85 protein-coding genes, 1 tRNA gene and 1 pseudogene (1 of these 87 running past the window's edge) are annotated in these 115343 nt (G+C 72.8%); 40 read left to right on the top strand and 47 right to left on the bottom strand.

Features of this window, described 5'->3' with window-relative positions:
• The 3 genes from ACIBCT_RS15770 to gntD form a co-directional block, all read right to left on the bottom strand.
• Positions 1–9050: amino acid adenylation domain-containing protein (locus ACIBCT_RS15770; RefSeq protein WP_399188940.1), on the bottom strand; the 9050-nt coding region annotated here is incomplete at its 3' end.
• Positions 9051–9082: 32 nt separating this feature from the next.
• A complete protein-coding gene (locus ACIBCT_RS15775; protein ID WP_399188942.1) occupies positions 9083–19000 on the bottom strand; it encodes an amino acid adenylation domain-containing protein in 9918 nt (3305 codons plus the stop codon).
• 98 nt (positions 19001–19098) lie between these two features.
• Complete coding sequence (gene gntD / locus ACIBCT_RS15780; RefSeq protein ID WP_399188944.1) at positions 19099–20127, bottom strand: guanitoxin biosynthesis L-enduracididine beta-hydroxylase GntD; 1029 nt, start codon at positions 20125–20127, stop codon at positions 19099–19101.
• A 324-nt stretch (positions 20128–20451) separates the two neighbouring features.
• On the opposite strand from gntD, the gene ACIBCT_RS15785 reads away from it, so the two are divergent.
• Positions 20452–21444 carry a hypothetical protein gene (locus tag ACIBCT_RS15785; protein WP_399188946.1) on the top strand — a complete coding sequence of 331 codons (993 nt, stop codon included), beginning with the start codon at positions 20452–20454 and terminating at the stop codon, positions 21442–21444.
• Positions 21445–21641: 197 nt separating this feature from the next.
• Here ACIBCT_RS15785 and ACIBCT_RS15790 read toward each other — a convergent pair whose 3' ends face one another.
• The 3 genes from ACIBCT_RS15790 to ACIBCT_RS15800 all read right to left on the bottom strand — a co-directional run bounded on the left by ACIBCT_RS15790 (position 21642) and on the right by ACIBCT_RS15800 (position 23780).
• Positions 21642–22571 carry a TauD/TfdA family dioxygenase gene (locus ACIBCT_RS15790; RefSeq protein WP_399188948.1) on the bottom strand — a complete coding sequence of 310 codons (930 nt, stop codon included), beginning with the start codon at positions 22569–22571 and terminating at the stop codon, positions 21642–21644.
• Positions 22568–22786, bottom strand: a complete 219-nt coding sequence (locus tag ACIBCT_RS15795; protein ID WP_399188950.1) for an MbtH family protein — start codon at positions 22784–22786, stop codon at positions 22568–22570. Before ACIBCT_RS15795 ends, ACIBCT_RS15790 begins: the two co-directional genes overlap by 4 nt.
• A 79-nt stretch (positions 22787–22865) precedes the next feature.
• Positions 22866–23780 carry an ArsR/SmtB family transcription factor gene (locus ACIBCT_RS15800; protein WP_399188952.1) on the bottom strand — a complete coding sequence of 305 codons (915 nt, stop codon included), beginning with the start codon at positions 23778–23780 and terminating at the stop codon, positions 22866–22868.
• A gap of 726 nt (positions 23781–24506) precedes the next feature.
• Between ACIBCT_RS15800 and ACIBCT_RS15805 the strand changes: the two genes are divergently transcribed.
• Positions 24507–26093, top strand: coding sequence for a tryptophan halogenase family protein (locus ACIBCT_RS15805; protein WP_399188954.1), 1587 nt, complete (start codon positions 24507–24509; stop codon positions 26091–26093).
• A gap of 278 nt (positions 26094–26371) precedes the next feature.
• Positions 26372–26935, top strand: a complete 564-nt coding sequence (locus ACIBCT_RS15810; RefSeq protein WP_399188956.1) for a flavin reductase family protein — start codon at positions 26372–26374, stop codon at positions 26933–26935.
• A gap of 162 nt (positions 26936–27097) precedes the next feature.
• Here the strand turns inward: ACIBCT_RS15810 and ACIBCT_RS15815 are convergent, their stop codons facing one another.
• Entirely contained in the window at positions 27098–28567 is a 1470-nt protein-coding gene (locus ACIBCT_RS15815; protein ID WP_399188958.1) for an ArnT family glycosyltransferase, read from the bottom strand.
• Between the two features lie 451 nt (positions 28568–29018).
• On the opposite strand from ACIBCT_RS15815, the gene mppP reads away from it, so the two are divergent.
• The 3 genes from mppP to mppR are packed head-to-tail and all read left to right on the top strand — an operon-like array spanning position 29019 to position 32245.
• A complete protein-coding gene (gene mppP / locus ACIBCT_RS15820) occupies positions 29019–30167 on the top strand; it encodes an enduracididine biosynthesis enzyme MppP (protein WP_399188960.1) in 1149 nt (382 codons plus the stop codon).
• Positions 30164–31399 carry an aminotransferase class I/II-fold pyridoxal phosphate-dependent enzyme gene (locus ACIBCT_RS15825; RefSeq protein ID WP_399188962.1) on the top strand — a complete coding sequence of 412 codons (1236 nt, stop codon included), beginning with the start codon at positions 30164–30166 and terminating at the stop codon, positions 31397–31399. Before mppP ends, ACIBCT_RS15825 begins: the two co-directional genes overlap by 4 nt.
• Positions 31400–31402: 3 nt before the next feature.
• Positions 31403–32245 carry an enduracididine biosynthesis enzyme MppR gene (gene mppR / locus ACIBCT_RS15830; protein ID WP_399188964.1) on the top strand — a complete coding sequence of 281 codons (843 nt, stop codon included), beginning with the start codon at positions 31403–31405 and terminating at the stop codon, positions 32243–32245.
• A gap of 72 nt (positions 32246–32317) precedes the next feature.
• Here the strand turns inward: mppR and ACIBCT_RS15835 are convergent.
• Positions 32318–32413, bottom strand: a tRNA-Sec gene (locus ACIBCT_RS15835).
• An 89-nt stretch (positions 32414–32502) separates the two neighbouring features.
• Between ACIBCT_RS15835 and selD the strand changes: the two genes are divergently transcribed.
• Complete coding sequence (selD, locus tag ACIBCT_RS15840) at positions 32503–33573, top strand: selenide, water dikinase SelD (protein ID WP_399188966.1); 1071 nt, start codon at positions 32503–32505, stop codon at positions 33571–33573.
• Positions 33574–33699: 126 nt separating this feature from the next.
• Here selD and ACIBCT_RS15845 read toward each other — a convergent pair whose 3' ends face one another.
• The 9 genes from ACIBCT_RS15845 to ACIBCT_RS15885 form a co-directional block, all read right to left on the bottom strand.
• Positions 33700–34098 (bottom strand): hypothetical protein, encoded by a 399-nt coding sequence (locus ACIBCT_RS15845; RefSeq protein WP_399188968.1) that lies wholly within the window; start codon positions 34096–34098, stop codon positions 33700–33702.
• A 73-nt stretch (positions 34099–34171) separates the two neighbouring features.
• Positions 34172–34507 (bottom strand): tetratricopeptide repeat protein, encoded by a 336-nt coding sequence (locus ACIBCT_RS15850; RefSeq protein ID WP_399188970.1) that lies wholly within the window; start codon positions 34505–34507, stop codon positions 34172–34174.
• The gene (locus ACIBCT_RS15855) at positions 34435–34890 is read right to left on the bottom strand and encodes a sigma factor (protein WP_399188972.1); all 456 of its coding nucleotides are present in this window, start codon (positions 34888–34890) and stop codon (positions 34435–34437) included. Before ACIBCT_RS15855 ends, ACIBCT_RS15850 begins: the two co-directional genes overlap by 73 nt.
• A 190-nt stretch (positions 34891–35080) precedes the next feature.
• On the bottom strand, positions 35081–36199 hold the full coding sequence (gene nrfD / locus ACIBCT_RS15860) for an NrfD/PsrC family molybdoenzyme membrane anchor subunit (protein WP_399188975.1): 1119 nt from the start codon (positions 36197–36199) through the stop codon (positions 35081–35083).
• The gene (locus tag ACIBCT_RS15865) at positions 36196–37065 is read right to left on the bottom strand and encodes a 4Fe-4S dicluster domain-containing protein (RefSeq protein ID WP_399189439.1); all 870 of its coding nucleotides are present in this window, start codon (positions 37063–37065) and stop codon (positions 36196–36198) included. The genes nrfD and ACIBCT_RS15865 overlap by 4 nt, the downstream gene beginning before the upstream one ends.
• Before the next feature lie 4 nt (positions 37066–37069).
• A complete protein-coding gene (fdh, locus tag ACIBCT_RS15870) occupies positions 37070–40255 on the bottom strand; it encodes a formate dehydrogenase (RefSeq protein ID WP_399188977.1) in 3186 nt (1061 codons plus the stop codon).
• Positions 40256–40357: 102 nt separating this feature from the next.
• A complete protein-coding gene (locus ACIBCT_RS15875) occupies positions 40358–40861 on the bottom strand; it encodes a flavin reductase family protein (protein WP_399188979.1) in 504 nt (167 codons plus the stop codon).
• Entirely contained in the window at positions 40861–42090 is a 1230-nt protein-coding gene (locus ACIBCT_RS15880) for a styrene monooxygenase/indole monooxygenase family protein (protein WP_399188981.1), read from the bottom strand. Before ACIBCT_RS15880 ends, ACIBCT_RS15875 begins: the two co-directional genes overlap by 1 nt.
• 95 nt (positions 42091–42185) lie before the next feature.
• Positions 42186–43274, bottom strand: coding sequence for an AraC family transcriptional regulator (locus tag ACIBCT_RS15885; RefSeq protein WP_399188983.1), 1089 nt, complete (start codon positions 43272–43274; stop codon positions 42186–42188).
• Between the two features lie 311 nt (positions 43275–43585).
• Here ACIBCT_RS15885 and ACIBCT_RS15890 point away from each other — a divergent pair, with 311 nt between their 5' ends.
• Positions 43586–44611, top strand: coding sequence for an aldo/keto reductase (locus ACIBCT_RS15890; protein ID WP_399188985.1), 1026 nt, complete (start codon positions 43586–43588; stop codon positions 44609–44611).
• Here the strand turns inward: ACIBCT_RS15890 and ACIBCT_RS15895 are convergent.
• Positions 44583–46808 (bottom strand): glycogen debranching N-terminal domain-containing protein, encoded by a 2226-nt coding sequence (locus ACIBCT_RS15895; protein WP_399188987.1) that lies wholly within the window; start codon positions 46806–46808, stop codon positions 44583–44585. The genes ACIBCT_RS15890 and ACIBCT_RS15895 overlap by 29 nt on opposite strands.
• A 200-nt stretch (positions 46809–47008) precedes the next feature.
• Between ACIBCT_RS15895 and ACIBCT_RS15900 the strand changes: the two genes are divergently transcribed.
• Both ACIBCT_RS15900 and ACIBCT_RS15905 read left to right on the top strand, forming a co-directional pair.
• Positions 47009–47242, top strand: a complete 234-nt coding sequence (locus tag ACIBCT_RS15900) for a zinc-ribbon domain-containing protein (RefSeq protein WP_344907322.1) — start codon at positions 47009–47011, stop codon at positions 47240–47242.
• Positions 47243–47387: 145 nt separating this feature from the next.
• On the top strand, positions 47388–48497 hold the full coding sequence (locus tag ACIBCT_RS15905) for a winged helix DNA-binding domain-containing protein (protein ID WP_399188989.1): 1110 nt from the start codon (positions 47388–47390) through the stop codon (positions 48495–48497).
• 108 nt (positions 48498–48605) lie between these two features.
• Here ACIBCT_RS15905 and ACIBCT_RS15910 read toward each other — a convergent pair whose 3' ends face one another.
• On the bottom strand, positions 48606–49946 hold the full coding sequence (locus ACIBCT_RS15910) for a hypothetical protein (RefSeq protein WP_399188991.1): 1341 nt from the start codon (positions 49944–49946) through the stop codon (positions 48606–48608).
• A gap of 921 nt (positions 49947–50867) precedes the next feature.
• On the opposite strand from ACIBCT_RS15910, the gene ACIBCT_RS15915 reads away from it, so the two are divergent.
• Together ACIBCT_RS15915 and ACIBCT_RS15920 are read left to right on the top strand one after the other, a co-directional pair.
• Complete coding sequence (locus ACIBCT_RS15915) at positions 50868–52601, top strand: cellulose binding domain-containing protein (RefSeq protein WP_399188993.1); 1734 nt, start codon at positions 50868–50870, stop codon at positions 52599–52601.
• A gap of 588 nt (positions 52602–53189) precedes the next feature.
• A complete protein-coding gene (locus ACIBCT_RS15920) occupies positions 53190–54182 on the top strand; it encodes a glycoside hydrolase family 11 protein (protein ID WP_399188995.1) in 993 nt (330 codons plus the stop codon).
• Positions 54183–54253: 71 nt separating this feature from the next.
• On the opposite strand, the gene ACIBCT_RS15925 is transcribed toward ACIBCT_RS15920, so the two are convergent.
• A complete protein-coding gene (locus tag ACIBCT_RS15925) occupies positions 54254–55333 on the bottom strand; it encodes a WD40/YVTN/BNR-like repeat-containing protein (protein ID WP_399188997.1) in 1080 nt (359 codons plus the stop codon).
• Between the two features lie 251 nt (positions 55334–55584).
• Between ACIBCT_RS15925 and ACIBCT_RS15930 the strand changes: the two genes are divergently transcribed.
• Positions 55585–56553, top strand: a complete 969-nt coding sequence (locus tag ACIBCT_RS15930; RefSeq protein ID WP_399188999.1) for an aldo/keto reductase — start codon at positions 55585–55587, stop codon at positions 56551–56553.
• Between the two features lie 13 nt (positions 56554–56566).
• On the opposite strand, the gene ACIBCT_RS15935 is transcribed toward ACIBCT_RS15930, so the two are convergent.
• On the bottom strand, positions 56567–57226 hold the full coding sequence (locus ACIBCT_RS15935; RefSeq protein ID WP_399189001.1) for an HAD family hydrolase: 660 nt from the start codon (positions 57224–57226) through the stop codon (positions 56567–56569).
• A gap of 420 nt (positions 57227–57646) precedes the next feature.
• Here ACIBCT_RS15935 and ACIBCT_RS15940 point away from each other — a divergent pair, with 420 nt between their 5' ends.
• The 3 genes from ACIBCT_RS15940 to ACIBCT_RS15950 all read left to right on the top strand — a co-directional run bounded on the left by ACIBCT_RS15940 (position 57647) and on the right by ACIBCT_RS15950 (position 60603).
• Positions 57647–58462: an SAM-dependent methyltransferase gene (locus ACIBCT_RS15940; RefSeq protein WP_399189003.1), complete on the top strand. Its 816-nt coding sequence runs from the start codon at positions 57647–57649 to the stop codon at positions 58460–58462.
• A gap of 228 nt (positions 58463–58690) precedes the next feature.
• Complete coding sequence (locus tag ACIBCT_RS15945; RefSeq protein ID WP_399189005.1) at positions 58691–59233, top strand: gluconokinase; 543 nt, start codon at positions 58691–58693, stop codon at positions 59231–59233.
• Entirely contained in the window at positions 59230–60603 is a 1374-nt protein-coding gene (locus tag ACIBCT_RS15950; RefSeq protein ID WP_399189007.1) for a GntP family permease, read from the top strand. The genes ACIBCT_RS15945 and ACIBCT_RS15950 overlap by 4 nt, the downstream gene beginning before the upstream one ends.
• 92 nt (positions 60604–60695) lie before the next feature.
• Here the strand turns inward: ACIBCT_RS15950 and ACIBCT_RS15955 are convergent, their stop codons facing one another.
• The 4 genes from ACIBCT_RS15955 to ACIBCT_RS15970 form a co-directional block, all read right to left on the bottom strand.
• A complete protein-coding gene (locus ACIBCT_RS15955; RefSeq protein WP_399189009.1) occupies positions 60696–61700 on the bottom strand; it encodes a HEAT repeat domain-containing protein in 1005 nt (334 codons plus the stop codon).
• Positions 61701–61706: 6 nt separating this feature from the next.
• On the bottom strand, positions 61707–62375 hold the full coding sequence (locus ACIBCT_RS15960; RefSeq protein WP_399189010.1) for a HEAT repeat domain-containing protein: 669 nt from the start codon (positions 62373–62375) through the stop codon (positions 61707–61709).
• Between the two features lie 141 nt (positions 62376–62516).
• Positions 62517–64517, bottom strand: a complete 2001-nt coding sequence (locus ACIBCT_RS15965; RefSeq protein WP_399189012.1) for an FUSC family protein — start codon at positions 64515–64517, stop codon at positions 62517–62519.
• Between the two features lie 253 nt (positions 64518–64770).
• The gene (locus ACIBCT_RS15970) at positions 64771–65565 is read right to left on the bottom strand and encodes an SDR family NAD(P)-dependent oxidoreductase (RefSeq protein WP_399189014.1); all 795 of its coding nucleotides are present in this window, start codon (positions 65563–65565) and stop codon (positions 64771–64773) included.
• 374 nt (positions 65566–65939) lie between these two features.
• Here ACIBCT_RS15970 and ACIBCT_RS15975 point away from each other — a divergent pair, with 374 nt between their 5' ends.
• Positions 65940–66356, top strand: a complete 417-nt coding sequence (locus tag ACIBCT_RS15975) for a hypothetical protein (protein WP_399189016.1) — start codon at positions 65940–65942, stop codon at positions 66354–66356.
• A 50-nt stretch (positions 66357–66406) separates the two neighbouring features.
• Here the strand turns inward: ACIBCT_RS15975 and ACIBCT_RS15980 are convergent, their stop codons facing one another.
• Positions 66407–66970: a carboxymuconolactone decarboxylase family protein gene (locus ACIBCT_RS15980; RefSeq protein ID WP_399189018.1), complete on the bottom strand. Its 564-nt coding sequence runs from the start codon at positions 66968–66970 to the stop codon at positions 66407–66409.
• Between the two features lie 213 nt (positions 66971–67183).
• Here ACIBCT_RS15980 and ACIBCT_RS15985 point away from each other — a divergent pair, with 213 nt between their 5' ends.
• The 7 genes from ACIBCT_RS15985 to hydA all read left to right on the top strand — a co-directional run bounded on the left by ACIBCT_RS15985 (position 67184) and on the right by hydA (position 73930).
• The gene (locus tag ACIBCT_RS15985) at positions 67184–67654 is read left to right on the top strand and encodes a DUF1992 domain-containing protein (RefSeq protein ID WP_399189021.1); all 471 of its coding nucleotides are present in this window, start codon (positions 67184–67186) and stop codon (positions 67652–67654) included.
• 321 nt (positions 67655–67975) lie between these two features.
• Entirely contained in the window at positions 67976–69034 is a 1059-nt protein-coding gene (locus ACIBCT_RS15990) for a dihydrodipicolinate synthase family protein (protein WP_399189023.1), read from the top strand.
• Positions 69035–69114: 80 nt separating this feature from the next.
• On the top strand, positions 69115–69393 hold the full coding sequence (locus ACIBCT_RS15995) for a (2Fe-2S)-binding protein (protein ID WP_399189025.1): 279 nt from the start codon (positions 69115–69117) through the stop codon (positions 69391–69393).
• Positions 69383–70954 (top strand): FAD-dependent oxidoreductase, encoded by a 1572-nt coding sequence (locus tag ACIBCT_RS16000; protein WP_399189027.1) that lies wholly within the window; start codon positions 69383–69385, stop codon positions 70952–70954. Before ACIBCT_RS15995 ends, ACIBCT_RS16000 begins: the two co-directional genes overlap by 11 nt.
• Complete coding sequence (locus ACIBCT_RS16005) at positions 70951–72138, top strand: NAD(P)/FAD-dependent oxidoreductase (RefSeq protein WP_399189028.1); 1188 nt, start codon at positions 70951–70953, stop codon at positions 72136–72138. The genes ACIBCT_RS16000 and ACIBCT_RS16005 overlap by 4 nt, the downstream gene beginning before the upstream one ends.
• A gap of 11 nt (positions 72139–72149) precedes the next feature.
• On the top strand, positions 72150–72539 hold the full coding sequence (locus ACIBCT_RS16010; RefSeq protein WP_399189030.1) for a gamma-glutamylcyclotransferase: 390 nt from the start codon (positions 72150–72152) through the stop codon (positions 72537–72539).
• Entirely contained in the window at positions 72536–73930 is a 1395-nt protein-coding gene (gene hydA, locus ACIBCT_RS16015; protein ID WP_399189032.1) for a dihydropyrimidinase, read from the top strand. Before ACIBCT_RS16010 ends, hydA begins: the two co-directional genes overlap by 4 nt.
• A 163-nt stretch (positions 73931–74093) precedes the next feature.
• Here the strand turns inward: hydA and ACIBCT_RS16020 are convergent, their stop codons facing one another.
• The 4 genes from ACIBCT_RS16020 to ACIBCT_RS16035 all read right to left on the bottom strand — a co-directional run bounded on the left by ACIBCT_RS16020 (position 74094) and on the right by ACIBCT_RS16035 (position 78968).
• Positions 74094–74714: a phosphoribosylanthranilate isomerase gene (locus ACIBCT_RS16020; RefSeq protein WP_399189034.1), complete on the bottom strand. Its 621-nt coding sequence runs from the start codon at positions 74712–74714 to the stop codon at positions 74094–74096.
• A gap of 75 nt (positions 74715–74789) precedes the next feature.
• Positions 74790–76442 (bottom strand): penicillin-binding transpeptidase domain-containing protein, encoded by a 1653-nt coding sequence (locus ACIBCT_RS16025; RefSeq protein ID WP_399189036.1) that lies wholly within the window; start codon positions 76440–76442, stop codon positions 74790–74792.
• A 227-nt stretch (positions 76443–76669) separates the two neighbouring features.
• Positions 76670–77488 (bottom strand): PIG-L family deacetylase, encoded by an 819-nt coding sequence (locus tag ACIBCT_RS16030; protein ID WP_399189038.1) that lies wholly within the window; start codon positions 77486–77488, stop codon positions 76670–76672.
• A gap of 244 nt (positions 77489–77732) precedes the next feature.
• Positions 77733–78968 carry a serine hydrolase domain-containing protein gene (locus tag ACIBCT_RS16035; RefSeq protein WP_399189441.1) on the bottom strand — a complete coding sequence of 412 codons (1236 nt, stop codon included), beginning with the start codon at positions 78966–78968 and terminating at the stop codon, positions 77733–77735.
• Positions 78969–79343: 375 nt separating this feature from the next.
• On the opposite strand from ACIBCT_RS16035, the gene ACIBCT_RS16040 reads away from it, so the two are divergent.
• Positions 79344–80111, top strand: a complete 768-nt coding sequence (locus ACIBCT_RS16040; protein ID WP_399189040.1) for a MarR family transcriptional regulator — start codon at positions 79344–79346, stop codon at positions 80109–80111.
• Between the two features lie 345 nt (positions 80112–80456).
• Here ACIBCT_RS16040 and ACIBCT_RS16045 read toward each other — a convergent pair whose 3' ends face one another.
• Entirely contained in the window at positions 80457–80822 is a 366-nt protein-coding gene (locus tag ACIBCT_RS16045; protein ID WP_399189042.1) for an SgcJ/EcaC family oxidoreductase, read from the bottom strand.
• A gap of 88 nt (positions 80823–80910) precedes the next feature.
• Between ACIBCT_RS16045 and ACIBCT_RS16050 the strand changes: the two genes are divergently transcribed.
• The gene (locus tag ACIBCT_RS16050; protein WP_399189045.1) at positions 80911–81552 is read left to right on the top strand and encodes a TetR/AcrR family transcriptional regulator; all 642 of its coding nucleotides are present in this window, start codon (positions 80911–80913) and stop codon (positions 81550–81552) included.
• A 235-nt stretch (positions 81553–81787) separates the two neighbouring features.
• Here the strand turns inward: ACIBCT_RS16050 and ACIBCT_RS16055 are convergent, their stop codons facing one another.
• From ACIBCT_RS16055 to ACIBCT_RS16075, 5 genes are all read right to left on the bottom strand, one after another.
• A complete protein-coding gene (locus ACIBCT_RS16055) occupies positions 81788–82297 on the bottom strand; it encodes a hypothetical protein (protein WP_399189047.1) in 510 nt (169 codons plus the stop codon).
• A gap of 229 nt (positions 82298–82526) precedes the next feature.
• Positions 82527–83822, bottom strand: a complete 1296-nt coding sequence (locus ACIBCT_RS16060) for a Gfo/Idh/MocA family protein (RefSeq protein WP_399189049.1) — start codon at positions 83820–83822, stop codon at positions 82527–82529.
• Positions 83823–83895: 73 nt separating this feature from the next.
• Complete coding sequence (locus ACIBCT_RS16065; RefSeq protein ID WP_399189051.1) at positions 83896–85167, bottom strand: ABC transporter substrate-binding protein; 1272 nt, start codon at positions 85165–85167, stop codon at positions 83896–83898.
• A gap of 60 nt (positions 85168–85227) precedes the next feature.
• The gene (locus tag ACIBCT_RS16070) at positions 85228–86088 is read right to left on the bottom strand and encodes a carbohydrate ABC transporter permease (RefSeq protein WP_344905588.1); all 861 of its coding nucleotides are present in this window, start codon (positions 86086–86088) and stop codon (positions 85228–85230) included.
• The gene (locus ACIBCT_RS16075) at positions 86072–87052 is read right to left on the bottom strand and encodes a carbohydrate ABC transporter permease (RefSeq protein ID WP_399189054.1); all 981 of its coding nucleotides are present in this window, start codon (positions 87050–87052) and stop codon (positions 86072–86074) included. Before ACIBCT_RS16075 ends, ACIBCT_RS16070 begins: the two co-directional genes overlap by 17 nt.
• A gap of 330 nt (positions 87053–87382) precedes the next feature.
• Between ACIBCT_RS16075 and ACIBCT_RS16080 the strand changes: the two genes are divergently transcribed.
• A complete protein-coding gene (locus ACIBCT_RS16080; RefSeq protein WP_399189056.1) occupies positions 87383–87835 on the top strand; it encodes a VOC family protein in 453 nt (150 codons plus the stop codon).
• A 117-nt stretch (positions 87836–87952) separates the two neighbouring features.
• Here the strand turns inward: ACIBCT_RS16080 and ACIBCT_RS16085 are convergent, their stop codons facing one another.
• The gene (locus ACIBCT_RS16085; RefSeq protein WP_399189058.1) at positions 87953–88915 is read right to left on the bottom strand and encodes a LacI family DNA-binding transcriptional regulator; all 963 of its coding nucleotides are present in this window, start codon (positions 88913–88915) and stop codon (positions 87953–87955) included.
• A gap of 147 nt (positions 88916–89062) precedes the next feature.
• On the opposite strand from ACIBCT_RS16085, the gene ACIBCT_RS16090 reads away from it, so the two are divergent.
• The 4 genes from ACIBCT_RS16090 to ACIBCT_RS16105 are packed head-to-tail and all read left to right on the top strand — an operon-like array spanning position 89063 to position 93907.
• Positions 89063–89950: an NAD-dependent epimerase/dehydratase family protein gene (locus tag ACIBCT_RS16090; RefSeq protein WP_399189060.1), complete on the top strand. Its 888-nt coding sequence runs from the start codon at positions 89063–89065 to the stop codon at positions 89948–89950.
• 14 nt (positions 89951–89964) lie between these two features.
• Complete coding sequence (locus ACIBCT_RS16095) at positions 89965–90831, top strand: 5-dehydro-4-deoxyglucarate dehydratase (protein WP_399189062.1); 867 nt, start codon at positions 89965–89967, stop codon at positions 90829–90831.
• Positions 90828–91871, top strand: a complete 1044-nt coding sequence (locus ACIBCT_RS16100; protein ID WP_399189064.1) for a mandelate racemase/muconate lactonizing enzyme family protein — start codon at positions 90828–90830, stop codon at positions 91869–91871. The genes ACIBCT_RS16095 and ACIBCT_RS16100 overlap by 4 nt, the downstream gene beginning before the upstream one ends.
• Positions 91868–93907, top strand: coding sequence for a DUF6807 family protein (locus ACIBCT_RS16105; protein WP_399189066.1), 2040 nt, complete (start codon positions 91868–91870; stop codon positions 93905–93907). The genes ACIBCT_RS16100 and ACIBCT_RS16105 overlap by 4 nt, the downstream gene beginning before the upstream one ends.
• A 93-nt stretch (positions 93908–94000) precedes the next feature.
• Here ACIBCT_RS16105 and ACIBCT_RS16110 read toward each other — a convergent pair whose 3' ends face one another.
• Together ACIBCT_RS16110 and ACIBCT_RS16115 are read right to left on the bottom strand one after the other, a co-directional pair.
• Positions 94001–95095, bottom strand: a complete 1095-nt coding sequence (locus ACIBCT_RS16110; RefSeq protein ID WP_399189068.1) for a Gfo/Idh/MocA family protein — start codon at positions 95093–95095, stop codon at positions 94001–94003.
• A complete protein-coding gene (locus tag ACIBCT_RS16115) occupies positions 95080–95787 on the bottom strand; it encodes a ThuA domain-containing protein (RefSeq protein ID WP_399189070.1) in 708 nt (235 codons plus the stop codon). The genes ACIBCT_RS16110 and ACIBCT_RS16115 overlap by 16 nt, the downstream gene beginning before the upstream one ends.
• Before the next feature lie 52 nt (positions 95788–95839).
• Between ACIBCT_RS16115 and ACIBCT_RS16120 the strand changes: the two genes are divergently transcribed.
• The 4 genes from ACIBCT_RS16120 to ACIBCT_RS16135 all read left to right on the top strand — a co-directional run bounded on the left by ACIBCT_RS16120 (position 95840) and on the right by ACIBCT_RS16135 (position 99630).
• Positions 95840–96997, top strand: coding sequence for a proline racemase family protein (locus ACIBCT_RS16120; RefSeq protein ID WP_399189072.1), 1158 nt, complete (start codon positions 95840–95842; stop codon positions 96995–96997).
• Positions 96994–97947, top strand: a complete 954-nt coding sequence (locus tag ACIBCT_RS16125; protein ID WP_399189074.1) for an ornithine cyclodeaminase family protein — start codon at positions 96994–96996, stop codon at positions 97945–97947. Before ACIBCT_RS16120 ends, ACIBCT_RS16125 begins: the two co-directional genes overlap by 4 nt.
• 223 nt (positions 97948–98170) lie before the next feature.
• The gene (locus tag ACIBCT_RS16130) at positions 98171–98722 is read left to right on the top strand and encodes a DUF2243 domain-containing protein (RefSeq protein WP_399189076.1); all 552 of its coding nucleotides are present in this window, start codon (positions 98171–98173) and stop codon (positions 98720–98722) included.
• Complete coding sequence (locus ACIBCT_RS16135) at positions 98719–99630, top strand: cytochrome c oxidase assembly protein (protein ID WP_399189078.1); 912 nt, start codon at positions 98719–98721, stop codon at positions 99628–99630. The genes ACIBCT_RS16130 and ACIBCT_RS16135 overlap by 4 nt, the downstream gene beginning before the upstream one ends.
• Before the next feature lie 212 nt (positions 99631–99842).
• Here ACIBCT_RS16135 and ACIBCT_RS16140 read toward each other — a convergent pair.
• Positions 99843–100127, bottom strand: a pseudogene (locus tag ACIBCT_RS16140) (hypothetical protein); the annotation flags it as partial.
• On the bottom strand, positions 100112–100555 hold the full coding sequence (locus ACIBCT_RS16145) for a MerR family transcriptional regulator (protein ID WP_399189080.1): 444 nt from the start codon (positions 100553–100555) through the stop codon (positions 100112–100114). The pseudogene ACIBCT_RS16140 and the gene ACIBCT_RS16145, both read right to left, overlap by 16 nt.
• A 61-nt stretch (positions 100556–100616) precedes the next feature.
• On the opposite strand from ACIBCT_RS16145, the gene ACIBCT_RS16150 reads away from it, so the two are divergent.
• A complete protein-coding gene (locus ACIBCT_RS16150) occupies positions 100617–101495 on the top strand; it encodes a polysaccharide deacetylase family protein (protein WP_399189082.1) in 879 nt (292 codons plus the stop codon).
• A gap of 270 nt (positions 101496–101765) precedes the next feature.
• On the opposite strand, the gene ACIBCT_RS16155 is transcribed toward ACIBCT_RS16150, so the two are convergent.
• Complete coding sequence (locus tag ACIBCT_RS16155; RefSeq protein ID WP_399189084.1) at positions 101766–102602, bottom strand: hypothetical protein; 837 nt, start codon at positions 102600–102602, stop codon at positions 101766–101768.
• A 654-nt stretch (positions 102603–103256) separates the two neighbouring features.
• Between ACIBCT_RS16155 and ACIBCT_RS16160 the strand changes: the two genes are divergently transcribed.
• Positions 103257–103655: a hypothetical protein gene (locus ACIBCT_RS16160; protein WP_399189086.1), complete on the top strand. Its 399-nt coding sequence runs from the start codon at positions 103257–103259 to the stop codon at positions 103653–103655.
• An 82-nt stretch (positions 103656–103737) separates the two neighbouring features.
• Here the strand turns inward: ACIBCT_RS16160 and ACIBCT_RS16165 are convergent, their stop codons facing one another.
• The 3 genes from ACIBCT_RS16165 to ACIBCT_RS16175 form a co-directional block, all read right to left on the bottom strand.
• Complete coding sequence (locus tag ACIBCT_RS16165; protein WP_399189088.1) at positions 103738–107865, bottom strand: NB-ARC domain-containing protein; 4128 nt, start codon at positions 107863–107865, stop codon at positions 103738–103740.
• A 600-nt stretch (positions 107866–108465) separates the two neighbouring features.
• Complete coding sequence (locus ACIBCT_RS16170) at positions 108466–108972, bottom strand: lytic polysaccharide monooxygenase auxiliary activity family 9 protein (protein ID WP_344905664.1); 507 nt, start codon at positions 108970–108972, stop codon at positions 108466–108468.
• 229 nt (positions 108973–109201) lie between these two features.
• Positions 109202–109735, bottom strand: a complete 534-nt coding sequence (locus tag ACIBCT_RS16175) for an NUDIX hydrolase (protein ID WP_399189090.1) — start codon at positions 109733–109735, stop codon at positions 109202–109204.
• Positions 109736–109976: 241 nt separating this feature from the next.
• Here ACIBCT_RS16175 and ACIBCT_RS16180 point away from each other — a divergent pair, with 241 nt between their 5' ends.
• Both ACIBCT_RS16180 and ACIBCT_RS16185 read left to right on the top strand, forming a co-directional pair.
• Positions 109977–111413: a S1 family peptidase gene (locus ACIBCT_RS16180; protein WP_399189092.1), complete on the top strand. Its 1437-nt coding sequence runs from the start codon at positions 109977–109979 to the stop codon at positions 111411–111413.
• A 350-nt stretch (positions 111414–111763) separates the two neighbouring features.
• Positions 111764–113104: a glycoside hydrolase family 16 protein gene (locus tag ACIBCT_RS16185; RefSeq protein ID WP_399189094.1), complete on the top strand. Its 1341-nt coding sequence runs from the start codon at positions 111764–111766 to the stop codon at positions 113102–113104.
• A gap of 108 nt (positions 113105–113212) precedes the next feature.
• On the opposite strand, the gene ACIBCT_RS16190 is transcribed toward ACIBCT_RS16185, so the two are convergent.
• Positions 113213–113668, bottom strand: coding sequence for a cold shock domain-containing protein (locus ACIBCT_RS16190; protein WP_399189095.1), 456 nt, complete (start codon positions 113666–113668; stop codon positions 113213–113215).
• Positions 113669–113828: 160 nt separating this feature from the next.
• A complete protein-coding gene (locus tag ACIBCT_RS16195; RefSeq protein ID WP_399189096.1) occupies positions 113829–115052 on the bottom strand; it encodes an MFS transporter in 1224 nt (407 codons plus the stop codon).
• Between the two features lie 86 nt (positions 115053–115138).
• Here ACIBCT_RS16195 and ACIBCT_RS16200 point away from each other — a divergent pair, with 86 nt between their 5' ends.
• Positions 115139–115343 carry the 5' portion of a DJ-1/PfpI family protein gene (locus ACIBCT_RS16200; RefSeq protein ID WP_399189097.1) on the top strand. Its footprint extends 572 nt past the window's final position, so 205 of the gene's 777 nt are visible here — the first part of the coding sequence; it begins with the start codon at positions 115139–115141; its stop codon lies off the right edge, out of view.

Below are 115343 nucleotides of genomic sequence, written 5' to 3' on the forward strand. Positions count from 1 at the left end.
GCTCGCCGTTGTGGGGGGGGGGGTGGGGGGCCCCCCCCCCCCCCCCGGGCGGGCCGCCCCCCGCCCCCCCCCCCCGCGAAGGAGGAGGACTCCTCCACCCGGGACCGCAGCACCACGGTGTTGACGAAGAACCCGACCAGTCCCTCCAGCTCGGTCCTGTTACGGCCGGACGTCGCCGTGCCCACCGCGACGTCCCGCTGGCCGCAGTAGCGCGCGAGCAGCACCTGCGTGGCAGCGACCAGGACCATGAACAGGGTGGCGTCGTGGCCGCGCGCGACGGCCCGCAGCCGGTCCACGACCTCGGGCGGCATCTCCGTCGTGTGCGTCGCGCCCGCGGTGGCGCGCACGACGGGCCGCGGCCGGTCCACGGGCAGGGCCAGCGGGGCCATCCCGTCGAGCCGCCGCCTCCAGTAGCCGAGGTGCTCGTCGAGTGCCGGGCCCTCCAGCAGTTCCCGCTGCCAGGCGGCGAAATCCGCGTACCGCAGGGGAAGCGGTGCCGGCTCCCGCCGCCCGCCGCCCGCCCCGTCGGGGCCGTTCACCTCGAGGGAGTAGAAGGCGGCGAAGTCCTCGGCGAGCACCCCCATGGACCAGCCGTCGGTCACGATGTGGTGCATGAGCAGCGCCAGTACCTGGTCGGCGTCGTCGAGACGGATCAGCACGGCCCGGAACAGCGGGCCGTGCCGCAGGTCGAAGGGGCGGGAGGCCTCCTCCTCCAGGCACCGCCACATCCCGGCCTCGCGCTCCTGCGCGGGCGTCCCGCGAAGGTCGATCGATTCGAGGATCGCCTCCGCGTCCGTCGTCGAGGTCGCCTCGGAGAGCGGGTGGATCGTCTGGGAGCCTCGGCCCTCGGCGTCGCCGAACGTGGTGCGCAGCGACTCGTGCCGCCGCACCAGGCTCCGCAGGGCGGCCGACGCCGCGCCGGTGTCGAGCACACCGCGGAGCCGCAGCGCGAGGGCCGTGTTGTATCCGGTGCCTCCGGGGTCGAACGCGTCGAGGAACCACAGGCGCTGCTGGGCGAACGACAGCGGGAGGTCGTCGTCGCGGTCCACCACCCCGATCGCGGCCGGCCCCTCGCCGGGGCCGCCGCCGCGGAGCAGCGGGGCGAGCGTCGCGACGGTGGGCGTGTCGAAGAGCTGCCGGGGCGGCGGTGCCGAGCCGAAGGCGGCCCGGACCCGCGAGATGATCTGGATGCTGAGGATCGAGTCGCCACCGAGGTCGAAGAAGCTGTCGTCCATCCCGACCCGGGCGACGTCCACCTGGAGCACCTCGGCCCAGATGGCGGCCAGCGCGCGTTCGGTCGCGTCGCGCGGGGCGACGTACACCGTGCCGGTGTCGGCGGCCCTGCCGGGGTCGGGCAGCACGCGGCGGTTCACCGTCCCGCTCGGGTTCAGCGGCAGCGCGTCCAGGGTCACGAACGCGGACGGCACCGCGTGCGCCGGAAGGACCCCGGCCAGGAACGCCTTGAGCTCCGCCGCGTCCACCGCCTCGCCCGAGGGCACCGCGTAGCCGGTCAGCCGGGTGCGTCCCGGGGCGTCCTCCCAGGCGGCGACCGCGGCGGCGGCGACACGGGGGTGGCGGGCCAGGGCCGACTCGATCTCTCCCAGCTCCACACGGAAGCCCCTGATCTTGACCTGGTCGTCGGCCCGGCCCAGGAACTCCAGGTTCCCGTCGGCGCGCCGGCGCACCAGGTCCCCGGTACGGTACATCCGGCCCTCGCCGCCGGGGGCGAACGGATCCTTCAGGAACCGCTCCGCGGACAGTTCCGCGCGGTTCCAGTAGCCCCGCGCCACCCCGCCGCCGCCGATGTAGAGCTCCCCGGTGACACCGAGCGGCACCGGGCGCCCCTGCCCGTCCAGCACGTAGACGGTGGTGTTGACCAGCGGGCGCCCGATGGGCACGAAGGCCGCGTCCCCCACGGGGTCGCCGCCGAGCTGGAAGACCGTGGAGTCCACGGTCGTCTCGGTGGCGCCGTAGGCGTTGACGACCACGGTGTCCCGGCCCACCCCGCGCAGCACCTCCTCGGAGTCGCCCGCGGGCCAGCCCTCGGAGCCGACCATGAGGACGCGCAGCGAGTCGAGCCGCACGCCGCGCCGCCCGGCCTCCTGGACCAGTGCCCTGGCCAGCGACGGGACCGTCACCAGGATCTCCGCCCCGGTACGGGCAAGGATGTCCAGCAGGACGGGCGGGTCCGCCACCGCCTCGGCCGGGCACACCTCCATCGTCCCGCCGAACAGGGCGGACAGCAGGAAGTCGCCGAAGAACAGGTCCACCGACAGGCTCGACACCGACAGGGAGCGTGGCCGCGTACCGGACAGGCCGTAGCGGGCGTCCCAGGCGCGCACCATGTGGTGAACGTTGCGATGCTCGACCATCACGCCCTTCGGGCGGCCGGTGGATCCCGAGGTGTAGACGACGTAGGCCAGGTCGGCCGGTGTCACGGCGACGTCCGGCGGCGACGCGGGCAGCCGGTCGAGGGCGGGCCGGTCCCGGTCCAGGAACACGACGGAGACCGGGGGCGTCCCGGACGAGGCGGACGGCGCGACCCGGTCCAGCAGCCGTTCCTGGGTCACCACCACCGGCGCCGACGCGTCCTGCAGCATCGTCGCCAGCATCGCGGGCGGGTAGTCGGGGTCGAGCGGCACGAACGCACCGCCCGCCTTCAACACCCCCAGCAGCGCGACCATCGCGTCCACGCCGCGCTCGACGCACACCCCCACCAGCACGCCGGGAACCACCCCCAGCTCCACCAGGCGGTGTGCCAGCCGGTTGGCCCGCTCCTCCAGCCCGGCGAAGGTCAGCGCGTCCTCGCCGCAGCTGACGGCGACGGCGTCCGGGGTGAGCCCGGCCCGCGCGGTGAACAGCTCGTGGACGCACCCGGCGGGCGGGAACTCCACGACGGGGCCGTTCCACTCCCCCAGGAAGCGTTCCCGCTCGGACGCGGTGAGCAGGGGCAGGTCCGCCACCGGGCTCGCCGGGGTCGCGGCGATCGCGCCGAGGATCGTCTCCAGGTGCCCGGCCATGCGTTCCACGGTCGGCTCGTCGAACAGGGTGGGGTCGTACCCCAGCGCCAGGGTCAGCTCCCGCGCCGCGTGGGCGGTGAGGGTGAGCGGGTAGTTGGTCTGCTCGTCGCCCCGGTGATCGCGCACGCGAAGCCCGTGCCTGGCCGCCGCGTCGGGGTCGTACGGGTAGTTCTCGAACACCACGACGCTGTCGAACAGGTTGGTGCCCCTGGGCACCTCGGCGCACGCGTGGATCTGCGCCATCGACAGGTACTCGTACTCGCGGGACCCGGCCTGCGCCTCCTGGAGGCGCCGCAGCCACGACGTCACCGGCTCGGCACCGTCCACGTCGATCCTGACGGGCACGACGTCGACGAACAACCCGATGATCGACTCCGAGCCGGGAAGCCCGGCGGGACGGCCGGAGACCGTCGCCCCGAAGCAGACGTCCCGCTCCCCGCCGTAGCGGGACAGCAGCAGCGCCCACGCGCCCTGCACCAGGGTGTTGACGGTCAGCCGGGCGTTCCTGGCGCACTCGTACAGCCTGCCGGACAGCTCCCCCGGCAGCCGCGACCGGATCTCCCTGGAGGAGCGCGCCCCGTGTGCCCGCGCCACCGGCCGGTCGAACGGCAGCGGGGTCGGCGCGGTCATGCCCGCGAGCACCCCCCGCCAGTACCTCTCCGCCTCGGCCCGGTCCTGGCGCGCCAGCCACCCGACGTAGTCCCGGTACGGCGGGCGAGGCGTCACCGCGCCCGCGTGCCCGCCGGTGAGGGCCGCGTACTGCTCGAACACCTCCGACAGCACGTGCGAGGAGCTCCAGCCGTCCAGCATCATGTGGTGCGCCGCCCACAGGAGCTGCACCTCGCTGTCCGACAGCCGCACGAGGTCCAGCCGGGTCAGCGGCGCGACGCCCAGGTCCAGCCGCCGCTCGGCCCGGCTCTCCCACAGCCTCCGCACCGCCTCCTCCCGCTCCGGTTCCGGCAGGTCACGCAGGTCGTGGTGGGTGACGGGGACCCGCACCCCCCGGCGGACGACCTGCACGGGCTCGGGGACGCCCTCCCAGATCACCGCCGTACGCAGGGCGGGCGTGCGGTCGACGACCCGCTGCCACGCCTCGGCCAGCGTCTCCGCGTCGGTGACCCCCTCCAGCACCATCGAGAAGTGGCCGGCGTAGATGTCGGCGCCGGGCTCGGCCAGCGAGTGGAAGAGCATGCCGCTCTGCATGGGTGTCAGCGGGTAGATGTCCTCCACGGACCGGCCGTCCCCGGCCAGCCTGTCCACCGTGGCCTGGTCGAGCGCGGCGAGCGGGAAGTCGGAGGGGGTGCAGCCGCCCGCACCCGGTTCCGCGCAGTGCGCGGCGATCCCTTCCAGGGCGGACGTCATCCGCGCCGCCAGGGCCTCGACGGTCTCCTCGTGGTGGACGGCGGCGGAGTACGCCCAGCGGAACTCGAGCTCGTCGCCGTCGACGAACCCGGTGATCTCCAGCAAGTGCCGCCTGGCCTGCCCGGGGCTGCGCTCCGCACCGGGGTGGGGAAGCCGCCCGGCGACGAGCCCGCCGCGCCCGCCGGATCCGGCGTCGAGCCGCCCGAGGTAGTTGAACCCCACCTCCGGATGCCTGCTCGCGCCCGGAGCGCGGCCGGGCGCGCCGAGATGGCGCAGCGCGCCGTACCCCAGCCCGTCACCCGGCACCGCGCGGAGCTGCTCCTTGACCGACATGAGCGTCTCCCTCCAGCCGGGCACGGGCGGGAGGCTCAGCGCGACGGGGAAGACGGTGGTGAACCAGCCGACGGTCCGCGAGAGGTCGACGTCGGGGAACAGGTCGACGCGACCGTGTCCCTCCACCTCGACCAGGGCGATGTCCTCGCCGGTCCACTCGCACAGCACCCTGCCCAGCGCCGCGAGCAGCACGTCGTTGATCCGGGTCCGGTAGACCTCCGGCACGTCGCGCAGCAGCGCCCGGGTGCTCTGCGCGCCCAGGCGTGCGGTCACGGTACGCATGGACGCGACCGTGTTCCCGGCGTGCCCGGCGTGCCCGGCGTGCCCGGCGTGCCCGGCATTCCGGTCAGGCCCGTCGTGCCGGTCGTGCCGGTCGGCGATGTCCACCGGCAGCGCGGCGACCTTGGCCGCGGTCTCGTCCAGGCGGGTCCAGTGGTCCAGCTCGTGGTCGAGGGCACCGGCCGCCACGTGGTCGGCCAGACGCCGCGCCCACTCCTGGAAGGAGGTCGTCTTGGCGGGGAGCCGGACGTCGCGGCCCGCCGCGGCCTGCCGGTAGGCGTCCTCCAGGTCGGGCAGCAGGATCTGCCAGGAGACGGCGTCGACCACGAGATGGTGGGCCACCAGGAACAGCCGGGGACGGCGCCCCTCGCCGAGCACGAAGAGCAGCGCCCTGAACAGGGGGCCGGTCTCCAGCCGGAACCCCTCCTGCGCGGCCAGCACGGCCTCGCGCATCCGCGCCTCCCGGTCGGCGTCGCCGGTTCCCGACAGGTCGATCCGCCGCAGCGGGTCGCCGCCCTCCGCGGCGGCGTTGTGCTGCCGCCACTCCCCGCCCTCGCGCCCGGCGCGCAGGCGCAGGGCGTCGTGGTGGGCGAGCAGCGCGGCCAGGGCGGCGCGCAGCGCCTCCTCGTCGGGCTCCTGTGCGAGTTCGAGGAACACCGCCTGGTTGAACCGGTCCACGCTGTCCATGAAGTTCTCGAAGAACCAGTGCTGGACGGGGGTGAGCGGCACCTCCCCCGACACGGCCCGCTGCTCGGCACGCCGCGGTTCCTCCGCGACCGCCTCCGCGGCCAGTTCGGCGACGGTCTGGCGCAGGAAGGTCTGCTTGGCCGTCACGCGCAACCCGGCCTCGCGGGCGCGGGCCACGACCCGCAGGCCCAGGATGGAGTCGCCGCCGAGGTCGAAGAAGTTGTCGTCCACGCCCACCCGGTCCACGCCGAGCAGCTCGGACCAGACCTCGGCGAGGATCCGCTCGGCGGGCGTGCGGGGCTCGACGTAGCGCGTCCCGGCCTCACGGTCCCCCGTGGGCGCGGGCAGCGCCCGCCTGTCCACCTTGCCGTTGACGGTCAGCGGCAGGCGTTCCAGCACGACGAACGCCGAGGGCACCATGTGCTCGGGCAACGTGGCACGCAGGAAGGCGCGCAGCTCCGCCAGGGCGGGGGCGCCGGAGTCCGCGGGAACGAGGTAGGCGACCAGACGCCGGTCGCCCCGGGCGCCGGTCCTGACCGCCACCGCGGCCTCGTCCACGGCGGGGTGCCCGGCCAGGGCCGCCTCGACCTCGCCGAGTTCGACCCGGAATCCCCTGATCTTGACCTGGTCGTCGGCGCGGCCCGCGTACTCCAGCTCGCCGCCGGGCAGCCGGCGTGCGCGGTCGCCGGTGCGGTACATGCGGGTGCCGGGCGGGCCGTAGGGGTCGGCGACGAAACGTTCGCCGGTCAGCCCGGGACGGCGCAGGTACCCGCGGGCCAGCCGGGGTCCGGCGAGGTAGAGCTCGCCGGGAACCCCGACGGGCGCCGGGCGCAGCCGCTCGTCCAGCACGTAGGCGCGGACGCTGCGGAACGGGCGGCCGATGGGCACCGCCGCGGTGCGGCCGTCGTCGGGGGTCAGCGCCTGGGTCATGGTGGCGCCGATCGTGGACTCGGTCGGCCCGTAGCCGTTGAACATCCGCCGTCCGGCCGACCAGGTCCGCACCAGCCCGGGAGGGCAGGCCTCGCCCGCGACGACCAGGACCGTCCCTTCGGGCACGGCGTCGGCGGGCAGCACGGTCAGCGCGGTCGGGGGCAGGGTGAGGTGGGTGAGCCCCTCCCTTTCGATCAACTCGGCCAGCGGAGGTCCGGGCGCCCGCTCCTCGGAGGTGGCGACGACCAGCGTGCCGCCGGACAGGAGGGCGAGCATCAACTCCCAGAAGGCCCCGTCGAAACTGAAGGAGGCGAACTGCAGCACCCGCGTCCCCGGGCCCGCGCCCAGCCGCTCCCGCTGGGTGAGCACCATGTCGTACAGGCCCGTGTGAGGGACCACGACCGCCTTGGGGCGGCCGGTGGAACCGGAGGTGTAGATCACGTAGGCGGGATGCGCGGGGTCCTGGCGGGCCGCCTCCACCGGGCCGTCGTCCACCGGGCCGTCGTCCGCAGGGCCGTCAGGGGCGGCTTCCGCCGGGGCGAGGGCGGCGGCGGTGTCCGGCGCGTCCAGCACGAGGAGGGGAATCCCCGCCGGCAGCCGGTCCGCCTCCTCCGCGGTGGTCAGGGTGAGGATCGGCTCGGCGTCCCCGACCATCGCCCGGACGCGTTCCTCGGGGTAGTCCAGGTCCAGCGGCAGGTACGCGGCACCGCTCTTCAGGACGGCGAGGATCGCGACGACGGTCTTGGCCGACCGGGGGACGGCCACCGCGACGATCCGTTCGGGTCCGGCGCCCCGGCCTGCCAGCAACCGGGCCAGCCGGTCCGCCCGCTCGTCCAGCTCGCCGTAGGTGAGGCTCCGCCCGGCGTGGACGAGGGCGACGGCCGAGGGGTCGGCCGCGACCTGCTCGGCGAACATCTCGGGGACCGTACGAGGCTCGGGGCCGCCGCCCTCGCCGCACCACGTGTCGGTCAGCAGGCGGTACTCGGCGGCGCTCAGCAGGGGAAGGTCGGCGATCGGCCGGTCGGGGGCGTCCGCGATCGCCGTCAGGAGCGTCAGCAGGTGACCTGCCACGCGCTCGGCGGTGGCCGCCTCGAACAGGTCCGTGCCGTAGCCGAGGTGGGTGACGAGCGCACCGTCGCGCTCGTAGAAGTCGAACGAGAGGTCCATGGGCGCCACCAGCACCGGCGGGCGGATCTCCTCGACCTGTACGCCGGGCAGCTCGACCCTCCCCCCTGGCGCGTTCTGCAGGTTGACCGCGACCTCGGCGAGCGGGAGCCGGCTGGGGTCGCGCTCGGGCCGCAGGACCTCCACGAGCCGCTGGAAGGGCACCTCGTCGTTGTCGAAGGCGTCCAGCACGGTGGAGCGGGCCGTGCCGAGGAAGGCGGTGAACGGCACGGACTCGTCGACCTGGCAGCGCAGCACCAGGGTGTTGACGAAGAAACCGATCAGCCTCTCCAGTTCGACCCGGTTGCGGCCGCTGGTCGCGGTGGCGACCGCGACGTCCCGCTGTCCCGAGTAGCGCGCGAGCAGGATCTGCACCGCGGCGACCAGGGTCATGAACAGGGTGGCGCCGTGCTCGCGGCCCACCTCCCTCAGCCGCGACACCACCTCGGGGGGCACCTCGAAGACGTGGACCGCGCCCGCGGAGGACCTGATCGGCGGTCGCGGCCGGTCGGTGGGCAGGTCGAGCGGGGCCAGCCCGTCGAGCCGCTCACGCCAGTGGGCGAGCCGGTCGTCGAGCGCCGTGCCCGACACACGGTCCCGCTGCCAGGAGGCGAAGTCGGCGTAGCGCAGCGGCAGCGGCGGCAGCGGCGACGGCTCGCCCCGGACGCCGGCCGCGTACAGGGCGTTCAGCTCGTCGGCGAACACCCCCATGGACCAGCCGTCGGTGACGATGTGGTGCGTGCTGAAGGCCAGCACGTGCTCGCCGGGGCCGAGCCTGAGCAGGCCGGCCCGGAACACCGGCCCCCGGCGCAGGTCGAAGGGGCGCGCCGCCTCCCGCAGGAGCCACCCGCGCAGCGTGGCCTCGCGGTCGCCGCCGGGAGGCACGTGCGCCTCGGTGACCTGGATCGGCACCTCCGTGGCGGGGTGCACGGTCTGCACGCCCAGGCCGTTCACCGAGTCGAAGGTGGTGCGCAGCGACTCGTGCCGGTCCACCAGGCGGTTCACGGCGAGGGTGAGCACGCCGACGTCCAGGTCACCGGTCAGCCGCAGTACCAGGGGGACGATGTACTCGGCGCTGTCCGGATCCATCTCGTACCTGAACCAGAGCCGCTGCTGGGCGGGCGACTGCGGCGACGTCCCCCCCGGAGGGGTGCGCGGGATCTCCTCCGCCTCCGGGGAGGCCGGGCTCTCACCGGCCAGCCGCCGTCGCATCGCCTCGCGCAGGTGCGCGGGCAGGGCGGCCATGCGGCCGTCACGCGAAGAGGGGGCGTTCATGGCGTTCTCCCGTTCGGGGTCGGCTGGCCTGTTCACGAGTTCCGGCCCTGGACGATCTCTTCGAAGGACGCCAGGATCTTGTCCTGCAGGACCTCCGCCAGGGCGCCGACGGTCGGGGCGGCGAAGAGCTCCCTCGGGGAGATCTCGACATCGAACGCGCGCCGCACCCTGGAGGCCACCCGCAGGCTGGTGATGGAGTCGCCGCCCAGTTCGAAGAAGTCGTCGTGCGCCCCGACCCGCTCGACCGCGAGCACCTCCGCCCAGATCCGGCCGAGAGCCTCCTCGGTCGGGTTGCGCGGGGCCACGTAACCGGCGCGCGCGACCGGCCTGGACTCCGGCTCCGGCAGCGCCCGGCGGTCCACCTTGCCGTTGGCGTTCAGCGGCAGCCGGTCCAGGGTCACGAACACGGAGGGGACCGCGTAGGAGGGGAGCCGCTCGGCCAGCGCCTCGGCCAGCTCGGCCGGTGACGGCGGGGCGTGTCCCGTGGCCGGCACCAGGTAGCCCACGAGATACCTGCGCCCGGCGGCCTCCTCGCGGGCGACGACCACCGCCTCGGCCACGTCGGGGCGGGCGTGCAGCGCGGCCTCGACCTCTCCCGTCTCGATGCGGAAGCCGCGGATCTTCACCTGGTCGTCGGCGCGGCCGAGGAACTCGATGTCCCAGCCGCCGTCGCCGCCGTCGCCGCCGGCGCTCCAGCGGACCCTGTCGCCGGTGCGGTACAGCAGGCCCCCGGCACCGAACGGGTCGGCGACGAACCGCTCGGCGGTGAGCGCGGGCCGGCCGAGATACCCTCTGGCCAGACCGCTTCCCGCCAGGTACAGCTCGCCGGGGGCGCCGGGCGGCACGGGCGCGAGGTTGTGGTCCAGCACGTAGGCGCGCGTGTTGTCCATCGGCCGGCCGATCGGCACGACACCCGCACCGGCGAGCCGCGGCGTCATCTCGCGGCAGGTGGCGAAGGTGGTGCTCTCCGTGGGGCCGTAGACATGGTGGACCGCCGTTCCCGGGCAGTGCTCCATCACCCGCAGGAACGCCGCCGGTGAGGCGGCCTCGCCTCCCGTCCACACCTCGCGCAGGCCGGCGAAGCATCCGGGCTGCTCCTCGGCGAAGAGGTTGAACAGCGCCGTGGTGAGGAACATCCCGGTGACGCCGTGCGCGGTGACCAGCCGCCGTACGCTCTCCGCGTTCAGCTCGCCCTCCGCGATCACCACCCGGCCACCGGCCAGCAGGGGGACCCACATCTCGTAGGTGGCGGCGTCGAAGGCGTGCGGGGAGTGGAACAGGACACGCTCGTGCCCTCCCGATCGCCACCGCCGGTCCGCTGCCAGGCTCACGATGTTGCGGTGGGTGACCGCCACGCCCTTGGGCACCCCGGTCGAACCGGAGGTGTACATCACGTACGCCAGCCGGTCGGGGTCCGCGACGGCCTGGCCGCCGGGCGGGGGTCCGTCCGGGAGCGGGGGTCCGTCCGGGACCTCGTCGCCGTCCACCACGACCAACGGGACCAACGGGACCAACGGGACCAACGGCACCTCCTCGCCGCCCGCGGCCCCCGGGGTTGCGACCCCGGAGACCCCGGAGATCCGCGGGAGCGCCGCCCGGTCCGTCAGCACCGCCACCGCCTCGGTGTCCCGCAGGATCCAGCTCAGCCGGTCGGGCGGGTAGCTCGGGTGCAACGGGACGTAGGCGCCTCCCGCCTTGAGCACGGCGAGCATCGAGACCAGCGCGTCGGCGGAGCGGGCCTGGAACACCGCCACCCGCGACTCCGCGGCCACTCCCAGCGACACCAGGTGGCGCGCCAGCCTGTCGGAGCGCTCGTCCAGGTCCGCGTACGTGAGGCTCTCGCCCTCCGACACCACGGCCACCTCGCCGGGGACGGCGCGCGCCCGGTCGGCGAACAGCCGGTGCACGCACAGGCCCGGGACGTCCGTGGCCGTGTCGTTCCACTCCACCAGCATCCGGTGGCGCTCGCGCGGGGGCAGCGAGGGCAGTGACCGGATGCTCCGTTCCGGGTCGGCGGCGATCTCCTCCAGCAACGCGGTCAGGTTCTCCCCGAAGCGCCGCACCGTCGGGGGGTCGAACAGCGCCTCGTCGTGGAGCAGCACGAAGGACAGTTCCTCGCCCGGGTAGACGACCAGGTTGAGGGGATGGCCGTTCACCTCGGCGGCGTCGACGTCGCGCAGCCGCACTCCGGCGGCGGCCGGGGCGTGGTCGATCGGGTAGTTCTCGAAGACCACGATGCTGTCGAAGAGCCCCGCGCCGGGCGGCAGCTCGCTCCAGGACCGCACCTGGGGCAGCGACACGGCGTCGTGCTCGCGTGCCCGAGCCTGGTCCTCCTGCAGTTCGCGCAGCCACGGCACGAGGTGCGCGCCCTCGTCCACGACGACCCGGACCGGCAGCGTCTCGATGAAGATACCGATCATGGACTCAGCGCCCGCCAGGTCCGCGGGACGGCCGGAGACCGTCGCACCGAAACAGACGTCGCGGGCGCCGCCGTATCGGGACAGCAGGATCCCCCAGGCGCCCTGCACCAGGGTGTTCAGCGTGATCCCCGCGCGCCTGGCGTGTTCGGTGAGCCGCCGCGAGGCCGCGGCCGGCAGCCTCACGCTCACCCGCCCTGCCGCGCGGGGCCGGTGGTCGGGGGCAGGTGGGCGGTCGTACGGCAGGGACGTCGGCTCGGTGAACCCGGCGAGCGCCTTCCGCCAGTACGTCTCGGCGACCGTCGCGTCCCGGCCGAGCAGCCACTCGACGTGGTCGCGGAAGGGCCGGCGGGTCTCGGGCCGCCAGGGGCGTCCCTCGGTGTGCGCGGCGTAGCAGGAGAGCACGTCCGCGAGCAGCCGGTGGACGCTCCACCCGTCCAGCAGGATGTGGTGCAGGGTCCACAGGACCCGTACCCGGGTGTCGTCGAGCCGGATGATCGCCAGCCGGGTGAGCGGGGGCGTGGTGAGGTCCACCCCGGTCTCCCTGTCGAGGGCGAGCAGCCGCTCCAGCTCCGGCCGCCGCTCCGCCTCGGGCAGGTCGCGCCAGTCGTGGTGGGCGACCGGAAGTCCCGCGCGCCGGTGAACGATCTGGAGCGGGTGGTCGAGTCCCTCCCAGGCGACGGAGGTGCGCAGGACCTCGGTCCGCTCCGCGACGAGTCGCCAGGCCTCGCCGAGCGCCTCGGGATCGGCGACTCCCTCGATCACCATCTCGAACCGGGCCGTGTAGACGTCCGAGTCCGGCGTCATCAGGCTGTCGAAGAGCATGCCGCTCTGGGTCGGGGTCAGGGGGTAGACGTCCGTCACGGTCCGGCCGTCGCCGACCAGCGCGTCGAGGCTCGCCTGGTCGAGCCGGGCCAGCGGGAAGTCCGAGGGGGTGCGCCCGCCCGCGCCCGGCTCGGCGCAGTGCCGGACGATCCGCTCCACGGTCGCGGCGAACTCGTGGGCCAGCCGCTCGACGGTGGCGGGCCGGTGCAGGTCGGGCGAGTAGTACCAGGTGACCTGGAGCCGCCCGGACCTGACGGAGCCGACGACGTCGAGCACGTGCGGGCGGTTGTCGCGCGGGTCCTGGAACAGCTCGATGCCGGAGATCTCGCGGTAGAGGTCCCCGTCGCCGGCCTCGGTGTCGAACCGGCCGAGGTAGTTGAGGCAGATCTGGGGGACGGGGTCTCCCGCGAGCGGGGAACCGTCCCGGTAACGTAGCGCGCCGTACCCCAGGCCGCGCCGCGGGACCGCCCGCACCTGCTCCTTGATCGCCTTGAGGAGGACGCCCGGCTCGTCGTCGCCGGGGACCTCCAGCAGCAGGGGGAAGTAGCTGGTGAACCACCCGACGGTGCGCGTGAGGTCCACGTCGGGGAAGATCTCCTCGCGCCCGTGGCCCTCCAGCCCGAGCAGGAGGCGGTCGCGCCCGGCCCATCCGGACACGACACGGGCGAGGGCGGCCAGCAGCACGTCGGTGATCTCGGTGCGGTAGACGTCGGGGACCTCGCGTAGCAGGGCCCGGGTGGTGGGCTCGTCCAGCTCGACGGAGACCTCGCGGGTGGTCCGCACGGCGTTGGGGAGCCCGCCCGGAGGTTCTTCCCGCGCCTCGCCGGGGCGCCCGCCGAGGCGCTCGCGGAAGGACTCGCCGAGAGGCCCGTCGAGAGGCAGCACCGCCGCGCCCGCCGCGCCGCTCACACCGGCCCAGTGGTCCAGCTCGTCGTCGAAGCCCCCGGCCCGGACATGCCCGGCCAGCCGCAGGCTCCAGTCCTGGAACGAGGTCGTCGCGGGGCCGAGGTCGACGCTCTCGCCCCGGACCAGTCGTCCGTACGCGGTGCGCAGGTCCTCCAGCAGGATGCGCCACGACACACCGTCCACCACGAGGTGGTGGGCGGTCAGCAGCAACCGCGGCCCGCGCCCGGTCCTGAACAGCACGGCGGCGACCAGCGGCCCGTCCGCGAAGTCGACACGGGCCTGCGCGGACGCCGTCTCCCGCTCCATCGCGGCGTCAAGCTCCGCGCCGGCGAGGCCGGACAGGTCCGCCAGGCGCAGGATCTCGCCGTCCTCGGACGGGACGACGCGCTGCGACCGTCCGCCCCCGCCTCCCCCGCCTCCCCCGAAGGTCCCTGCGGTCTCTGCGGTCTCTGCGATCTCGAAACGAGACCGCAGCGCGTCGTGCCGCTCGACCAGCGCCGCGATCGCCGCCCGGAGGGCCGCCTCGTCGAAGTCGGCGGCGAGTTCGACGGTGACGAACTGGTTGAACACCTCGGGGACGGTGAACCTGTCGAAGAGGAAGTGCTGGATGGGCGTCAGCGGTGCCCGCCCGCCCGCGGCGTCCGGCGTGCTCCCGGGACCGCCGATGGCCGCGGTGCCGCGCGCCTCGGTCACGTGGGGGCTCAGCGCGGCGATCGTCTGCCAGCGGAACAGGTCCCTGGAGGTGAGCCGCAGCCCGGCCGCGCGTGCCCTCGACACGAGCTGGATGGCGAGGATGGAGTCGCCGCCGAGGGCGAAGAAACCGTCCTCGACGCCGACCCTCTCGACGCCCAGCACCTCGGCCCAGATCCGGGCCAGCTCCCGCTGCACGGGATCGCCCGGCGGGACGTAGCCGCCGTCCGGGCCGCCGGCCGCGCCGGGCTCCGGCAGGGCCGCGCGGTCCACCTTCCCGCGCGCGGTCAGCGGGAACTCCTCCAGGACGACGATCGCGGCGGGCACCATGTGGTCCGGCAGGACCGTGGCCGCGAAGGCGCGCAGGTCGTCCGGGCCGGGCCGGGCGCCGGCCGCGGGGACCACGTATCCCGTCAGCGCCAGGCGCTCGTGGCCCGGCCTGACCGCGGTGGCCACGACGACGGCCTCGGCCACGCCGGGGTGTCCCTGCAGCGCGCTCTCGATCTCCCCGGGCTCCACCCGGAAACCCCGGATCTTCACCTGCTGGTCGGTACGGCCGAGGTACTCCAGCTCGCCCCCGGGCAACCGGCGGACGAGGTCCCCGGTACGGTACATCCGGCCGCCGGGGACCCCGAAGGGGTCGGCGACGAACCGCTCGGCGGTCAGGTCGGGCCGGTTCAGGTAGCCCCTGGCCAGTCCGGCGCCCGCTAGGTAAAGTTCGCCCGCCACCCCCACGGGCACCGGGTTGGCGTCACCGTCCAGGACGTACGCGGCGGTGTTGGCGACGGGCGACCCGATGGGGGGCAGCGCCCCGGCCCGCCCGGCGTCGTGCCACGCGACGTCACCCGCGGTGGCCACGACCGTGGCCTCGGTGGGGCCGTAGTTGTTGACCAGCCGGTACGTCGTCCCCCGGCGCGGGCGGCGGCGGAGCACGTCCCCGCCGGTCAGGATCGTGCGCAGCCGGGTGCCCGCGAAGGCGGGCTCGTCCAGCACGGCGTCCAGCCGGGGCGTGGGCAGGAAGCAGATCGTGGTGCCCATCCGGGCGAACCACTCCACCAGCGCGGCCGAGTCGTCCAGCGTGTCCCGGTCCGGCAGCGCGACCCTGGCCCCGGCGCAGAGGTAGGGCCACAGCTCCCACACGGCGGCGTCGAATCCCAGCGACGCGACCTGGGAGGCGCGGTCCTCGGGGACCACCTCGAACGCCTCGTTGTGCCAGGCGCACAGGTCGGCCAGATTGCGGTGCTCGACCATCACGCCCTTGGGACGGCCGGAGGAGCCCGAGGTGTAGACGATGTAGGCCAGGTCCGCGCCGTCCACCACGGTGTCGGGCTCGGTGTCGGGCTCGGTGTCGGGCTCGGTGTCGGGCTCGGTGACCGGGCCCGGCACCGCCCGGCCGGTGTCGCCCGGCCCGCCGGCGCGCGGTCGCGCCGCGAGGACGTCCAGCGGCACGGTCACGACGTTCAGGCCGGAGGCCGTGGCCGCCATGGCCGCCGTGGCCGCCGTGGCGCGGTCGGTCAGCACGACCGGCGCGCCGGTGTCGGCCACCACGTAGGCCAGCCGCGCGGCCGGGGTCTCCGGGTCGAGCGGCACGTACGCGCCACCGGCCTTCAGCACGCCGAGGAGGCCCGCGACCAGCTCGGGGCCGCGCTCGGCGCACACCACGACGGGCACGCCGGGACCCACCCCGAGCGCGCGCAGGCGGCGGGCCACCCGGCCGGCGCGCCCGTCCAGCTCGGCGTAGGTCAGCGTCCCGTCCCGGTGCTCCAGCGCGACGGCGTCCGGCGCCAGCCGCACCCGTTCGGCGAACGCGCGGTGGACGGGGAGGGCTGCGCCGCGATCCCTGACCGCGCCGTTCCATCCGGCCAGAGCCCGCCGCTCGGCCTCGGTCAGCAGCGGCAGCCGGGCGAGTGGCCGGTCGGGATCCTCGGTCACGGCGGCCAGCAGGACCTCCAGGTGGCCGGCCATGCGCTCGATGGTCACGCGGTCGAACAGGTCGGTGCCGTACTCGACCATCACGTCCAGGGCGCCCTCGCGCTCGACGAACTCCAGCGTGAGATCGAAGATCGACGACACGTGCGGGAGGCGGAAGCTCTCGGTGCGCACGCCGGTGAACGTCAGCGGCCTCTCCGGTACGTTCTGCAGCGCCACCATCGCCTGTACAAGGGGGGTACGGCTCGGGTCGCGCCCGTCGCTCAGCTCGTCCACCAGGCGCTCGAACGGGACGTCCTGGTTGCCGAAGGCGCCGAGCACCGTCTCGCGCACCCGGCCGAGGAACTCGGTGAAGGACGCCCGCCCGTCGACCTCCGACCGGAGCACCAGGGTGTTGATGAAGCATCCGACGAGCGGTTCCAGCTCGGGGCGGTCCCGTCCGGATATGGGGGTGCCGACCGCGATGTCCCGCTGGGAGGAATGGCGGGCGAGCAGCACCTTGCAGGCGGCGGTCAGCGTCATGAACAGCGTGGCGTCGTTGCGCGCGGCGAGCCTGTTGAGCGCGGCGGTGAGCTCGGCGGACAGGGTGAAGTGGTGGGCCGCTCCGGCGGAGGACCGTACCGGCGGACGTGGCCGGTCGGTGGGCAGTTCGAGGGGGGACAGCCCGGCCAGCTGCTCCCGCCAGTAGTCGAGCTGCCCGCGGAGGGCCTCGTCGGTCCACCGTTCCCGCTGCCAGACGGCGTAGTCGGCGTACTGGACGGTCAGCGGCACCGGCCCGGCCCGGCCCGTGTCCGCGGCGCCGTCTCCGGTCCCGGCCCCGGCGGCGTCCCTGGTGGTGTCCCTGGCGGCGTCGTACAGCATGCTCAGCTCGTCGGCGAGCAGGCCCATCGACCAGGCGTCGATCACCGAGTGGTGCACGGTCAGCACCAGCAGGTGCTCGTGCTCGGCCCGGCGCAGCAGGGCCGTCCGGAGCACGGGCCCGCGCGCCAGGTCGAAGGGCCGGCTCACCTCCTGGCGCAGCAGGCGCTCCAGTTCCTCCTCCCCGAGCCCCGAGGCGTCCATCGTGACCAGCGGGGCCTCGATACGCCCGACGGGGTGGACCACCTGGAACGGCTCGCCGCCGGTCGAGGAGATGGTCGTGCGCAGCGACTCGTGCCGTGCGACGAACCCGCGCAGGGCCGTCTCGAGCGCGGCGGGATCCAGCTCGCCGAGCAGCCGGTAGCCGAACCGGACGTTGTACTCGGTGGCGTCGGGGTCGAATTCGTGGAAGAACCAGAACCGCCGCTGGGGGAAGGACAGCGGCAGCTCCCGGTCGCGGGACACCGGGACGACGGAGCCGTCCGTCCCGCCGGCGCCACCCGTTTCGTCCCCTCCGGGGGTGACCGACGCCGCCAGCGCGGCGATCGTCCGCATCTTGAACAGGGCGCGGGCGGGAAGGTCGGCGCCGAGGGCCGCCCTGATCCGCGGGAGCACCCGGAAGGCGAGCAGGGAATTGCCGCCGAGCTCGAAGAAGTCGTCCTCGACGCCGACCTGGTCGATGCCGAGGACCTCGGCCCAGATCTCGGCGATCGCCTTCTCCGCGTCGTTGCGCGGGGCGCCGTAGCCGGCGTCGGTGCTGTCCCGCCGCGTCGGCGCGGGCAGTGCCGCGCGGTCGAGCTTGCCGCTGGCCGCCAGCGGCAGCCGGTCCAGGGCGAGGAACGCCGAGGGGATCATGTGCTCCGGAAGGGTCCGTGCCAGGAACTCGCGCAGCTCCGCCGCGGGGACCGTCTCGCCCGAAGGGACGAAGTAGGCCAGCAGCCGCGTGTCCCGCGAGCCCTCCCGCGAGGGCACCACGGCGACCTGGGCGACCCCGGGGTGCCCGGCCAGCACCGACTCGACCTCGCCGGGCTCGACGCGGTGGCCCCGGATCTTCACCTGGTCGTCGGTGCGCCCCAGGTACTCCAGGTCCTCGTCGGGCAGGCGCCGCACCAGGTCGCCGGTGCGGTACATCCGCTCGCCCGGCCCGCCGTACGGATCGGCGACGAACCGCTCGGCGGTCGCGCCGGGCCTGCCGTGGTAGCCGCGGGCCAGCCCCGCACCGGCAACGTACAGTTCTCCGGGCACACCCTCGGGGACGGGCCGCAGGGAGCGGTCGAGCACGTAGGCGCGCGTGCCGCGCATCGGCCTGCCGATCGCGACGGGGCCGGACAGCGGCCCGGCCCCGGGCTCGACCCTGAAGGAGACGCAGCCGACGGTCGCCTCGGTGGGGCCGTACTCGTTGACCACCGTCACGCCGGGATGCCGCGCCCGCCACCGGTCGAGCACCTCGCCGCGCAGCGCCTCCCCGCCGATCACCAGTTCCGCGGTCGGTGAGCGATCCTCGGGCAGGCTCTCCAGGATCGGCAGGTGACTGGGGGTGATCTTCAGGAACGACGGCCGCTCCCGGGCCTCGCCGGGACGTCCGCCGTCCAGCTCGCCCACCTCGACCCGGCCGCCCGCCGCGAGAGGGCCCCACAGCGCGGTCACCGTCAGGTCGAACGACGTCGACGTGTGCAGCAGGGCGGTACCCGCCAGCCCCGGGTAGTCGCGCTCGCAGCACGCCAGGTAGCTCGCGAGCTGCCGGCGCTCGACCAGCACGCCCTTGGGGCGGCCGGTGGAACCGGAGGTGTAGATCGCGTACGCCAGGTTCGCCGGGCCCGCCTGGCGGCCGGGCGCGGTGACCGGCTCGCACGCGATCAGCGGCCCGTCACCGTCCAGGCAGACCACCCGCGCGGAGGTCGCGGGCAGCCGATCCCGCAGGTGCGCCTGGGTCACGACGGCGGCGGCGCCCGCGTCGGTGAGGGCGAACTCCAGGCGGCCGACCGGATTGTCCGGGTCCAGCGGCACGTAGGCACCGCCCGCCTTGAGCACGCCCAGCAGCGCCACGACGAGTTCCACACCGCGCTCCGCGAAGACGCCGACGAGCGTGTCAGGGCCGACGCCACGGGCGCGGAGGTGGTGTGCGAGCTGGTTGGCGCGGGCGTCGAGCCGCCCGTAGTCGAGCGACTCCCCGCCCGAGACGACGGCCGTCGCCCCGGGGGCGCGGCGCACCCGCTCGGCGAACAGTTCGAGCAGGTCCCGGTCCCGGGGCTGCCCGGCGGTGTCCGGGAACGGGTGTGCGGCGGCGCCCTCGGGCGCGCGTACGGACGATGCGTCGTGAGTCACGCTGACTCCTGCCTTCGAAGACGTGTCCGGTGGATCGGCGGCGGTCCGTCGGCGGTGCGGGTAACGGTCCCGCGGTGGCCCGGTGACGGGAGGCCGGGTCAGTAGATGACGCGGGAGGAGGCGTTCAGCCTGAACTCCCGGGATTTGCGCAGGTCCCTCGTCACGTTCAGGCGGCGCAGCCAGCGGTCCGTCCCGTCGAAACGCGCACTGAAGGGCTTACGCCCGTGGACGGCCTTGTAGTTGTCGATGAGGCAGATGTCGCCGGGTTCGAGAACGACACCGGTCATCGTGGAATCGATCGCCGCGCCGAACGCCTCGAGCGCTTTCCTCGCATCCTCGTCCTGAACCCCTTCCATATAGTGCGGGTCGATACGGATGTACGGCTCTTCGGGGTCGCCGAAAAGGACCGCCACCGGATCCGGGGTGTCCAGCGCCCGATCGACCTGGCGATAACTCCGGTTCCGCAGGGCTGCGACCCTCTCGTCGTCGTCGGTCACCGGGGATCGATTGGCGGGACGGTGGGAGTCGTCCGGAAGAATGTAGAAGCGTTCCTGCGAGAGAACGGCGCGGACGTCGTCGTCGATACGCACGTCGGAGACATCGGCATAGGTCGTCTCGACCCTGTCGGGATTGCGCAGGCACATCAGCGCGAGATAGTCGGTGCGCAGCGGGTGGAACGCGTCCTCGGTGTGCCACACGAGCGTCTCCTCGCTGCTCCAGCCGATCTGCTCGTGCTCGTACCCCTTGATCGGGAAGACGTCGTGCATGATGTAGCCACCCTGCTGCGTGGCCCACCCGATGGGGTCTCCCAGCAGGGACGCGATGAGGAAGAACGCGATGTCGTGCTCGATGGTGGGCGAGGGAACCGGCTTGTTCTTCCAGTCGGCGGGGGTCGGGCCGATCCCCGCGTCGTCCACCGGGAACCCGGAGATCACCAGGATTCCCGAAGGCTCGGTGAGACGAAAATCGTTGAGCGCGGCGCGAAGGTTCCGGGGAAGCTCCTCGGCGTACGTCCGGCTCTCACGCTGGAAATCGACGGACTCGACCGTCTCGTAACGCCGGGAGAGTTCGCGGACGACGTGTTCGATCGCCATTACGTCGTCGTTCCGCAGTTGTAATGTCAGCACAAGCGACTCCCTCTGCCAACGGTAATCGTCTGTTGCGAATCACCGCGCCCGGCGACGGTTGTTCGTCACCGGCCCGATTCGAGCCTCCATCGCCGCGGGGCCCGGGTTCAACGTCTTTGACTTGGAGGCTAAACAGCACAGTCAGCGCGGGCCGCGTGCTACGGTCGTGGAAGGTTCTATTCTCCGGACCGGCCTTCGCCCACGTCGCCGTGCTTTCGATCCGCCGGCGCGGAACAACGGAGACCATGTCTCTCCGGATGTAAGGTCGCCGCCTTTTCGGCCAGCCGTTTCCGGGACGCCACCGGCATGACGAGGAGAGTCACAGTGCGCCTGTCGGGTTTGACGCGGGTGACCAGCGCCGCCGCGCATCTGCAGGTATTCGCGATATCCGGGATCAGCGCGGTGCTGCTGACCAGGGCCTATCTCCAGCAGGCCGGGTATCCCCAGCTCGGCGGGGGGAGCCTGCACATCGCGCACGTCCTGTGGGGCGGCCTGCTGATGATGGTGGGCCTGGGCGTCACGCTCGCCTTCCTCGGCCAGGGGGCGCGGACGTGGGGCGCGGTCGTCGGCGGAGTCGGGTTCGGGCTGTTCATCGACGAGGTCGGCAAGTTCGTCACCCAGACGACCGACTACTTCTACCGGCCGGCCGCGGGCATCATCTACCTGGTCTTCGCCACCCTGGTCACCCTCTCCCGGTGGCTGGAGGGCCGGACCGACTTCTCGCCGCGAGAGCGCACGGCCAACGCCGTCCACGCGGCGCTCATCGGGGCGACCTCCGGGCTGACCGTGGAGCAGCGGCAGGCCGCCGTACGGCTGGTCCAGGGCTCCGACGACGCGCTCGACGCGGCGGTGGTCCGGCTGCTCGGCATGGTGCCGGCCCGGAAGACCACTCCCGGATGGTTCCGGACCTGGTCGGCCCGCGCCCGCGCCACCCTCGACGGCCTCACCCGCCGCCCCCTGCTCGTCGCCCTCGTGGTGGTCTATCTCGTCGTCCAGGCGCTCCTTCCCCTGGTGGGTCTCGCCCTGGAGAACGCGCACGACTCGCTCGGCGGCGAGCGGGAGTGGGGGGCGGTGATCGGCATGGCCGTCGCCGCGGCGACCACGGGGGTGCTGGCGATGTGGGGGACGGTGCGGCTGCGCGGGGACCGCGCGGCCGCCTTTCGTCTGTTCGGCACCGCGATGCTGGTCGATGTCCTCTTCGGCCAGGCTTTCGCGTTCGTCGTGAACCAGTTCTCCGCGCTGCCCGGCCTGGCGTCCGACCTGCTGATCCTGGCGGTCGTCTCCGCCGAGTCGCGGCGGCTGCGCACCCTGGACTGACGGGCCGGCCGGGGCCGGGCGGGCGACCGGAGGGCCGGCCGCGGGCCGGTCCGACGCCGGCCGCTCGGCGGGGAGGCCGCTCACGCCCGAGGCCGCAACCGGAAAGCCGGTCCCGGGCCGGTTCGACCGGACCGGGACCGGACTCGGAGGCAGGACGCCCTGGTCTGGTCGGCGGGTGCGAGCGGGAGGTCCGGCCGTCAGGCCGAGGACGGCTCCGCCATCGCCACGGCGATCTTCCGCGGACCCGTGAAGGGCTCGCGGCCGTGCGAGGCCAGCATGTTGTCGACGACCAGCAGGTCGTCACGGCGGTAGTCGAACCGTACGGACGCCGCCCGGTAGCGGTCCCTCAGGTGCTCGGCGACGTCGTCGGGGATCGTCCCGCCGTCACCGTAGTAGGTGTTGCTCGGCAGGTTCTCCTCCCCGCACATCTCCAGCAGTCCCAGCCGGACTCCCTCGGGGAGGGTGCTGATGTGGAAGAAGGTGGCGTGGTTGAACCAGACCGGCGCTCCCGTGACCGGGTGGCGGTGCACGGCCCGCCGGACCGCCCTGGTCCGCAGCCGGTCGCCGTCGAGCCACTCGGCCTGCACGCCGTTGCGCCGGCAGTAGTCCGTGACCTCGTCCCGGCTGTCGGTGTTGAACACCTGGCGCCACGACATGCCGAGCTCGTCACCGTAGTTGCGGACCACCATCCACCCGCGCCGCTCGAACTCCTCGCGGATCCGCGGGTCCATCGTGTCGTGGACGGCGCGGGTGGAGGCCAGCGGCGTGGCCCCCTGGGACGTCGGCGGCTCCAGGCAGTAGAAGTAGAGCACCATCGGCCAGGTCGCCTGGTAGGAGTTCTCGTTGTGCAGGAAGATCTCCTCCTGCGGCGGGTAGTCGGTGGAGGTGTAGACGTTGCCCTTGATCACGCTGCGCGGGGAGGAGCGCTCCTCGTAGGTCAGCGGCGCCCCGGACAGCTCGCGTACGACCTCGGCGAAGCCGTCGACGCCGCCGACCTCGAAGCCGCGGAACAGCACGGCTCCGTGCGTGGTGAGGTTCTTGCGGATCTGCTGCCGGTCGGCTCTCACCCGGTCGGAGACCCGGGTGCCGTCCCCCTCGATGACGAGGGGCAGTTCATGGCCGGTCATGCCCGCTCCCGCATCGCCTCGGCCAGCGACCTCGGGCGCATGTCGGTCCAGTTCGCGGCGATGTGGTCCAGGGCCGCCTGCCGGTCCGTCTCGGGCAGGGCGATCGTCCACCCCGCGGGCACGTCGACGAACGAGGGCCACAGGGAGTACTGCCCCTCGTCGTTGACCAGCACGAGGTAGGTACCTTCCGGATCCTCGAAGGGGTTCGAGCTCATGATGCTCTCCTTTCCGGAGATTCTCCGTCTGCGGGGTGCCGTCGGAGGGGACGCGAAGGGCGGGGGACGGCACCGGGGATCAGTTGCGCTGGGGCTGGGGGGCCATGAAGGGCTCCCCGTGCAACAGCGCCATGCCCAGGGAGGTCAGGGTGTGCAGGGCCGTGTTGCGGTTGCGGGCGGTGGTGATCAGGCCGGCCTTGCGCAGTACGGTGGCGTGCTTGCTGGCCCCCGCCAGGGAGATCCCGAGACGTTCGGAGAGCCCTCCGGTGGTGCAGCTCTCGGTGAGCGCCTGGAGCGCGGCGGCCCTGGTGTGCCCGACCAGGGCGGCGAGCGCCTCGTCGTCGGACGTCGGCGTCTCCGTCAGGTCGGACAGGATGGCCGAGGTGCACGGCGCCGAGACCACCAGGGCGGGTAACCCCGTCTCGTGCTCCCTGTCGAGGAAGAGATGGTTCCTGCCCTGCAGGAACAGCGAGGGGCTCAGCAGGAGGCCGCGTCCGCGCAGGTGGACGTCGTGGTCCTCCGTGTCGGAGACCTCCAGCACCGGCGGGTTCCAGCACAGCCTGGGGTGCAGCGTCTCCAGCAGGCACTCGACGCCGTTGGTGATCGTTATCCGGCCGTACGTGTCGCGTTCCGACTCCAGGTGCCCGCGCACCTTGCTCCAGTACGGCAGGACGGCCACCTGGCAGAATCCCAGCACGGTCGCGGTGACGCGCCTGCTGACCCACTCCTCGGCCGGCGGGCGCGGCACGGCGCGGTCCGCCGAGCGTGCGGCCATCTCGAGCAGTTCCACCGGGGTCCGGCGTTCGCGGACCAGCTGCTCCACGTTGCCGACGCCCTCCCCGAGGCGGTCACGCACGTGCCTGCGCCACGTGTTGAAGGACGCGCCGCCGTTGCGTCCGAAGAGATCGAGCGCGAACACGCTCTCGGCCACCGGTCCGAGACTCGCGACCATGCGCAGTCTCGCCAGATCCTCGACCGTGAAATGAATCCTCAACACCGCGGCCCCCAGCGTTGTTCAGAAAGATTGGTTGTTCTGTGTGTCGGAAAACGAGCTGCACTCGTGAAAGGACGCTGCCGGGCAATGGCTCCGACGCCCCCGAGACCGGCCCGCTCCGGTCTGGCCGGGCACCGGACGGCACCAGACCACCTGTGAGAATCCAGCCGGAAACCGAGAGTGACATTAACACCACTCCCCGTGGACCCATTAACAACCCCGTAGGCCCATTGACAACCTAACTCTGGCGCTGATCGAAAGTCAACTTTCGTTGGCGAAAAAGCGAGGTTCCATACACGTCCGCTTATGAATCTCGGTCCGCCACCGCCGGGCGGTGCGCTCCAAGGCGAGTCAGAGGCACCCTGACCAGGCATTTCACGCCGAGATCGCGCATTCGGACCCCATGAGAGAAACGGACAAAACACTAATGGAACGAGTCATTGAGCACGTCGGCCCCTTGTCGCGGTGAGCGCGCCAGAAGGCGGCGGGCAGGAGACGATACGCCCTTCCGATTCGCCCCCCGGCCCACCACGCAGCGTCCGGAATGCCGCCTGACCGCTCTGTTTAGCTACCGAGTCAATGATGTGGAGACCGCCCGCTCTTTCGGTGCAAGCTTTTCGCAAGGCTGGGGAGGGTAACGCCATCGGGCCAAATGTTCCACACACCCCGGCGTCTCGCTGTGTTCTCCCGATGTTCCATTCTCACGCTCAGGGATAAGGGTTAAAAATGGTCAGAAGCGTAGTTATCGTCGGAGGTGGGACGGCGGGCTGGATGACCGCCTCGTACCTGCGGGCGGCATTCGGCGACCGGATCGACGTGACGCTGGTCGAGTCGAAGAACGTTCCCAGCATCGGGGTCGGCGAGGCGACCTTCAGCACGATCCGCCACTTCTTCGACTATCTGGGCCTGGACGAGCGCGAGTGGATGCCGGAGTGTCAGGCCACCTACAAGCTGGCGATCCGGTTCGAGAACTGGCGCGCCCAGGGCCACCACTTCTACCACCCGTTCGAGCGTCTGCGCACGGTGAACGGCTTCCCGATCACCGACTGGTGGCTGAACGAGGGCTCCGGTGACCGCTTCGACAAGGACTGCTTCCTCATCGCCTCGCTCTGCGACGCGAAGAAGTCCCCCCGCTATCTCTCCGGTGCCCTGTTCGAGCAGGACTTCACCGAGGCCGCCGGCGATCGCGGCTACCGCACCACGCTGACCGAGCAGAGCACCCAGTTCCCCTACGCCTACCACTTCGACGCCACACTTCTGGCGCGGTACCTCACGAAGTACGGCACCGACCGCGGCGTCCGTCACGTCCTCGACGACGTCGTGGACGTGAACCTCGACGAGCGTGGCTGGATCAGCGGCGTCGCCACCAAGGAGAACGGCGCGCTGCAGGGGGACCTGTTCATCGACTGCACCGGCTTCCGCGGGATGCTGCTGAACAAGGCGCTCTCCGTGCCCTTCAAGTCCTACCAGGACAGCCTGCCCAACGACAGGGCGGTGGCGCTGCGGGTGCCGGTGAACATGGCCGAGCGGGGCATCCGCCCCTGCACCACGGCCACCGCACAGGACGCGGGATGGATCTGGACGATCCCGCTGTTCGGCCGTATCGGCACCGGTTACGTCTACGCCGGCGACTACTGCACGCCCGACGAGGCCGAGCGGACCCTCCGCGAGTTCGTCGGCCCGGCCGCGGACGACCTGGAGGCCAACCACATCCGGATGCGGATCGGCCGGAGCGAGAACTCCTGGGTGAACAACTGCGTCGCCGTCGGGCTGTCGAGCGGGTTCGTCGAGCCGCTGGAGTCGACGGGCATCTTCTTCATCCAGAACGCCATCGAGCAGCTGGTCAAGCACTTCCCCGGCGAGCGGTGGGACGACCGGCTGCGCCGGTCGTACAACCGCCAGGTCGCCAACGTGATGGACGGCGTGCGGGAGTTCCTGGTGCTGCACTACCACGCCGCGGCACGCGCCGACAACGACTACTGGAAGGACACCACGACCCGGCCGGTCCCCGACGGGCTGGCCGAACGCCTGGAGCAGTGGCAGGCCAAACTGCCCGACTCCGAGTCGATCTTCCCTGGCTACCACGGGTTCGAGCCCTACTCCTACACCGCCATGCTCCTCGGGCTGGGCGGCCTCCCCGTACAGGCCCCCCCGGCGCTGAAGCTCTTCGACCGCACCGCCGCCTCCAGGGAACTGCGGCTGGTCCGCGAGCAGGCCAGGGAACTCGTCGAGAAACTGCCCAGCCAGTACGAGTACTTCGCGCACCTGCGCGACCTGTCGCCCGAGGGGCACGCCGCGTTCAGCACGGCGTGACGCGCCTCGCCGCGGCGGGCGGCCGGACACACCGGTCCGGCGCGTCGCCGTCCGCGGCCCACGAGCCGCGGGCCGCCCACGCGGTCCGCGGCCACACCGCGTGCGGCGGCCGACGCGATCGGCGCCGGTGATCACGACCGTGACCGGTCGTCGTGCGCCCTGATCGAGCGAACTACGAGGCGCCGGGTCCCGAGGGCACCGGCCGCCGGGAAAGGAGTGCCGCGGTGAAGGACCCGATCCTCGGCTTTTCTCCCTTCGACATCCCTTTCGATCCTCCCTTGGACACCCCGATCGCGCCTCCCACCGCGACACCGGCGGTCGAGCCCGCGCTGTTCAGGTCGCTGATGTCGGCCTTCCCCAGCGGGGTCGCCATCCTGACGACGGTGGAACCCGGCGGCCGGCCGTGGGGGATGACCTGCTCCTCGATGTGCAGCGTCGCGCTGGACCCGCCGACGCTGCTCGTGTGCGTCCGCAGGAAGAGCCCGACGCTGGAGGCGATGCTGAAGCTGTCGACCTTCACCGTGAACCTCCTGCACGACCACGCGCGGTACGCCGCGGAACTCTTCGCCTCGGGGGCGGCCGACCGCTTCGAACGGGTCCGGTGGCGCGCGGAGCCCTCCTTCGGCGGGCCGCACCTCGTGGACGAGGCTCATGCGTTCGCGGACTGCCGGGTCACGCGCACGGTCGAGGTGAGCGACCACACGGTGGTGTTCGGTGAGGTGTTCCGGGTGGAACAACGGACGCGGGCGGTGCCACTGCTGTACGGGCTCAGGCAGTACTCCTCCTGGTCGCCCGCCCCCCGCCCCGAGGAGCCGCGGCCGTCCGGTGGCATGCTCACGTGAGGCGCCGCAGGGGGGCGCGCCGGGCGTCCGGGACGGTCTCCGGCGAGCGGCGGCGGGCACGGGCGATGTCGCCCGTGCCCGCCGCTCGTGAACCTCCCGTTCCCGCGGCCTCGTCCCCTCCAGGCCGGGCCGGGGACGCCGGGGGCGCCGGGGGTCGCGGTCTCAGAACGTGCCCAGCCAGCGCAGCCGAGGCCAGATCCGTGACCATGGTTCACGCGGGTCGCGGCAGACCAGGATCTCCTTGCCCTCCTCGAAGTGGGGGAACTCGAAAGTGAGCGCGCCCCGGGATTCGCACCGCCCGAACAGCCTGGAGAACGAGGGCCGGTCCACCCCGACGGCCACCACGATCGTTTTGTCGTCTCCCGGAAGGCCGAAGTCGGCGTAGGAGTTGTGGCCGCTGTACTCCCGCGGCAGCCCGTGACGGGGACCGTACAGGTTGAGGGCCCCCGCCTCGCCGTAGTTGTGGCCGTAGAGGACCGCCCGCGCCCGGTCGGCCTCCGGCAGGGACCGGTGGACCTCGGCCACCTGGGCGGCCAGGGCCTCCCAGCCCGTCTGGCCGAACTGCTCCTCGCCGAGCGCCGCCAGCACGGGATTGCGGGCGTAGACGTCGGCGGGCACGACCGGCATCACCATCACCATGGCCAGCAGCGCGTTCCCGGTCACCGCCAGCCAGACCCAGGCCCGGCGCGAGATCGTCGCCGCCCAGCCGTCGGCCCTGACGCACCCGGCCACCAGCAGCACGGTCAGCAGGCCCTCGCTGTACCGGGGGGCGCCACCGGTCAGAAGCAGGACGGGGACCATGACGAGGTAGGCCACGCCGAGCGAGCGGTAGGCGCGCCACTCGGGCCGGCGCGTCAGGGCCAGCAGCCCGACGATCCACACCGGGGTGAGGAACGGGCCGATCATCAGCACCTGCCCCACGATGAAGTTGATCACGCTCGCGACCCCGAACGGCTCCGACATGCTCTGGGCCATCGCGAACTGGGGCCAGCCGTTCAGCGCCTGCCAGACCAGGCCGGGCCCGGCGACCAGCGCGGCGACCGCGACGCCGGCCAGGAGGTACCGGCCGCGCAGCACCCGTCTGGGCCCCGCGACCAGCAGACCCGCCACGAGACAGATCACGAGCAGCACCACGAGGTACTTGGCGAGCATGCCGATCCCGGCCACCAGCCCGGCGACCGGCCAGAGCCTCTCCTCGCCGGTACGGATGACGCGGACCACCACCCAGCACACCGTCACCCAGACCAGGTGGTCCACGGCGGTGGGGTGGAGCACGTGCCCGGCGGCGAACGACGCCAGCGAACCGGCCGTCGCGCACGCCGCGAGCACCTGGGCCCTGCCGCCCCCGCCCAGCTCGCGGGCGATGAGGCCGGCGACCAGCACGGCGAGCCCGGCCAGCAGCGCGGGCACCACGCGAATCGCGACCAGGTTGTCGCCGAACAGCGCGATCTGCGCGCGCGCCAGCAGCGGGACCAGGGGCGGCTGGTCCACGTACCCCCAGCCGAGGTGACCCGCGGCCACCCGGAAATACAATTCGTCGACGTAGTGACCCTGTCCGCCGGAAAGCAACAGGAACAGGGCCGTCACCCCGGCGGAGACGGCCGCCAGAGGCCCTCGCCGTACCGGTGTCACCGGTGGTACGCCTTTTTCGGCATACGTTTCTTTAATGGCCGCTACGGTGGGCATGGAAGGGCACCTCTCATTCTGGATCCGCAACCTGTCACGGCAGGAGGAGGTGCTTGTCCGTGAAACACGCCTTCCACATGAAAATCACCGCGCCCGCAGGACAGCCGCTGGTGACAGCATGATGGGAGGTGCCCGCAGGGGCAATGACATTGAATCCTCGGGAAAATATGCAGCTCGCGTATTGAGCGACACGGCACTTGCGCCCATTCTTTTCATGCATTATTTTTCCATCAATGCCCTGTCGTCGCCGAGCCACCCGATCCCGCTTTTCGACGGAGCCGGCACACCGGTGGTTCACGAATCGCTCGACCCGCATTCGACAGGGAGTTTTCGAATGCCGGAAAACAGGTGGACCCGGCCACCCCACACGATAGAACCCCCATGCGAGGTGAACGGAATGCAGGAAGCCCGAACGACGCCTGTCAGTTCTGGCCTGGACATCGGCAATCTCACCCAATTCGAGTACCTGGCCCTGAACAGCCCGCTGAACATCGCCGACGCGCACGCCCGCCAGGCGCTCACCGCGGGACAGGCCCGGATCATCGACGACCTGCCCAACCTGTTCGCCAAGGCCGCCGAGCTCCCGATCGAGGAGGTGGAGCGGGAGTCCCATCGCGCGTACTTCGGGCTGCTCGGCCAGCACAGTTACCCCGGCGACGACGGCCGCGTGCTGGCCTGCTACTCCTCGTCCGTGGCCATGGAGATCCTCGCCCGCTCCCTGTCCGGCGCGATGGACTCGGTCGCGCTGATCCACCCCACGTTCGACAACATCCCCGACATCCTCCGCGGTGTCGGGCTGACCCTGGTCCCGGTGGCCGAGGAACGGCTCGGCGGGGACGAGCTCGACGACATCCTGGGCTCGGTGGGCTGCGTCTTCGTCACCACGCCGAACAACCCGACCGGCCGGGTGCTGTCCGAGGAGGGCCTGCGCAGGCTCGCCGGGCAGTGCGCCGAGCGCGACGTGGTCCTGGCGCTGGACACCTCCTTCCGCGGGTTCGACCCGGCCGCCCACTACGACCACTACCGGGTGCTGCGCGACAGCGGGTGCCGCTGGGTCGTCATCGAGGACACCGGCAAGCTGTGGCCGACGCTCGACCTCAAGATCGGCTGGCTGGTGACGTCCGAGGAGCTCGGCCTTCCGGTGGCCAAGGTCTACTCCGACATCCTGCTCGGCGTGTCCCCGCTGGTCCTCGCGCTGGTCCAGCGGTTCTCCGAGGACGCGGCCGACGGCGGCCTCGCCGACCTGCACCGCTTCATCGCGGGCAATCGCGCCCTGGTGAGGGACGGGCTGGCCGGGGTGCCGGGGATCCACTTCCCCGACACCCACAGCAGGGGCAGCGTGGAACGGGTGAACGTCGGCGAGCGCTCGTCGCTGGAGGTGTGGTCCAGACTGCGGGACCACAACGTCTACGTGCTGCCCTGTCACAAGTTCCACTGGGCGAACCCCCAGGAGGGTGACAGCACCCTCAGGATCGCCCTGTCCAGGTCCGCCGCCCCCCTCGACGAGGCGACGCGGGCGCTGCGCTCCATACTGCTCGAACGATGAGGATCGCCCCGGGCGAGGCCGCGCCGGCCGAGGCGGGGCCGGCCGAGACGGCCGGCCCCCTGTCGCACGCGCGGTCCTGGCGGGCGGGGATCGTGCAGTCGGTCTCCGCTCCCGGCGTGTTCGACCTCGGGCCGGGCTATCTCGAACCCGCACTGCTCCCGGTCGACCTGCTGGGCGCGGCCTACACGCGGGCGCTGGAGGAGTACGGTTCGGCCGCCCTCGGCTACGGTGACGATCGGGGCGCCCTCGACCTGCGCGCCGCGCTGGCGGATCGGACCACCGTGGCCGACGGCATCACCTGCGAGCCCGGCAACGTCCTGGTCACCGCGGGCATCTCGCACGCCCTCCAGCTGATCGCCACCATCCTGGCGGCCCCGGGGAGCGTGGTCCTCGTCGAGGAGACCTGTTACGACCTGGGACGCCTGATCCTCACCGACTGCGGGCTGCGCCCGCGCGAGGTGCGCTCGGACTCCGAGGGCATGGACCCGGACGCGTTGCGCGACGCCCTGGCCGGAGAGCGGGTGGCGTTCGTCTACCTGAACCCCACCTTCCACAACCCGACGGGCCGGGTCGTCCCCGTCTCGCGGCGGCGCGAGCTGCTGGCCGTCACCGCCCGCCACGGGACGCCGATCGTCGAGGACGACGCCTACGCCGAGCTGAACCTCGGCGGAGGGCCCACGCCGCCCTCCATGGCCGGACTCGCGGACTACCACGGGGTGATCAGGCTGGGTACGTTCTCCAAGACGCTCGCCCCCGGGCTGCGCCTGGGCTGGCTGCTCGCGGGGACCGGGACGATCGACCGGCTCGCCGGGCACGGGCTGTTCCGCAGCGGTGGCTGCCTGAACCACACCTCGGCGCTCGCGATGACCGCGCTGGTGCTGGCCGGCGACTACGACAGGCACCTGGGCTGGCTGCGGGAGCGGCTGCGGGAGCGGCGGGACGCGCTCGTCGACACCCTGCTGGCCGGCCTGGGCGACGACTTCGAGCTCGACCGGCCCGACGGCGGCTTCTTCGTCTGGCTCCGCGCCCTTCGCCGGTACCGCGAGCCCGACCTGCTCGCCGCCGCGAGCGCGGCGGGGGTCGAGGTCGCGGCGGGCTCCCGCTTCGGCGGCACGGCACGGCCCTCCGTCCGGATGGCCTACAGCTTCAACTCCCCCACGCGGCTGGCCACCGCCGCCCAGCGGCTGACCACGGCCTGGCACGCGGTACCGGCGCACACGGATCGGACCTAGAGCATGCGATCGATCGTCACGACAGGCGAGGCGTCCGCCTCCTCCACGCGGGGGGCGGGCCCTTCCGGCTACTCCCTGCCGCTGTCCCCCTCGGGGGGCTCGGCGATGGTCACTCCCCCGCCCTGGCACTTCTCCGGCGACGTCATCATGGTCGACTACCGCGTGGACCCCGCGGCGGCCGCACGGTTCCTGCCACCCGAGCTGGACCTGGGACCTGACCCCGGGGCGGCCGCGGCGATCTTCGCCGAGTGGCAGTGGTGCTCGCACTCCGGGGCCGAGCTGGAGGACCCGGCACGGTGCCGGTTCTCCGAGTTCCTGATCCTGATCGCCTGCCGCCACGAGGGGCGGCAGCTGGCGCGCTGCCCGTACGCCTGGGTGGACAGCCCGGTCCCGCTGATGCGCGGCTGGATCCAGGGGATGCCCAAACAGTTCGGCGCCGTCCACCAGACCCGGCCGGCGACGGTCGGCCGAGCCGGTCCCCGGCTGGCGGGCGGGGGACGGTTCAACGGGGTGCTGTCGGTGGACGGGCGGCGTACCGCCGAGGCGTCCGTCACGCTGGAGGGCCGGATCGACCGGCCGCCGTTCCTGCACACCGTCCCGCTGGTGCACACCCGCCTGTTCCCCTCCTGGGTGCCGTCGGAGCCCCCGCTGAACCAGCTCGTCGTCTCGGAGGTCACCGACATCGAGTTCTCCGACGTCTGGGCGGGCCCGGCCGACCTGCGTCTCCTCGACGGACCGGACGTCGACCTGGCCGGCCTGGCCCCCGTCGAGGTGGGCACGGGCTACGTGTTCTCCTACGCGGAGACGCTGCACCACGGCCGACCGCTGACCGGCGACGGCGGGTGACGCCGGGGCCGTCCCGGATGCCCCATCGTCGCGGACGGTCCCGGATTCCCGTCCGCCCCGGCGGGTGGCGGATGGCGGAGGTGGACGGGAATCGAACCCGCCAGGCCGGGAGACCCGGCCTCGTCGGTTTTGAAGACCGCGGGGGCCACCAGGCACCCGGACACCTCCGGGGGAGAACATACTCCCCCGCGGGTAGGGGCACCGAGGCGGCATGCCGGACGGCGGCGTGCCAAGGGCCCGTCAGGGGTGGATGCGGCATGACGGACACCGAGGCGGAGCGGCGCTCTCCTCTCACCACGGGCGGCGCGGTGCGGCTGACCCGGTACGCGCACGGCGGCGGCTGCGCGTGCAAGATCCCCCCTGGGGAGCTGGAGGCCGTGGTCGCGGGCCTGCTGAAGGAGCCGGACGGACCGGGCGGGCCGGGCGGGCCGGACGGGCGTCCGCCGTTCAACGCCGAGCTGGTCGTCGGGCTGGACGACGGGGACGACGCCGCCGTGGTCCGCATCGAGGGCGGGCGGGCCGTCGTGGCCACCGCCGACTTCTTCACGCCGGTGGTGGACGACGCCCGCGACTGGGGAAGGATCGCGGCGGCCAACGCCCTGTCGGACGTCTACGCGGTGGGCGGGGAGCCGCTGGTGGCGGTCAACCTGCTCGGCTGGCCGCGGGAGGTGCTGCCGATGGAGCTGGCCGGGGAGGTGCTCCGCGGCGGCCTGGAGGTGGCGCGGGCGGCGGGCTGCCACGTCGCGGGCGGTCACAGCGTCGACGACCCCGAGCCGAAGTACGGCATGGCGGTGACCGGGCTGGCCGACCCCGAACGGCTGCTGCGCATCGACCGCGGCCGGGCGGGCCTGCCCGTCTCGCTGTCCAAGCCGCTGGGGGTCGGCGTGCTCAACACCCGGCACAAGGCGACCGGTGAGGTCTTCCCGCAGGCGGTCGCCACGATGACCGCGCTGAACCGGGACGCCTCCCGCGCCGCGCTCGCCGCCGGGGCCGGGTGCGCCACGGACGTGACCGGGTTCGGCCTGCTGGGTCACCTGTACAAGCTGGCCAGGGCGAGCGGCGTCACCGCGGTGGTGGACGTGGCGGCCGTGCCGTACCTGGACGGTGCCCGCGAGGCGGTGCGGGACGGCCATGTCAGCGGGGGCACCCGGCGCAACCTGGCGTGGGTCCACCCGCACCTCGACCCGGGCCGGACCGGTGAGGAGGACCTGCTGCTGCTCGCCGACGCCCAGACCTCGGGCGGCCTGCTCGTGGCGGGAGAGATCCCCGGCGCCCCCGTGGTCGGCGAGCTCGTCCCGTTCGACGGCGCGGCCCTGCGGCTGCGCTGACCGGTCACCGTCCCGGACGGCCAGGCCCCCGGCCGACCGGGTGCCGGCCGGCCGAGACGCCCGTCCGGGTGACGGCCGGTGGCCGCGCCGGACGGGCGGGGACACGGCAGGGGACCGTGGGAGGACTCACGCGGCGGTGAACCGCGCGGCCGGTTCGCCGCCGAGCCGTCCTGCCGGCAACCTCCGGCCGCACATGACCAGCGTGAAGTCCTGGGCGGCCCCGTACAGCGGCGTTCCCGACCCGAGGGTCCAGTCGAGGTCCTCGGCACGCAGCTCGATCCCGTCCAGGTCGACGCCGAAGTGCTTCCGGCTCTTCTCCGGGGTGAAGCCCGGCAGGATCATGCGCAGCCGTTCCCCGGGGACGCGCCGGTCGATCCCCAGCGGGACGGTGATGTCCAGGCCGTGGACGATCTCGTGGGTCAGCGTGACCTCGTATCCGTCGCCCGGCGGCTTCCAGGGATGGTTCGCGTTCTGCGTGAGCTGGTCGACGAGCTCCGCGGCGATCGCCTTCCTGACCTCGTCCATCGGTTGTCCTCTCTCCTTCGGAGACCCGTTCGCCCCACCGACGAACGGGCCCGGCCCCGACGGACACCCGGGCTCACCCGATCTCGGCCAGCCTGCGGGTGAGGTAGCGCCGCTCGGTGCCGGTGGGCGCCAGCTCCAGCGCCTCGCGGTAGGCGCCGCGGGCCTCGGCGGTACGGCCGAGGCGGCGGAGCAGGTCGGCGCGGGTCGCCGCCAGCAGGTGGTACCGGGCCAGCGCCCCCGACGCCGCCAGCGCCTCCACCAGTCTCAGCCCGGCGGCGGGTCCGTCGGCCATCGCCACCGCCACCGCCCGGTTCAGCTCCACCACCGGCGAGGGCGTCAGGTGCGCCAGCCGCCCGTAGAGCGCGGCGATCTGCGTCCAGTCGGTGTCCGCAGGATCGGCCGCCTCCATGTGGCAGGCCGCGATGGCGGCCTGCACCTGGTACGGGCCCGCCCGGCCAGGGTTCGCAGGGTGAGGGCGACCCGGGCCTCCAGCGCCAGCGCCGGGTGGCAGCAGGTGAACGTCAACCGCAGCCGGTCGTCCGGCACCCCGCTCTCGTCACCTGATTCCGGTTCGTGTGACAGGGCGGCCACCTCCCGTAGCTCGGCGGCGCCGACCGTACGGCGGCGCAGGGTGTCGACGGCCCGGTTGCGGGCGGCCGTGGTGAGCCAGGCGCCGGGCCTGCGCGGTATCCCGTCGCGCGGCCAGCGCAGCAGCGCCTGGGCGAAGGCCTCCTGCGCGCTCTCCTCGGCGAGGTCCCGGTCGCCGGTCACCCGGATGAGGGTGGCGACCACCTGGCCCCACGCCGCCCCGCAGCACGTCGCGGCGCCGCATCTCCTCGGCCCATCCGTCGCAGCCGTCCATCGCGTGCTCGGCGGCGGACTCGTCACCGCAGATCAACAGCATGTACTTCACACGTCCTCCTCCGCGTACGGCTTCCTCGTGAACACGACGAAGGGGAACGCCGCGAAAGGACGGTATCGCTCAGGTCTCCGCGCTCTCCCGGCGCGCGGTCTCCTGCCGGGCGGCCTCCAGCCGGGCCCGCTGGGGCACCACCGTGTACTTCGGGTCGGCGGCCGACGCCTTGCCGGCCCTCAGCACGCCGAAACGGGTGCACAGGGCGCCCCCGGTGAGGGCCAGGCCCGAGAGCGCGGTGAGCGTCCGGCCGCGTCCGGCGACCGGGGCCAGCAGGGCTCCGGCCACCGTGAGGACGCGGGCCGCCCGCATCAGGCGGCCGGAGACGCCCTGCCGGTACGGCTCGCCGAGCATGCCGAGGCGGCGCTCCATCACGGCCCCGGCGACGGTCTCGACGGTGGCGCCCAGCACGGCGGCGGCACGGGCCGGACCGGCGTCCCGGAGCGGGGTGGCCAGCATGCTCGCGGCGCCCGCCCCGGCCAGCGCGCTCCCGGCGAACAGGAAGGGCAGCTCGCGGTGGGCCTCGTGCCAGGCGGGCACGGCGGTGTCGGCCACGAGCACGGCGGTGTAGGTCGCCATCAGCGGGCCGGTCAGCACGGCCACCAGCCCGGCCGCGTCACCGGCCGCGGGCAGGAGCGTCACCGCCCGGGACGGCAGCACCGCGGCGAGCCGGGCGCGCAGGGCCGCGGCCCCTGCGGCCCGGGAGGGCGAGGGGGCGGCCCGCGTACCGGACAGGACTGCGGCGAGCCGGGCGGGCAGGGCCGCGGCGAGCCGCGAGGGCGGCGGGCCGGAGGGCGGCCGGCGCGGGGTGACCAGCGCGGAGCCGGCCGCGAGCGCCGTCAGGCCGCTGTGGACGGCCAGCACCCAGGAGCCGACGCTCATCGGCGAGGTGGGCTTGAAGACGCGCAGCATGTTGAGGAACCGCTCGGGCCTGCCGAGCTCGGCGACCAGGAAGGCGGCACCGCCCGCGGCTCCCCCGGCCGCGACGAGCCTGGCGGTGAGCGCGAGCCGGTCGCGGCCGGTGAGCGTGGCCATGGCCGCGATCATCGACGCGGCCCCGGACGTCCCTCCCAGGTAGAGGTAGACGGGCATGTGGGGTTCGTGCCAGATCGGCGACTTGATGATCGGCTGCCCGTAGTAGGAGCGGAACTCCGCCTGCGGGACCATCGCCTCCTCGCCCCGCCTCATCGCGACCGGCCAGGGAACGAGCGCGAGCGGCCCAGGAAGGAGAGCGCGACGGCTCCTGCCATGGAGAGCGCCGCCCCGGCGGCCCACCCCCACATGGCCGACAGGTCCCTGGTGGTGACCACCGGGTCGGGCGGCAGGCCGTACACCTCGGGCTCGTCCATCAGCAGGAAGAACGCCCCGTCCCCGCCCACGCCGTCACCGGGGTCGGCCCCGTACAGGCGGGCCTCGGAGCGGCCGCCGGCGTGCAGGTGCTCCAGGCGCTCGGCGGCGCGGGCCCGCAGCTCGTCCAGCGGCCCGAACTGGATGGAGTCGGTGGGGCACGCCTTGGCGCAGGCCGGTTCCAGCCCGCCGAGCTGGCGGTCGTAGCACATCGTGCACTTGAAGGCCCGGCCGTCGCGCTCCCTGCGGTCGATCACCCCGTACGGGCAGGCGGGCACGCAGTAGCCGCAGCCGTTGCAGACGTCGGCCTGCACCACCACGGTCTCGAACTCGGTGCGGAACAGCGCCCCGGTCGGGCAGACGTCCAGGCAGGCGGCGTGCGTGCAGTGCTTGCACACGTCCGACGACATCAGCCAGCCCTCGATGTCCTCGAACCCGCCGTTCGGCCCGCCGCCGTCCGATGCGGACCCGTTCGGTCCGTTCGGTCCGGTGCCGTCCGGCCCGGCGGGTTCCCGGCCGTCCCGGGCCCGGCCCGGCTGCTCGATGAAGGCCACGTGCCGCCAGGTGTCGGCCCCCAGGCTGCCGGTGTTGTCGTAGGAGGTGGCCCGGAAGACGAACCCGTCGTCGGGCACGTGGTTCCACTCCTTGCAGGCGACCTCGCACGCCTTGCAGCCGATGCAGATGCTCGTGTCGGTGAAGAAGCCCATCCGCTCAGCCACGGCGGTACTCCTCGACCAGGTCGAGCAGGGCCCTGCCGGTGGGACGTCTGCCGGGCCGCAGGTCACAGGTCATGGCCTTGCTCTCCTGGATGTAGACGTTCGGGTCGAGCACGAGGGGCATCAGGTCGTTGACGGTATCGCCGGTCACCAGTCCCCCGCTGCCCCATCCCCAGTGGTACGGCAGGCCGATCTGGTGGACGGTCCCGCCCTGCAGCCGCAGCGGCCGTACCCTGCCGGTCACCAGGACGCGCGCCTCCATCGCGGTGCGGCTCGTCACGATCGTCGCCCAGCCCCCGTTGACCAGCCCCAGCTCGGCGGCCAGCGCCGGGGAGACCTCGCAGAACAGCTCGGGCTGCAGCTCGGCCAGGTAGGCCAGCGGCCGGCTCATGCCGCCCGCGGTGTGGTGCTCGGTGAGCCGGTAGGTCGTGAGCACGTACGGGAACCGCGAAGAACCCGGCGGATTGTAGGGGCTCTCGGGCCGCAGGTACATCTGCCGGCCCGGGTTGGCCTGCTGCGCGTACAGCGGGTTGCGCACCGGGGACTCGTGCGGCTCGTAGTGCGCGGGCAGCGGCCCGTCGGCCAGGCCCGAGGGGGCGAACAGCCAGCCCTTGCCGTCGGGCTGCATGATGAACGGGTCGGTCCCGGCCAGCGCCGCCTCGGCGAGCGCGCCCTCGGGCGGCCGGTAGCCGGGCGGCTTGTGCCGCTCGAAGTCCGGCACGTCGTGGCCGGTCCACTCCCCGCGCTCGGCGTCCCACCACACGTAGGCCTTGCGCTCGCTCCACGGGCGGCCCTCCGGGTCGGCGGAGGCCCGGTTGTACAGGATGCGCCGGTTGGCCGGCCAGGCCCAGCCCCACTCGGGGGCCACCCGGCTCTGCTCGCGGCGGGGTTTGCGCCGGGCGGCCTGGTTGACCTCGTCGGCGTAGACCCCGCAGTAGATCCAGCAGCCGCAGCTGGTGGAGCCGTCGGGTTCGAGCTCGGTGTAGGCCGACAGGGCCCGCCCGTCCGGGCCGGTGCCGTTGATCTCGCGCAGCACGGCGTCGGCCGACGGTTCGGCGTGCTCGCCCTCCTCGGGGTAGTCCCAGGTGAGCTCGCGCAGCGGCCGGTCGATCTCGTCGTCGGTGATCCGCTGCCTGATCCGCTTGCCGAGGTGGTAGTAGAACGACAGGTCGCTGCGGCAGTCGCCCGGCGGCTCGACGGCCTTGTGCCGCCACTGCAGCAGCCGCTGGGTGTTGGTGAAGGTGCCCTCCTTCTCCACATGACTGGCGGCGGGCATGAAGAACACCTCGGTGGCGATGTCCTCGGTGCGCATCTCCCCGGTCGCCAGCTCCGGGCCGTCCTTCCAGAACGTGGCCGTCTCCACCAGGGTCAGGTCGCGCACCACCAGCCAGTCGAGGTTGGCCAGGCCCAGGCGCTGGGCACGGCCTCCCGAGGAGCCCACGGCCGGGTTCTCGCCCACCACGAAGTAGCCCTTGACCGTGCCGTCGATCTGCGCCATCACCGTGGTGAAGTGGCCGTGGTCCCCGGTGACGCGCGGCAGGTGGCCGAAGCAGAAGTCGTTCTCGGCGGTGGCGGCCTCACCCCACCACGCCTTGAGCAGGCTGACGGTGTAGGCGCGCTTCCTGCCCCAGAAGCCGGTGTCGGCCCCGACGTTGGCGAGGTAGTCGTCCAGCCCCCCGTGGCGGTGGGCGTGCGGCATCGGCAGGTAGCCGGGCAGCAGGTTGAACAGGGTGGGGATGTCGGTGGAGCCCTGGATGCTGGCGTGGCCGCGCAGCGCCAGGATGCCGCCGCCGGGCCTGCCGATGTTGCCCAGCAGCAGCTGCAGGATCGACGCCGCGCGGATGTACTGGGCGCCGACCGTGTGCTGGGTCCAGCCGACCGCGTACGCCCAGGCGGTGGTGCGCTCGCGGCCGGAGTTGGCGGTGATCGCGTCGGCGAGCTCGGCGAGGTCCTCCGGGCGGATGCCGCACAGCTCCTCGACCAGCTCGGGGGTGTAGCGGGCGAAGTGCCGCCGGAGGATCTGGTAGACGCACCGGGGGTGGCGCAGCGTCGGGTCGGTCGGCGGCCTGGACGAGGCCGGGGCGCCGCCCGAGCCGTACTGGTCACCCCCGGCGGCCGCGGAGTGGTGCCGGCCGCCCTCCAGGTGCTCGCCGCCCCCGGACGCCTCCTCGCCCGACCCCTCGTACGACCAGCTCGCCGGGTCGTACGAGCGCGTCTCGGGGTCGAAGCCGGAGAACAGGCCGTCGAGGTCCTCGGTGTCCCCGAAGTCCTCGGAGATGATCGACGCGGCGTTGGTGTAGGCCAGCACGTACTCGCGGAAGTCCAGCTCGCGGGTGAGGACGTGGTTGATCAGCGCTCCGAGCAGCACGATGTCGCTCCCGGCGCGGATCGGCAGGTACCGGTCGGCGATCGCGCTGGTGCGGGTGAAGCGCGGGTCGATGTGGAACACCTTCGCCCCGCGTGCCTTTGCCTCGACCACCCACTGGAAGCCCACCGGGTGGCATTCGGCCATGTTGGAGCCCTGGATGACGATGCAGTCGGACTCGGCCAGATCCTGCTGGAAGTCCGTGGCACCGCCACGCCCGAAGCTGGTCCCCAGACCGGGGATCGTGGAGGAGTGTCAAATACGGGCCTGGTTCTCCACCTGGATCGCGCCGAGGGCGGTGTACAGCTTCTTCATCAGGTAGTTCTCTTCGTTGTCCAGCGTCGCCCCGCCCAGGCCGGCGATGCCCATGGTGCGCCGGACCGTCCTGCCCTCGTGCTCCTGCTGCCAGGTCGCCCGCCGGGTCGCCACGACCCGGTCGGCGATCATGTCCATCGCGGTGTCGAGGTCGAGCCGCTCCCAGTCGGTGCCGTGCGGGCGCCGGTAGAGGACGTGCGTCTGCCGGCCGGGGTGGGTGACGAGCTGCTTGCTCGCCGCCCCCTTGGGGCAGAGGCGGCCACGGGAGATCGGCGAGTCGGGGTCGCCCTCGATCTGGGTGACGCGGCCGTCCTTGGCGTAGACGAGCTGGCCGCAGCCGACCGCGCAGAACGGGCAGACCGACCGGGTGACGGTGTCGGCCTCCTCGGTGCGGGGCCGCAGCGCGTCGGTGCGCGCCGAGCGTGCGGCGTCGCTCCTGCCGTCCTCTCCCCTGAGCTGGCGGATCACCGGCCAGCGGGAGACGAACCTCCCGGGTCTCACGGGGGCCGTTCTACCCCGGCCGGCCCGCCCTAATCGCCCCGTGCCGCCCCGGCCCCGATGGCCGCGCCCGTCTTTCGGGCGCGGCCACGGCCCGGTCCCGTCCTATCCGGCCATGGCCGCGCCGGACATCGCCTCCCTCCGGGGTACGGAGAAGGCCCCGTAGCTGCCCGAGTGGAAGACCAGCGGCTCGCCCGGCGCCCCCCGGAAGTGCTCGACCTCCCCGACGAAGATCAGGTGGTCGCCTCCCTCGTACGTGGTCACCGTGCGGCACGCGAAGTGGGCGAGGGTGCCCGCCAGCACCGGTACCCCGCCGGGGGCCAGGACGGTCTCCACCCCGGCGAACTTGTCGGGCAGCGGCGTGGCGAACCGCCGCGACAGGTGCTCCTGGCCCGCGGCCAGCACGTTGACCGCGAACCGGCCGGCCTCGGCGAAGGCGGGCGCGCTGGGGGCCCGCCTGGACAGGCACCACAGCACCAGCGGCGGGTCGAGCGAGACCGAGGTGAAGGAGTTGACGGTGACGCCCAGCCGGTCGCCCCGGCCGGTGGCGGCGGTGACCACCGCCACCCCGGTGGCGAACTGCCCGAGGGCGTCGCGGAGAGCCCTCATCACGCCGCCCCCCGCTCGGCCCGAGCCAGGTACTCGGCCGTGCCGGCCGGGTCCAGGAACCAGCCGGCGAAGTCGGAGGGGTCGTCGAAGCCGTTGACGAAGCGGGAGGCCACCTCGGGCAGCCTGTCCGCGGCGCCCAGGATCTCCACCACGTGCGGGGGCGGCGGGGCCAGGAGCGCGTTCGTCCAGGTGGTGGCGTGTCTCGCGTCCTGCCAGTAGCGCTCGAAGACCTGCGCCATCCACGTCGCGTCGAACGGGCGCCCGCCGCGCTCGAGGATGCTCTCCAGGTACGAGGCCGCGCACTTGGCGGCGTTGTTGGCGCCCTGCCCGGTGATCGGGTCGTTGAGCACGACCACGTCCGCCACCCCCAGGACCGCCGCCCCCGACGGCAGCGTGGCCACCGGCCTGCGCACGACCGGGGTGAAGCGGCCGGACAGCACGCCGCCCTCGTCGGTGAGCTCGACGTCCGCGCAGCGCTCCGCCTCCCAGGGCAGGAACGTCTCCAGCACCCACCGGCTCCTGGCCAGGTGCTCGGCGGGGGTGCTGACGTCGGCCCAGCAGTCCATCGGCCCGCCGGGAACGCCCTCGAACACCATGATCTCGCAGGGGCCGGTGACGGTGAGCGCGGGGAAGACGAAGTACTCGCCGACCCCGGGGACCACGTTGAAGCAGACCGCGGAGTACTCGGGCCGCGGTGCGAGACCGTTGACGTAGGTCAGGGCCAGGGCCCGCTGCGGGGCCCGGTACGGCGAGCGCGGCGTGTCCCGCTCGAAGAGCGAGGAGATCGGCCCCTTGCCCGCGGCGACCAGGACCAGGTCGTACTGGGCGGCGTAGTCCTCCAGGTCGTCCACGCCCGCGTCCTGGATGACGATCTTGCCGCCGAGGCGTTCCACCTCGGCCATCCAGGCGGGCATCTTCAGCCGCTGGTCGACCGAGCGGGCGGGGGTGTCCAGCCGGGCCGCCCAGTGGAGGGCCGGGCCGTCCGGACCGGCCATGGCGAACTGGATGCCCTCGATCGGCGGGCATCCGCCGGACCACAGGTCCAGGCCGAGGGCGCGCTCGTGGCCCAGGGCGGTGCCGAACATGGCCTGGCTGGAGGTGACCCGGCCGTCGCGGATCTCCTCGGGGGTGCGGTTGGAGACGACGGTGACGTCGTAGCCGTTCCGCAGCAGGCCGAGGGCGAGGTGGAGGCCGGCCTGACCGGCGCCGACGATGAGGATTCTGCGCATGATGACGGTGTCCTTCGTGAGAGGTGGAGGGAGGGGAACGATCGAGCGGCGCCTGAGAGAACGGTATGCCGGGCGCCGTATCCCCTGCCATCCGCTCAGCGCGGGTTACGTCCGTCTGGCGCGGAGTTCCCGGCGGCGTTCCCGGCATTCCCGGCGTTCCCGGCGCTGTCGCCGCCGCGCAGCGTCTGCGACGGGGCCTGGCCGTGGCGCGCGCGGTACATCGCGGCGAACCGTCCCTGGTGCAGGAAGCCCCACCGGGCCGCCACCCCGGTCACCGTGCACCCGGCCGGATCACCGGCCGCCAGCTCGCGGTGGACACGGTCCAGGCGCACGTCCCGGAGGTAGGCCATCGGGGTCAGGCCGAGGTGGCGGCGGAACCCCTCCTGCAGGGAACGCCCGCTGACCGCCACGGCCCGCGCCACGTCGTCGGTCGTCAGCGGCAGGTGGGCGTGCTCCTCGATGTGACGCATCGCCCGCCGTACCACCTTGGGCACGGCGGCGGGGCGGGGCGCGGTCAGCCGGTCCCGGTAGTTGGACGGCTGACCGGTCAGCAGGGAGGCGATCAGCGCGTTCTCCAGGTGGGCCACGGCCAGCGGCTGCGCGGCCATCCCGTCACCGTGCTCGGCCTCGTCCACGATCAGGTCGACCATGGCCCTCCAGGCGCGCGCCCAGCCCGCCGTCATGTCCACGCCCAGGTCGAAGACGACCGGCCGGTCGAGGCGTTCCCCGAGCATCCGCTCCAGGGCCCCCTCGACGGCGGGGCGGTCGAACTTCACGATGAGCTGGGGGCAGCCGGCCGCCCAGCGCATGTCGAGGTGTTCCGACGGCGACGGCAGCGAGGCCGTCCGGGGCGTCGACACGATCTCCTGACCACCGCACCGGATCAGGCTCCGCCCGGCCAGCGGGATCTGCACCAGGAAGAAGGACTCCAGCTCCCCCGGCTCGATGCGGACGTCCGCCCCGTAGTCCAGGTAGTTGACCCGCACCGAGCCCAGCCGCGCCGAGTTGAGCCGCGCGGCCAGCCGGGAGGCGTCCCCGGTGAGCTCCAGCCGGTGGGGGCAGAACACCGCGGCCACCCGCTCGCGGGCCTCGTCGAGATCCCCGGTGTCGAAGACCGGACTGTTGCCGAGCGGTACCCGATCCCGCGCCTCGTCCATCGACGCCTCCGCCTCCGTACCCGTCACGTGCCCATCTCCGCACCGAAAGGGCGCGCCGTCCACGCAGAAATGCACAGAACCGTGGCCGGATCCGGACGGAGGGCCTGAGGGATCGGGCGGCGCACGACCGGGACGCGGGCGGGACACGGCCGGGACGCGGGCGGGGCATGGCCGGGACGCGGGCGGGGCATGGAGGGCACACGGTCGCGCGGGGAGGCCGTGCGGCGCGCTGATCCGGTGGCGCGGGCGGGCTCTCACCGCTCCTGCCTGCGTGAACGTCGCGGACGTGACCGGGCCCGGCCGCGGGTGGCCGGGCGGCGGCTGGCAGGATCGGGGCCGTGAACCATCGCACGCTCGGTCGCACCGGCATCCAGGTCAGCCCGCTCTGTCTCGGCACGATGATGCTCGGGGCGTGGGGGAACACCGATCACGACGAGTGCGAACGCATCGTCGGCACCGCGCTCGACGCGGGCGTCAACTTCATCGACACCGCCGACGTCTATGCGTTCGGCGAGAGCGAGACGATCCTCGGCAGGGCCATCAGGGGCCGCAGGGACGAGGTCGTGCTCGCCACGAAGTTCCACAACGCCATGGACGACTCGCCCAACCGGCGCGGCAACTCCCGCCGCTGGATCATGCGTGCCGTGGAGGACAGCCTGCGCCGCCTGGACACCGACTGGATCGACCTCTACCAGGTCCACCGCCCCGACCCGCGCACCGACATCGACGAGACCCTCGGCGCCCTGTCGGACCTGGTGCGCCAGGGCAAGGTACGGGCGATCGGCACCTCGTCCTTCCCCGCCGAGGAGCTCGTCGAGGCCCAGTGGGTCGCGGAGCGCCGCAACCGCGAGCGGTTCTCCACCGAGCAGCCCTCGTACTCGATCCTCGCCCGGCACGCCGAGGCCGCGGTGCTTCCGGTGGCCGAGCGTTACGACCTGGGGGTGATGGTGTGGAGCCCGCTGAACGGCGGCTGGCTGACCGGCAAGTACCGCCGTGACGCGCCGCTGCCGACCGGCTCCCGCGCCTCCCGGAACGGCGACCACTTCGACTTCAAGGCCGAGGAGATCCGCTCCCGCAAGCTCGACGTCACCGAGAGGCTGGCCGTGCTGGCCGACGAGGCGGGCATCACGATGATCCAGCTCGCGCTGGGCTTCGTGCTCTCCCACCGGGCGGTGACCTCGGCGGTGATCGGCCCGCGCACGCTGGAGCAGCTCACCGGCCAGCTCGGTGCCGACGAGGTACGGCTCTCCCCGGACGTGCTGGACGTGATCGACGAGCTGGTCCCCCCGGGGACGAGCATCAGCCCCGCCGACGTCGGGTACGCGCCTCCCGCGGTCACCGAGGCAGCGCTGCGCCGCCGCTGACCCCGGAGACCCCGGAGACCCCGGAAGGCCCGGAGAGCCCTGCTGATCCCGGCACCACGGAGAGCCCTGCGGGCAGGCCGGTGACGACGGCCTCGCCCGTCCCGTCGACGGACGCGGTCACCGGCTCCCCCGCGACCCGCAGCCCGCTCAGCGAGACCGCCCCCAGCGGGGCGCCCGCCAGGGGCTCCAGCAGCACCCGGCCACCGGGCACGTCGGGACGGAGACCGAGCGCGGCGTGCGCCAGCGTGACCGCGGCGGCGGCCGACCACGCCTGCGGGCGGCAGGCCGCGGGGTAGGGCACGGGCCGCCCGAGCGCGGTCCGGTCGTCGCCACCGTACAGCTCGGGCAGGCGGTGGCCGAACACCTCACCGGCGGCCAGCAGCCCCCCGGCCAGGACCGCCGCCTGCGCGGCGAACCCGCCCCGGGCCAGCCCGGCGACCGCGATCGCGGTGTCGTGCGTCCAGATCGACCCGCAGTGGTACGACAACGGGTTGAAGCCGCCCGCGTCCGCCGACATCGTGCGCAGCCCGAAGCCCCCGGCCAGCTCCGGGGTCACCAGCAGGTCGGCGACGCGGGCCTCCTCGGCCCCGTCGAGCAGGCCGGTGCCGAGCAGGTGGCCGATGTTGCTGGTCAGCGCGTCCACCGGGTGCCCGCTTCCGTCCAGGGCCAGGGCGGGGAACCGGCCGTGCGGGCCGTCCGTCCAGAACCGCTCCCGGAAGCGCCCGGCCAGCGCGGCGGCGTACTCGCGGTGCCGGTCGGCCCCGGGCCGGCCGAACGCCTCCAGCAGGTCGGCGCCGCAGCGGGCCGCCCGGTGGGCGTACCCCTGGACCTCGGCCGGCGCGATCGGCGGCCGGGCACGGTGGCCGTCGTGGAAGCGCAGCGCGTCGCCGGAGTCCTTCCAGCCCTGGTTGGCCAGGCCCAGGCCACCGGGGTCGGCGTACCGGACGAACCCGTCACCGAGGGGGTCGGCGTGCTCGGTGAGCCAGCCGAGGGCGGCCTCCAGGTGGGGCAGGAGCGCCGCGATCTCCGCGGCGGGCGCGCCCCAGCGCCAGGCGTCGTGCAGCAGGTGGATCCACAGCGGTGTGGCGTCGATCGTGCCGTAGTAGACGGCGGGCAGGCGCAGGCCGTCGCCCCCGGCCGTGAACGCCTCCCGGCGCAGCTCGTGCATGATCTTCCCCGGTGCCTCGCCCGAGCCGGGGTCCAGGCGCGTTCCCTGGCGGCGGGCCAGCACGCGGAGGGTGCCGAGGGCCAGCTCGGTGCCCAGCGGCAGCAGCATCCGCGCGGCCCAGAGGCTGTCGCGCCCGAACAGCGTGAGGTACCAGGGCACCCCGGCCCCGAGGAAGGCGTCGGCCGGGACGGCGGGCTCGGCCAGCCGGAGCGAGCGCAGGTCGTCCAGGGACCGTTCGAACAACCGCTCCAGCCGGGGGTCGGTGGCGACGAGCCGGGGTTCGTCCCGCCCCGCCGCCCACTCGGCGGGGCGGGACGGCGCGACGACCACGGCCCGCGGATCGTGCACCGCGACCCGCCAGCGGAACGTGACGCGGCCGCGGGGCTCCAGCACGACCGGCCGGCTCAGGTACGCCGCACGCCCGTCCCCGGCGACCTCGGCCCGCGCGCCTTCACCGGTCACCGTCACCCGGACGCCGTCGCGGCTCCAGGTGATCTCACCGGGGGCGGTGATCCCGGCCCTGATCCCGGCCGTGATCTCGATGGGCCCCGTCGCGTCGCCGGACTTCACCGTGTCGATCGGGGCGAGGTCGCAGCCCAGCTCCAGGGTGATCATGGCGGAGACGGGGACCTCGGCGGCGGAGACGATCTCCACGCGTTCCCGCATGCCACCGGGCACGACCTGCCGGACGCGCTCGATCCGTACCGTGGGGTCGGGGCTGGGGTCCCCCAGCCACCGGGCCAGTGTGACGAACCCCGCGCCGCCCGATCCCCGCAGGGCGTGGCCGACGGTCTCGGGCTCGCGGCCGTCGACGGTCAGGACGGCCCGGGACAGGGCGCGCCGGTCCGCGTGGAACACTCCCTGGACCCCGGCCGGGCGGATCTGCCCGTCGTCGCCGCTCAGCGCGACCGTGGGGGCCGCCACCACGGCGACGAGGTCGTGCAGGAGCGGCTGGAGGCGACGGGCCGCGTCCGCGTCGAAGCCGGGGGCGGGGCGGGGAACGACGGGGGGCGGGGCGTCGTCGAGCACGACCGGGCTCCCTGGGGGTCGGGTCGGGGGCACCGCGACAGGGGGCGGCGGGGATCGTCACGGCACGTCCCTTTCGTGGAACGATCCATCCATTACACCCGGTCCCTCCGCTCCGGTCCAGCCGAAGTCCGCCCTGACCTGCTGATACGCCGATCCGGCGGATGGAGGCATACCCACCCGGAACGGGGTAGTCCTTAGGGATGTTCTTCATCTTCGGTCTCCGTACCGCTCTCCACCGGCTCGGTGTGCTGACCCGCACCTGTCCCAACTGCGGCAACACCGCGGCCCAGATCCTGACCAAGCGGGTCACCAAGTTCAGCCTGTTCTTCATCCCGCTCTTCCCGGTCCGGACCCGGTACGAGACGCAGTGCACGTTCTGCGGGGCCGCCTACGGCGTCTCCAGGAGCGAGGCGGACCAGCTGGCGGTGCGCTGAGCCCGGCCGCCCGAACCGCTTTCCCGCCCTGGGCGCCCACGCCGACGACCCGATCGTCGATGATGGGCGGACGTCGCCGCGCGCCCGGGCCGCTCCGATCGTCGAAGGGCTCGCCCGGCACGCCCCCCTCGCTTCAGGAGACCGCGTGAAGATCACCTGGGACGGTGCCCTCGCCTGGCGGATGAACAGGCAGATGCTGGAGAGCCCCGAGACCGACGACCCCGTGGCGATCGTGAGCCGCCTGTGCGGCGTACAGGCGCAGGTCGCCTCCTCGGCACGGACCGCCGTGGGGGTCCGGCAGCGCGAACCCCGGCGCGGGAGTGTCGACGAGGCGCTGGCGGACAGGCGGCTGGTGAAGACCTGGGCGATGCGCGGAACCCTGCACCTGCTGCCCGTCGAGGAGGCCACCGCCTACCTGAGCCTGCTGGCGGCGACCCGGAGCTGGGAGAAGGCGTCCTGGCAGCGCACCTTCGTCACCGGGGACCGGCTGGAGGCCATCGGCGAGGCGGCCCGCCACGCCCTGGACGGCCAAGTGCTCACCCGCGAGGAGCTGACCGCGCAGGTGATCGACAAGACCGGTGACGAGAGCATCGCCGAGCACCTGCGATCGGGCTGGGGCGCCGTGCTGAAGCCGCTGGCCTTCCAGGGGGTGCTCTGCCACGGGCCGTCCGACGGCGCCACGGTCACCTTCACCCGGCCCGACACCTACCTGCCCGCGTGGCGCGGCCCGATGGATCCCGCCGAGGCCGCCGGGATCGCCATCCCGGCCTACCTGGCCGCCTACGGGCCCGCGCCGATCGAGGGCTTCGACCAGTGGCTCTACCGCGGCACCCTCAGGAAGGCCGACCTGCGCGCCTGGGTCGCCGCGCTGGGCGACCGGATCACCACGGTCGAGATCGAGGGCCGGACCGTCCACGTGCGGGCCGAGGACCTCGACGACCTGGGTGCGGCCAGGCCCACGGACACGGTCCGCCTGCTGCCGGCCTTCGACCAGTACGTGCTGGGCCCGGGGACCAGGGAGACCACCGTCGTGCCCTCGTCCCGGCGCGGCGAGGTCAGCAGGGCGGCCGGGTGGATCTCGCCGGTGGTGGTGAGCCGGGGCCGGGTCTGCGGCACCTGGGCCGCCGAGGAGGACGTCCTGTCGGTCACGGTGTGGAAGGAGTGCGACGTGCCCCGCAAGGGGCTGGAGGCCGAGCGCGACCGTCTCGGCGTCGTCCTGGGACGCGACCTCACGCTGAGCGTCCGGACCGGCTGACGCCCGGTGCCCGGCCGGCCGTTCGGCGGGCCGGGCACCGGGGATCGGGCACCGGGGATCGAGGACCGGCGGCCGGGAACCGGACACCGGGGACGGGGCGGGCCGGGCTCAGCCGGTGCGGCGGATCCGGATGCCGTGGGCGTCCGCGCGCTGGACGCCGGAGGAGTCGAGGTTGGAGATCGGGACCAGGCCCTCGACCGTGCCCTTCTTGCCGTTGCCGGTCAGCTTGAGGATGAGCATGCCCGGGTTCGTCCCGTGCGAGGAGTGCGGGTCGCCGGAGAGCGGGTTCGGCCCCCGCGTCGAGGCGAAGGCCCACTTCTCGTCGGGCGAGACCGCGAAGAGGTCGACCGTCGGGTCGGCGCTGAACGGGGAGGTCAGGTCGACGGTGCCGACGTGGGCGCCGCTCGCCCCGTTGAAGACCTCGGCGACGTTGGCGTCACGGTCGCCGACCCAGACGTGGCGCTCGTCGCCCGCGACCAGCACGCCGTGGGCGTCGCGCTCGGGCGAGTCGTCGTCGAAGAGCCGCTGGACGGCCGGGGTGTTCGGCGAGGCGATCGACGAGTAGCCGCTCATCGGCAGCCGGAAGACGCTGAACTGGTCGAGGTTGCCGGGCGCGCCGCCGCCGCCGTTCCCGAAGACGGTGCCCGCGGCCTCGATGAAGCCGCAGCCGTTGGCCGGGACCTGGGTCACGTCGTACTCCCCCACGATCGACATCGGCGTGGTGCGCCAGTCGACCACCAACAGCCCGCCGCCGCGGAGGCTGACGAAGACCGGACCGTTGTCGGAGGCGATGAACGGGCAGATCGGCGCGTTGTCCGGGCGGACGGCCGGGGCCTGGCAGGGCAGGCCGTTCGGCGTGACGCACCCGGCCATGTCCAGCGTGGCGGCCGGTTGCGTCGTGAAGACGCCGGAGGCGTAGTCGGTGGTGATGCGCTCCAGCTTCTTGCCGTTCTGGTTGGCGACGATCAGGTACCTGTCGTCCTCGGTGGGCCAGACGGCGTGGGCCTGCCGGGCCCCGCCCGCCCCGGGTTCGGTGCGCAGGCAGGCCAGCGGGGCGCGGGTGGCGGCGTTGAAGACGACCACGTGGCCGCTGGCGACGAAGGCGAGCGCGGCGTGGGTGTCGGCCTTGTTGAAAACGATCATGTGGGGACGTACCGGGACGCTGCCGGTGCTCGCCAGGCAGAGGGCGGAGGTCGCGCCGCCGAGGTCGATCACGTGCGCGGGCCGGGCGGCCGACAGCCGCGTGGTGACGTCGGCGCCGGAGTACACGTGCACGGCGCCGCCGTGGGCCAGCCCCGGACTGTTGGACTGGTCGACGAGCCAGATCTCGTACGCCTCCTTGGCGGTCGTGCCGGTCGTGCCGGTCGTGCCGGTCGCCGCCTGCGACCCCGCGGCGCCCAGGACGAGCGACGTCAGCACCGCGACGACCGCGGCTCCCCACTTTCTCATGCACCCTCCACGAGCGCTCCGAGCCGGGCTTCCCCCGCATTCCTGTCGAACAGCTGTTTCCTACTTTTATTGATTCATCAGTAAAAATCACGAAATTACGGACTTATACAACAAAGGAGTATGGAACGTTCTACGAGCCTGGAGAACGAGGAGGCGCGAAAGATGTCGCCGTCCGATGGAAGTCAGTGACAAGCGGCGACGAAACATGCCGTACGCGTATCAATAGCCCCTTTCCAGCTCGACGGAACCGGCCACGACGACCGCGCGAAGCGGCCACGGGCGGAAGCGGGCTCCCGAGACGACGACGAACCGGCCGGGATCCGACGCCCCGGCCGGAACGCCGGTGCGACGACGTCCTTCGAGCCAGACCGACCTCGGCCGGTCTCGATCGGCCTCGACCGGCCTCGGCGGCCTTGATCGGCCTCATATGCCTCGATCGGCCGGAGGCGGGACGGCATGGAGTGAAACGTTCAGGCCCACCGGCCTCGCAACGATCGGGTGGCAACGTCGGGCGACCTCGGCCTCGCACGCAGAATTCTCCCTGGTGGAAGGGGCGCGGTCTTCGGGGGGGACGCGCCGATGGCAGGTCACCGCATCCGCGCGGAGGCGATACCCCCGAAACGTTTGGTCATCTCCTTGACAACTTTCGGCCCCTTTCCCACACTTGGTTGCCGGGCGGGACCCACCGCTCCGCTCCATTGTTAACGCAAACATAACCGTGATCGCCCATCTCGGGCCGACGGCGGTCGTCGCGGCGATCACGTTCGGGGTGGTGGCGGCGAGAAGGAGATCCCGTCGCCGGGCCGGGTGCACAGCGGGACGAACAGCCGTAGAAACCATTGAGCCGCCTCGGTCGGACCGGCCTCACCTGCCGGCGATCCGGACGGCACGATCTCGGGAGGGTCCGTGACACGGATCGTCATGGCAGTCGCTCTTCTCGGCGCATCACTGGTGGCCGTGAACGGGCAGGGCGCGGCAGGGCAGGTCGCGGCCGCGCCCGTCATCACCGTTTCGGACGGTGTGCGCCACCAGGAGATGGACGGCTTCGGCGTCTCCACGGCGTTCCGCCGGGGTGAACTGCTGCGCAACCTGTCGACGGCGCAGCAGAACGACGTCTTCCGGCTGTGGTTCGACCGTGAGACCGGCGCGGGGCTCAGCATCCTGCGCCTGGGCATCGGCGCCTCGCCGACCGGCAGCCCGTACGACAAGATGGTCTCCATCCAGCCGCAGAACCCGGGTGGCCCCGACGCGCCACCGAGGTACGTGTGGGACGGCGACGACGGCGCCCAGGTGTGGGTGGCCAAGGTCGCGCAGTCGTACGGCCTGAAGCGTTTCTACGCCAACGCCTGGAGCGCCCCCGGCTACATGAAGGACAACGGGAGCGAGAACAACGGCGGCACCCTCAGGCCCGAGTGGCGCGCGGCCTACGCCCGGTACCTGGCGCAGTACACGAGGTTCTACGCGCAGGAAGGCATCAAGATCACGGACTTGGGGTTCACCAACGAACCCGACTACACCGCGACCTACGAGTCCATGCGCTTCACCCCGGCCCAGGCCGCCGCCTTCGTCAAGGTCCTCGGCCCGATCGCGACCGACGTCAGGCTCGCGTGTTGCGACGCCTTCGGCTGGGATCAGGCCAAGGCGTACACCAACGCCATCGAGGCGGACCCCGAGGCCCGCCGCTGGGTGTCCACCTACACGGGTCACACCTACGCCAGCCAGATAACGAGCCCGCAGCCCGGGAACAAGCGCACCTGGATGTCGGAATGGGGCCCCGACGGGAGCACCTGGAACGAGAGCTGGGACGACGGGAGCGGCCAGGACGGCTTCACCGTCGCCCAGGCCGTCCACCAGGCCCTCGCCGTCGGCAACGTCAGCGGCTACCTCTACTGGCTGGGGGGCTCCTCGGGAGCCACCCGGGCGCTGATCCAGATCGACCCGGCGGCGCGGACGTACCGCGTGTCCAAGCGACTGTGGGCGATGGCGGCGTACAGCCGGTTCATCCGGCCGGGCGCGGTCCGGCTCGGCACGTCGACGGTCAACTCGTCGCTGAAGGTGTCGGCGTTCCTCAACTCCGACGGATCGAAGGTCGTGGAGGTGCTGAACACCGGCACCTCGGCCGTCACCTGGGACGGCCTGCAGGGTGGCACCACCGCCTACGTCACCGACAACTCCAACTCGCTCGCGCGCGCCACGGTCACGGGCGGTGCCGTCACCCTCAGGCCGCGCTCCCTCACGACCGTCGTGATCGACGCGCCGACCCCCACCCCGACCCCGACCCCCACGCCCACCCCGACTCCCACGCCTACTCCCACCCCCACGCCGACCCCGACTCCCACTCCCACGCCGACGCCGGTCCCCGGTGGGTGCACGGCGACGATCCAGACGACGAACGCCTGGGGCGGTGGCTTCCAGTCCAGCGTCACCGTGCGGGCCGGTGCCGGTGCGATCAACGGCTGGGCGGTGGGCTGGACCTGGCCCGGCTCACAGTCCATCACCCAGCTGTGGGGAGGCGTCCGGTCCGGCTCGGGAGCGAACGTCACCGTCCGGAACGAGACCTGGAACGGCGGCCTCGCCGCCGGCGCCACCACCACGTTCGGATTCACCGCCGACGGAACCGCTGCCACACCGGTACCGACATGCGAGGCCTCCTGACCTGACGACGGCGCCCCGCTCCCCCGCGCAGGGGAGAGCGGGGCGTTCTCGTGCGCGGACGCGGTGGCGCCCGGAAAGGCGCCGACGGGCCGGTTCCCGGCCATCCGCGGCAGCGCGCCGTCCTCTGCCGCCGATCATCCGGGAGACGATCAGGCCCCGGTGGGACATCCCGTACATGCCTTGAAAACCGCCAAGAGATGATCGAAACATTTCGGAAGACCGGCCACATTTTGATCATGTAAAAGAAGCTTTCATCGGCCGACCCGGACCACATTCGGCAAGGCGATCCCGAAGAGCAGGCACGACTCCCGCCTGCCGAATTCTCCACAAGATCATATTACCGATACATTTCTGAAAGTTGTTGACAGTCCGAGCGGGCCGAACCGACACTCTCACCATCACAAGCCCTGACCGCCACCGGTCAGGGTCACCCGCCACGCGGCCTGGACTCCGGTCGCCGACCGCCCGACGACCGGCCGGCCCGCGGTGCACGACTCCGACGCACGGTGTACCCCACCGTGGCCACCACCGGCCCCGCCGGTCGTACCACGCCGTCTGCTCCAGCGCTCACGAGGAGGAAGCACGCACATGAACGATGCCCCCGCCCCCCGGAGGGGCCGCGGACGTGGCGGCACCAGGCTGCTCGTCAGCCGTGTCTGCGCCGTGGCGCTGGCCATGGCCGTGGCGGTGCTGCCCGGCCCCGCCCACGCGGCCGTCACCACCAACCAGACCGGCACCAACAACGGCTACTTCTTCTCGTTCTGGACCGACAGCCAGGGAACCGTCTCCATGGAGCTGGGATCCGGCGGCAACTACAGCACCTCGTGGAGGAACACCGGGAACTTCGTCGCCGGCAAGGGCTGGAGGACCGGCGGACGCAGGACCGTGGACTACTCGGGCAGCTTCAACCCGTCCGGCAACGCCTACCTCACCCTCTACGGGTGGACGAGAAATCCGCTCGTGGAGTACTACATCGTCGACAACTGGGGCACCTACCGTCCCACCGGGACGTACAAGGGCACGGTCACCAGCGACGGCGGCACGTACGACATCTACCAGACGACGCGGGTCAACGCCCCCTCCATCGACGGCGTCAGGACCTTCAACCAGTACTGGAGCGTCAGGCAGTCGAAGAAGACCGGCGGGACCATAACCTCCGGCAACCACTTCGACGCCTGGGCCCGCAACGGCATGAGCCTGGGCGGCCACGACTACATGATCCTCGCGACGGAGGGTTACCAGAGCAGCGGGAGCTCCAACATAACGGTCGGCGGCTCCTCCGGGGGAGGAGGAGGCAGCGGCGGGGGCGGGGGCGGGGGCTGCACCGCGTCGCTCTCCGCGGGAGAGCAGTGGAGCGACCGCTACAACCTCAACGTCTCGGTCAGCGGTTCGAGCAACTGGACCGTCACGATGAACGTCCCCTCCCCCGCGAAGGTCCTCTCCACCTGGAACGTCAGCGCGAGCTATCCCAGCGCCCAGGTGCTGACCGCCACGCCCAACGGCAGCGGCAACAACTGGGGCGTGACGATCCAGCGCAACGGCAACTCGACCTGGCCGACGGTCTCCTGCAGCGCGAGCTGACCTCGGCACCCCCGGAAGCGCCGAAGGCGCGGCGGTCCCCACCACCGCGCCTTCGGGCCGGTACGACGCTCTCAGACCGGCGCGGCACGCACGGTCAGCACGTCCGGCAGGTGGTCGGCCACCGGGAACCAGCTCTCCCCGTCGTCCCAGGAGCCGTACACCTCGCCGTCGCGGGTGCCGAAGAACACCCCTCCGGCCGAGGCGCACATGGCGTCGCGCAGCACGGCGGCGTGGACCGGCCCGGTGGGCAGCCCTCGGTCCAGGGCCCGCCACGATCCGCCCGCGTCGTCGCTGCGGAAGACCCGGCAGCGGTGGCCGACGGGCGTGCGGTCGTCGTCGCCGTGGAGCGGGAAGACGTAGAGGGTGTCGGGCCGATCGGGGTGCACGACCAGCGGGAAGCCGAAGTCGGAGGGAAGGCCGCCCCCGATGGACGTCCAGGAGTCGCCGAAGTCGTCGCTGCGGTAGACGCCGCCGTGGTGCTGAAGGAAGAGCCGCTCGGGCCGGGAGGGGTGCATGTCCACCTTGTGCACGCACTGCCCGAACTCCGGGTACTGCGCGCCCTCGGGAAGGAACGGGGCGCGGATCCCCCGGTTGGCCGCCTCCCAGGAGACGCCTCCGTCGCCGGTACGGTAGACGCCGGCCGCGGAGACCGCGACCACCAGGGTCTTGGTGTCACCGGGGTGGGACAGCACGGTGTGCAGGCAGAGCCCGCCCAGACCGGGTTGCCAGCGTGACCGGTGCGGGTGGTTCCACAACCCCTCCACCAGCGAGAACGTGGCGCCACCGTCCTCGGAGCGGAACAGCGCCCCCGGCTCCGCACCGGCCCAGACCACCTCCGGCTCCGACGGGGAGGGCTGGAGCTGCCAGACGCGGGTGAGGGTCGTCGCGGTGGCCTCGGGAAAGGCGATCGGGACGGCGGAACCCTCCTGCCAGCTCTCGCCGAGGTCGTCGGAGCGCAGCACGGACGGGCCGAAGTGGCCGTACTCGATCCCGGCGAGGATGCGGGGCACCGCGCCGCGGGTGTCGATCGCGACCGAGGGGACCCCGATGGTGGAGAACCGGACCCGGTCGACCTCGAACGGGCCGCCGCCGGAGGAACGGGCCAGGAACAGGCCCTTGCGAGTGCCGATCGCGAGAAGCACGCCGCGCATGCCCGTCTCCCTCCGTCTTCGCCCGCCCCGACGTCCTGCCCGAGGGGGGACGCCCGGCCGCCTTCACCGGTACGCGTACCCCGGATTCGAACGTAGGTTCCACCGGTACGCCCGTCAAGGAAGATCACGGCGTGTCGCCGCGCCGGTCGCGGGCCCGCCGATCCTGCCAGACCCGAAGATCCGGCCCAGGGATCCGGGGCGAGGATCCGGGGCGAGGATCCGGCGCGGGGACGGCCGCTATATTGGCGCGCATGAACGCGCTGGTCCGGAGTCCTCTGGGGCGGAGCGGCCCGGCCGTGACGCCGGTCGGCCTGGGGCTGGCCGCGCTCGGCCGTCCCGCCTACATCACGCTCGGCCGCGCCGAGGACCTCGGCGCCGACCGCGACGTCCCCGCGATGCGGGCGCGCACCTGGGCCGTGCTCGACGCCGCGTGGGCCGCGGGCGTGCGCTACCTCGACACGGCGCGCTCGTACGGACGCGCGGAGGAGTTCCTCTCGGGCTGGCTGCGCGAGCGCGGGATCGCCCCGGACGCGGTCGCGGTCGGTTCCAAGTGGGGGTACGCCTACGTCGGCGGCTGGCGCATGGACGCCGAGCGGCACGAGGTGAAGGAGCTCACCGCCGACCGGTTCACCGCGCAGCTGGAGCAGACCCGCGCCCTGCTCGGCGACCACCTGTCGCTCTACCAGATCCATTCGGCGACCCTGGAGAGCGGCGTGCTCGACGACGGGGACGTGCTCGGCCGGTTGCGCGCGCTACGGGCCGAGGGGGTGGCGGTCGGCCTGTCGACGAGTGGGCCGCGCCAGGCCGAGACGGTCGACCGGGCGGTCGACATCGGGCTCTTCGACACCGTGCAGTCGACGTGGAACCTGCTGGAGCGCTCGGCCGGCGAGGCGCTCGCACGGGCGCACCGGGCGGGTCTGGGCGTCATCGTGAAGGAGGGCGTGGCGAACGGGCGGCTGACCGCCCGCGCCGCACCGGCCGTGCTCACGGCCGCCGCGCGCGAGCGGGGCGTCACCCCGGACGCGCTCGCGCTGGCGGCCGTCCTGGCCCGCCCGTGGGCCGGGACGGTGCTGAGCGGCGCGGTCTCGGCCGGGCAGCTGCGCGACAACCTGGCCGCGGTCGGTGTCACCTGGGACGCCGAGCTCGACGAGCGGCTCGCCGGGCTGGCCGAGGAGCCCGAGAGCTACTGGGCCACCCGGGGCACGCTGCCCTGGAGCTGAGCCCCCGTCACCGTCAGCGGGGCGCGCAGAGCGAGGTGCGGTCGAGGCCGGCGGTCAGCTCGGGCAGGGAGCCGAAGACGTGGTCCGCCCCGGCCTCGCGCAGGTCCTCGGCCGGGAACCCGCCGGTCAGCAGGCCGATGCCGGGGACACCCGCCTTGCGGGCGGAGACGAAGTCCCAGGACGAGTCGCCCACCATGACCCCGGAGGTCCCCCCGACCTTGTCCAGCGCCACCTTCAGCAGGTCGGGCGCGGGCTTGGTGGCCTCGACGTCCTCGGAGGTGGTCCACGCCGCGCAGTGCGAGCGGCCGTCCACCAGGTCGAGGAAGTGCTCGACGTGCTGGGGCTTTCCGGACGAGGCCAGCACGACGGTGAACCCGCGCCTGCCCAGCTCGTCCAGGAACGCGGTGGCGCCCTCCAGCGGCCTGATCTCGTCGAGGAAGACGTCGAACTCCTCCCCCCAGGCGTCCCGCAGCGCGTCGCCGTGCCGCCGCTCGACCTCGTCCCCGGCGACCGCCGCCACCAGCTGGTCCCCGCCCATGCCGATGTGCCGGTGGATGCGCCATAACGGCGGCCACACGTCGTGACGGCCGAACGCCCGGGACCAGGCCAGCGCGTGCTGATAGTTGGTGTCGACCAGGGTGCCGTCGACGTCGACGATCGCGGTGTCAGCCATGGGCAGGCTGTGCCCCGCCCGTACGGCGCTATTCCGGAGATCGTCCCTGGAATCGGAAAAGGTTCTCCCGCGCCGGACGCGCGGCCCCGCGCGCTCCGGGGGCAGGTGAGGAGCGCCTGCCCCGCGCGTCCCGAGGACCGGTGAACCCGCGCCCGTCCCGCCTGTCCCGGGAAGCCGGTGAGGGGCGTGGCCCCGCGAGGGCGGGCGCCGCAGAACATAGGGGCCCGTCCGAGGCGGCGGTCGTGGCGTTCCGTGACGGGAGATACGGCCTATGCAGTTCCGGTCATCCATCCCTTTGCGGATATATCAACTCATATATACAGAACGAGCAATAAACCTAATTTGCCATGTTGATCAGGCATGTGATAGTTACCATCTTCCCTATTCTGCGCGAACACCTCACGAATGGACTCCACCCTCATGAGTACCGCTCGCGAATCCGACCGGCGAACCGCGGAGCTCGACACCGAGCATCCGCATTCGGCGCGCATCTGGAATTACTGGCTGGGCGGAAAGGACAACTACCCCGCCGACCGGGAGGCCGGGGACATGGTGGAGGGCCTCATTCCCGGCATCGTGGATTCGGCCCGCGCCGACCGGGCGTTCCTCGGCCGCTGCGTCCGCCACCTCGTCACGGAGGCCGGGATCCGCCAGTTCCTCGACATCGGCACCGGCCTGCCCACCGCCGAGAACACCCACCAGGTGGCCCAGCGGATCGCCCCGGAGTCCCGGATCGTCTACGTCGACAACGACCCGCTGGTCCTCGCCCACGCCCGCGCCCTGCTCACCGGTTCGCCCGAGGGCGCCACCGACTACATCGACGCCGACCTCCGCCGGCCGGGGCACATCCTGCGCGAGGCCGCCTCCACCCTCGACCTCGGCGAGCCGGTGGCCCTGATGCTGCTGGGCATCCTGCACCACCTCGTCGACAACGACGAGGCCCGACAGGTCGTACGGGAACTGGTCGAGGCCGTCCCCTCCGGCAGCCACCTGGTGATCGCGCACGCCACCGCCGAGGTCCACGGCGACGCCATGCACGAGGCGATGCGGCGGTTCATGGAGCGGGGCGGGACGCCGATCGTGGCCCGCTCGCGCGACCACGTCGCCACGTTCTTCGACGGCCTGGAACTGCTGGAGCCCGGGGTGGTCTCCTGCTCGCGCTGGCGCCCGGAACCCGGCCTCCCGGGCGAGCCCGCGGAGGTCTCCCAGTTCTGCGGCGTGGCCCGCAAGCCCTGAGGGGGAGCGCCGGGCCCGTGTGACGGGTGAGTTTCGGGTAATGACATGCGGGCATGTGGGACATGCCGATATGAACGCGGCATCAACACATCCTCAAGGCGCGGCCGTCCCGTCGCCGGGTCGCGTGAGCGATCCGTCCGCGGGCCGCGCCTCCTAGGGAGCGGAGGAGCCACGAACCCCACCCAGGACCCCGCCGCACCGGCTCCCGGTGCCGCGCTACTCGTCGTCATGGGCGTGACCGGCTCGGGCAAGACCACGGTGGGGGCGGCTCTCGCCCAGCGCCTGCGGCTGCCCTTCGCCGACGCCGACGACTTCCACAGCGAGGCCAACGTCGCCAAGATGTCGGCCGGCATCCCGCTGGACGACGACGACCGGCTGCCGTGGCTGCGCGCCATCGGCGACTGGCTCGCCGACCACGTCGCCACCGGTGGCGTGGCCAGCTGCTCGGCCCTCAAGCGAAGCTACCGCGACCTCCTGCGGCAGGCCGCTCCGTCGGTGACCTTCGTCCACCTGCACGGCGACATCGACGCCGTGCGGCGCAGGGTGGCCGGCCGCCCCGGGCACTTCATGCCCACCTCACTGGTCGACTCGCAGTTCAAGACGCTGGAGCCCCTGGAGCCCGACGAGCGCGGGATGGTCCTCGACTTCTCCCTGCCCGTCGACGACCTCGTGGAGGCCTACCTCGACGCCGCGAACACGACCGGCCCCGGCCCGTCGCCCGCCGATCCGGCCGGGGCCCGGAACACGGACGAGGCCGGGGGCGCGCGATGACCACCGTGCTGACCGTGCTGGCCGCTCCTCCCCCGGCCCCCGCCGGCAGGCTCATCCCGGCGGCGCTCATCGGCATCGCGCTGATCGTCCTGCTGATCACGTACTTCAAGCTGCACCCCTTCCTGAGCCTGACCATCGGTTCGCTGGCCGTGGGAGCCGTGGCGGGCCTGTCGATGGCCGACACCATCTCCGCCTTCACCGACGGGTTCGGCAGCACGGCCGCCGGGGTCGGCACCCTCATCGCGCTGGGAGCGATGTTCGGCAAGCTGCTCGCCGACTCCGGCGGGGCCGACGAGATCGTGGACACGATCGTCGGCCGCTCCAGTCCTCGTTCGCTGCCCTGGGCGATGGCCGCGGTGGGCGCCCTGATCGGGTTGCCGATGTTCTTCGAGATCGGCCTCGTGCTGCTGATGCCGGTCATCTTCCTGGTCTCGCGCCGCTCCGGCGTCTCGCTGATCCGGGTGGGCATCCCCGCGCTCGCCGGCCTGTCGGTGATGCACGGCCTGGTCCCGCCCCACCCCGGGCCGCTGGTCGCCATCGACGCCCTCAAGGCGGACCTGGGCATCACGCTGGGACTGGGCGTGCTCGTCGCCATCCCGACCGTCGCCATCGCCGGGCCGCTGTTCGCCAAGTACGCGGCCCGCTGGGTGGACGTCCCGGCGCCGGAGCTCTACGAGACCCGGCCCGCGGCCGAGGACACCCGCAGGCCCTCGTTCGGCGTCACCCTCGCCACGGTGCTGCTGCCCGTGGTGCTGATGATGGGCAAGGCGCTCGCCGCCATCCTCCTCCCCGAGGGGAACCCGATCCGCTCGGTCCTCGACTTCCTCGGCACGCCGCTGATCGCGCTGCTCATCGCCGTCATCGTGGCGATGTTCACCCTCGGTCTCGGCGCGGGCATGGACCGGAAGGCGGTCGCGAAGTCCCTGGAGCAGTCGCTGCCCCCGATCGCGGGCATCCTGCTGATCGTGGCCGCGGGCGGCGGTTTCAAGCAGACCCTGATCGACACCGGGATCGGCGACCTAATCGCCACCTGGGTGCAGAACAGCGGCCTGTCGGTGCTGCTGCTGGCCTGGTTCGTCGCCGTGCTCATCCGGCTGGCCACGGGGTCGGCGACCGTCGCGACCGTCACGGCCTCCGGCATCCTGGCGCCGCTGGTCGCCAACCTCAGCGTCGGCGAGACCTCGCTGCTCGTGCTCGCCATCGGCGCCGGCTCGCTGTTCTTCTCGCACGTCAACGACGCGGGCTTCTGGCTGGTCAAGGAGTACTTCGGGCTCACCGTGGGGCAGAACATCAAGACCTGGTCGGTGATGGAGACGATCATCTCGGTGACCGGTCTGGTGTTCGTCCTGCTGCTCAGCCTGTTCCTATGACGCGCTCCCCGGCCCCCGGGCCGGGGAGCCGTCCACTGTCGAAAAGGGCACCTCGTGGCCCGGCGCCGCGCACGGCACGCCGGGAAGAGCCGTCATCGCGCGCCCCGGAGCCCCAGGATGTACGTCGCGGTGAGCGCGACGGCACGGTCCTCGTCACGGGACAGCTCGGCGAGGGCCCGTGACGCCGTGGTTCCCGGGACGTCCGCGAGCGCCTGGGTCAGCCGCCGGCGCGCGGACGGTTCCACGTCCCCGTGGGCGAGGCGATCGACGAGCCCGGTGGCGATCCGGTCCGCCAATGCGGGACGGCTCGCCAGCGCGCCCAGGGCGTCGGCCGCGTCGACGTCGTTCGTCCCCTCGACGACGGTGTCGACGAGCACCGGGATCGCGTCGGCCACCCCCCGTGCCCCCAGCGCCAGGGCCGCGTGCCTGCGGACCACGGGGTCGGGGCTCGCGAGGGCCTCGCGCAGCGTTGCGGTCGCCCGGTCGTCCGGGATCTCGGCGATGGCCCGGACGGCGCGCTCGCGCACCTCGGCCGCGGGCGAGCCGAGTCCCCTCGCCAGCAGCGCCGGGCCGTCGTCGCCCGACCGCGCCAGAGCCCAGCGAAGGGCCCCGGCGACGTTCGGGTCCGTCTCGCTCAGCGCCGCCTCGACCAGTGCCTCCACCGGCACCGCGGCCTCCTCGACCGAGGACAGGGCCGCGCGCTGGCGCCTGCCCGCGCTGGCCGACCCCAGCTCCTGCAGGAGCGCGACGATCTGCAGGACGTCCTCCCAGCCGGCCGGTTCCGCGGCGTCGATCCGGCGCAGCCGCGTGAGCAGCTCCGTCTCGGCCGCGATGCGCTCGCGCGTCCGGCGGATGAGGTCGTCGACGAGGTCCGCGGGCGTGAAGCCGGGATCGTCGAGCGCGCGCCCGACGTCGCGCAGCGACAGCCCCAGGGACCGCAGGCTCTCGATGTGGAAGATCCGCCGGATGTCCTCGTCGGAGTACTCCCGGTAGCCGGCGCCGGTACGGCCCGTCGGCCGCACCAGGCCGAGCGTGTCGTAGTGCCTGAGCATGCGGGCACTGACCCCGGACCGCCGCGCCACGTCGCCGATCAGCACCGTCCGTCACTCCTTCCCGCCGGTGTCGCCGAGGGCCACGACGCGCTTGGCCTCCTCGATCGCGAACGCGAACCCGGTCTCCGGGTCGCGCAGCAGCCGTTCCGTGGCGATCGCGTGCGCGCGTACGCGAGGGTCGGGATCCTCCGCCGCGGCGCGCAGGGCCGGCACGATCATCTCACCGAGCGCGACCAGTGCCCGGCTGAGGCTCAGCTGCGTGTCGCGTTCGCCGCGCCCGAGCTGTGCCGCCAGCGCCGCGGCCAGCTCGTGCTCCTCCCCCTCGGGTACGAGCACGACCGCCGCCCGCCACGCGCTCCGCGCCACCTCGTCGTCGGCGTCGGACAGGAGCGCCCGGGTGATCGCCGGCCACGCCCGCCGGTCCCCGATCTTGGACAGCGTGTGCAGCGCCTGGCTCCGCGCCTGCGCGCGCTCCGAGCGGAGCTCCCCGAGAAGCTCCGGGACCGTCAGGGAGGCCGGGTGCCGGGTGAGCGCCCAGGTCAGCATGTCGCGCACGTAGAACTCCGGTTCGACCGCGCACCGCTCGACGAGCGGGCCGACGAACCGCGGGCCGGGGGTCGTGCCGAGCGCCATCGCCGCCCGCAGCCGTACCGACGCGCGGCCGTCCTCCAGCCCCCGGAGCGCTCGGATCATGTCCGTGTCCTGTTCCCGCATGGTCATGGGGACCACCTCCTGGGCCACAGTGAAGACCTTGTCACCGTGTCAGGGTCAAGCGGGTTCCCGGTCCCTCGGCCCCTCGGCCCCTCGGCCCCTTGGTCCCCGGTCCCTTGGTCCCCGGACCGTCCGGGCCGGGCCGGACGGTCACCCGGGACGGTTGGCCGAGACCGTGTCGCGCAGGCCGCGCACCGCGGAGTCGATCCGCTCCAGGCTCTTCTCCTCGCAGAACGCCGGATCGGCGGGTTCCCGTCCGGCGCGGACGTCCCTGGCGAGGTCGTCCAGGCAACCGGCCAGGGTCTGGACCGCGGTGTCCGGGGGCGGCGGCGCGCCGCGCTCGGTCCGCGCGACCGTGGCGACGGTCGCGTTCGCCACCTGCTCCAGGGCGGTCATCGCGGGCATCCAGGTGGTGACGCGCCGGCTGACCACGGCCGGCTCGGTCATCGCCCGCTGGAAGACCGTCCGCAGATCGGCCAGGGCGTCGTACACCCCGCGGCGGAGCAGCGCCCTGCCGGTGTGCCCGGCGTCGAACGCGTGCCGGAGGTAGTTCGCGGTGGCCGAGACGGCGTCGGCGAACCGCGGCCCGACCGGCGCCTCCCAGCTGGTCGGCCACGGCAGGTAGCCCAGCAGCAGGACGATCAGGCATCCGGCCAGCGTGTCGACCAGCCGGATGACGCCCAGTCCGGGCCCCCCGCGGGTCAGCAGGTCCACCAGGAGCAGCACCAGCGGCGCCTGGAAGGCCGAGAGCAGACCCCAGTTGCGCTGCACGCCGTACGGCAGCAGCGCCGCGCACACCGCGACGGGCACCAGGAGCGGCGTCCCGTACGGGACCACGACGAGCATCAGGGTGCCGATCAGCGTGCCCGCGACGGTCCCGAGCGCGCGCTGCACCGCGCGGGCGAACACCGACCCGAAGTCGGGCTTGAGCACCAGCGCGACGGTCAGCATCATCCAGTAGGACCGCTCGAACCAGCCGAGCATGCCGATCGCGGCGGCGACGCCCATGCAGAGCCCGAGCCTGACCGTGTAGACGCGGACGAGGTGGCCGTACCACATGTCCTTCAGGGCGGCCCGGAGCCGGGCCCGGCGGCCGATCCTCTCGTACGGCAGCTGCTCGGCCGCCACGTCGCCGCCGGAGGCCAGGGCCACGGCCCCCTCCACCGCGGAGCACAGGGCGCGCACGGCGGGCGAGTCGCACTCGTGGCGCAGCGTCCGCGGCGCGGGCCCGCCGGTGAGCGAGGCGGTGACCTCCTCGACGTCCGCGACGAGCTCCGCGGGCGGCTCGCGCCCCTCGTGGGAGAGCGACAGCAGCGCGTTGCGGATCAGCGAGGCCTGGTTCAGCAGGGCGACCAGGCGGGTACGTCCCGCGTCCAGGCCCGCGGCCGGGGAGCGCGCCGCGAGGACGGTGTCGTACCCGCTCTTGAGGGCGGCGTCGAACGCGGTCAGCGCGCCGGTGTCACCGGTGTCGCTGGTGTCGCTGGTGTCGCTGGTGTCGCTGGTGTCGCTGGTGTCGCTGGTGTCGCCGGTGGGGCGCGTGCGGGCGGCGAGGAGGGTGCCGAGGGCCCGGTAGACCGTGACCACCGCGGCCTCCTCGGGCGCGCGGGGATGGAACGGCCACTCCGCGGCCCCCAGGGCGATCACCCATCCCACGCCCAGCAGGAACGCCAGCGCGTTCAGCAGGGGCGATCCCGGCAGCGCTATACCGATGGACAGCACGGTCATCACCAGCAGCTGCAGCCCGGCCGCCGATCCGGTGGCGCCGCTCGTGCTGATCAGCGCGGACACCACGGAGACGGCCACCACGGCGAGCACCGCCCACCAGCCGTGGTCGCGGATCGCGGCGCCGACGAGGTACCCGACCGCTCCGGCGGTGCCGGCCGCCGCCATCCGGATGACCCTGACCCGGTACGGCCCCCCGCGGTCGGCCATGCCGGCGTTCATCGCGCCGATGGCCGGCAGCAGACCGGCCACGACGTGCCCGGTGACGAACCCCGCGGCGAGAGGGGTGGTCACCGCCACCGCCATGCGCAGCATCGGCCACCATTCGAGGGCCGCGGGCGCCGGCCGTACCGTCTCCACCAGCCAGCCGGGGGCGGCGTCGGTCAGCCGGTCGGCGGCCCGCCGGAGGAACGGGAACGACGGGGACACCGTTCGCCGTGCTCAGTACGCGGGCACGCCGGGCGTGTCCGGTGCCGGGACGGTCTCCTGATCGTTCACGGAGCGTCCGTACCCGCGGGCTCGCCCGGACTATCCCCGGGTTCACCGACGAACGCTTGACCTCGGTGCCTTCCCCGGGGGTCCCTCCCCCGCGGCCGGGCCCGCCCGCAGGCCGCCGGCCGGGAGGGCCACCGCCCACGCGGGCACCGGCCGGGGCTTCAGGGGCGTCGGGGGCTTCAAGGGCTCAGGGAACGATGGCGTCGACGTACCCCCCGTCGACCCGGAGCGCGCCGCCGGTGGTGGCCGAGGCCTGCGGGGAGCTGAGGTAGACGACCATGTCGGCGATCTCCTCCGGTTCGATCAGCCGTTGCAGCAGCGACTGGGGACGGTGTCCCCGCATGAAGGCGCGCTGGGCCTCCTCCCAGGGCAGGTCACGCTCGACGAGCTCGTAGACGAAGTCCTCCACCCCCTCGGTGTGCGTGGGACCGGCGATGACGGAGTTGACCGTGACGCCGCTGCCCGCGGCCTTCTTGGCGAAGCCTCGCGAGACCGCCAGCAGCGCGGTCTTGGACATCCCGTAGTGGATCATCTCCAGGGGCGTGACGATCGCGGAGTCGCTGGCGATGTACTGGACGCGGCCCCAGGAGCGCGCCGTCATCCCCGGCAGGTAGGCGCGGGTGAGGCGGATCGCCGCCAGGACGTTCACCTCGAAGAAGCGCCGCCACTCGTCGTCGGTGATCTCCAGGGCGTCCTGTACCCCGAAGACGCCGAGGTTGTTGATCAGGATGTCGACCTCCGGTACGAGGCCGACGGCCCGGTCCGCACCCGCCTGGGTGGCGAGATCGGCGGCGACCGGGACGACCCGCGCGCCGGGGACCTTCAGGCGCAGCGCGCCGACGGCGGCCTCCACCGTCTGGGGAGTGCGGCCGTTCACGGCCACCGTCGCGCCCGCCCGGGCCAGGCCGGTGGCGATGGCCGCCCCGATCCCCTGGGTGGATCCGGTGACCAGCGCCGTCTTGCCGGTGAGATCGATGTGCATGCGTCACGTCCTTGATGCCCGTCGTGGAACCGCCCCCGCGTGCGCCCGCCCGGCCGGACGGCGGGACCACAGGACGGAGCGGCGCTCCACCGTGTCGCCCGGCAGGGTCCCCGGTGCGTCGCCCCGCCCACCGGCCCGTCCCCGTCCCCGCGCCGGGCGGCGTGAACGCGGGATCGTGGTCATTGTGCGGGAGCGGACGCGGGGGACGGCGTTCTCCCCGCCGGGTGACGGTGTCCTGGCGGGGAGTTGGGAAACTCTTGGACGGGCGCGCGAGCACCCGGCGGGCGGAGCGACCGGGCCGGGGCCCGCCTGTCGCGGTTCTGTCGGTCCCGGCCCGTAGTCTGCCGGTCCCGTACGACAGGAAGGTGGGGATCGTGGACCCTGACAACCCGGTGATCAAGCTCTGCGCCGAGGGCATGGAGGCCGAGGCCGACGGCCGTCCCGAGGACGCGCTGCGGTTGTTCGAGCAGGCGTGGCTGGAGCGGGCCGACGACTTCGACGCCTGTGTGGCGGCCCACTACGTCGCGCGCCACCAGGAGTCCGCCGAGGAGACCCTGCGCTGGAACGAGATCTCGCTCAAGCACGCCGACGCGGTGGCGGACGAGCGGGTTCTCCCGTTCTACCCCTCGCTCCACGTCAACATGGGAGCCGCCCACGAGCTGCTGGGCGATCCCGACGAGGCCCGTCGCCACTTCCGGCTGGCCTCCGACCGGGTCCACGACCTCCCCGAGGGTGCGTACGGTGACATGCTCCGCCAGGCGATCACCGACGGTCTGAGCCGCCTGACCTGAGTCGCCTGAACTGAGCCGCCCACCCGGGCCGCCTGACCCGGGCCGTCCGGTCAGGCCTCTCCGCCGTCCCAGGCGAAGGCGCTCATCTGGGGGTCGAGGGGCGCGTCGACGAGCCGGTTGGCGAACGTGGAGATGGTGTAGGTCCCCACCCCGAGAACGACCTCGAGCGCGTTCCGGGCGGTGTGGCCGGCGTCGAGGAACGCCCGCATCTCGTTGTCGTCCACGGCACCCTGGCGGTCCATGACGGCCAGGGTGAAGAGCCGTACCGCCTCCAGCCGCGTGTCGGCCAGGGGCTTCCGCGACCGTAGCGCCTCGACGACCTCGGGCGGGGCGTCCAGCCCGGCCAGCGTGGCGGTGTGGAGCGCCACGCAGACGTGGCACCGGTTCCGGGTGGCGACCGTCAGGATGACGATCTCTCGTTCGAGCGGGCCGAGGGTGGCCTGCTCGAACGACGCCGAGGCCGCCAGGAACCCCTTGAGCAGCTGCGGGGATTCGGCCATCAGGGCCACCGCCGAGGGAAGGTGGCCGAACTTCCGCGTCACGCCCTCGATGGTGGGGCGGATCTCGGGCGGCGCGCTCTCGGCGGTGTGGGCGACGAAGACGTCGGAGGGCATGGGGAACCTTCTCTCTGCGGGGGTTCGGCGGGCGCCGGAGCCGGGCTCGGCGTCCGCACGCACCAGAAACAGTCAATGTGGTTGTCCATACCGTAAAGATGGTTGACCATTTTGGCAAGGCCGGGATCCGTGCACCCCGGGGCCGCGGAGAGCCCCACCGGGCACCGCCGATTACCCTCGAAGGTGTCACCGACCACGACAGGAGGCCCGACCGTGACGGACCGCAAACCGCCCGGGGTCAGCTTCGAGACGTGGATCGACCGGCAGATCCGCGAGGCCACCGAACGCGGGGAGTTCGACAACCTGCCGGGGGCCGGCAAGCCCCTCCCCGACGCGGGCAGGCAGCCCGACGAGATGTGGTGGGTCAAGCAGAAGATGAGAGCGGAGAACCTGTCGTTCCCGCTTCCCGGGACGCTCGCGCTGCGCAAGGACGCCGAGGAGGCGCGGGCGGCCGCGGCGGACGCGCGGACGGAGGCCGAGGCGCGCCGGATCATCGAGGAGATCAACGGCCGGATCCGCGAGAGCCACGGCAGGACCCTGTCGGGTCCGCCGCTCCTCCAGCCGCTCTTCGACGTGGACGAGGTCGTCGCCGACTGGCGGGCCCGCCATCCCGCCGTGGAGAGACCGGCCCCCGAACCGCCCGTCCGGCGACGCTCCCTCCTGCGCCGGCTCATGCGCGGCTGACCCCCCGGTTCATGCGCGGCCGGCTCGCCGGTTCATGCGTGACCGGCTCGCCCGCCGACTCATGCACGGCCGGCTCCCCCGCCGGTTCATGCGCGGCCGACCCGCGCGCCCGGGACCCGGTCCCCGGGCTCGCGGGTCGGCCAGGCGCCGAGAGGCGCCTCGTCCATGGAATCGATCCCGGGAACTCCCGGACCGCCCCCTTCTCCCGCGTCCCGCGCCGATGACTTCTGGAAATAACACCTGTTAAGAACATATTTCCTGCTTGACCGGAAAGATGGTCGTGCAGCAACCTGGTGCAATCGATTCCGTAAAATCTGCAGGTTGTTCCTCGCACCGACCCCCGGGAACCCCATGGACCGCGACGACGTCACCTGGCACGGCTACTGGCCGGCCGCCCCCACCCCCTTCACCGCCGACGGCGCGCTGGACGAGGGGGCCTGGCGGGCGCTGCTCCGGCTGTACGCCGCCCAGGGGGTGCACGGCGTCCTGGTCAACGGGAGCACCGGCGAGTGGTTCAGCCAGACGCCGGCCGAGCGCCGCCGCGTCACCGAGATCGCGGTACGGGAGGTCGCCGGCCGTTTCCCCGTGGTCGTCGGCGTCACCGCCTACACGCCCGGCGAGGCGATCGACCTCGCCCGGCACGCCGCCGAGACCGGTGCCGACGGCCTGCTCGCCACACCGCCTCCGTACGTGCATCCCGGCCCCGAGGAGATCGTGGCCTTCTACGACCGGGTCGGCTCGGCCACGGACCTGCCGTTCATGGTCTACAACTGGCCGCGCGGCGTCGCCGTCGACATCTCCGCCCACCCCGGGCTGACCGAACGGCTGGCCGACCTCGACAACGTGGTCGCGATCAAGGACAGCACCGGCGACTGGCTGAGGATGCTCGGCACGGTCGAGGCGGTCTGCGACCGTGTCCGGGTGTTCGGCAGCTTCCTGCACCGGCGCGGCCTCGCCGTCCTGCTGGGACTCGGCGGTGACGGCAACATCGACGGCGGCGGCGTCGGGGCTCCCTTCGCGGTCCCCTACTACGAGGCGGTGGCGGCCGGCGACCGCGAGTCCGCCCGCGCCTGGGCCGACCGGTACGCGGGCCTGTCCGGCCGTCTCGTCGCTCCCGACTACAGCGGCGTGCACGGCTCCCCCATCGCCCAGCTCAAGGCCGCGATGTCCCTGCTCGGCCAGCCCGGCGGGCACGTGCGCCCGCCCCTGCTGCCGGTCTCCGACCCGGGGACGCTCCGCGCGATCAGAACCGTACTGGAGGAGTCCGGCCTGGTCGCGGCGCTGGAGGAGTCCGGTCCGGTCGCGCGGGAGTCCGGTCCGGTGGCGTCGGAGGCGGCGACGCCCGATGCCGGCGCGGGCCGCGAGGAGACCCGCGCGTGACGGGGTCGGCGGGCCGGGGAGGCTCGGCACGCGGAACGAACCCGAAGCGCAGAAAGGATTCGGCGGACGGGACGGGGCCGGTGACCGCAAGGAGGGCGACGATCGTGGTCGACGGGCGGGTGATCAGCGCCGTCGAGGGCGTCACCCTGGCCGCCGCCCTCGTGGGCGAGCGCCACTGGACGCTTGGCCGCAACCCGGTCGACGGCGCGCTCCGTGGCCCGTTCTGCGGGATGGGCGTGTGCTTCGAGTGCGAGGTGACCGTGGACGGCCGGGCCGGGGTCCGCGCCTGCCTCACCAGGATCCACCCGGGCATGCGGGTCGACACGGCCGCCCTCTCGGAGGGTCCCGATGGCGGCTGACGGCGACGGGGCGGTCGTGCGGCGGGACGTGGTGATCGTCGGGGGCGGCCCGGCCGGTCTGACCGCGGCGGCCCGGCTGGCCGCGTCCGGGCTGACCGTGACGATCCTGGACGAGCAACCCGAGCTGGGCGGCCAGTACTACCGGCGTCCCGCGCCCGAGGTCGCGCGGGTGTGGGGAGACCACCGCCCCGAGGGCGGGCGGCTGATCGGCCGGGTGCGCGCCGCGGGCGTCGAGTGCCGCACCGGCCACCTGGTGTGGGGGGTGGCCGACGACGGGAGCACGCTGCTGGCGTCCGACGCAGCGGGCCGGGCGGTGCGGCTGCGCGGCCGGTACGTGATCCTGGCGACCGGGGCCTACGAGCGGGTGTTCCCCTTCCCGGGCTGGCGGCTTCCCGGTGTGACCACTCCCGGTTTCGCCCAGCATCTGGCCGCCGACCACACCTCGGTCGGCGACCGGGTGGTGCTGGCCGGCTCGGGTCCCTTCCTGCTGCCGGTCGCCTGCTCGCTGCTCGCCCTCGGGGTGACGGTCGCGGGGATCGCCGAGGTCGGCACGCCGTACCGTCCGGGTCCGCGCGCGTCCGGCGCGCTGCTGCACCCGGCCCGGCTGCGCGAACTCGCCGGGTACGCGGCGCGGCTCGCCCGCGCCCGGGTGCCGCTCTGGCAGAGGACCGTGGTGCTGCGCGCGGACGGTCGGGAGCGCGTCTCGTCGGTGACGCTGGCCTCGGCCGCGACGCCGGGACGCCCGATCCGCACCGTCGAGGTGGACGCGCTCTGCGTCGGGTACGGCTTCCGGCCGCAGACCGACCTCGCCCGCATGCTGGGCTGCGCGACCGGCACCGACGCCGTGACCGGGGAGGTGTCACCGCTCACCGGCCCGGCCGGGCGTTCCTCGCGCGACGAGGTCTACGTCGTGGGCGAGGCCGCGGGCGTCGGCGGGGTGCACGCGGCCGTCGCCCGGGGCATGGCCGCCGCCCACGACATCCTGGCCCGGGAACACGGCGCCCTGGCCCGCGAACACGGCACGCCCGCCCGGGAACACGGCGCCCTGGCCCGGGAACAGGGCGACACCCGCGGACGCGACGACGCCGGAGACCGCGACGGTCCACGAGCCCCGGCCCTCGGGAAGGGGCGGGGACCGGTGCCCGCCTCCGAGATCCGGCGGTGGACGAGGGCACGGCGGCGGGCGGAACACTTCGCGGCCCTCACCGGCTCGATCTACCCGGGTCCCGCCCTGCTCCTGGACACGCTGGCCGCCTCCGTACCCGACGAGACCCCGGTCTGCCGGTGCGAGGCGATCACCGCGGGAGAGATCCGCGAGACCGCGGCCGCGCGTGCCGGGGGCGACCTGAACGCCACCAAGGCGTGGACCCGCGCCGGGATGGGCCCCTGCCAGGGCCGCGAGTGCGGTTTCGCGGTCTCCGCGCTGGTCAGGGCCGCCCGGCCCGGGGAGACCGCGGACCAGCCGGTGGAGGCGTTCCCTTCCCGGACACCGGTCAGGCCGGTACCGGTGGCGACACTGCTGGAGATCGCGGAGAGCCGCGCCGACGGGACGACGACGTGAGGACGTCCGACGTGGTGATCGTCGGCGCCGGGGTGCTGGGCGCCGCCACGGCGAGCCGGCTGGCGCGCGACGGGCACCGGGTGACGGTGCTGGAACGCGGAGCCCCCGGCCGCGAGGGATCGGGCACCACCGCGGGCAACCTGCACATGCAGGCCGTGCACACCCGTCGCCCTGGTCAGGCCGTACCGCTGGACAGTGCGCGTTTCCTGCCGTTGCAGCGGGCCGCCAGCGACCTGTGGGAGACCGTCGAGGACGAGCTGGAGACCTCCGTCGAGCTGCGCCGCAGCGGCGGGTTCACCATCGCCGAGTCCGAGGCCCAGGTACGCGAACTGCACGACAAGCACGCCTGGGAGACCGCGGCCGGGATCGCGACCGAGGTCATGGACGGCGACGCGGCCCGCTCGGCGCTGCCGTCGCTGGGCCCGACCGTCGCCGCGGCCACCTGGTGCGGCCTCGACGGGTACGCCAACCCGCTGAAGGTCACCCCCGCCTACCTGGCCGACGCGGCGCGGCACGGGGCCCGGCTGGTGCCGTTCGCGCCGGTCACCGCGGTCACCCGGAGCGGCGGGACCTGGCGGGTCGAGGCGGGCGGGGAGGTCGTCCAGGCCCCGGTGGTCGTCGACGTCGCCGGTCCCTGGCTGGGCGGGATCGCGGCGATGGCCGGGATCGGGCTGCGGATGGCGCCGGTGGCGATCCAGATGCACGCCACCGTGCGCTCGGCCCCCGTCCTGCCGCACCTGGTCCAGCACATCGGCGAGGGCCTGTCGGTGAAGCAGGTCACCGCGGGCAACCTGCTGGTCGGCGGCGGCTGGCCGGCCAGGACCATGGACCTGGACGGCCGCAGCGAGGCGGGCGTGGACGGCCTGGTCGGCAACATGGCGCTCGCCGTGCGGATCCTGCCGTTCGTCCGGGACCTGCGGCTGCTGCGCATGTGGGCGGGACCGCTGGCGGCCACCCCCGACGAGATGCCGGTGATCGGCGAGGTGCCGGGCGCGCCGGGCTTCCTGGTGGCGGGCGGCACGTACTCCTTCACCTTCGCCCCCCTGTGGGGCGAGACGCTGCGCAACCTGGTCGCGGGGACGCCACCGCCGGTGAACGTCGCCGACCTGGGCCCGGACCGGCTGATGCGAGACCCGCTCGACCCGCTCGCCGCGAGCCCTCGCGGCGGCCGGAGCACCCGATGAAGGAGGACCAGGTGGAGAGTCTGCGCATGTTCGTCAACGGCCAGGCGATGTCGGGCGGCAGCCTGAACGACGCGCTGGCCGGGGCGAGGTTCCTCGGTCCGGCCGAGACCGCCCCCCGCTACCGGTTCTACTCGGTACGCGACGAGTTCCCCGGCCTGTCGCCCGTCCCCGGCGGCGGGCACGCGGTGCCCGGCGAGCTGTACGAGGTCACCTACGAGATCCTGCGCGAGCGCCTGCTGCCGGGGGAACCGCCCGAGCTGGAGCTGGGGGTGATCGAGCTGTCGGACGGGAGCGGGTCGCTCTGCATGCGGATGCGCGCCGAGGCGATCTCCGCGCCGGGAGTGACCGACATCAGCGAGGCCGGCGGCTGGCGGGCCCACCTCGGGCGGAGCGTCCGGTGAGGGCATCGCTGGTGGTTCGCGGCGGCACCGTGGTGGAGGCCGGGTGGTCGGCCCGGGCGGACGTGTTCGTGGCGGGCGGCGTCGTCGTCGCCCTGACCGAGCCGGGCACGCCCGCCCCCTCCGGCACCGTCGAGATCGACGCGGGCGGCGCGCTGGTGATGCCCGGCGGCGTCGACCCGCACTGCCACGTCGGTTTCACCTCCGGCGACTTCACCTCGCTGGACGACCACGCGCGGTGCACCACGGCGGCGGTGTTCGGCGGCACCACCACGATCGTGGACTTCGCGATCCCGCGCCCCGGTCAGACGCCCGCCGACGTGGCGTACGCCCAGCGGGCCAAGGCGTCGCAGGGACTGTGCGACAGCGCCCTGCACGCCTGCGTGGTGGAGTGGGACGCGACCGTGCCCGCCCAGCTCGCCGCGCTGGTCGCCGACGGCATGCCGACGGTGAAGATGTTCACCACCTACCGCGGCGAGACCATGGCGAACGAGGACACGATCCTGCGGACCATGACGGTGCTGCGCGACCTGGGCGGCCTGGTGGTGATCCACTGCGAGGCCGACCACATCATCGGGGACGCCCAGGAGCGCTGCGCGGCCTCGGGCCGGATCGGCGCCGAGCACATGGCGGCGACCCGGCCGGAACTGGCCGAGACGGCGTCGGTGGCCGAGGTGCTGGCCATCGCCGAGTCGCTGCGCGCCCCGGTCTACTTCGTCCACCAGTCGACCGCGGAGGCGGTGGAGCTGGTGGCCGCGGCCAGGCGCCGCGGGGTCGCCGCCTTCACCGAGTCGGTCGCCCACCACCTGGTGCTGGACGACGGCCTGTACGGCGGGCCGGTTCCGGAGCGGTTCGTCTGCTGCCCTCCGCTGCGTCCCCGTGGCGTGGTCGACGCGCTGGCCCGCCACCTGTTCACCGGGGAGATCACCACGATCGGCAGCGACCACTGCTGCTACGACGTGGCGCAGAAGGAGTCGCGCCGCTCCGACGTGCGGGTCATGCCGAACGGGCTGCCCGGGGTGGAGACCAGGCTCCCGGTGATCTTCTCGGAGTTCGTCGCGGGCCGCGGGCTGCCGGCCACCCGGTTCGTCGAGCTCACCGCGGCCGGCCCCGCACGGACCAACGGCCTCTATCCCCGCAAGGGCACGCTGATGCCGGGGGCGGACGCCGACATCGCGATCTGGGATCCCTCGGCGCGCTGGACGGTGACCTCCGGCGACCTGCACATGGCCACCGACTACACCCCGTACGAGGGCATGACGCTGACCGGGCGCCCGCGGACCGTGCTGGTGGGCGGGCGGGTGGTGGTGCACGACGGGGTGCTCGCCGACCCGGCTCCGCGCGGGCGGCACATCGCGGCGGGACCGATCACGCTGACCCCGTCCCTGCTGTGACCCCGTCCCCGCTCCGAACCCCTCCGGTCCCTGCTCTGAGCCCGTCTCTGCTGCGAGCCCGTTCTTGCTGTGAGCCCGTCCCTGCTGCGAGCCCGTTCTTGCGCTGAGCCCGTTCCTGCTCCGGGCCCGCCGCCGACGCCGCCGTTCCCCACCGGGGCGTCGCTCAGCCGTCGCCCTCCCCCACCGCCGTCCCGGCCGCGCCGCGGGCGGCGGTGACGAAGTCCGCGATGAGCCCGGCGTCCTTGACCCCGGGCGCGACCTCCACCCCGCTCGACACGTCCACCCCCCACGGGCGGGCGGCGGCGATCGCCCCGGCCACGTTCGACGGGTCCAGCCCTCCGGCCAGCATCCAGCGGCCCTGCGGGCGCCCGCGCACCGCCGCCCAGTCCCACGGTTCCCCGGAGCCGGGCCTGGGCGCGTCGACGATGAGCAGGTCCTCGTCGAAGGCGCCGCAGCGCAGGTCGGTACCGGCCGCCCCGGCCCGGACCAGGGTCAGGCCCAGGTCCTCGAGCGCGGTGAAGTCCTCGTGCGGGTGGTCGCCGTGCAGCTGGATCCCGCGCACGCCCGCCTCCAGCGCGGCGGCGCGGACCTCCCCGGGCGGTTCCCCGGCGAACACCGCCACGGTCAGCACGTGCTCCGGGACCGCCGAGGCCAGCTCCCGCGCCCGCGCGGGGGTGACCCGCCGCGAGCTCCTGGTGAGGACGAATCCGATGGCGTCGGCGCCCGCCTCGACGGCGGCCGTCACATGTCCGGGCTCGCGGAGCCCGCAGATCTTCACGTACACCCTGTGTACGGTAGCCCGTCATCCTGCCCGCCCGCTCCCGCCGTCGTGACGGACCGGGTCACCGCGGGAGGGGGGTCACAGCGCGTTCAGGAACCTGGCGGCGAGCGGTGCCGCGACCTGTCCCCCGGCGCCGCCGTGCTCCACGAACACCGCGAAGGCCAGGGAGTCCCGGTACCCGATGAACCAGGCGTGGTCCTCGCCGCCCTCGACCTCGGCGGTGCCGGTCTTGCCCGCCGTGCCCGCGGGCAGACCGGCCTGGGCGGCAGTGCCGCGGGCGACCACGGCGTCCATCATCGTCCGCAGGCCCCCGGCCACGCCGTCGTCCAGCGGCACCGGCTGCGGCGAGTCCGCGGGAGGCCGCTCGGTCATGATGGCGGGCCTCCAGACGCCGCTCGCCACCGCGGCGGCCGTCTCGGCCATGCAGAGCGGGCTGGCCTGTACGGAGTTCTGGCCGATGGCGTCGGACCCCAGCTCGTCGGGGGTCGTGTACGGCCGGATCCGGCAGGTGCTCAGTCCCGGCTTCTCCCGGAAGCCGAACCGGTCGGCGGCCTCGGCGCGCAGCCGGTCGTCGCGCAGCCGCTCGTAGGTCTGCTGGGCGAAGGTGGTGTTGCAGGACAGCGCGAAGGCCGTGCTCAGGGGGACGGTGCCGTGGTCGATCCCGTCGGAGTCGGTGAAGGGCCTGCCGTTCGGGAGGGTGTAGGAGGCCGGGCAGGCGACCGGTGAGTCCGGGGTCAGTCCGGAGCGCAGCAGCGCGGCGGCCGTCACCACCTTGAACGTCGACCCCGGGGGGTACAGGCCGTTGAAGGCCTTCCGTCCGCCCAGCGAGTCCGCCACCGCGCGCACCTGGCCCGTCCGGACGTCCACGGCCACGATCGCGGAGGGCCGCACGCTCCCGTCAAGGGCCCGGGCCGCGGCGGCCTGCACGGGCTGGGAGATCGTGGTCCTGGCCCCGGACCGCTTCTCGGGCCGGGAGGACTGCAGCGTCCTGCCCGACGGCTCCTCCAGCAGCTTCACCTCGACGGCGATCCCGTCCAGGCCGGTGAAGTAGTCGCCCGCCCTGCTCTCCCGGGGGAACGGCCGTCCCTCGCGGGTGAGGGTGGCCGGGGTCCGGACCTCCCTCTCCTTCAGCCGCAGGCTCCCGCCGTCCTTGAGCGAGGGATGCATCGTCTCCGGGGCCCAGAGCACCTTCCACGTCCCGTCGCGCAGCGCCAGACGCAGCACCGAGGCGAAGGGCCACCGGCCCAGCCCGGTGACCTCCCGTACCCCGTTGAAGGACAGCTCGGCCGTCTCCGTCTCCTGCGCGCGCAGCTCACCGGCGGTGAGGGAGAGCGAGGTGACCCGCAGCTCGGTGTCGAACCGGCGGTGCCGGTCGGCGAGGTCGGCCGGTGGATCGGCGACCAGGGCTGTCATGGCGGCGAGGTCACCGGCCTGCCAGGCGGCGAGGTAGCCCCGCCCGGCCCACTCGGGTCCCTCCTGCGGGGTCGGCGTGACCGGGACCGGCGACAGGGAGGGCGGGGAGGGCGCCGCGGAGGACGGCGCCCCCTCGGCCTCCTCCGCCTCTCCGGTCTCCTCGGCGTCCCCGGCGGCGTCTTCGGCCGCGTCGGCGGGCAGGGGGCGGGGCGACGGGGAGGCCACGCCCCTGCCGGGAGCCGCCACCACCGCGTACGCACCGAAGATGACGATCATGACCGCCGACACGATCAGCGCGAGGAGCCGTCGATCCCGCATACCGTTTACTCCCCTGGGTTTCCACGGTTGCTCACCAGAGAAAAGATCGTAAAGGCGGGCACCATGGCGAACCAGGCTTCTCCGGACATCGGTACCGGAGCGTAGCTTCGGCGTGCCCGGCCGTCCCCCGGCCGTTCCCGGTCAGGGAGGGCCGGGGAGGGCCGGGGACGACCGGGGGACGGCCAGGAACGGTCGGGGACGGCTGGGGACGGCCGGGGACGCGGCCCTCAGCGGAGGCCGTCGAAGAGGTCGTCCTCCCGGTCGGCCGCCCCGGGAACGCGGTTGATCACGCGGATGAACGCCTCGGTCCCCAGGACCTGCTGCTGCGCCTCGGGGGGCATGCGCAGCATGAAGATGCTGTCCCCCTGGCTCGCGTGCGCCTCCAGGGCCTTGCGCTTGCGCTCAACGTACGGCGCCACGTCGATCATCGCGGTGATCTGCTCCTGCGGGACCCCGAAGTCGTCGGGAAGCTCGAGCTCCTCGGACGGGACCCCGGCCGCGCGGAGGAGCTCGAACAGCTCGGCGATCCCCTCGCGGGGCACCGCGGTGTGGTACAGCTTGGCGGGGATCCCGCAGGCCTCGGTCGCGGCCATGGCGATCCGGTGCGCCTGGATGTGGTCGGGGTGGCCGTAGCCGCCGTTCTCGTCGTAGGTGACCACGACCTGCGGGCGGTAGCGTTCCATCAGTTCGGCCAGCCGCGCCGCGGCCCGTTCCACCGGGACGTTGGCGAAGGCGTCCTCGGCCTTGTTCCCGTCCCAGCCGTCCATGCCCGAGTCGCGGTAGCCGAGCAGTTCCACGTGCTCGATCCCCAGGTGGGCCACGGACGCGCGGAGCTCCTCCAGCCGCAGCGCGCTCACCGCCGCCTCGTCATGGCCGGGCTCGCCGGGCTTCACCCCGCCGGGGGCGTCCCCCTGCTCCCCGTTCGTGCAGGTGACCAGGACGGTGCGGATGCCCTCCTCGGCGTACCGGGCGAAGATCCCGCCTGTCCCGAGGACCTCGTCGTCGGGATGGGCGTGCACGGCCATCAAGGTCAACTTTTCGCTCATGATCTCCACCCGTTCGTTCAGGAAAGCGCTGCGGATCGGCCCACTCTATGGCGGCCCTCCGACAGCCCCGGGCGGCAGGTGAACCATCGTGAACGACGACGGCCGGTCACTCCCCGGCCGGAAGGCGCCGTTCCCGGTGAGGACGCGCCGGATCGGTGGCCGATGCCGGATGCGGCGACGACGCCCACCTGGGCGCCGCGCCGGCCGGGCGCGGCCCGGGGAACCCCACCCGGCCACCGGCGGCTCACCGTCGGTCGTCGATCGCCTGGTAGAGCGTGGTCCAGAAGTCGTGGATGACGTGAGCCGAATTCGGGACGGACATCCCGACCTGGGTGAGCAGGATCCCGGTGAGCCGGTTCTCCGGGTCGGCGTAGGTCGAGGTGCCGCTTCCGCCGTCCCAGCCGAACTGGCCGACGGGCGCGTAGTCACCACGGTAGGTGCGCACCGCCATCCCGAAGCCCCAGCCGCCGTGCTGGCCCTGGCCGAATGACAGATGGACGTTGTTGACGGCCATGGCGTGCCGGGGTGCCTGCTGCTCGGGTGTGAGGCGGTTGGTGGTCATCAGCTGGACGGCGGGCCGGGACAGGATCCGTTCGTTCCCGTGCATCCCGTGGTTCAGCAGCATCCGGAAGTAGGCGTGGTAGTCGTCGGCGGTGGAGACCAGCCCGCCGCCGCTGCCCTGGAACGCCGGGGGGCTGCTCCAGCGCCCGCCCTCGGCCTCGTCCCACACGTGGAACTCGCCGGTCTGCGGATCCGGGGCGTACAGGGCCGGCAGTCGGTCGATCTTGTCGGCGGGCACGTGGAAGGCGGTGTCCTTCATGCCCAGCGGGTCGAGGACGCGTTCGCGCAGGAACGTCTCGAACGACCGGCCGGCGACCCTGGCCACCAGCACGCTGAGCACGTCGTGGCTGATCTGGTACTGCCAGTGCTCCCCGGGCTGGTGCATCAGCGGCAGTGTGCCCAGGCGGCGCATCCACTCGTCCGGCTCGGGCATCGGCTCCGGGAGGTCGGGCGTGAGCCCCTGCTCGAAGATCGCGCCCATGATCGGAGCACCCAGCGCCGTCATGTCCATGCCGAGCCCGAACGTGGAGGTCAGCAGGTCCCGTACGGTGATCGGCCGCCGCGCCGGCACGGTGTCGTCCAGCGGGCCGTCGATCCGCTTCAGCACCCGCCGGTCGGCCAGCTCGGGCAGCCACGGATCCACCGGGTCGTCCAGCCGCAGCCTGCACTCGTCCAGCAGGACCATCGCCGCCGCCATCGCGACCGGCTTGGACGTCGAGGCCATCCGGAAGATCGTGTCCCGGCGCATCGGCGCGCCACCGTCATGGCGCATCGTCCCGATCGCCTCGACGTGCGTCTGGTCGCCCCGGCCGACCAGGGCGACGAGCCCGGGGACCTTCCCGGAGTCGACATGCCGGGTCAGCACCTCGCGCAGTCTGCGCAGCCCCGCCTCGGAGAAGCCGCCGTTGCCCTGTCCCATCATCAATCTCCTTGCGTACAGCGTTCGATCCGCCGGACCCGCCCCAGGCCTGGCGCTCATGACTTCGACGAGCGGCGCACGGGGGTCGGGGTGAACTCGGTCACGGGATCCCCTGCGGCGCCACCGGCGTCCGCCATCGTTCGGGAATCCCTGAACGTCTGTGACGCTACATTGCATTTACAAATTCGTCAACGTAGAAGGAAGGCAGAAACCTCTGCTGTAGCTGGCAAATTGAACTTTCTTTGCAATGACTCTGCAGCTGAATGCAATGGCGGATCGGGCTTGCATTGCAATGGGGTGCGCGTGAATGCATACTGTGCAGCGAGTACGCACGCACAGAGCCCTGAGCATGCGGCAGACAGGAGACGAGCGCCGATGCCCGGAGGCAGACTCACCGACGAGGACCGCCGGCGCATCACCGCGGGGCTTGCCGAGGGACTCGGATACGCAGAGATCGGCCGGCGCCTGGGGCGTCCCGCCTCGACGGTCATGCGGGAGGTCACCCGCAACGGCGGGCCCGACGGCTACAGCGCGGACCGGGCACAGGAGGCCACACGGCAGCGTGCGCGCCGGCGCGGGCAGGCCCGGCCTCCGGCGCCGCCCATCCCCGACAGCGGCCACGGACGGGACCCCCGGGCGGTCCAGGAATTCACGGAGTCCTTCACCGCCCTCCTCGTCCAGCAGGGGCTGCCCCGGATGGAGGCCAGGGTGCTGGCCTGCCTGTACACCACCGACTCCGGCGCCCTCACCGCCGCCGACCTGGTCCAGCGGCTTCGCGTCAGCCCGGCGTCGGTCTCGCACGCCGTCGCCTACCTCGAACAGCAGGGCATGCTCCGCCGGGAACGGGATCCCGGCGTACGGCGCGAACGCTATGTCGCCGACGACGAGATCTGGCTCCGATCCATCCTCGCGGCCCTGCAGATGAACGAAGCCCTCGCGGCCGCGTCGCGGCGCGGAGCCGAGATTCTCGGGGCCGCGACCCCGGCGGGCGCCCGCTTCGAGTCCTCCGCCGAGCTCCTTCTCCTCGTGAGCGAGGCCTTCCGGCAGGTCATCGAGCAGTGGCGGCGGGGCCCGGCCGCGCGGAGCGCCCGGCACCCGGGCGGCGGAGGCGGTGACGGCTCCTCGGAGCCGTCACCGGTGTGAGGACACCCACGGCGCCGAAGGGCCGGCCCGGACCCGTGGTGATCGGGTGGCAGGGGGCTCCCGATCCCCCGCGGGTGTGCGGCCCGCGCCGGCCGGCTCCGCGCACCACGGCTCCGGAGACGGAAAAGGCCGGCCACCACCCGACGGTGACCAGCCTGCGCGCCTCGTCGGCCGGGAGGCATCGGAACGGAAAGGCACGCCGAGAGGACCGGCCCGGCGCGCTCGGCGGGACCTTCCGTTCCGGTGTTCTTCAGCCTCCGGCACGGACCTGCCGGCCAGGGCTCGACGGGTGACGCGCGGCGACACCGCCCTGCCGACCGGGGGCTCCGATGACCGGGGCCATGCTCACGACGTCAGCACCGGGGTGGTCTGAGCCAGCGCGATCCGCCAGGTGCCGTCCTCTTTGACCAGCACGAACGTCAGCGCTCCGGTACGGCCGTCGTTGACGTGCTTGATCAGGCCCGCGATCGCCACGTCCGGTCGCAGGAAGGTGACGTCGAGCAGCTCGTTCCTGGTCAGCACGTCCTTCAGCGGGGTGCGCAGCGCCTTGGCCATGGCCTCCCTGACCTTGTCGCGGCCACGCAGCCGGATCCCGATGAAGTTGACCAGGGACACCTCCTCGGTCAGCAGCCCGGTGAAACCGGCCACGTCGCTCTGCAGCTCTTCGGCGTCGCGGACGACGTGCTCGATCGCCTTGACATCGGGGTTCATGTCGCATCTCCTCAACTAGCGGAGCGATTCACTCCGCTTTGAAGGTATATCGGAGCGAATCGCTCCGCAACTGTTAGACTCCGTGGCGATGACCACACGCAGAGACCTCACGGAACGCAACGACCGCGCACTGCTCCAGGCCGCGCGCGACGTGCTCGCGGAAGACGGCGCGCACGCCTCCGTCGCCGCCATCGCGACCCGGGCAGGCGTCGGCATCGGCAGCCTCTACCGCCGCTACAAGACCAAGGAAGAGCTGTTCCAGCAGCTCAGCCTCCTCTCCCTCGACCACTGGAACGAAGCGGCCGAGCAGGGCCTGGCCGACCCCGACCCATGGGCAGGACTGGCGGCGTTCATCCGCGGCTGCGTCGAGTTCGGGCAGGGCTCGCTGGCGCCCGTCGCCGGCACCATCGAGGTCACCCAGGAGATGAGCGCCAAGGCCCGCCGCGGCGACGAACTGCTCGACGAGCTGGTACGACGAGCACACCGGGCCGACGTCCTGCGCAAGGAGGTGACCTCGGTCGACATCTCGCTGCTCATCGAGCAGCTGGGCCGTTCCCCGCTGGTCGATCAGCTTCGCAAGCAGGGCAGGGACGACCTGCTGCCCGCCGCCGCCGAGGCTCGTCGGCGGCTGATCGCGATAGCGCTCGACGGGTTGCGGCCGGGACACGACCCGTTGCCCGGTTCCCCGCCGGGCCAGGAGCTCTTCACCGACCGCTGGTCACGGCAGTAGAGACCGTACGCGGCACCCAAGAGCCTGGAACGGGACTGCGATCTCCGGCCCGTCCTCCATCTCGGAGGGATCCGGGCGGCCGGCCGGACCATGGCCTGCCGGAACCGGACCGCCTCGACGATCGCCTCCCCGGCGAGGAGCGGTCCCGACGGGCCGTCCGTCGTCGCGTGCGCTGTCGGCGGGGACGAGACGGGGGCGCGAGCCGCTCAGGGAACGACTCGCGCCTCGTCACCGCTCACCGGTTGCGCAGGGTGAACGTCACGACGGTCCGGTCGTCGCGCACCCTGTCCACGTCGTTCTGCACCCGGACCTGCTTGGTGACGCTCTGGCCCGGCCAGATCAAGGATCTGGGCATGCTCCCCACGCCCTTCAGCGCGTTGGTCTCCGCGCTGTCGCCCTCGAAGAACCTGATGCTGATGTTGTCCAGCGTCAGTACGTGGCCGGAGCGCTGGAGCCGGTAGTGGATCTCGGTTCGGATCTCCCCGCCGCACTTCCCGAAGTACCAGTGGTTCACCGCTGGTCCGCCGACGCGCCCGGTGTTGCTGATCGGGATTCTGTGGGTGCACCGCTCGTTCCTGCCGAACCGCTCGTAGTCCATCATGTCGAACACGACGGTGCCGGTCGCGTGCCAGTTCTGCTGCGAGGTCGCCCGGGCGGCCGTCGCCGTGGCGCTCTGAGCAAGAACGCCAAGGAACAGGACTCCGGTGGTGGCGCTGATTCCGAGAACGCGGACGGTACGGTTCACCGGGACTCCTTCGGTGGGGACGACGCCGTCCGTGGTGAACCGGTGGGCCCGGCCGCGGACGACGTGTCGTCGGGTTCTGTCCACAGTGGTAACCCGATCCGCCTGCAACGCGCTTTCAGTCTTCTTGTCCACCGCACGCGCGCCGCTCGATATCGCGAGGTGTCGTGAGATGCGGCGAGGTGGCAGGAGACGTCGCGCGCCCGCCGGGCGTCCGGGCCCTCGTCCGGCGTCAGCTCGCCTGCCGGGTGCCGCCGTCCTCCAGCAGGACGGGAGCGCCGCTCGCGGCGGACAGGTTGGCCGAGACCCCGACCATCACGCTGGCGACACCGGCGCGGTGCCCGGCCTGGCGGCCCAGGGGGTCCTCTCCGGCGCCGCGGAAGATGTCGTTCAGCATCAGGGCGTCGCCGCCGCCGTGGCCGCCCGCGCCCGAGGAGATGGCGATCTCCTCCGGCTCGTTCCAGTGCCGGTGCAGGACGAGCCTCTCGGAGGCGCCGGGGGCGCGGGACTTGTCTGCGGCGGTCGGGTCGATCGCGGCCCGCGGCGGGGTCCAGGCGCGTTCGACGACCTCCAGCTCCAGCCGTCCCCCGGTGCCGTTGACGGCCACCCGGTAGCCCTCGAAGGGGCCGTGGGCGTTGAGGGAGTAGGTGAGCATCGCCCCGCGGGAGTAGCCGACGAGGACGGCCATGTTGTCCTCGATGGTGACGCCCTCACCGAACACGTCCTGGTCGCGGTGGTAGCCGTCCTCGTGCTCGGCGTCCAGGTAGAGGCGCTTGAGCCGGGGGTCGGCGGAGATGTCGAGCAGGTAGGGGTCGGTGCCGAGCCCCGGCGCGCCGGCGGCGCGCTCCGGGCGGTCGCCCAGGCCGCGGGCGCGGGCGTTGTCGGCCCCGTAGAACCGCAGCGCCGAGCGGGCGTAGACCGAGGTGGCGGTGTCGGCCAGCCACCAGTTGGCCAGGTCGAAGTGGTGGGTGGACTTGTGCACCAGCAGGCCGCCGGAGCTGGCCTTGTCGCGGTGCCAGCGGCGGAAGTAGTCGGCGCCGTGGATGGTGTCCAGGACCCACTCGAAGTGCACGGAGGTGACGTCGCCGATCGCCCCGTCGGCGATCAGCCGGCGGACGGCGCTGTTGCGCGGGGAGTAGCGGTAGTTGAAGGTGACGACGAGCCGGCCGGTGCTCCGCTCGGCGGCCTCGATGACGGCCGCGCAGTCCTCGGCGGTGGTGCACAGCGGCTTCTCCACGATGACGTCCTTGCCCGCCTCCAGCGCGGCGACGACGTATCGGGCGTGGGTGGCGTCGACGGTGGCGACCACGACCGCGTCGGCGAGTTCGAGCATCTTGTCGAACTCGTGCGGCGCGAAGGACGGGACGTCGTGGCCGATGCGGTCGAGGTAGTAGCCGATCCGGGTCCGGTTGACGTCGCAGAGGGCGACGATCTCGCCGGTGTCGCTCCACTCCCCGAGCAGCGCGTCGATGTACAGCTGTACCCGGTGGCCGAGTCCGACGAAGGCGTATCGCATCAGGAACCCCATGAAGAGAATGGTGGAGACGACCGTGCCGTACGGCTCGGTGTGAGCCGTACGGCACGTCAGGTGAGAACGATCGTCACTTGGTGAGGGTGGCGTTGGCCTCGGTGATGAAGGCCTTCGCCGCGTCGTCCGCGGTGGCCTTGCCGAACAGCACCGAGTCGGTGGCGCGCTTGAGGATGTCCTCCATCTCCATGGCGCCCTTCGGCGGAACGGTGATCGGGCTCAGCTCGCTCTTGATCGAGTCGATGAAGGTGAGCACCTTCTGGTCGGCCGGGGTCAGCTTGTCCTTGATGGCGGTGACGACCTTGGCGTTGGTCGGCATGCCGCGGTCGCTGAGCAGGATGCCGCCCGCCTCGGGGTCGTTGACGAGGAAGTCGACGAACTTCTGGGCGGCGTCGGCCTTCTCGGTCCTGGCGGAGATCGTGTAGTACATCGCGGGCTGGAGGAACATGCCGGCGGTGGTCGCGCCCTCGGACTTCGGCATCCGCAGCAGGTCGAGCTCCTGGCCGGCGCCCTTGCTCAGCGCGGTGAGCTGGTTGCTCCACCAGCTGCCGAACGCGCTGGCGTTCGTGGCGAGCAGGGCCTGGTCGACCTTGGTGCCGGTCTCCAGCATCTGGGCTGCGTCAGGGCCGGCCTTGGTGGAGATGATCTTCTGCAGGAGGGCCCACCAGTCCTTGATGGTCTGCTCCGACAGGCCGATCTTGCCGTCCTTGTAGAACTGCTCCCCGCGCTGGGCGGCGTACAGCTGCAGGAAGGCGGGGTTCTCGTTGTACTCGGTCCCCCAGACCTTGCCGTCACCCTTCTCGGTGATCTTCTGGGAGAGCGCGATGTAGTCGTCCCAGGTCCAGCTCGTGTCGTCCGGGACCTTCTCGCCGGCCTTCTCCACCGTCGCCTTGTTGACGATCATCGGGAAGGTGTTGACGCCGGTGGGGATGGCGAACTGCTTGCCGTCGACCTGGCCGGCCTTGAGCACGTCCTGGTCGAGGTCGGTGGTGTTGACCTTGCCGTTGAGGTCGGCGAGGGTGCCTCGGCCGGCGTACTCGGCCAGGCCGCGGATCTCGATGGACATGACGTCGGGGGCGTCGCCGGCCGCGGACTTGGTGGCCAGCTTCTCGTAGTAGCTGTCCCAGTCGGAGAAATCGCCTTCGATGTCGATCGTCGGGTTCTTCTTCTCGAACGCGGCGATGGCGGACTCCGTCAGCTTCTGCCGGGCGTCGCTGCCCCAGTACGAGAAGACGACCTTCGTCTTCCCGCCGGATTCGCCGGCCTCACCGCCGCCGCCGCTGCCGCAGGCGGTGGCCGATATCGCGAGCAGGGTGACGGCGGTGGCCGCCTTGATGATCTTCATGAGACGCCTCGAAGGATAGAGGTGGGGAGGATGGGGGGTGATGTCAGGTGATCGGTGGAACTATTTGAGGCCGGTGGTCGCCATGCCCCGGACGAGATACTTCTGGCCCGCGAGGAAGAAGCCGAAGATCGGGCCGAGGGAGATGATCGACATCGCGAACAGCGGCCCCCAGGAGGACTCACCGCTGGAGTCCATGAACTGGCGGAGCGCGACGGGCACGGTGAGGTTGTCGGAGTTGGTCAGGTAGAGGTTCTGGGTGAAGAAGTCGTTCCAGGTCCAGATGAAGGTGAAGATCGCGGTGGTCGCCAGCGCGGGCACGCACAGCGGCATGATCACCCGGATGAACGTGCGCCAGTGACCCGCGCCGTCGATCGCCGCCGCCTCGTCCAGCTCCCTGGGCAGGGTCCGGATGAACTGGACCATCAGGAAGATGAAGAACGCGTCGGTGGCGAGGAACTTCGGCGCGATGATCGGCCAGATCGTGTTGATCCAGTCGAACTTGGCGAACATGATGTACTGCGGGACGACCGTGACGTGGTGCGGCAGCATGATCGAGCCGAGCATGATCGCGAACCACACCTTCTTCAGCGGGAACTCCAGCCGGGCGAAGGCGTATGCCGCGAGCGAGCAGGCGAGCAGGTTGCCGACGACCGCCAGGACCGTGATGACGGCCGAGTTCCACAGGTAGTAGCCGAAGGTGTGCTTGAGCGCGGCCCAGCCCTCGGTGTAGTTGGCACCCGTCACCTCGGTCGGCACCAGCCCGGGCTCCCGGAAGATCAGCTCTTCCGGCTTGATCGAGCTGGAGATCATCCACAGCAGCGGGTAGAGCATGAACAGCCCGAAGGCGATCAGCAGTACGTGCCTGACCAGGCGCGGGGCGGGCCGGAACAGGACCGGCACGCGCTTACTTGTCGTCGCCATAGAAAACCCAGAATCGAGACATGAGGAAGTTGACACCGGTCAGGACCGCGATGATGAGCAGCAGCACCCAGGCCATGCCGGCCGCGTAGCCCATCTCGTAGTTCTTGAAGCCCTTGATGTAGAGGTAGAGCGTGTAGAAGAGGGTCGAGTCCACCGGCCCGCCGTTGCCGCCGCTGACGATGAACGACTGGGTGAAGGACTGGAAGGACTTGATCACCTCCAGCACCAGGTTGAAGAAGATGATCGGGGTGAGCAGCGGCAGGGTGATCGAGCGGAACTTCCGCCACCTGCCGGCGCCGTCGACCGAGGCCGCCTCGTAGAGGTTCTGCGGGATCTGGCGGAGCCCGGCCAGGAAGATGACCATCGGGGCTCCGAACGTCCACACGTGCAGGATGATCAGCGTCCACAGCGCGGTGTCCGGGCTCGTCACCCAGCCCTGGCCCTCGTAGCCGAACAGGCCCAGGAACGAGTTCACGATGCCGTCGGTGCCGAAGATCTTCCGCCACAGGATCGAGATCGCCACGCTGCCTCCCAGCAGCGAGGGCAGGTAGAAGACCGAGCGGTAGAACGGCAGGCCGCGCAGCCCCCGGTCCAGCACGAGCGCCAGTCCCAGCGCGAAGGCGAGCTGCAGCGGGACGGACACCACGACGTAGGTGGTCGTCACCTGCAGCGAGGTAATGAACCGCTCGTCCTGGGTGAACATCTTCACGTAGTTGTCCCAGCCGACCCACTGCGCCTCGGTCAGGAGGCTGTAGTCGGTGAAGGACAGGTAGAGCGAGGCGATCATCGGTCCGAGCGTGATCGCGAACAGACCGATGAACCAAGGGGCCAGGAACAGATAGGCCGCCCGCGCCTGAGATCGGCTGCGGGAGCTCTTGATGCGCCGGTGGTCGGGAGGATCCACCTTTTCGGGGGGCGTGACCGGCACTTCGGTCGTCCCCGCCGTTGCGGGACTCAGCGTCATCACTGGCCCTTCGGGGAGTCGGTGAATTGGTAGCGCTTTTCCTATAGCTTTACCGGCCGGGACGTCAACCCTTTGCAGTGAGCTGGCTCACGAGTCGCAACGCCGGGTTTTTACGTTTTCCCAGTTCAAGTCGCATTTCGACAGCCGAAGGACGAGCGGAAAAATCTCGTTCCAATACCGGTTAATACAACCGATTGCAGTAACGGACGGTGATCGTTCCCCCGTGCTCCGGGCGGGAATCGCCTGGTGGCCGCCCCCGGCGGAACCCCGCGCCGGCCTCGCAGGCCCGTCGGTTGCGGCCGCGTTTGCGTAACCCTTATAACTGGTTACATGGCATTGACATGGAAACTGGTCATCGACAGCACGGACGCGCCCGCCCTGGCGGACTTCTGGGCCGCGGCCCTGGAGTACGAGGTGGAGGATCCCGGCGCGCTGATCGAGCGGCTGCTGGCCGCCGGTCACCTCGGCGAGGAGGCGGTCGCCGAGCACCGCGGGCGCAGGATCTTCCGCGGCTACGCCGCGATCCGCCACCCCGAGGACCCGTTCGACGAGGTCAGCGGGATCGGACACGGCCGGCGGCTGCTCTTCCAGGACGTGCCCGAGAAGAAGTCCGGCAAGAACCGCCTGCACGTCGACGTCCACTCCGGGCCGGGCGGTCTCGACGGGCTGGTGACCCGGCTGGAGGGGCTGGGGGCGGCCCGCGTCCGCGAGATCGACAAGGGGCCCGCCGGGCACTGGTGGCTCATGCGGGACCCCGAGGGCAACGAGTTCTGCGCGACGTAGGCCCGGCCGCCGCCCACCGCGGACGGGCGGCCCGGCCTACCGCGGACGGGCGGCTCTCCAGGGCCGGGGCGCGGCCGATGGACTCCGGTGCCGGTGGCCTCCCGGCGGGACCGCCGCTCAGGCGGTCCCCTTCGGGGGCGCGGTGGAGTCACGGACCACCAGGTGGGTCTCCAGGACGGTCGCGGCGCTCATCGACTGGATGAGGAGGTCGACCGCCATCCGGCCGGCGGCGCCGGCGGGCATCGCGACCGTGGTGAGCTTGGGGCGGTACAGCCGGCCGGTGGCGCTGTCGTCGAAGCCGATCACGCTGACGTCGCCCGGCACGTCGACCCCGAGCGCCTCCAGTCCCTCGATGATGCCGATGGCGAGCAGGTCGTTGTAGGCGAGCACGCCGGTCACCCCCGCCTCGGCGACCCTGGCCGCCGCGGCGATGCCGCCCTCCTCGGTGGGAGGGTTGGGGCCGATGACGACCGCGTCGAGCCCGGGGATCTCCGCGACGGCCCTGCGGATCTCGCCGCTGGTCCACGACCCGGCCGGGCCCGTCACCAGGGCGACGCGCCGGTGGCCGAGCGCGGTCAGGTGCTCCACGGCCACGCGGGCGCCGTGGGCCACGTCCATCACGACCGTGGTCAGCCCGCGGATGAGCCGGTTGACCAGCACGAACGAGACGCTCTCGGAGAGCTTCTCCAGCGCCTTGTTGGACAGGCGCGGCCCGCACAGCACGATGCCGTCGACCTGTTTGGAGAAGGCCAGGATGAGCTCCTCCTCCTCCGACGGGTTCTCGTCGGTGTCGGCCACGAACAGATGGTAGTCCTGGCGGCGGGCGGCCGCCTGGGCCGCCTTGATCAGCGACGAGAAGAACGGGTTGGCCAGATCGGGCACGATCAGCCCGATGTTGTTGGTACGGCCCGTCTTGAGCGAGCGGGCCGCCCGGTTGGGCCGGTAGTCGAGCTCCTCGGCCACCGCCAGCACCCGGGTCCGGGTCTCGGCGTTGACCAGATGGGGAGCCGAGAAGGTCCGGGAGACCGTCGACACATGAACGCCTGACGCGTGGGCGACGTCCCGGATGGTCACTGACATGCCGCACACCCTAACGCAACCGTTTGCAGGTGGGTCAATCATTCTGAGACCGGTTGCCGGTGCTTAAGCCCGCTCACTTGACGTATTGTCTCGCCTGGCGCGATTGTTTACTGCAACTGATTGCAGTCTTCAGAAGGAGCCCACACGGTGAGCAGAGTGCTCGTCACCGGTAGCGCGGGCCGGCTCGGCCGCAGCGTGGTCACCTCGCTCGCGGCGGCCGGACACGAGGTGATCGGCGTGGACAGCGCGCCGGGAACCCCGCGCGAGGCCGCCTCGACCCTTCCTGCGGACCTCACCGACCTGGGTGAGGCCCACTCGGTGATCGCGCGGTTCCGGCCCGAGGCGGTGGTCCACCTGGCGGCCATCGCGGTGCCGTTCAGCCGTTCCGAGGCCACCACGTTCCGCGTCAACACCCAGCTCGCCTTCAACGTCTGCGCGGCCTCGGTCGCCCTGGGGGTGGAGAGGCTCGTCGTGGCCAGCAGCCCCACGGTGATCGGGTACGGCGCACCGGGCGGCTGGACCCCGGACTACCTGCCGCTGGACGAGGACCACCCGGTGCGGCCCTGGCACGCCTACAACCTGTCGAAGGTCGTGGCCGAGCAGACCGTGCAGACGTTCGCGCGGGCCGGTGACACCACCCGGATGGCCGCGTTCCGGCCCTGCTTCGTCGTCGCGCCCGAGGAGTGGGAGGGCGCGCCCACCCAGTCCGGGCACACGATCACCGAGCGGCTGGATCGGCCCGAGATCGGCGGGGTCTCCCTGTTCAACTACCTCGACGCCCGCGACGCCGGTGACTTCATCGACACGCTGCTGACCAGGCTCCCGCTGCTGGAGAACAACGGCGAGATCTTCTTCGCGGGCGCGGCCGACGCCCTGGCGCGCGAGCCGCTGGCCGAGCTGCTGCCGACCGTCATGCCGGAGACGAAGGCGCTCGCCGCCCCCCTGACCGGAACCTCCCCCGCCTTCTCCTCCGCCAAGGCCGAGCGGCTGCTCGGCTGGACCGCCAAGCGCAGCTGGCGCACCGAACTCTCCTGAAAGAAACTCTGATCATGAATCTCGATGGTGTCCTGTTCTTCCCCGTGACCCCCTTCGGCCCGGACGGCGAGCTCGCGTCCGGGGTGCTGGCCGACCACGTCCGGCAGGGGCTGGAGCACGGGCCCGGCGGGGTGTTCGCCGCCTGCGGGACCGGCGAGTTCACCGCGCTGTCGGAGGCCGAGCACGCCGAGGTCGTCCGGGTCGCGGTGAAGACGACGGCCGGGGCCGTCCCGGTGTTCGCCGGAGCGGGCGGGCCGATCGGCGCGGCGCTCGCCCAGGCGCGGGCCGCCCGCGAGGCGGGCGCCGACGGGCTGCTGCTCATGCCGCCCTACCTCGTCCAGGGCCCCGGTTTCCCCGAGTACGTGCGGGCCGTCGCCGCCGAGCTCCCGGTGATCATCTACCAGCGCGGGCCGATCGCGCTCGAACCGGAGGCCGCGGTCGAGCTGGCCGCGATCCCCGGCGTCATCGGTGTCAAGGACGGCCTGGGCGACATCGACCGGATGCAGCGGATCGTGCTGGCCGTCCGGGAGAGCCGCCCGGACTTCCTGTTCTTCAACGGGCTGCCGACCGCCGAGCTGACCCAGCCCGCCTACCGGGCGCTCGGCGTCGGCCTGTACTCCAGCGCGGTGTTCTGCTTCGCGCCCGAGATCGCCACGGCGTACCTGAACGGCGACGAGCGGCTGATCGCCGAGTTCTACGCGCCGCTGGTGCGGCTGCGCTCCAAGGTGCCGGGGTACGCGGTGTCGCTGGTCAAGGCCGGGGTACGGCTGCGCGGGCTGGACGTGGGCGGGGTACGGCCGCCGCTGGTGGCGGTGACGCCCGAGCACGAGGCCGAGCTGCAGGCGCTGATCACCTCGGGACTCGCCCTGGTGGCTTCGTGATCAAGGATCTGACGGTCACGCTGCGGTCGGTGCCCCTGGCCCGGCCCTGGGGCGCGGACGTGCCCTTCAACCACGTGCTGCTCGTCACGGTCACGCTGGAGGACGGGCGGAGCGGCACCGGGATCTCCTGGACGCCGCAGATCGGGGCGCAGGCGGTCAAGGCGCTGCTGGAGCACGACGTCCGCGACGCCGTGATCGGCCTGCCGGCGCATCCGGAGCTGGTGTGGGACCGGCTGTCGGCCCACCTGAGCGAGGCGGGACGGTCCGGGATCGTGCCGATCGCCCTGGCCGGGGTGGATCTGGCGCTGTGGGACCTGCGCTGCGGCGAGCGCTCGCTGGTCGAGGTGCTCGGTGCGCGGCGCGAGAGCGTCCCCGTCTACGGCAGCGGCATCAACCGCCACTACACGCTGGAGGAGCTGCGCGCGCAGGCCGGGCGGTGGGTCGCCGCCGGGTACACCGCCGTCAAGATCAAGGTCGGGCGTCCCTCGCTGGCCGAGGACGTCGAGCGGGTGGCGGCGGTCCGCGAGGTGATCGGGCCGGACCGGGTGCTGATGATCGACGCCAACCAGCGGTGGGACCTGCACCGGGCCCGCGTCGCGATGCGCGCCCTGGAGCGGTACGACCTGTTCTGGATCGAGGAGCCGCTTCCCGCCGACGACCTGGCCGCCCAGGTGGAGCTGCGGCGCGGCATCGGCGTCCCGGTCGCGGTCGGCGAGAACGTCACCACCGTCCACGGGTTCCGCGACCTGCTGACGGCGGGCGCCTGCGACGTCGTCCAGCCGAACCTGGTACGGGTCGGCGGGATCACCCCGTTCCTGCGGATCGCCGAGCTGGCCCGCGCCTTCGGCGTCCCGGTCTACCCGCACCTGCTCACCGAGCTGTCCGGCCAGCTCGCCCTGGCACTGCACCATCCCGCGATGGTGGAGAGGGTCGAGGACGCCGCGCTGGCCGACCTCGGCCTGCTCGCCTCCCCCCTCCCGGTGGAGATCACCGGGCCGGAGCTGCGGGCGACCGGGGCGCCGACGAGGTGGGCGCCGTGAAGCCGGTGCGCGTGGTGGTCGCCGGGATCCACGGTCACGGGCGCAACCACGTGGAGAACGTGCGGCGCCTGGCCGCGACCGGGCGGGCCGAGCTCGCCGGGGTCTGCGACACCCGCCCGGCGCCCGACCTGGGCGTGCCGTGGTCGGCGGACCTGTCGTCGCTGATCACCGAGACCGGCGCGGAGGCGGCGGTGATCGCGACGCCGATCCACACCCACGCGCCGCTGGCCGTCGCGGCCCTGCGGGCCGGGGCGCACGTGCTGCTGGAGAAGCCCCCCACCCCCTCGGTGCGGGAGTTCGAGCAGATCACGGCGGCCGTGGCCGAGACCGGGCTGGCCTGCCAGGTCGGCTTCCAGTCGCTCGGCTCGGCGGCCGTCCCCGCGGCGGCCGGGCTGCTGGGGGAGCCGATCCGCGCCATCGGCGTCGCCGGGGCCTGGACGCGCCCGTTCTCCTACTACACGCGCGCACCCTGGGCGGGGCGGCGCCGGCTGGACGGCGTGGACGTCATGGACGGCGCGCTGACCAACCCGTTCGCGCACGCGGTGGCCACCGCGCTGGCCGTCGCCGGGGCCGACGCGGTCTCGTCGGTCGAGGGGATCGAGCTGGAGCTGTACCGGGCCAACGCGATCTCCTCCGACGACACCTCCAGCGCCCGGCTCCGCCTCGCCGACGGCACCGTCATCGCGATCACCGTGAGCCTGTGCGCCGAGCGCCGGACCGAGCCCTACCTGCACCTGCACGGCGACACCCGCTCGGCGCTGCTCTTCTACACCCTCGACGAGGTCGAGGTGGACGGCGTGCGCACCGGTTTCGACCGGTCCGACCTGCTGGCCAACCTCCTGGCGCACATCAGGGAGGGCGAGGAGCTGCTGGTGCCGCTGGAGCGGACCGGCGGTTTCACCCGGCTGCTCGACGAGATCCGCCGCGCCCCCGACCCGCTGCGCGTCGAGGGCTCCCGCACGGAACCGTCCCGGCTGGTGCTGCCGGGCGTCGAGGCCCTGGCGGTGCGCGCGGCGGCGGAGCTGAGGACCCTGTCGGAACTCGGCTTCCCCGGCGTCCTCGGTGCCCGGACGACCGCGCCGGCCACGCCCGCGGAACCGGCGGAACCGGCCGTGCCGACACGGCCGGCATCGGCGGAACCGGCCACACCGGCCGTGTCGGCCACACCGGTGACCTGGCCCGAGTCGCTGCTGCGTGCCGGTTCGCGGGAGGTCGCGACCTACGTCCGGCGGGGGGACCTGCGGCCGACGGACGCGCCCCGGCCCCATCTGCACCCGGTCCGCACCCTCGGCGGGACGCTCGTGACCGAGACCCAGCCCGCCGACCACGTGCACCATTTCGGGGCGAGCGTGGCGATCTCCGATGTCAACGGGGTCAACTTCTGGGGCGGCTCCACCTACGTGCCCGGTACCGGACCGGTGGTCCTGCCCAACCACGGGCGGCAGCGGCGGCGCCTCCTGCGTCCCGTGGACGGGGGCTTCGCCGAGCGGCTGGACTGGGTCGGGCCGGACGGCACCGTCCTGGCGGCCGAGGAGCGGACCCTGGTGGCCCGTACCGTGCCCGGCGCCTGGGCGCTGGACGTCGCCTTCACGCTGCACAACCGGACCGGCGAGCCGCTGTCGATCCAGAGCTCGGCCTGCAAGGGCCGGGCCGGAGCCGGTTACGGCGGGTTCTTCTGGCGGGCGCCCAAGGACTCCCCCGGGCTGGACGCCTTCACCGCCGACGCCTCCGGTGAGCGGGCCGTGCACGGCAGCCTCTCGCCCTGGCTGGCGCTGACCTGCGACGACTGGAGCCTGCTGTTCGTGCAGACCCTCGGGCTCGACCCGTGGTTCGTCCGCGTGGCCGAGTACCCGGGCGTCGGACCGGCCCTGGCCTGGGAGGAGCCGCTCGGCGTCCCCGACCGGCTGGACCGCGCGATCACCGTCGTGGTCGCCGACGGGCGGCTCACCGCCGAGCGGGCCCACGACCTGGCCGGGGCCGTGCCGCCCCCCGCCCCACGAGACCCACAGGGCCCGCGGGGATCCTCCGTGGCGTGAACGCGGGCGACGGGGCCGGGCTCCGGGTCCCTCCTTTCCGGGCGGTACGGGCCGGGCGGTGACACCCGGCCCGTACCGGAGGGGTCGGCGGGGTCAGCGGCCGGCGTCCCAGGTGACGGGGCGCGGCCGCTCGCACCTTCCGGCGACGCTCAGCGCCCGCCCTGAGCCCGCCGAGGCGAGCAGCGACTCCATGACGTCCAGGACGTGGTAGGCCAGCCGGCCGCTCGTGCGGGGCTCGATCCCGGGCGGGGTCAGCACGAAGTCGGCCAGGCCGTCGCCCCGGCCCGCGGGTTCGTACCCGGCGCTCACCGGGAGGGTCCGCCACCGGTCGTCCTCGTCGCCGAGGTCCTGGATCAGGACGTCCCCGTCGAAATAGTTGGGGTCGGGGAGCACCAGCGACCCCCGATCGCCGTGGACCTCCAGTTCGGGGCACCGGGTGGAGACGACGTCGAAGCTCATCACCAGGGTCGACAGCGCGCCCGAGTCGTGCACGAGCACACCCGTGACGTGCGTGTCCACGTTCACCGGGACGGTCTCGCCGCGCCGGGGGCCGGTGCCGATCGTGCGCTCGGCACGCGGGCGCCCGGCCGCCCCGATGACCGTCGTCACCGGCCCGAGCAGGGTGACCAGTGAGGTGATGTAGTAGGGGCCCATGTCCATCAGGGGTCCCCCGCCCGGGGCGTAGTAGAAGTCGGGGTGGTGGTGCCAGCGTTCGTGCCCGGGGGTGACCATGATCGCCGTCGCCGCGACCGGGCGGCCGATCAGCCCGTCGTCGATCGCCTTGCGCGCGGTCTGCGTCCCGGTGCCCAGGACGGTGTCGGGCGCGCACCCCACGCGCACCCCCGCGGCGTCGGCCGCGGCCAGCAGCTCGCGCGCCTCGGCGGTCGTGACGGTCAGCGGTTTCTCGCAGTAGACGTCCTTGCCGGCGGCGACGGCCTTGTGGGCCACCTCGGCGTGGGCCGCGGGGATGGTGAGGTTCAGCACGACGTGCACCTCGGGGTCGGCGACCAGCTCGTCCACGGACATCGCCCGCGCGCCCGGGTGGGAGCGCGCCGTCTCCCGGGCCCGCGCGGGGTCCAGGTCGGCGGCCGCCGCCAGCCTGAGCCCGGGCAGGCGCCCGATCGTCTCCAGGTACTGGCCCGCGATGGTGCCGCACCCGACGAGGCCGACGTTCACCGGCTCGCCCACAGCATCCCCCTCTCCACCAGGGTGCGCACGCTCGGGTGCTCCAGAACGTCCAGGCTGTGGCCGGGGGTGGTGACGAAGATCCTGCCCTCGCCCCACTGCCGGGTCCACACCGCCGGGGAGGTGACCTCGCGGTGCCACGGGTCCCAGGGGCGGACCTTCTGGGTCGTGGTCGCCAGCACGTCGTTGTAGTCGTCCGACAGCACCCAGTACTGCTCGGTGACGAGGTCGAAGTCCTCGATTCCCTGGACGATCGGGTGGTCGGCGGCCTCGGGCCGGATGTTCACCGTGTACGGCACGAAGTCGTGGTCCGTGGCGCCCTCGACCCGCTCGGCCGGATCCTTGCCGGGGTGGCAGGCGAACTGGCCGCCGATGAGGTGGAGGTAGTCGGAGGAGTTCCGGAAGGAGTCGGCGATGCCGCCGTGCCAGCCGGCCATGCCGGTCCCGGCGCGGATCGCCGCCTGCAGGCCGTCCAGCTGATCGGGCTCGATCGCCCCCATCGTGTAGCACTGCACGATCAGGTCCACCCCGGCCATGTAGCCGGCGTCCGCGTACCGTGCCGGGGAGTCGGCCACGTGCACGTCGAACCCGTTCCGCTCCAGGAAGGGGATGAACAGGTCGGTGGCCGCCACCGGCACGTGCCCTTCCCAGCCGCCCCGCACCACCAGGGCGACGCGGCCGTGGTTCTCCACCATGATGCCGCCTTTCGTGTGAGATGTCGGCATGATCGTGTCATCGTGACGGCCGGTGGGCAATGGAGCGGACCGGCCGGAGCGGGCCGGACGCCGCCCGGCGACGCCGGGCACGGTGGCGACCGGGACGGCACCACCGGGTACGGGCACGTACGATCCGGAAAGACCTGGTCACCAGCAGATGGGCCTCGCAATGCCGCAGTCCGACGTCCGTACCGTCGACTACCACACCGGTGGTGAACCCTTCCGCATCGTCGCGGACCCGCCGGTCGCCGTCACCGGCGGGTCGGTGGCCGACCGCAGGGTCTTCGCCGTCTCGGATCCGGCCGTCGACGGGCTGCGCCGGATGCTGTGCTTCGAGCCGCGCGGGCACGCCGACATGTACGGGGGATTCATCACCCCTCCCGACGACGACGGCGCGCTGTTCGGCGTGCTGTTCTGGCACAAGGACGGGTTCTCCACCGCGTGCGGGCACGGCACGATCGCGCTCGGGACGTGGGCCGTGGAGTCGGGACTGGTCGAGGCCGACCCCTCCGGCCTCACGGACGTGGTGATCGACGTGCCGTCCGGCCGGGTGACGGCGCGGGTGCACACCGCGGACGGCCGGGTCAGGGGCGTCGACTTCGTCAGCGTGCCCAGCTACCCGATCGCGTACGACGTCGCCGTGCCGACCACGCGGGGCGAGGTCCGGGCGGACATCGCCTACGGCGGGGCCATCTACGCGCACGTGGCGGCCTCGTCGGTCGGGCTGGAGGTGGAGCCGCGCGCCCTCGACCGGCTCATCGCCCTCGGCCGTGAGATCAAGTGGGCGCTCGACGACGGCCCCCACGCCCGCCATCCCGCCGACGACCGGCTCAGCGGCGTCTACGGCACGATCTTCTACGACGACCTGGGCGAGGACGCCGAGGGGAACCTGCACCAGCGCAACGTCACGATCTTCGCGGACGGGGAGGCCGACCGCTCCCCGTGCGGGTCGGGCACGGCCTCCCGCGTCGCCGTGCTGAGCGCCACCGGACGCCTGCGCGACGACCGCCGCCTCGTGCACGACTCCATCGTGGGATCGCGCTTCCACGCCCGGGTCCTGCGGCACGTGACGGCCGACGGGAGGGCGGCGGTCGTCCCCGTCGTCTCCGGCAGCGCCCACAAGACCGGCGAGCACCTGTTCACGGCCGACCCCGCCGACGAGCTCTTCCCCGGGTTCGTCCTGCGATGACCGAGCACGTCCCGCTGATCACCGGGGACCACCTGCGGCGGCTGCTCGGCCCCCGCCAGGCCGTCCAGGTCGTCGCCGACGCGCTGCGCGGCGGCCTCGACCCGGCCGCCGACCCCGCGCGTACCGTCGTGCCCACCGCCCACGGGCACCTGCTGCTGATGCCCGCCGAGAGCGGCGCCAGCGCGGGCGTGAAGGTCGTGACCGTGGCGCCGGACAACCCGGCACGCGGCCGGCCCCGCATCCAGGGCTTCTACCTCCTCTTCGACGCCCGGACGCTGTCCCCGGTGGCCCTGATCGACGGCATCGCGCTGACCACGCTGCGCACGCCCGCGGTGTCGGTCGCCGCGGTCCTGCCCCTGCTGCGCCGTGCGCGCGACCCGCTGCGCGTCGCCGTCTTCGGCGCGGGCCCGCAGGGACGCGGGCACGTCGACACCCTCCTCGACACCCTCTCGGGGCACCGCGGGCTCGCCGAGGTGACCTATCTCGTACGCGATCCGCGTCGCGCCGGGGTGCCCGGCCACGGCGCGGTGCCGGTCACGGTCGCCGCCTCCGGCGACGAGCGGGCCACGCGGGCCGTCTCCCGTGCGGACGTCGTCGTCTGCGCCACGACCGCCCGCGAACCGCTCTTCGACTCGGCCGTGCTCCGCGACCGGGCCGTCGTCATCGCCGTCGGCTCGCACGAACCCGGTGCCCGCGAGGTCGACGGCGCGCTGGCCGGCCGGGCGCACGTCGTGGTCGACGACGTCGCGACCGCGCTGCGCGAGGCCGGCGACGTCGTCCAGGCGATCGGGGAGGGCCACCTCGACGCCGCGCGCCTCATCCCGATGCGCCGGATCGTGACCGATCCCGCGTCGGTGGCCCTCGACCGGCCCGTGCTGTTCAAGTCCACCGGCATGTCCTGGCAGGACCTGGTCGTCGCGGCGGCGGCCCACGAGCGTCTCGGCGGCTGACCGCGGGCGCATCAGCGGCTGACCGCGGGCGCATCAGCGGCTGACCACGAGCGAGGAGAACCGGGAGTGCCGCCTCTCCCCCGGCCCACCCCGGCCCACCCCGGCCTCCGCTACGGCCGGGTCACGAGGGTGCGCGGGCCGGTCCGGGGCGTGAGTGATCGCCCGCACGAGGGGTAAGGCCATGCCAGGATCACAGGGACGTCCGGGGAAGAGGTATCCGATCATGAGCCAGGCGCGGCCGTCGGCCGGACCGGAGACGTCGAGGGAGCGTGGCCGGTCGCTGGTGTCGGCGGCGCTGATCGGGGTGGCGCTGATGGCCGCGGTCGACGAGATCGTCTTCCACCAGCTGCTGGGGTGGCATCACTTCTTCGACCGCTCCACCCCGGCGATCGGGTTGCTGTCGGACGGGCTGCTGCACACCGCCGAGCTGCTGGCGCTGGTGGCGGGGTTCGTGATGTGGGCGGACCTGCGCCGCCGACGGGCGCTGTCGGCGGCGCACGCACGGGCCGGACTGCTGATCGGGGCGGGCGGCTTCCAGCTGTTCGACGGCCTGATCGACCACAAGGTGCTGCGGGTGCACCAGATCCGCTACGACGTACCGGACCTGCTGCCCTACGACCTCGTCTGGAACGGTGCCGCGCTGGTGCTGCTGGGTGCCGGGCTGGCCCTGGCCGTCCGGGCCCGTCGCGCCGACCGGCACCCGCGACCGGCCACGGACCCCGGCGCGGGTTCGGGCACCGGTTCGGGTGCGGGGCCGGAGGCGAGGGGCCGGTGACGGCGGTGCAGACGGCCCTGGCGGCGCTGTCCGCGCTGCCCGTGCTGCCCGTGCTGCCCGCGCCGTCGCTGCCGGAGCCGGGGCACCACCACGCCGGGGGGCCGGGGGTGGCGTGGCTGCCGCTCTTGCCGGTGGCCTCGGCGGCCGCGACGGCCGCGGTCTACGCGCTGGCCGCGTATCGGCTGCGCCGCCGCGGGCATCCGTGGCCGTGGACGTGGCAGGCGTGTTTCGTCGCGGGCACCGCGCTGCTGGCGGCCGCCTTCGTCGTGCCGATGCCGGCGGGCCCGTTCACCGCGCACATGGGCCGGCATCTGCTGGCCGGGATGTTCGCCCCCGTGCTGCTGGTCCTCGGCCGCCCGCTGAGGCTGGCGCTGCGCGGGCTGCGCCCGGGCCGGGCTCGGCGCGCTGTACTGGCCGTGGCGCACTCCCGCCCGATCGGCCTGCTGGTCTCCCCCGCGACGGCGGTGGTGCTGGACATGGGCGGGTTGTGGCTGCTGTACCGCACGCCGCTGCTGGCGGCCACCGGCCACCACGAGTGGCTGCACGCCGCCGTGCACGTGCACGTGGTGGCGGCCGGGACGCTGTTCGCCTTCGCCGTCTGCCGGCTGGACCCGGTGCGCCGGGGCTGGAGCATGCCCTGGCGCGCGGGCGCGCTGCTGGCCGGGGGCGCCGCGCACGCCGTGCTGGCCAAGACCCTGTACGCCCTACCGCCGCCCGGCACCACCTTCGCCGCCGCCGACCTGCAGGCCGGGGCCCAGCTGATGTACTACGGCGGCGACGCGGTCGAACTCCTCCTGGCCGCGGTCATCGCCGCCCAGTGGTACGCCGCCACCGGCCGCGCCCAGCGCCACGCCGACCGCCGTGCCCTCCGCCGCACGACGGCCGCGGGTCCCGCACCGGTGACCTGACGTCCGCCGCGGGCAGGGCCCGTCACCGGCCGCCTTCGTGAGGGGACGCCGACGCGCCCGATGCCGCTCGTACGGGGATCAGTCACCGTCCGCGACGGCCGGGGGTCGCGGCGCCCACGCCCTCGCGTGCGCCGTGAGACGGACGATCGCCGGCAGCGGGAAGAGCATGAGGTAGAGGTTCCGTATCCACCAGGCGAGGGGAGCAACCTGACGGCCCACCAGCCGTCGACCGCCGGCCGCACGGCCGTCGCGGCGGCCGGGTCGACGCCGTCCTCGGCGAGCCGGACCTGCCAGGCCGCGAACCGCTCGCGGAGCGGCTCCAGGCCGGCCGGATGGACCAGCACACCTGCCAGAAGTGCCGCGGTGACGCGGTCGGCGGGAGCGGCCGTGGTGTGGCGTTCGGGGATGGTGGCCCGGACGTAGGCGCGCAGGAAGTCACCCGGCGCGTCGCCCGCCCGGGCCAGCGCGTCGAAGGCCTTCGTCAGCCGCTCGACCATGGCGGCGACCAGCGCCTGCTCGGTGGGGAAATGGTAGAAGAGGCTCCGTCGGCTCCCGCCGCCCGCCGGTCGCGTTCCGACGCCGCGTTGATCACGTCGTCGAGCACGTCGCGGGAACCGGCCAGTTGCGTCATCATCCGGTCGATGCGGTCCCGTTCGGCGGTGAGCTCGGCGACCAGCCTGGGGGTGGCGCGCTCGGACGGGCCGCCGTCCGCGTCCCGCATGCACGGCAGCAGTCGCGCGATCCTCCTGCTGTGCAGGCCCGCGGCGAACAGTTCCTGGATGCGGATGACCCGGTCGACCGCCTGCTCGGGATAGTCGCGGTGACCGCCGGGCGTGCGGCCGGCCACCAGCAGCCCCTGCTGCTCGTAGTAGCGCAGCGACCGTTCGCTCACCCCGGTACGCCTCGCGAGCTCACCGATCCGCATCCCGCCCCCCGCACGCCCCGGACTTGAAACTGACACCGATGTTAACTTCTACCGTGTCGGCATGACGAAGTCCGCGGAGAACGAGCTCTTCACCTACAGTCCCATCACCGAACGCCCACCGATCGGCTGGCCCGGAGGCGCCAGGGTCGCCGTCTACATCGGGCTCAACATCGAGCACTTCCTCATCGACCGCCCCTCCACCAGCATCTGGCCTGGCACGGCGGACCTGGTCCCCGACGCGCTCAACCACGGCTGGCGCGACTACGGGCCCCGGGTCGGCATCTGGCGCACGATCGAGAGCCTGGACCGGCACGGCGTCCGGGCGAGCGCGCTGCTGAACTCCGCGGCCGCCGGGCACTACCCCCAGATCATCGAGGCGGGCCTGGAACGGGACTGGGCCTGGCTCGCGCACGGGCGGACCAACTCGATCCTCCAGGCCGGCATGACCCGCGACGAGGAGCGCCGCTTCCTCGCCGACGTCGTCGACACCATCACCGACGCCACCGGACGGCGGCCTCGCGGCTGGATGGGGCCGGGGCTGACCGAGACGTTCAACACCCCGGAGCTGCTCGCCGAGCTCGGGCTGAGCTACGTGCTGGACTGGACCAACGACGACCAGCCCTACGCGCTGAACGTGCCCGGGATGCTCAGCGTGCCCTACTCGGTCGAACTCAACGACCTCCTGCTGTTCGGCAGGGGCACCACCGGGCCGGAGTTCGTACAGATCGTCAAGGACCAGTACGAGCGGTTGCACGCGGACTCCGAGCACGGCGGCCGGGTGATGGCGCTGGCCCTGCACCCGTTCGTGATCGGTCAGGCGTTCCGGGCCAGGTACCTGGACGAGGCGCTGGAGTACCTCGCGACGCGGCCCGGCGTCTGGCTGACCACCAGCGACGAGATCGCCGAGCACCACCTGCGCACGTCCGGCGAGCGCAGGTAGGGCAGCACGAGCATCGCGCCGATCGAGAGCAGGGCGACAACGACATACCGCATGGACGACTCCTCGGACGGGACCGGAGTGGGACACCCCCGGGACCGACGCACCGGGGGCGGATGCCGACGACCATAGGCGGTTCCCCGCCCGTCCCTGAGGGTTCGGCACCAAGCTGCCGGACGGCGTGCCGACCGGTCCCTCGCCGGTTCCCCACGGGCCCCGCCGGTCCACGCCGGTCCACGCCGGTCCACGCCGGTCCGAGCCGGTCCGCGCCGATCACTCGGCTCCGGCGGACGACCCACCCGGCCGGTGCGACGGGACCTCGACACGGACGACCGGCCGGCCGATCCGGTCGCGCGTGACGAGGTCGGTCCGGTCACGGGTCGTGCGGTCGGACCGGTCGCGGGCGACGGCTCCCGTCCCGTCGCACCCGGACAGGTCGGCCAGGTCGGACAGGTCGGCCCGGCCGCAGACGGTGGCCCCCGTCCCGTCCTGCGCGGCCTGGTCGGCCCGGTCGCGGACGGCGGCGCCCGGGGTCACCGCGGTCTTCGCGGCCCGGACGCGGCGGGTGCGCTGCTCGCGCCGGAACCTCTCGGCCAGTGCCTCGTTGACGACGGCGGAGACCGAGGGGGCACGGCCCGTCTCGACGAGCTCCTCGGCGTAGGCGCCCAGCCACGCCTCCACGTCGACCGTGATCCGCGCCTTTCCCCGGTCGCCCGCCCGCGCGGGCCCGTCCTCCGGCCGCGCCCCGTCCGCTCCCGGCGCCCCGTTCGATCCCGGCGCCCCGCTAGATCCCGATGCCTCGTTCGATCCCGGCGTTCCTCCCGACCGCGCGGATCGCGTCGATCGCACCGGCAGGGCGCGGACGATCCGGCCCGGCAGGGCGACCGCCTCCACGGTGGCGGGAAGGCCGCGCGCGGGGTCGGTGTCGCGCATCGCCCTGCCCCACCACACGCTCAGGACGCCGTCCAGCTCCGGCCCTCGCCGGGCGTCGAGCAGCTCGGCGAAGAACTGCGCCCGACGGCCGGCGCGCAGCGCGGCGGAGATCGCGCCGATCGTCCGCGGCACCCTGGGCTCCCTGGCCTCGTACCTACCGAGGGGCGGGGTCGTCACCGGCTCGCCTCCGGAGGGGACCGCGGGCCCGGCCCCGGTCGTCGGCGGTCACCGGCTCGAGCACCGGCGGGGTCGGCCGTACGGCGATCGGGGCGCACGGTCGCGCCCCCGGGTTCCTCGTCCCGTACGGGCGACGCCCCGGCGGGGCGGGCTCACGGGGGGCCGGTGGCCGTTCCACGGGGTCCGTCCGGCGGACGCGGGCGGTCACGTGTTCCGGGACGCGGCGAGATCGTAAGTGAGGCGAGCGGGTCACGTGGACACGATGAACCGGCCGGACCCGGCCACGAGACCGAACGGATCAAGATCTACGAACGCGATACCCGGAGGTCACCCGTCACGGGCACGACGGTCGCCGGGACACCCCCGCCCGTTCCGCCCGGCCGGACGTCCGCATGGAATACGGCCGATTCCCTACGGATAATAAATCATATTTACGACTTATGCTCAATGGCACCTTATATAGAGAATGACGATGAGGGCGATGAAAAACCCGAGAAAGCGCAGAGGATGGACAAAGAAGCCCTCCTTCAGTCTTGCACCAAAGCCGGGGAGATAAGCACTTAAATCACTTGTTCAATATGACTCGCCTTATATCGTGACTCTCAGTTACGGTCGCGAGCGATCCGTGCTCGCGACCCGACCGAAGGAGGAAACATGTACGGCAAGCGACAGTCGCTGCTGCTCGGCCCGGCACTTCTCGCGGCCCTCGCCCTCACCCCGGCCCCGGTCTCGCAGGCCTCGGCCGCGCCGGCTCCCGCGCAGGCGGCGAGCACCCCGCGGAGCGCGACGGCGCACGACCCCATGGACTACTGGCAGGGCTACCGGGACGGTTACCGTGCCGCGGCGCAGGACTGCTCGAGGAGGAACTCGAGAAGATCCTTCGGAGCGCCGAGCGACTACGACAGGGGCTGGCTGAACGGGTACGACTCCGGCTACGCCCGCTTCTGCCACAGCCGGGACCGGTACCCGGACCGCTACCCGAACCGGTACCCGAGTCGCCACCCGGGCGGATACCCGAGCGGGTACTCCGGCGGTCAATCGACCGGCTACTGACGCCGGTCGAGGCCTCCCGTCCGCGACCGCCGGTCACGACGGCGGTCGCACCGGAAGGCCTCGCGCGTGCCGGATCGGCGGTTCAGTCCGGCGGCGGGTAGAGGTCGAACCCGTACAGGCCCTGGTCACCACCGGCGGTCACGCCGGAACCGTCGGGGAACCAGGCGAGGCAGTTCAGGCCCGCGTCCACCCGGGCCGCCGCGGGGCAGGGGTCGCCGTAGCGGTCCCACATCCGGATGACACCGTCGTCGGAGCAGGTGGCGAGCAGGTTGCTGTCCGGGGAGACGGCCACGGCGCGGATCCTTCCCGTGCCGGACGCCAGCGTCGCGCGTTCCCTGCCCCCGGCCGACCAGACGCGCGCGGTGCCGTCGTCGAAGCAGGCCGCCAGCCAGGTCCCGTCGGGGGCGATCGTCACCTCGCGCGCCGGGCCGGGGCATCCCCTGAGCGGGGCCCGCGCCGCGCCGTCGGCCCCCCACAGGCCCGCGGTGCCGTTGGCCGAGAGGATGGCGAACCATCTGCCGTTCGGCGCCATGGTGATCTCGTCCATGGTCTCCACCCGGCTCTTCAGGGTCGCGTACCTGCGACCGTCCGGTGTCCAGAGCTGGATCCGGCCGTAGACGGACAGGGTGGCCAGCCAGGCGCCGTCCGGGGAGATCAAGGCGTGCGCGGTGGCCCTGACGCCGGCGACCAGCACGGCCCGCTGCCCGCCGTCGGCCCACCACACGCGCGCGGTGCCGTCCTCGGAGCAGGTGACCAGCCAGGTGCCGTCGGGGGCGATCACCACCTGGCGCACCGGTCCGGTGTGGCCGTTCAGCACCGCTCTCCTGCTGCCGCCGGCGCCCCACAGCCGTACGGTCCGGTCGGACGACCAGGTGGCCAGCCAGGTGCTGTCGGGGGCGACGGCCACCCCGCGCAGGCGGCCCGCGTGGCCGGTCGGGACGGCCCGTCGCCGCCCACCGGCCCCGTGTATCCGGACGATCCGGTCACCGGACCAGACGGCCAGCCATGTCGTGTCCGGTGCGACCGCGGCGTACCGGCCGTCCTCGACGGGGACGGTGAGGGCCGCCCGCTCCATCCTGTCCTCGTTCCAGAGTTTCACCGACCCGTCACCGGAGTGCGTGGCGATCCAGTTCCCCTGGGGGGAGATCGTCACCCGTCGGATCAGCCCGGCCCTTCCCCTGCGGTCCTGCGATCCCGGGTTCTGCCGTCCCGGCACCCTCGATCCCCGTTCCTGTGACCCGGGCCCCTCCGACCGCCAGATCCGGATCGTCCCGTCGTCGGAGCAGATGGCCAGCCGCCCGCCGTCGGGCGTGATCACCACCTGACGCACCGTCCCGGCATGCCCCGCCAGAGCGGCCCGCTCGGCGCCGTCGGACTCCCACAGCCGTACGCCCCGCTCCCCCGACACCGTCACCAGCCACCCACCGTCGGGGGCGATCACCACCTGACGCACCGTCCCGTCATGCCCGGCCAGGACCGCCCGCGGCCTGCCGTCGGACTCCCACAGCCGTACGCTCCGCTCCCCCGACACCGTCACCAGCCACCCACCGTCGGGGGCGATCACCACCTGACGCACCGTCCCGTCATGTCCGGCCAGGACCGCCCGCGGCCTGCCGTCGGACTCCCACAGCCGTACGGTCCCGGTGGCGGACCAGGTGGCCAGCCAGGAGCCGTCGGGGGATATCCGCATCCCGGGCACCGTTCCGGCGTGGCCCGTCAGGACGGCCCGCTCGGCGCCGTCGGCCCCCCACAGCCGTACGGTCCCGTCCCTGGAGAGGGTCGCCAGCCAGGAGCCGTCCGGGGAGACCGCCATCCCGGTGACCCTGCGCACCGGCCTGACCCGGCCGGTCACCGTCTCCTCGTCCCCGCTCCCGGCTTTCCCGGTGTTCCCGGTGTCCCGGGCGCTCCCGCCCTTCCCGCCGCGCATCAGCAGGGCCTGGCGCAGGGGGCGCGGCCTGGCGCGCACCCTGACCGGGCTGCGCAGGACCGCGCGCCTCGCGCCCGCGGGAGTCCACAGGCCGACCTCCCCCGACGCGGACAGGGCCGCCAGCCAGGAACCGTCGGGTGAGGCCACCATCCCGGTGAACCGCCCGAACCCGTTCCTCAGCGTGGCGCGCCCGGTCCCGTCCGGGTTCCACAGACGGATCCGCCCGCTCGCCGAGAGCGTCGCCAGCCAGGTCCCGTCCGGGGAGGCCGCCGTCCCGGCGATCCTGCGGACACCGGTCTGCAGTACGGCCCTCTCCGTGCCCCCGATCTCCCAGATCTGCACCCTCCCGCGGCCGGAGCGGGTCACCAGCCAGGAGCCGTCCGCGGCCGTGACGACCTCGTGGACCGGACCGCGGTGGGTCGCCAGCCGGGTACGGGTGGTGCCGTCGGCCTTCCAGATCTGCACGCCGCCGTCGCGGCCGTGGACCACGAACCGTGACCCGTCCGGGGTGATCGACACGTCGTCCGGCCGTCCCGGCGCGGAGGTGAGCGTCTGCAGCAGCCAGGTGGCGCCGTCGTCCGGGAACGGCCAGCGGGGTCTGAGGAAACGGACGTCGTTCTGCCGGCTGTAACGCTCGATCGAGGCCCGCATGGGCGGGAACGCGTACAGGCGGGTCAGGAGGTTCGCCGTGGAGACGGCCTCGGACTCGAAGGGGACGAGCAGGTGCGCGCTCCGCGCGATGAGCCCGCGGACCCCGGCGACGGAACGGGAGGCCGACAGCGCCAGGTCCGACTCGGCCGCGGCGATCCCCGAGCCGCGGATCCGGGCGATGAGCCAGCGCACGTCGTGCAGGAGCGCCTCCAGTTCCTGGGTCCTTCTCCCCTCGCCGAGATGGGGCAGCAGGTTGTCCCAGAGGTAGGCGGCGTCCGGGGGCAGCCTCCACCACTCGGCCTCCGCCTCCGGGTCGTCACCGGGGATCAGGGCCCTGACCTCGTCGAGGAAGGCCCGGTGGACGGCCGCCAGGCGGTCCCTTCCCAGCCCGTCCTGTGACCGGACGCAGGAGCGGACGACGTCGTGCAGCGTGACCGACGCCACCGACGCCACCGCCGTCACCGGCGACGGCACCGGTGACGGCGAGGACGGCGGTGGCGCCGATGACTCCGGCGGCACGGCCGGGTCCGCGGGGCGCCCGCCGATGAGCGACAGCTCCCGCAGCCTCGCGCAGAGGGCCTGGGACCGCTCGGCGGTGAGCCCGCCGGTGCGGCGCCACAGAAGCCCGACGAGGTCGGCCGGTACGTCGGCGTCCTCGGGGAAGATGCCGAGCTCCAGGAAGCGGGCACGGTCGGCCGCGCCGAGGGCGTCGAGCCCGTACTCCACGGCCGCGCGCACCGCGGCCTCCCGCTGACGGGGGACGGTGACGTCCAGGTCCGCGGGCCCGATCCGGCCGAGCCGCTCGACCGCACGCCTGGCGGCGACCTCGATGTTCGTCCCGGCCCGGTGCTCGTCGCGCAGGCGCGCGTTGACCAGTGCCATCAGCAGCGGCCAGCGCCCGGTCAGTGCCATCAGGGCGTTGACCACGCCGGGACTCATCGGCGGCAGCCCCCGGCTCAGCAGCCGTACGGCCACCCGCGGCGCCATCTCGTCGACGATCATCGCGATCCCGTCGGGCGGCAGGGCCCGGGGCAGGCGGGTGGTCACCAGCAGCCGCGACCTGGAGGCCACCGCCAGGAAGGGCCTGAGCTGCTGGGGGCTCCACACGTCGTCGACCACCAGCAGCGCGCGGCCGCGCTCCGCCAGGGCCTCGGCCATCCGGTGACCGGCCTGCTCGGGGCCGCGGGGCTCCGGCCGGACGCCGGTCGCGGCCTCGGTGACGTCGTCGGCGAGCCGCGCGACGTCCGCGCCGGTCCGCTCGCGGCCCACGGTCACCCAGAAGACGCCGCCGGTGAACCGTCCCGTCGTCTCGTCGTCGTGACAGACCTCCACCGCCAGGGACGTCTTGCCGAACCCGCCCGTACCGGCCAGCCCCGTGGTCAGGCCGACGGTTCCCGAGGTCCGCATGGTCAGGGTGGAGACCAGGTCGCCCAGCTCGGTCCTGCGGACCCATCCCGGCTGCCTGTCCGGCACCCGGAAGAGCCTGCCGCGGGCCCGGGCACCCCTCAGCCTCGGGGTCACCCAGGTCAGCAGGGCGACGGAGGAGGCGGTCAGCCCGGAGAGGGCGACCCAGGCGATCCTGTGCTCACCGACCACGTCGGGCAGATGTTCGGTGACCATTCCGATCGGCATTCCGACCAGGATTACGGAGAAAATCAGAAGTGCCGTGACCATATCGGCTGGTTTCTTTATGCGACGAGCCACGGATCACCTCGACACTGCCGACTCCTGCCCCGACGGGTATCGGGAACCCCGGTCGCACGATATCTGTTCCCCTCCTTCTTTGAGCTGAATCGCCGAGGTCCTTACCATTGTCGTCCGCACATAATGCGACGTCCCCTGCTTTGAACGGCTATGTCCGATGTCATCTGCCGGCCATTCCGATTCCCATTCCGGGGGTGTCGCGTACCGGGCCGGGACACGACGGGCCCCGCGCGGATCCCGGGCGCGGAAGGTCACTGCAGGAGGCCACGGTGGGAGGCCACGGTGGGAGGCCACGGTGGGAGGTCACGGTGGGAGGTCACTGCGGGAGGCGACTGCGGGAGGCGACGCACGAGGGCCCCGCCACGAGGACGTCGTGGCGGGGCCCGTTCGGGTCGCGTACCGGCCGATGGTCCGGCCCCGGCCCGGCACCGTTGCCGATGCCGGGCCGGAGCCGTCGTCGACACCGTCGTCAGCGTCGCCGTCAGCACCGGCGTCAGCGCCGTCGTCGACGATGTTGCCGGCGCCTCGTCAGCGCTGCAGGTCCACGCAGGAGTAGAAGGCGTTGGCGGTGTCGGCGATGTTCCAGACCGCGAGCACCTTCAGGCGGCCGGTCCTGCCGCCCAGGTTCACGTTGTGCGACACCGTCGCGCCCGGCTGCCTGCCTCCGTCGTTGAAGACCGCGATCCGGGTGTTGCCGACGTAGTACTCCCACGTGCTGGTGGCGTGGCGGGCGGTGAGCACCCAGTTGAAGGTGACCGAGTTGCCCACGCTCGTGGCCGGCCAGCCCTTGCTCTCGTCGCTGAGCTGGGAGAACCGGCCGACGCCGCCGTGGCAGCTCCGCAGGCCCTTGGGTCCCTCCACGCTCTGCGGCTCGTAGATGATGTCCCCGCAGTTGGCCACGCGGCCCTGCGCGCACATGGCCTGACGGCTCGGCGGGGACGAGATGTAACCGTGCGCGTTCGCCGGTGAGGCGATGACCACGGTGGAGGCGATGGCGATGATCGCTGTCGCGAGGAAGGTGAGCGTTCTCCGCATGTCCTGCTCCTTCGCTGGGGGGTGCCTCCAATATAAAAGAAAGTTTCCTAACGGTAAACGATTCGGTCAGGAAAGGTCGAGGGATCTGTCAGGAGGTGGGCGGGGTGGACACGGGGCCGACGGGCCGCCGGGAACGGGCCGCCCGGCTCCGGTCACGCCGGTCCGGCCCTTCCACGGGCCGCCCGGGGCCACCCGTCCCGTACGCTCAGGCTCCGTCGCGGCCCGTGGCTCAGGGGCGCCGCGGTTCGGTGAGGACGTAGAGCAGCGCGGCCACGCAGGTCCCGCTCACCAGGTCGCCCTTGCCGATCAGCTCGCGGATGTCGGCCAGGGGGACCCACTCGACGCGCTCGGCCTCCCATGGGTCGGTGGGCGCTCCGATGTGGACGGCGTGGTCGGCGCGGAAGATGTGGTGGACCGAGTCCGAGATGCCGTTGCTCGGCTGGATGCTCAGCAGGGGGCGCAGCGGGCCGGGCCGCCAGCCCGTCTCCTCCTCGACCTCCCGCGCGGCGGCCGCCATCGGCTCCTCACCGTCGTCGACCTTGCCGATGGGGATCTCCCAGCCCCACGAGTCGGTGATGAAGCGATGCCTCCAGATCATCAGCACCCGATGCCGGTCGTCGGTGACGACGGCGCCGGCTCCCGCCGCGATGCGGATCAAGCGGTGGTCCAGGTGGCTGCCGTCGGGGAGCTCCACATCCGCCATCCGGAGGTCGAGCCACTGGTCGGTGTAGAGGGATTCTTCGGAGTTGACCTGCCAGCGCATGCGGCGTACTCCCAGCGTGGTTGCCTGATCTCGGCACCACGCTACAGCCGGGCGGTTCGCGGGCAGCGGGAACGGGACCGTCACCTCTCCGGGACGGCACCGTCCGCGTGGCGCCTCATCGTTGCGGCCGTGACCGGGGACGGCTGAATTAAGGTGGTGTCGTCCGTCCGTTCGAACGAGCGACCGGCGATACGGACCGATCTCCCCCCTCCCGCTTGAGAGCCGAGGTCGAGGAGAGCACATGTCCCGCAGCCGTACCGTCACCACGGGATACGTACTGGCGATCGTCACGCTGACCGCGACGGCCGTACCGGCCGCCGCCCCGCCCCGGGCGACGGATGCCCCGCCCCCTCCGTCCTCCCCGAGCGCGTCACCCTCGGTCCCGCCCGGGAAGTCGCCGCCGACCATGTTCGAGGCGCTCCAGCGCGACCTGCGGCTGAGCGCGGAACAGGTGCGGATCCGGCTGTCCAACGAGATCCGGCTGGCACCGGTGGAGGAGCGGCTGCGCAAGAGCCTCGGCGACCGTTTCGGTGGTTCCTGGTTCATCGGGGTCACCGCCCGGAAACTGGTGGTGGCCACCACCAGCGCCGCCGACATCCCCCTGATCATCGCCGCGGGCGCCCAGGCCGAGGTCGTCGCCGCACCGCTGAAGCGGTTGCAGGAGGTGAAGCGGAGACTCGACCACGCCCTGCCGGCCCGCTCGATCGGGGGCAGGGTGCGCTATGTCGACGTACGGAGCAACAAGGTGGTCGTCCTGTCCAGGCGTGCCGCCATGACCGAGAACGTCATCAAGGGCATCGGGATGGACGCGGCCGAGGTGGACGTGGTGTCCTCGACGGAGAGCCCCCGGCCCCTGTACGACCTGCGGGGAGGTGACGCCTACCACCTCGTGCCCAGGGGGCGTTGCTCGGTCGGTTTCTCCGTGGCCAAGGGCACCGAGAAGGGGTTCGTCACCTCCGGCCACTGCGGCAGGAAGGGCGACCGCACCACCGGCTTCAACCGGACCTCCCAGGGCGTCTTCAAGGAGTCGACCTTCCCGGTCGGCGACTACGCCTGGGTGGCGGTGAACGACGACTGGACCCCCAAGGGGGTGGTGGGAGACGGCACCGCCGGATCCGGCGGTCTCCCGCCCGCCACACCCGTCGTGGGCACTCACCCCACCGCGCCCGCGACGCCCCCCACGACCACCGTACCCACCGTGCCCACCGCGTCCTCCCCGCTTCCCACGCCCACTGCGCTTCCCACACCCACCGGGCTTCCCACGCCCACCGGACCCCCCGGGCCCACCGCCGAGGCCGACGGCGCGATCCGTGCCGTGACCGACGCGACGACCGGCGCCATCACCGCACTGAACGGCACCCGCGCCGTGATCGAGGGAGCCTCGGTCTGCCGGTCCGGTTCCACCACCGGATGGCACTGCGGCACCATCCAGCAGCGTGACGCCAGCGCCGTGTATCCCGGCGGCAAGATCTTCGGGCTGGTCCGCACCAACGTCTGCGCGGAGCGCGGCGACTCCGGCGGACCGTTCGTCTCGATCGACCAGGCCCAGGGCGTCACCTCCGGCGGTGCGGGTGACTGCGACGGCGGAGGTGTCACCTACTTCCAGCCGGTGGAGAAGATCCTCACGTCCTACGGCCTGTCCCTGCTGACCGCCTCCGCCACGAGGACGGGCCGGTAGACGGCCCGCCGAAGCGTCCCGGCGCCGGGAGGTCCCCTCCCCGCGCCGGACGGACCCCGGACGGACCCCGGACGAACGCCGGGCGAGGCACCGGACGAGGCACCGGGTGGGCGCTCCACGACGACACCGGCCTGGCGTCACGACGCCCCGGTGACATCCCGTCGATCTCTGAGAGCGCTCTCTGACTTTTTCACCTTACGGTGTTGACCCGGACTTTACCTTCGCGTAACAGTGATTATCAATCGGTCTGCACGCTGCAGCGAACGTTCGGCCGTCCCCCTCATTGGCCTTGTGAGAGGTTCCAGATGAGTCACCCCCCAGCAAGAAAGCGCTCTCTCAGGTGGATCTCGGTGATCCTCGCCGCCCTGGTGCCGACGGTGCTCGCCATCGCCGCCCACGCCTCCGTCCCGCCTCCGCCCTCGGGGTGGTCGCTGGTCTGGAGCGACGACTTCAACGGCGGCGCCGGGTCGCCGCCCTCCTCCGCGAACTGGATCGTCGACCTCGGTCACGCCTACCCGGGCGGTCCCGCCAACTGGGGCACCGGTGAGATCCAGCGCTACACCGACAGCCCCGCCAACCTGAGCCTCGACGGCGGCGGGAACCTGCGGATCACGCCGTTGAAGAACGGCAACGAGTGGACGTCGGCCCGCATCGAGACCCGCCGTTCGGACTTCAAGCCCGCCGACGGGCGCATCCTGCGCATCGAGGGCCGCATCCAGATGCCCAACGTCACCGGTGACGCCGCGCTGGGCTACTGGCCCGCCTTCTGGGCGCTGGGCGCGCCGTACCGGGGCAGCTACTGGAACTGGCCGGGCATCGGCGAGTTCGACATCATGGAGAACGTCAACGGCATCAACTCCGTCTGGGGCGTGCTGCACTGCGGCGTGAACCCCGGCGGGCCCTGCAACGAGACCACCGGCCTGGGCGCGAGCAGGCCGTGCCCCGGCTCCACCTGCCAGTCGGCGTTCCACACCTACCGCTTCGAGTGGGACCGCAGCATCAGCCCGAACCAGTTGCGCTGGTACGTCGACGGCCAGCAGTTCCACAGCGTCAGCCAGGCGCAGTTCGACGCCACCACCTGGAACAACATGACCGGCCACCAGGGGTACTTCCTGCTGCTCAACGTGGCCATGGGCGGGGCCTTCCCCAACGCCCTGGCCGGGCAGACGCCGACCGCCGCCACGGTCCCCGGCCGCCCGATGCTCGTCGACTACGTGGCCGTCTGGCAGAGCGGCTCCGGCCCCGGCCCGAGCCCGACGCCCACTCCCCCTCCGGGCGGGGTGGACGCCCGCTCGACCATCCAGGCCGAGCGCCACCAGGCGCAGTCGGGCACGTCGGTGGAGACCACGACCGACACCGGCGGCGGGCAGAACGTCGCGCAGATCGGCAACGGTGACTGGCTGCGCTTCGACGGCGTGAACTTCGGCTCCGCGGCCGCCACGCAGTTCAAGGCCCGGGTCGCGTCCGGTGCGGCGGCCGGGGTCAGCGGGCTGGTGCAGGTGCGCCTGGGCAGCCCGACGGCCCCGCCGATCGGTGACTTCGCGCTCGGCAACACGGGAGGCTGGCAGAGCTGGCGTACGATCCCGGCCAACATCTCAGGGGTGACCGGGACCCACACGGTCTACATCACCTTCAGCAGCGGGCAACCGGCCGACTTCGTGAACCTCAACTGGTTCTCCTTCGGCAACTGAGCCCCCGGACCCCGCGGCCCGCGTCCCCGGCTCCCGGCCGGGGACGCGGGCCGCACCGTCCCGGGGGGCGGGACACGCCGCCCGGGACGTGCCGGTCGCGCGGGGGTGTCAGTCGTCGACCCAGCCGTGGGACCGGGCGAACGCGAGGAAACGCTGCCTGACCTGGCCGATCTGCGCGCCCGTCAGCGTGGGCGCGTGCTCGATGAGCAGCTCGGTGACCGCGCCGCTGAACGACTTCGCCGACAGCACGTCGCACACGCCCTCGTCGTCGCCGGCCTGCCCGGAGGCGCCCGTGGCGGGCGACGCCTGCGCCGTCGCCCCCGGAATCGGCGCCACCGTGACCGGCCGCCGGACCGGGGGCGGGTCCAGCAGGCTGACGGTCGACACCTTCAGCCCGCGCTCGCCCTCCATGACCTCGTACTCGACCCGGAGACCGGGCTGGACCACATGCCTGTTCTCACCGAAGTCGTTGGCGTGGAAGAACACGTCCTCGCCACCACCCAGCGCGGCGATGAACCCGTATCCGCGCACCTCGTCGAACCGGAGAATCGTACCGACTGCCACCACGACACCGCCTGCACAGAATCACGACGCTCTACCCGGCCTCGCCGGAACCGCCCGGACGAGGGCCCGGCACGCCTGTCGCGCCGGACCGTCCGATGGTAGCCCGCGGACCCGCCCGGCGCGCCGGTCACGCGAGGATCACGCGGGGCTCACGCCGGGCTCAGACGCGGCGCAGCCGCCGGATCGGTGGCGTCAGCAGCAGGGCCGCGCAGACCGCGAAACTGACGCCGGTGGAGACGAGCAGCAGGTCCAGGGGGGCGACGAGTTCGGAGACCGGCCCCACCAGCGCCTGCCCAACGGCGACCCCGGCCACCGACCCGGCCACCTCGTAGGCGGTGACCCGGTTGAGGACGTCGGGGGTGACCTGCGTCTGGACGCTCGTCGACCACATCACCGACCAGAACGCCCAGGACATCCCGCCCACCAGGTGGCCCGCCATGAGCAGCGGCAACGGCAGCTCCAGCGTCACCGACAGCGGGATGAACGCGAACCCGACCATGGCCGCCCCGCCCGCGGCGAGCGGCCGCGAGGGCCGGAAGCGGATCGCGATCAGCCCGCCGACGACCGTGCCCGCGCCGAGGCCGGCCATCACCCAGCCGTAGGCGGCCTCGCCGAGGCGGTCGCCGATCAGGCGCGAGCTCAGCGGGATGTAGGGACCGAAGACCAGGACGCCGAAGAACACCCAGATGAGGATCACCGACCACATCCAGCTCCGGGAGCGGAACTCCGTCCAGCCCCGGCGCAGGTCGCGCAGGACCGTCGAGCGCTCCGCGGCCCCGGCGGCCGGCGCGAGCCGGATGAAGACCAGGCACAGGCCGCTGAGCAGGAAGGTCCCCGCGTCCACGGCGTACACGGCGCCCGCGCCGGTCAGCGCCATCAGCAGGCCGGCGAGGACGGGCCCGCCGAGCTGGGTGGCCGCGTCGGCGATCTTCAGGGTGCCGTTGGCGCGCTGCGGGTCCCTGGCGACGAGGGGGACCATGCCGTTGACGCCGGGCTGGAACATCGCGGCGGCCACCCCGGACAGGAACGAGGCGGACATCAGCAGCCACAGCGGCGGGACGCCGGTGAAGAAGGCGACGGCCACCGCGGTCTGGGTGAAGATCCGGACGACGTCCGCGCCGACCATCATGGTCCGGGCGCCCACCCGGTCGGCGAACACCCCGCCGAACAACACGAAGATCACGAACGGGGCGGTCCAGACGGCCAGCACGTAGCCGACGCCGGCCACCCCGTAGATCGCGCCGACGGCCAGCGCCGTCGCGACGGGCATCATCGCGTCACCGAGCAGCGACACCACGCGGGCACCGAAATACAGCGTGAAGTCCCTGGTCCAGAGCCTGTCCGGCACGGCGAGGGACGGTTCGCGACCGACGAGCGCGGTCATGTCCTGAGCTCCATGAGCTCCCATCCTGGACATCCAGGAAGCCCACCACAGGCGTCCACAATGACATCATTAGGTACATTCGTGCCATGAGACACCGCGTGGTCACCCTGGTCGGCCCGGTCCAGGAGATGTACCCGGTGACCAGTGCCTCCGCCGTCTTCGGCTACCACGGCCCGGACATCCCCGAGCACTACACGTTCTCGCTCTGCGCCGAGCGTCCGGGGCCCGTACGGACGACCATGGGCGTCGACGTGATCGTCGAGCGCGGGCTGGAGGCCCTGGCCGAGGCCG

The organism is Streptosporangium sp. NPDC050855, from assembly GCF_044456585.1.
GTDB classification, from domain to species: Bacteria; Actinomycetota; Actinomycetes; order Streptosporangiales; family Streptosporangiaceae; genus Streptosporangium; species Streptosporangium longisporum.

What these genes read in the sequence shown, in the direction of transcription:
- ACIBCT_RS15790 (WP_399188948.1), bottom strand. Translation starts at nt 22,571, where the DNA reads ATGACCGGCCATGAACTGCCCCTCGTCATCGAGGGGGACGGCACCCGG.
- ACIBCT_RS15795 (WP_399188950.1), bottom strand. Translation starts at nt 22,786, where the DNA reads ATGAGCTCGAACCCCTTCGAGGATCCGGAAGGTACCTACCTCGTGCTG.
- ACIBCT_RS15805 (WP_399188954.1), top strand. Translation starts at nt 24,507, where the DNA reads ATGGTCAGAAGCGTAGTTATCGTCGGAGGTGGGACGGCGGGCTGGATG.
- mppP (WP_399188960.1), top strand. Translation starts at nt 29,019, where the DNA reads ATGCAGGAAGCCCGAACGACGCCTGTCAGTTCTGGCCTGGACATCGGC.
- ACIBCT_RS15825 (WP_399188962.1), top strand. Translation starts at nt 30,164, where the DNA reads ATGAGGATCGCCCCGGGCGAGGCCGCGCCGGCCGAGGCGGGGCCGGCC.
- mppR (WP_399188964.1), top strand. Translation starts at nt 31,403, where the DNA reads ATGCGATCGATCGTCACGACAGGCGAGGCGTCCGCCTCCTCCACGCGG.
- selD (WP_399188966.1), top strand. Translation starts at nt 32,503, where the DNA reads ATGACGGACACCGAGGCGGAGCGGCGCTCTCCTCTCACCACGGGCGGC.
- ACIBCT_RS15845 (WP_399188968.1), bottom strand. Translation starts at nt 34,098, where the DNA reads ATGGACGAGGTCAGGAAGGCGATCGCCGCGGAGCTCGTCGACCAGCTC.
- ACIBCT_RS15850 (WP_399188970.1), bottom strand. Translation starts at nt 34,507, where the DNA reads ATGGAGGCGGCCGATCCTGCGGACACCGACTGGACGCAGATCGCCGCG.
- nrfD (WP_399188975.1), bottom strand. Translation starts at nt 36,199, where the DNA reads ATGAGGCGGGGCGAGGAGGCGATGGTCCCGCAGGCGGAGTTCCGCTCC.
- ACIBCT_RS15865 (WP_399189439.1), bottom strand. Translation starts at nt 37,065, where the DNA reads ATGGGCTTCTTCACCGACACGAGCATCTGCATCGGCTGCAAGGCGTGC.
- ACIBCT_RS15875 (WP_399188979.1), bottom strand. Translation starts at nt 40,861, where the DNA reads ATGAGGGCTCTCCGCGACGCCCTCGGGCAGTTCGCCACCGGGGTGGCG.
- ACIBCT_RS15880 (WP_399188981.1), bottom strand. Translation starts at nt 42,090, where the DNA reads ATGCGCAGAATCCTCATCGTCGGCGCCGGTCAGGCCGGCCTCCACCTC.
- ACIBCT_RS15900 (WP_344907322.1), top strand. Translation starts at nt 47,009, where the DNA reads ATGTTCTTCATCTTCGGTCTCCGTACCGCTCTCCACCGGCTCGGTGTG.
- ACIBCT_RS15910 (WP_399188991.1), bottom strand. Translation starts at nt 49,946, where the DNA reads ATGAGAAAGTGGGGAGCCGCGGTCGTCGCGGTGCTGACGTCGCTCGTC.
- ACIBCT_RS15915 (WP_399188993.1), top strand. Translation starts at nt 50,868, where the DNA reads ATGGCAGTCGCTCTTCTCGGCGCATCACTGGTGGCCGTGAACGGGCAG.
- ACIBCT_RS15920 (WP_399188995.1), top strand. Translation starts at nt 53,190, where the DNA reads ATGAACGATGCCCCCGCCCCCCGGAGGGGCCGCGGACGTGGCGGCACC.
- ACIBCT_RS15925 (WP_399188997.1), bottom strand. Translation starts at nt 55,333, where the DNA reads ATGCGCGGCGTGCTTCTCGCGATCGGCACTCGCAAGGGCCTGTTCCTG.
- ACIBCT_RS15930 (WP_399188999.1), top strand. Translation starts at nt 55,585, where the DNA reads ATGAACGCGCTGGTCCGGAGTCCTCTGGGGCGGAGCGGCCCGGCCGTG.
- ACIBCT_RS15935 (WP_399189001.1), bottom strand. Translation starts at nt 57,226, where the DNA reads ATGGCTGACACCGCGATCGTCGACGTCGACGGCACCCTGGTCGACACC.
- ACIBCT_RS15940 (WP_399189003.1), top strand. Translation starts at nt 57,647, where the DNA reads ATGAGTACCGCTCGCGAATCCGACCGGCGAACCGCGGAGCTCGACACC.
- ACIBCT_RS15945 (WP_399189005.1), top strand. Translation starts at nt 58,691, where the DNA reads ATGGGCGTGACCGGCTCGGGCAAGACCACGGTGGGGGCGGCTCTCGCC.
- ACIBCT_RS15950 (WP_399189007.1), top strand. Translation starts at nt 59,230, where the DNA reads ATGACCACCGTGCTGACCGTGCTGGCCGCTCCTCCCCCGGCCCCCGCC.
- ACIBCT_RS15960 (WP_399189010.1), bottom strand. Translation starts at nt 62,375, where the DNA reads ATGACCATGCGGGAACAGGACACGGACATGATCCGAGCGCTCCGGGGG.
- ACIBCT_RS15970 (WP_399189014.1), bottom strand. Translation starts at nt 65,565, where the DNA reads ATGCACATCGATCTCACCGGCAAGACGGCGCTGGTCACCGGATCCACC.
- ACIBCT_RS15980 (WP_399189018.1), bottom strand. Translation starts at nt 66,970, where the DNA reads ATGCCCTCCGACGTCTTCGTCGCCCACACCGCCGAGAGCGCGCCGCCC.
- ACIBCT_RS16000 (WP_399189027.1), top strand. Translation starts at nt 69,383, where the DNA reads ATGGCGGCTGACGGCGACGGGGCGGTCGTGCGGCGGGACGTGGTGATC.
- ACIBCT_RS16025 (WP_399189036.1), bottom strand. Translation starts at nt 76,442, where the DNA reads ATGCGGGATCGACGGCTCCTCGCGCTGATCGTGTCGGCGGTCATGATC.
- ACIBCT_RS16030 (WP_399189038.1), bottom strand. Translation starts at nt 77,488, where the DNA reads ATGAGCGAAAAGTTGACCTTGATGGCCGTGCACGCCCATCCCGACGAC.
- ACIBCT_RS16035 (WP_399189441.1), bottom strand. Translation starts at nt 78,968, where the DNA reads ATGGGACAGGGCAACGGCGGCTTCTCCGAGGCGGGGCTGCGCAGACTG.
- ACIBCT_RS16040 (WP_399189040.1), top strand. Translation starts at nt 79,344, where the DNA reads ATGCCCGGAGGCAGACTCACCGACGAGGACCGCCGGCGCATCACCGCG.
- ACIBCT_RS16045 (WP_399189042.1), bottom strand. Translation starts at nt 80,822, where the DNA reads ATGAACCCCGATGTCAAGGCGATCGAGCACGTCGTCCGCGACGCCGAA.
- ACIBCT_RS16050 (WP_399189045.1), top strand. Translation starts at nt 80,911, where the DNA reads ATGACCACACGCAGAGACCTCACGGAACGCAACGACCGCGCACTGCTC.
- ACIBCT_RS16060 (WP_399189049.1), bottom strand. Translation starts at nt 83,822, where the DNA reads ATGGGGTTCCTGATGCGATACGCCTTCGTCGGACTCGGCCACCGGGTA.
- ACIBCT_RS16065 (WP_399189051.1), bottom strand. Translation starts at nt 85,167, where the DNA reads ATGAAGATCATCAAGGCGGCCACCGCCGTCACCCTGCTCGCGATATCG.
- ACIBCT_RS16070 (WP_344905588.1), bottom strand. Translation starts at nt 86,088, where the DNA reads ATGGCGACGACAAGTAAGCGCGTGCCGGTCCTGTTCCGGCCCGCCCCG.
- ACIBCT_RS16075 (WP_399189054.1), bottom strand. Translation starts at nt 87,052, where the DNA reads ATGACGCTGAGTCCCGCAACGGCGGGGACGACCGAAGTGCCGGTCACG.
- ACIBCT_RS16080 (WP_399189056.1), top strand. Translation starts at nt 87,383, where the DNA reads ATGGCATTGACATGGAAACTGGTCATCGACAGCACGGACGCGCCCGCC.
- ACIBCT_RS16085 (WP_399189058.1), bottom strand. Translation starts at nt 88,915, where the DNA reads ATGTCAGTGACCATCCGGGACGTCGCCCACGCGTCAGGCGTTCATGTG.
- ACIBCT_RS16095 (WP_399189062.1), top strand. Translation starts at nt 89,965, where the DNA reads ATGAATCTCGATGGTGTCCTGTTCTTCCCCGTGACCCCCTTCGGCCCG.
- ACIBCT_RS16115 (WP_399189070.1), bottom strand. Translation starts at nt 95,787, where the DNA reads ATGGTGGAGAACCACGGCCGCGTCGCCCTGGTGGTGCGGGGCGGCTGG.
- ACIBCT_RS16125 (WP_399189074.1), top strand. Translation starts at nt 96,994, where the DNA reads ATGACCGAGCACGTCCCGCTGATCACCGGGGACCACCTGCGGCGGCTG.
- ACIBCT_RS16130 (WP_399189076.1), top strand. Translation starts at nt 98,171, where the DNA reads ATGAGCCAGGCGCGGCCGTCGGCCGGACCGGAGACGTCGAGGGAGCGT.
- ACIBCT_RS16145 (WP_399189080.1), bottom strand. Translation starts at nt 100,555, where the DNA reads ATGCGGATCGGTGAGCTCGCGAGGCGTACCGGGGTGAGCGAACGGTCG.
- ACIBCT_RS16150 (WP_399189082.1), top strand. Translation starts at nt 100,617, where the DNA reads ATGACGAAGTCCGCGGAGAACGAGCTCTTCACCTACAGTCCCATCACC.
- ACIBCT_RS16160 (WP_399189086.1), top strand. Translation starts at nt 103,257, where the DNA reads ATGTACGGCAAGCGACAGTCGCTGCTGCTCGGCCCGGCACTTCTCGCG.
- ACIBCT_RS16165 (WP_399189088.1), bottom strand. Translation starts at nt 107,865, where the DNA reads ATGCCGATCGGAATGGTCACCGAACATCTGCCCGACGTGGTCGGTGAG.
- ACIBCT_RS16170 (WP_344905664.1), bottom strand. Translation starts at nt 108,972, where the DNA reads ATGCGGAGAACGCTCACCTTCCTCGCGACAGCGATCATCGCCATCGCC.
- ACIBCT_RS16175 (WP_399189090.1), bottom strand. Translation starts at nt 109,735, where the DNA reads ATGCGCTGGCAGGTCAACTCCGAAGAATCCCTCTACACCGACCAGTGG.
- ACIBCT_RS16180 (WP_399189092.1), top strand. Translation starts at nt 109,977, where the DNA reads ATGTCCCGCAGCCGTACCGTCACCACGGGATACGTACTGGCGATCGTC.
- ACIBCT_RS16195 (WP_399189096.1), bottom strand. Translation starts at nt 115,052, where the DNA reads ATGACCGCGCTCGTCGGTCGCGAACCGTCCCTCGCCGTGCCGGACAGG.